This is a genomic window from Streptomyces sp. NPDC001393 (genome assembly GCF_053597455.1).
On sequence record NZ_JBSFIH010000011.1, the window covers coordinates 1 to 113128 of the forward strand.

At 71.8% G+C, this 113128-nt stretch carries 96 protein-coding genes and 7 pseudogenes; 45 read left to right on the forward strand and 58 right to left on the reverse strand.

Annotated features, from left to right (window positions below; translation table 11 throughout):
- Positions 1-229 precede the first annotated feature (229 nt).
- Positions 230-301, forward strand: a pseudogene (locus tag ACWC2T_RS14845) (TetR/AcrR family transcriptional regulator); the annotation flags it as partial.
- Between the two features lie 96 nt (positions 302-397).
- On the forward strand, positions 398-586 hold the full coding sequence (locus ACWC2T_RS14850; protein WP_450670762.1) for a hypothetical protein: 189 nt from the start codon (positions 398-400) through the stop codon (positions 584-586).
- A gap of 6 nt (positions 587-592) precedes the next feature.
- Here the strand turns inward: ACWC2T_RS14850 and ACWC2T_RS14855 are convergent, their stop codons facing one another.
- From ACWC2T_RS14855 to ACWC2T_RS14885, 7 genes are all read right to left on the reverse strand, one after another.
- Positions 593-2146, reverse strand: coding sequence for a N,N-dimethylformamidase beta subunit family domain-containing protein (locus ACWC2T_RS14855; RefSeq protein WP_450670763.1), 1554 nt, complete (start codon positions 2144-2146; stop codon positions 593-595).
- A 155-nt stretch (positions 2147-2301) separates the two neighbouring features.
- Positions 2302-3327 carry a hypothetical protein gene (locus ACWC2T_RS14860; protein ID WP_450670764.1) on the reverse strand — a complete coding sequence of 342 codons (1026 nt, stop codon included), beginning with the start codon at positions 3325-3327 and terminating at the stop codon, positions 2302-2304.
- A gap of 251 nt (positions 3328-3578) precedes the next feature.
- The gene (locus tag ACWC2T_RS14865; RefSeq protein ID WP_450670765.1) at positions 3579-4589 is read right to left on the reverse strand and encodes a phosphotransferase; all 1011 of its coding nucleotides are present in this window, start codon (positions 4587-4589) and stop codon (positions 3579-3581) included.
- 126 nt (positions 4590-4715) lie between these two features.
- Positions 4716-6545, reverse strand: coding sequence for a phospholipase C (locus ACWC2T_RS14870; RefSeq protein WP_450670766.1), 1830 nt, complete (start codon positions 6543-6545; stop codon positions 4716-4718).
- A gap of 176 nt (positions 6546-6721) precedes the next feature.
- The gene (gene efeB, locus ACWC2T_RS14875; RefSeq protein ID WP_450670767.1) at positions 6722-7960 is read right to left on the reverse strand and encodes an iron uptake transporter deferrochelatase/peroxidase subunit; all 1239 of its coding nucleotides are present in this window, start codon (positions 7958-7960) and stop codon (positions 6722-6724) included.
- Positions 7957-9165 carry an EfeM/EfeO family lipoprotein gene (locus ACWC2T_RS14880; protein ID WP_450670768.1) on the reverse strand — a complete coding sequence of 403 codons (1209 nt, stop codon included), beginning with the start codon at positions 9163-9165 and terminating at the stop codon, positions 7957-7959. The genes efeB and ACWC2T_RS14880 overlap by 4 nt, the downstream gene beginning before the upstream one ends.
- A gap of 157 nt (positions 9166-9322) precedes the next feature.
- The gene (locus tag ACWC2T_RS14885) at positions 9323-10099 is read right to left on the reverse strand and encodes a polysaccharide deacetylase family protein (protein WP_450670769.1); all 777 of its coding nucleotides are present in this window, start codon (positions 10097-10099) and stop codon (positions 9323-9325) included.
- A gap of 270 nt (positions 10100-10369) precedes the next feature.
- On the opposite strand from ACWC2T_RS14885, the gene pip reads away from it, so the two are divergent.
- Entirely contained in the window at positions 10370-11395 is a 1026-nt protein-coding gene (gene pip / locus ACWC2T_RS14890) for a prolyl aminopeptidase (protein ID WP_450670770.1), read from the forward strand.
- On the forward strand, positions 11392-12027 hold the full coding sequence (locus ACWC2T_RS14895; RefSeq protein ID WP_450670771.1) for a DinB family protein: 636 nt from the start codon (positions 11392-11394) through the stop codon (positions 12025-12027). Before pip ends, ACWC2T_RS14895 begins: the two co-directional genes overlap by 4 nt.
- Before the next feature lie 13 nt (positions 12028-12040).
- Here the strand turns inward: ACWC2T_RS14895 and ACWC2T_RS14900 are convergent, their stop codons facing one another.
- Positions 12041-12640, reverse strand: coding sequence for a TetR/AcrR family transcriptional regulator (locus ACWC2T_RS14900; RefSeq protein WP_450670772.1), 600 nt, complete (start codon positions 12638-12640; stop codon positions 12041-12043).
- Positions 12641-12797: 157 nt separating this feature from the next.
- On the opposite strand from ACWC2T_RS14900, the gene ACWC2T_RS14905 reads away from it, so the two are divergent.
- Positions 12798-13646, forward strand: coding sequence for an alpha/beta fold hydrolase (locus tag ACWC2T_RS14905; protein WP_450670773.1), 849 nt, complete (start codon positions 12798-12800; stop codon positions 13644-13646).
- Positions 13647-13764: 118 nt separating this feature from the next.
- Here the strand turns inward: ACWC2T_RS14905 and ACWC2T_RS14910 are convergent, their stop codons facing one another.
- Both ACWC2T_RS14910 and ACWC2T_RS14915 read right to left on the reverse strand, forming a co-directional pair.
- Positions 13765-13899, reverse strand: a complete 135-nt coding sequence (locus ACWC2T_RS14910; protein WP_450670774.1) for a hypothetical protein — start codon at positions 13897-13899, stop codon at positions 13765-13767.
- 87 nt (positions 13900-13986) lie between these two features.
- Complete coding sequence (locus tag ACWC2T_RS14915) at positions 13987-14778, reverse strand: SDR family NAD(P)-dependent oxidoreductase (RefSeq protein WP_450670775.1); 792 nt, start codon at positions 14776-14778, stop codon at positions 13987-13989.
- Between the two features lie 100 nt (positions 14779-14878).
- Here ACWC2T_RS14915 and ACWC2T_RS14920 point away from each other — a divergent pair, with 100 nt between their 5' ends.
- A complete protein-coding gene (locus tag ACWC2T_RS14920; RefSeq protein ID WP_450670776.1) occupies positions 14879-15490 on the forward strand; it encodes a TetR/AcrR family transcriptional regulator in 612 nt (203 codons plus the stop codon).
- A gap of 39 nt (positions 15491-15529) precedes the next feature.
- Here the strand turns inward: ACWC2T_RS14920 and ACWC2T_RS14925 are convergent, their stop codons facing one another.
- Positions 15530-17596, reverse strand: coding sequence for a SpoIIE family protein phosphatase (locus ACWC2T_RS14925; RefSeq protein WP_450670777.1), 2067 nt, complete (start codon positions 17594-17596; stop codon positions 15530-15532).
- A gap of 196 nt (positions 17597-17792) precedes the next feature.
- Between ACWC2T_RS14925 and ACWC2T_RS14930 the strand changes: the two genes are divergently transcribed.
- Both ACWC2T_RS14930 and ACWC2T_RS14935 read left to right on the forward strand, forming a co-directional pair.
- On the forward strand, positions 17793-20291 hold the full coding sequence (locus ACWC2T_RS14930) for a SpoIIE family protein phosphatase (RefSeq protein WP_450670778.1): 2499 nt from the start codon (positions 17793-17795) through the stop codon (positions 20289-20291).
- Between the two features lie 44 nt (positions 20292-20335).
- Positions 20336-21142 (forward strand): maleylpyruvate isomerase family mycothiol-dependent enzyme, encoded by an 807-nt coding sequence (locus tag ACWC2T_RS14935; protein ID WP_450670779.1) that lies wholly within the window; start codon positions 20336-20338, stop codon positions 21140-21142.
- A 13-nt stretch (positions 21143-21155) separates the two neighbouring features.
- Here ACWC2T_RS14935 and ACWC2T_RS14940 read toward each other — a convergent pair whose 3' ends face one another.
- The gene (locus tag ACWC2T_RS14940) at positions 21156-22271 is read right to left on the reverse strand and encodes a PP2C family protein-serine/threonine phosphatase (RefSeq protein ID WP_450670780.1); all 1116 of its coding nucleotides are present in this window, start codon (positions 22269-22271) and stop codon (positions 21156-21158) included.
- 125 nt (positions 22272-22396) lie between these two features.
- Positions 22397-25309, reverse strand: a complete 2913-nt coding sequence (locus ACWC2T_RS14945; RefSeq protein ID WP_450670781.1) for a lectin — start codon at positions 25307-25309, stop codon at positions 22397-22399.
- 260 nt (positions 25310-25569) lie between these two features.
- On the opposite strand from ACWC2T_RS14945, the gene ACWC2T_RS14950 reads away from it, so the two are divergent.
- Positions 25570-27405, forward strand: coding sequence for an arabinofuranosidase catalytic domain-containing protein (locus ACWC2T_RS14950; RefSeq protein ID WP_450670782.1), 1836 nt, complete (start codon positions 25570-25572; stop codon positions 27403-27405).
- 5 nt (positions 27406-27410) lie between these two features.
- On the opposite strand, the gene ACWC2T_RS14955 is transcribed toward ACWC2T_RS14950, so the two are convergent.
- Positions 27411-29057, reverse strand: a complete 1647-nt coding sequence (locus tag ACWC2T_RS14955; RefSeq protein WP_450670783.1) for an APC family permease — start codon at positions 29055-29057, stop codon at positions 27411-27413.
- Positions 29058-29183: 126 nt separating this feature from the next.
- Entirely contained in the window at positions 29184-30119 is a 936-nt protein-coding gene (locus tag ACWC2T_RS14960; protein WP_450670784.1) for a trypsin-like serine peptidase, read from the reverse strand.
- Between the two features lie 394 nt (positions 30120-30513).
- Here ACWC2T_RS14960 and ACWC2T_RS14965 point away from each other — a divergent pair, with 394 nt between their 5' ends.
- Complete coding sequence (locus ACWC2T_RS14965) at positions 30514-30819, forward strand: hypothetical protein (RefSeq protein ID WP_450670785.1); 306 nt, start codon at positions 30514-30516, stop codon at positions 30817-30819.
- Between the two features lie 28 nt (positions 30820-30847).
- Here ACWC2T_RS14965 and ACWC2T_RS14970 read toward each other — a convergent pair whose 3' ends face one another.
- Entirely contained in the window at positions 30848-31078 is a 231-nt protein-coding gene (locus ACWC2T_RS14970) for a hypothetical protein (RefSeq protein ID WP_450670786.1), read from the reverse strand.
- Positions 31079-31199: 121 nt separating this feature from the next.
- Positions 31200-33173, reverse strand: a complete 1974-nt coding sequence (locus ACWC2T_RS14975) for a GTP-binding protein (protein WP_450670787.1) — start codon at positions 33171-33173, stop codon at positions 31200-31202.
- Between the two features lie 326 nt (positions 33174-33499).
- On the opposite strand from ACWC2T_RS14975, the gene ACWC2T_RS14980 reads away from it, so the two are divergent.
- Positions 33500-33889 carry a RidA family protein gene (locus tag ACWC2T_RS14980; protein ID WP_450670788.1) on the forward strand — a complete coding sequence of 130 codons (390 nt, stop codon included), beginning with the start codon at positions 33500-33502 and terminating at the stop codon, positions 33887-33889.
- Between the two features lie 512 nt (positions 33890-34401).
- Here ACWC2T_RS14980 and ACWC2T_RS14985 read toward each other — a convergent pair.
- The 9 genes from ACWC2T_RS14985 to ACWC2T_RS15025 all read right to left on the reverse strand — a co-directional run bounded on the left by ACWC2T_RS14985 (position 34402) and on the right by ACWC2T_RS15025 (position 44333).
- Complete coding sequence (locus ACWC2T_RS14985) at positions 34402-35670, reverse strand: hypothetical protein (RefSeq protein WP_450670789.1); 1269 nt, start codon at positions 35668-35670, stop codon at positions 34402-34404.
- A gap of 562 nt (positions 35671-36232) precedes the next feature.
- The gene (locus ACWC2T_RS14990) at positions 36233-37114 is read right to left on the reverse strand and encodes a DMT family transporter (RefSeq protein WP_450670790.1); all 882 of its coding nucleotides are present in this window, start codon (positions 37112-37114) and stop codon (positions 36233-36235) included.
- A 184-nt stretch (positions 37115-37298) separates the two neighbouring features.
- Entirely contained in the window at positions 37299-39047 is a 1749-nt protein-coding gene (locus ACWC2T_RS14995) for a carbohydrate binding domain-containing protein (protein WP_450670791.1), read from the reverse strand.
- A 224-nt stretch (positions 39048-39271) separates the two neighbouring features.
- On the reverse strand, positions 39272-39553 hold the full coding sequence (locus ACWC2T_RS15000; RefSeq protein ID WP_450670792.1) for a hypothetical protein: 282 nt from the start codon (positions 39551-39553) through the stop codon (positions 39272-39274).
- 78 nt (positions 39554-39631) lie between these two features.
- The gene (locus ACWC2T_RS15005; RefSeq protein WP_450670793.1) at positions 39632-40312 is read right to left on the reverse strand and encodes a maleylpyruvate isomerase N-terminal domain-containing protein; all 681 of its coding nucleotides are present in this window, start codon (positions 40310-40312) and stop codon (positions 39632-39634) included.
- A gap of 31 nt (positions 40313-40343) precedes the next feature.
- Positions 40344-41159, reverse strand: a complete 816-nt coding sequence (locus ACWC2T_RS15010) for an ABC transporter permease (protein WP_450670794.1) — start codon at positions 41157-41159, stop codon at positions 40344-40346.
- A gap of 12 nt (positions 41160-41171) precedes the next feature.
- Positions 41172-42065, reverse strand: coding sequence for an ABC transporter permease (locus ACWC2T_RS15015; RefSeq protein WP_450670795.1), 894 nt, complete (start codon positions 42063-42065; stop codon positions 41172-41174).
- A gap of 3 nt (positions 42066-42068) precedes the next feature.
- The gene (locus ACWC2T_RS15020) at positions 42069-43265 is read right to left on the reverse strand and encodes an ABC transporter substrate-binding protein (protein ID WP_450670796.1); all 1197 of its coding nucleotides are present in this window, start codon (positions 43263-43265) and stop codon (positions 42069-42071) included.
- A 36-nt stretch (positions 43266-43301) separates the two neighbouring features.
- Positions 43302-44333, reverse strand: coding sequence for an ABC transporter ATP-binding protein (locus ACWC2T_RS15025; RefSeq protein ID WP_450670797.1), 1032 nt, complete (start codon positions 44331-44333; stop codon positions 43302-43304).
- A gap of 141 nt (positions 44334-44474) precedes the next feature.
- Here ACWC2T_RS15025 and ACWC2T_RS15030 point away from each other — a divergent pair, with 141 nt between their 5' ends.
- From ACWC2T_RS15030 to ACWC2T_RS15040, 3 genes are all read left to right on the forward strand, one after another.
- A complete protein-coding gene (locus tag ACWC2T_RS15030) occupies positions 44475-45200 on the forward strand; it encodes a FadR/GntR family transcriptional regulator (RefSeq protein ID WP_450670918.1) in 726 nt (241 codons plus the stop codon).
- Between the two features lie 37 nt (positions 45201-45237).
- Positions 45238-45999, forward strand: a complete 762-nt coding sequence (locus ACWC2T_RS15035) for a PDC sensor domain-containing protein (RefSeq protein WP_450670798.1) — start codon at positions 45238-45240, stop codon at positions 45997-45999.
- A gap of 272 nt (positions 46000-46271) precedes the next feature.
- Positions 46272-47006 carry an EamA family transporter gene (locus tag ACWC2T_RS15040; protein WP_450670799.1) on the forward strand — a complete coding sequence of 245 codons (735 nt, stop codon included), beginning with the start codon at positions 46272-46274 and terminating at the stop codon, positions 47004-47006.
- A 149-nt stretch (positions 47007-47155) separates the two neighbouring features.
- Here ACWC2T_RS15040 and ACWC2T_RS15045 read toward each other — a convergent pair whose 3' ends face one another.
- Together ACWC2T_RS15045 and ACWC2T_RS15050 are read right to left on the reverse strand one after the other, a co-directional pair.
- Positions 47156-48007, reverse strand: a complete 852-nt coding sequence (locus tag ACWC2T_RS15045; protein ID WP_450670800.1) for a thioesterase family protein — start codon at positions 48005-48007, stop codon at positions 47156-47158.
- 122 nt (positions 48008-48129) lie between these two features.
- Positions 48130-49608, reverse strand: a complete 1479-nt coding sequence (locus tag ACWC2T_RS15050) for a glutamate-cysteine ligase family protein (protein ID WP_450670801.1) — start codon at positions 49606-49608, stop codon at positions 48130-48132.
- A 192-nt stretch (positions 49609-49800) separates the two neighbouring features.
- On the opposite strand from ACWC2T_RS15050, the gene ACWC2T_RS15055 reads away from it, so the two are divergent.
- Complete coding sequence (locus ACWC2T_RS15055) at positions 49801-50979, forward strand: substrate-binding domain-containing protein (protein ID WP_450670802.1); 1179 nt, start codon at positions 49801-49803, stop codon at positions 50977-50979.
- A gap of 96 nt (positions 50980-51075) precedes the next feature.
- Here ACWC2T_RS15055 and ACWC2T_RS15060 read toward each other — a convergent pair whose 3' ends face one another.
- From ACWC2T_RS15060 to ACWC2T_RS15080, 5 genes and pseudogenes are all read right to left on the reverse strand, one after another.
- Positions 51076-51786, reverse strand: a complete 711-nt coding sequence (locus tag ACWC2T_RS15060; RefSeq protein ID WP_450670803.1) for a sulfite exporter TauE/SafE family protein — start codon at positions 51784-51786, stop codon at positions 51076-51078.
- Positions 51783-53231: an amidohydrolase family protein gene (locus ACWC2T_RS15065; protein ID WP_450670804.1), complete on the reverse strand. Its 1449-nt coding sequence runs from the start codon at positions 53229-53231 to the stop codon at positions 51783-51785. The genes ACWC2T_RS15060 and ACWC2T_RS15065 overlap by 4 nt, the downstream gene beginning before the upstream one ends.
- Positions 53232-53267: 36 nt before the next feature.
- Complete coding sequence (locus tag ACWC2T_RS15070; RefSeq protein WP_450670805.1) at positions 53268-54647, reverse strand: uracil-xanthine permease family protein; 1380 nt, start codon at positions 54645-54647, stop codon at positions 53268-53270.
- Positions 54648-54796: 149 nt separating this feature from the next.
- Positions 54797-55597, reverse strand: coding sequence for an SAM-dependent methyltransferase (locus ACWC2T_RS15075; protein ID WP_450670806.1), 801 nt, complete (start codon positions 55595-55597; stop codon positions 54797-54799).
- 100 nt (positions 55598-55697) lie between these two features.
- Positions 55698-55996: pseudogene (locus ACWC2T_RS15080) on the reverse strand (fumarylacetoacetate hydrolase family protein); the annotation flags it as partial.
- A 464-nt stretch (positions 55997-56460) separates the two neighbouring features.
- Here ACWC2T_RS15080 and ACWC2T_RS15085 point away from each other — a divergent pair.
- Both ACWC2T_RS15085 and ACWC2T_RS15090 read left to right on the forward strand, forming a co-directional pair.
- Entirely contained in the window at positions 56461-57429 is a 969-nt protein-coding gene (locus ACWC2T_RS15085; protein ID WP_450670807.1) for a threo-3-hydroxy-L-aspartate ammonia-lyase, read from the forward strand.
- 147 nt (positions 57430-57576) lie between these two features.
- Positions 57577-59181 carry an ABC-F family ATP-binding cassette domain-containing protein gene (locus tag ACWC2T_RS15090; RefSeq protein WP_450670808.1) on the forward strand — a complete coding sequence of 535 codons (1605 nt, stop codon included), beginning with the start codon at positions 57577-57579 and terminating at the stop codon, positions 59179-59181.
- A 321-nt stretch (positions 59182-59502) separates the two neighbouring features.
- Here ACWC2T_RS15090 and ACWC2T_RS15095 read toward each other — a convergent pair.
- Positions 59503-60289, reverse strand: a pseudogene (locus ACWC2T_RS15095) (SDR family NAD(P)-dependent oxidoreductase).
- A gap of 162 nt (positions 60290-60451) precedes the next feature.
- On the opposite strand from ACWC2T_RS15095, the gene ACWC2T_RS15100 reads away from it, so the two are divergent.
- Positions 60452-61102 carry a TetR family transcriptional regulator gene (locus ACWC2T_RS15100; RefSeq protein WP_450670809.1) on the forward strand — a complete coding sequence of 217 codons (651 nt, stop codon included), beginning with the start codon at positions 60452-60454 and terminating at the stop codon, positions 61100-61102.
- A gap of 119 nt (positions 61103-61221) precedes the next feature.
- Positions 61222-62673, forward strand: coding sequence for a WGR domain-containing protein (locus ACWC2T_RS15105; protein WP_450670810.1), 1452 nt, complete (start codon positions 61222-61224; stop codon positions 62671-62673).
- Between the two features lie 106 nt (positions 62674-62779).
- On the opposite strand, the gene ACWC2T_RS15110 is transcribed toward ACWC2T_RS15105, so the two are convergent.
- Both ACWC2T_RS15110 and ACWC2T_RS15115 read right to left on the reverse strand, forming a co-directional pair.
- Positions 62780-64363, reverse strand: a complete 1584-nt coding sequence (locus tag ACWC2T_RS15110; protein WP_450670811.1) for a glycerol-3-phosphate dehydrogenase/oxidase — start codon at positions 64361-64363, stop codon at positions 62780-62782.
- The gene (locus tag ACWC2T_RS15115; RefSeq protein ID WP_450670812.1) at positions 64360-64959 is read right to left on the reverse strand and encodes a TetR/AcrR family transcriptional regulator; all 600 of its coding nucleotides are present in this window, start codon (positions 64957-64959) and stop codon (positions 64360-64362) included. Before ACWC2T_RS15115 ends, ACWC2T_RS15110 begins: the two co-directional genes overlap by 4 nt.
- Positions 64960-65079: 120 nt before the next feature.
- On the opposite strand from ACWC2T_RS15115, the gene ACWC2T_RS15120 reads away from it, so the two are divergent.
- From ACWC2T_RS15120 to ACWC2T_RS15130, 3 genes are all read left to right on the forward strand, one after another.
- Positions 65080-66672, forward strand: coding sequence for an FAD-binding oxidoreductase (locus ACWC2T_RS15120; RefSeq protein WP_450670813.1), 1593 nt, complete (start codon positions 65080-65082; stop codon positions 66670-66672).
- A 52-nt stretch (positions 66673-66724) separates the two neighbouring features.
- Positions 66725-67606: a diacylglycerol kinase family protein gene (locus ACWC2T_RS15125; protein ID WP_450670814.1), complete on the forward strand. Its 882-nt coding sequence runs from the start codon at positions 66725-66727 to the stop codon at positions 67604-67606.
- Positions 67607-67673: 67 nt separating this feature from the next.
- Positions 67674-68051, forward strand: a complete 378-nt coding sequence (locus tag ACWC2T_RS15130) for an NUDIX domain-containing protein (RefSeq protein ID WP_450670815.1) — start codon at positions 67674-67676, stop codon at positions 68049-68051.
- Between the two features lie 63 nt (positions 68052-68114).
- On the opposite strand, the gene ACWC2T_RS15135 is transcribed toward ACWC2T_RS15130, so the two are convergent.
- Both ACWC2T_RS15135 and ACWC2T_RS15140 read right to left on the reverse strand, forming a co-directional pair.
- On the reverse strand, positions 68115-69260 hold the full coding sequence (locus ACWC2T_RS15135) for an RNA polymerase sigma factor (protein ID WP_450670816.1): 1146 nt from the start codon (positions 69258-69260) through the stop codon (positions 68115-68117).
- Positions 69260-69673, reverse strand: a complete 414-nt coding sequence (locus tag ACWC2T_RS15140; RefSeq protein ID WP_450670817.1) for a YciI family protein — start codon at positions 69671-69673, stop codon at positions 69260-69262. The genes ACWC2T_RS15135 and ACWC2T_RS15140 overlap by 1 nt, the downstream gene beginning before the upstream one ends.
- Before the next feature lie 216 nt (positions 69674-69889).
- On the opposite strand from ACWC2T_RS15140, the gene ACWC2T_RS15145 reads away from it, so the two are divergent.
- Together ACWC2T_RS15145 and fdhD are read left to right on the forward strand one after the other, a co-directional pair.
- Positions 69890-72193, forward strand: coding sequence for an FdhF/YdeP family oxidoreductase (locus ACWC2T_RS15145; RefSeq protein ID WP_450670818.1), 2304 nt, complete (start codon positions 69890-69892; stop codon positions 72191-72193).
- Complete coding sequence (gene fdhD / locus ACWC2T_RS15150) at positions 72181-73017, forward strand: formate dehydrogenase accessory sulfurtransferase FdhD (protein ID WP_450670819.1); 837 nt, start codon at positions 72181-72183, stop codon at positions 73015-73017. Before ACWC2T_RS15145 ends, fdhD begins: the two co-directional genes overlap by 13 nt.
- A gap of 79 nt (positions 73018-73096) precedes the next feature.
- On the opposite strand, the gene ACWC2T_RS15155 is transcribed toward fdhD, so the two are convergent.
- Entirely contained in the window at positions 73097-74023 is a 927-nt protein-coding gene (locus ACWC2T_RS15155; RefSeq protein ID WP_450670820.1) for a LysR family transcriptional regulator, read from the reverse strand.
- A 178-nt stretch (positions 74024-74201) separates the two neighbouring features.
- On the opposite strand from ACWC2T_RS15155, the gene ACWC2T_RS15160 reads away from it, so the two are divergent.
- Positions 74202-76685, forward strand: coding sequence for an ATP-dependent Clp protease ATP-binding subunit (locus ACWC2T_RS15160; protein ID WP_450670821.1), 2484 nt, complete (start codon positions 74202-74204; stop codon positions 76683-76685).
- Positions 76686-76696: 11 nt separating this feature from the next.
- Here the strand turns inward: ACWC2T_RS15160 and ACWC2T_RS15165 are convergent, their stop codons facing one another.
- The 4 genes from ACWC2T_RS15165 to ACWC2T_RS15180 all read right to left on the reverse strand — a co-directional run bounded on the left by ACWC2T_RS15165 (position 76697) and on the right by ACWC2T_RS15180 (position 80171).
- Positions 76697-77173 (reverse strand): GreA/GreB family elongation factor, encoded by a 477-nt coding sequence (locus ACWC2T_RS15165; RefSeq protein WP_450670822.1) that lies wholly within the window; start codon positions 77171-77173, stop codon positions 76697-76699.
- 728 nt (positions 77174-77901) lie between these two features.
- Positions 77902-78507, reverse strand: a complete 606-nt coding sequence (locus ACWC2T_RS15170; RefSeq protein ID WP_450670823.1) for a YdeI/OmpD-associated family protein — start codon at positions 78505-78507, stop codon at positions 77902-77904.
- A 238-nt stretch (positions 78508-78745) separates the two neighbouring features.
- The gene (locus tag ACWC2T_RS15175; protein WP_450670824.1) at positions 78746-79495 is read right to left on the reverse strand and encodes an SDR family oxidoreductase; all 750 of its coding nucleotides are present in this window, start codon (positions 79493-79495) and stop codon (positions 78746-78748) included.
- A gap of 79 nt (positions 79496-79574) precedes the next feature.
- Entirely contained in the window at positions 79575-80171 is a 597-nt protein-coding gene (locus ACWC2T_RS15180) for a CGNR zinc finger domain-containing protein (RefSeq protein WP_450670825.1), read from the reverse strand.
- Between the two features lie 38 nt (positions 80172-80209).
- Between ACWC2T_RS15180 and ACWC2T_RS15185 the strand changes: the two genes are divergently transcribed.
- Complete coding sequence (locus tag ACWC2T_RS15185) at positions 80210-81412, forward strand: MFS transporter (protein ID WP_450670826.1); 1203 nt, start codon at positions 80210-80212, stop codon at positions 81410-81412.
- Here ACWC2T_RS15185 and ACWC2T_RS15190 read toward each other — a convergent pair whose 3' ends face one another.
- Positions 81413-81979 carry a GNAT family N-acetyltransferase gene (locus ACWC2T_RS15190; RefSeq protein ID WP_450670827.1) on the reverse strand — a complete coding sequence of 189 codons (567 nt, stop codon included), beginning with the start codon at positions 81977-81979 and terminating at the stop codon, positions 81413-81415.
- A 102-nt stretch (positions 81980-82081) separates the two neighbouring features.
- Here ACWC2T_RS15190 and ACWC2T_RS15195 point away from each other — a divergent pair, with 102 nt between their 5' ends.
- Positions 82082-83038: a hypothetical protein gene (locus ACWC2T_RS15195; protein ID WP_450670828.1), complete on the forward strand. Its 957-nt coding sequence runs from the start codon at positions 82082-82084 to the stop codon at positions 83036-83038.
- A gap of 138 nt (positions 83039-83176) precedes the next feature.
- Here the strand turns inward: ACWC2T_RS15195 and ACWC2T_RS15200 are convergent, their stop codons facing one another.
- Positions 83177-83884, reverse strand: a complete 708-nt coding sequence (locus ACWC2T_RS15200) for a BlaI/MecI/CopY family transcriptional regulator (RefSeq protein ID WP_450670829.1) — start codon at positions 83882-83884, stop codon at positions 83177-83179.
- Positions 83885-84133: 249 nt separating this feature from the next.
- Between ACWC2T_RS15200 and ACWC2T_RS15205 the strand changes: the two genes are divergently transcribed.
- Positions 84134-84991, forward strand: a complete 858-nt coding sequence (locus ACWC2T_RS15205; RefSeq protein WP_450670830.1) for an alpha/beta fold hydrolase — start codon at positions 84134-84136, stop codon at positions 84989-84991.
- 67 nt (positions 84992-85058) lie between these two features.
- Positions 85059-85346 (forward strand): annotated as a pseudogene (locus ACWC2T_RS15210) (GNAT family N-acetyltransferase); the annotation flags it as partial.
- Positions 85347-85441: 95 nt separating this feature from the next.
- Here the strand turns inward: ACWC2T_RS15210 and ACWC2T_RS15215 are convergent.
- From ACWC2T_RS15215 to ACWC2T_RS15235, 5 genes are all read right to left on the reverse strand, one after another.
- Positions 85442-86404, reverse strand: coding sequence for a MerR family transcriptional regulator (locus ACWC2T_RS15215; RefSeq protein WP_450670831.1), 963 nt, complete (start codon positions 86402-86404; stop codon positions 85442-85444).
- A gap of 47 nt (positions 86405-86451) precedes the next feature.
- Positions 86452-87243: a hypothetical protein gene (locus tag ACWC2T_RS15220; protein ID WP_450670832.1), complete on the reverse strand. Its 792-nt coding sequence runs from the start codon at positions 87241-87243 to the stop codon at positions 86452-86454.
- Positions 87244-87477: 234 nt separating this feature from the next.
- A complete protein-coding gene (locus tag ACWC2T_RS15225) occupies positions 87478-87876 on the reverse strand; it encodes an ACT domain-containing protein (protein WP_450670833.1) in 399 nt (132 codons plus the stop codon).
- A 53-nt stretch (positions 87877-87929) separates the two neighbouring features.
- Positions 87930-88148, reverse strand: a complete 219-nt coding sequence (locus ACWC2T_RS15230; protein WP_450670834.1) for a hypothetical protein — start codon at positions 88146-88148, stop codon at positions 87930-87932.
- Between the two features lie 236 nt (positions 88149-88384).
- Positions 88385-89314, reverse strand: a complete 930-nt coding sequence (locus ACWC2T_RS15235) for an SDR family oxidoreductase (protein ID WP_450670919.1) — start codon at positions 89312-89314, stop codon at positions 88385-88387.
- Between the two features lie 83 nt (positions 89315-89397).
- On the opposite strand from ACWC2T_RS15235, the gene ACWC2T_RS15240 reads away from it, so the two are divergent.
- On the forward strand, positions 89398-89964 hold the full coding sequence (locus tag ACWC2T_RS15240; RefSeq protein ID WP_450670835.1) for a TetR/AcrR family transcriptional regulator: 567 nt from the start codon (positions 89398-89400) through the stop codon (positions 89962-89964).
- A 396-nt stretch (positions 89965-90360) separates the two neighbouring features.
- Entirely contained in the window at positions 90361-92019 is a 1659-nt protein-coding gene (locus ACWC2T_RS15245) for a penicillin-binding transpeptidase domain-containing protein (RefSeq protein WP_450670836.1), read from the forward strand.
- Between the two features lie 232 nt (positions 92020-92251).
- Here the strand turns inward: ACWC2T_RS15245 and ACWC2T_RS15250 are convergent.
- A pseudogene (locus tag ACWC2T_RS15250) lies at positions 92252-92437 on the reverse strand (methyltransferase); the annotation flags it as partial.
- 14 nt (positions 92438-92451) lie between these two features.
- Between ACWC2T_RS15250 and ACWC2T_RS15255 the strand changes: the two are divergent.
- Positions 92452-92611 (forward strand): annotated as a pseudogene (locus ACWC2T_RS15255) (winged helix-turn-helix transcriptional regulator); the annotation flags it as partial.
- A gap of 29 nt (positions 92612-92640) precedes the next feature.
- On the opposite strand, the gene ACWC2T_RS15260 reads toward ACWC2T_RS15255, so the two are convergent.
- Positions 92641-93450 carry a DUF427 domain-containing protein gene (locus tag ACWC2T_RS15260; protein WP_450670837.1) on the reverse strand — a complete coding sequence of 270 codons (810 nt, stop codon included), beginning with the start codon at positions 93448-93450 and terminating at the stop codon, positions 92641-92643.
- A gap of 351 nt (positions 93451-93801) precedes the next feature.
- On the opposite strand from ACWC2T_RS15260, the gene argG reads away from it, so the two are divergent.
- The 4 genes from argG to ACWC2T_RS15280 all read left to right on the forward strand — a co-directional run bounded on the left by argG (position 93802) and on the right by ACWC2T_RS15280 (position 98658).
- Positions 93802-95250, forward strand: coding sequence for an argininosuccinate synthase (gene argG, locus ACWC2T_RS15265; protein WP_450670838.1), 1449 nt, complete (start codon positions 93802-93804; stop codon positions 95248-95250).
- A 131-nt stretch (positions 95251-95381) separates the two neighbouring features.
- Positions 95382-96338 carry a GlxA family transcriptional regulator gene (locus ACWC2T_RS15270; RefSeq protein ID WP_450670839.1) on the forward strand — a complete coding sequence of 319 codons (957 nt, stop codon included), beginning with the start codon at positions 95382-95384 and terminating at the stop codon, positions 96336-96338.
- Between the two features lie 115 nt (positions 96339-96453).
- Entirely contained in the window at positions 96454-97467 is a 1014-nt protein-coding gene (gene gap / locus ACWC2T_RS15275; RefSeq protein ID WP_450670840.1) for a type I glyceraldehyde-3-phosphate dehydrogenase, read from the forward strand.
- Between the two features lie 114 nt (positions 97468-97581).
- Positions 97582-98658 (forward strand): fatty acid desaturase family protein, encoded by a 1077-nt coding sequence (locus ACWC2T_RS15280; RefSeq protein ID WP_450670841.1) that lies wholly within the window; start codon positions 97582-97584, stop codon positions 98656-98658.
- Between the two features lie 30 nt (positions 98659-98688).
- Here ACWC2T_RS15280 and ACWC2T_RS15285 read toward each other — a convergent pair.
- From ACWC2T_RS15285 to ACWC2T_RS15295, 3 genes and pseudogenes are all read right to left on the reverse strand, one after another.
- Positions 98689-99226, reverse strand: a pseudogene (locus ACWC2T_RS15285) (TSUP family transporter); the annotation flags it as partial.
- A 542-nt stretch (positions 99227-99768) separates the two neighbouring features.
- Positions 99769-100824, reverse strand: a complete 1056-nt coding sequence (locus tag ACWC2T_RS15290) for a maleylacetate reductase (protein ID WP_450670842.1) — start codon at positions 100822-100824, stop codon at positions 99769-99771.
- A 20-nt stretch (positions 100825-100844) separates the two neighbouring features.
- Entirely contained in the window at positions 100845-101768 is a 924-nt protein-coding gene (locus ACWC2T_RS15295; protein ID WP_450670843.1) for a dioxygenase family protein, read from the reverse strand.
- A 481-nt stretch (positions 101769-102249) separates the two neighbouring features.
- Here ACWC2T_RS15295 and ACWC2T_RS15300 point away from each other — a divergent pair, with 481 nt between their 5' ends.
- From ACWC2T_RS15300 to ACWC2T_RS15315, 4 genes are all read left to right on the forward strand, one after another.
- Entirely contained in the window at positions 102250-103146 is an 897-nt protein-coding gene (locus tag ACWC2T_RS15300; RefSeq protein ID WP_450670844.1) for a polysaccharide deacetylase family protein, read from the forward strand.
- A gap of 196 nt (positions 103147-103342) precedes the next feature.
- Positions 103343-104794 carry a purine-cytosine permease family protein gene (locus ACWC2T_RS15305; protein ID WP_450670845.1) on the forward strand — a complete coding sequence of 484 codons (1452 nt, stop codon included), beginning with the start codon at positions 103343-103345 and terminating at the stop codon, positions 104792-104794.
- 101 nt (positions 104795-104895) lie between these two features.
- Positions 104896-105060 (forward strand): hypothetical protein, encoded by a 165-nt coding sequence (locus ACWC2T_RS15310; RefSeq protein WP_450670846.1) that lies wholly within the window; start codon positions 104896-104898, stop codon positions 105058-105060.
- Between the two features lie 145 nt (positions 105061-105205).
- Positions 105206-105943, forward strand: a complete 738-nt coding sequence (locus ACWC2T_RS15315) for a hypothetical protein (RefSeq protein ID WP_450670847.1) — start codon at positions 105206-105208, stop codon at positions 105941-105943.
- 116 nt (positions 105944-106059) lie between these two features.
- Here ACWC2T_RS15315 and ACWC2T_RS15320 read toward each other — a convergent pair whose 3' ends face one another.
- A complete protein-coding gene (locus ACWC2T_RS15320) occupies positions 106060-106365 on the reverse strand; it encodes a hypothetical protein (protein WP_450670920.1) in 306 nt (101 codons plus the stop codon).
- A gap of 261 nt (positions 106366-106626) precedes the next feature.
- Between ACWC2T_RS15320 and ACWC2T_RS15325 the strand changes: the two genes are divergently transcribed.
- Positions 106627-107286, forward strand: coding sequence for a HEAT repeat domain-containing protein (locus ACWC2T_RS15325; RefSeq protein ID WP_450670848.1), 660 nt, complete (start codon positions 106627-106629; stop codon positions 107284-107286).
- Positions 107287-107394: 108 nt separating this feature from the next.
- Here ACWC2T_RS15325 and ACWC2T_RS15330 read toward each other — a convergent pair whose 3' ends face one another.
- Together ACWC2T_RS15330 and ACWC2T_RS15335 are read right to left on the reverse strand one after the other, a co-directional pair.
- Entirely contained in the window at positions 107395-107589 is a 195-nt protein-coding gene (locus tag ACWC2T_RS15330; protein WP_450670849.1) for a hypothetical protein, read from the reverse strand.
- Positions 107590-107626: 37 nt separating this feature from the next.
- A complete protein-coding gene (locus ACWC2T_RS15335) occupies positions 107627-108244 on the reverse strand; it encodes a TOPRIM nucleotidyl transferase/hydrolase domain-containing protein (protein ID WP_450670850.1) in 618 nt (205 codons plus the stop codon).
- Positions 108245-108552: 308 nt separating this feature from the next.
- Here ACWC2T_RS15335 and ACWC2T_RS15340 point away from each other — a divergent pair, with 308 nt between their 5' ends.
- From ACWC2T_RS15340 to ACWC2T_RS15355, 4 genes are all read left to right on the forward strand, one after another.
- Positions 108553-109128: an SDR family oxidoreductase gene (locus ACWC2T_RS15340; RefSeq protein WP_450670851.1), complete on the forward strand. Its 576-nt coding sequence runs from the start codon at positions 108553-108555 to the stop codon at positions 109126-109128.
- A 47-nt stretch (positions 109129-109175) separates the two neighbouring features.
- A complete protein-coding gene (locus tag ACWC2T_RS15345; protein WP_450670852.1) occupies positions 109176-109388 on the forward strand; it encodes a hypothetical protein in 213 nt (70 codons plus the stop codon).
- Positions 109389-109505: 117 nt separating this feature from the next.
- The gene (gene htpG, locus ACWC2T_RS15350) at positions 109506-111401 is read left to right on the forward strand and encodes a molecular chaperone HtpG (protein ID WP_450670853.1); all 1896 of its coding nucleotides are present in this window, start codon (positions 109506-109508) and stop codon (positions 111399-111401) included.
- A 197-nt stretch (positions 111402-111598) separates the two neighbouring features.
- Positions 111599-112813 carry a beta-ketoacyl-[acyl-carrier-protein] synthase family protein gene (locus tag ACWC2T_RS15355; RefSeq protein ID WP_450670854.1) on the forward strand — a complete coding sequence of 405 codons (1215 nt, stop codon included), beginning with the start codon at positions 111599-111601 and terminating at the stop codon, positions 112811-112813.
- Positions 112814-113128 lie beyond the last annotated feature (315 nt).

Here is a 113128-nt window from a genome sequence, read left to right on the forward strand (position 1 = left end):
TCCAACCGGTCCCGCATCAGCATCGCCGGCGCCCCCTTCGGACACGCCGCCCACGCTGTCAGCACCGTCCGCGCCGGAATCCGCTGATAACTCCTTGGCCGCAACGACATCCCCGGGCCCCTCCCCGAGACACCACCCCGCCTCACCTCAGCGAACCGCAGAACAGACGCCGCGTCAGCACCCCTCACAAGATCGCCAACAGAGTCACGGCTTTGGTTTTACCACCGCGCTGCAGCTGATCGACGAGACCGGTGACTTCAGCGTCCCGCAGATCGCCCGGCGGCTGGGCGTGCAGACGGGTTTCCCAGTACCGCCAGTAACATGATCACCTTGGTTCCGGGTTACCAGTCAGTCAACTTGGCGCGGTTCAGAACGCGCCCTGCCCGGAGATGCCGAGATGTCCGAGTCCTCTCTGAACGACGCGTTGGAAAACGCGCGCCTCACCTATGAGCAGCACGTGCGGAACTGCCGTCAGTGCCATGCCGACGGCGCGGCCTGTGCCGTCGCCAAGCATCTCCTGCGGATCTACAACAACGCACGCAGGGACTTTCTGCGGTCGGGCGGACGGCACACCGCGACGGACTGACCGACGTCAGGCCCCGTACACCGAGCGGACGTTGGCGCGCGGCGGCGGGGCGTGCCGGGTCGCGGGGCCCTTCGCGAAGGTGCGCAGGAGGTTCTCCGTGGTCCGGGTGACGAACGCACGGGTACGGGCGTCCATGCCGTGGTCCCGCCCGAGCATGCCCGTCCCGGCCACCAGGCCCTCCACCCAGCGCATGGTGCCGGTCGCGAACACGCCGGCGCCGCTGGAAGCCGTGTAGTACGCCGAGTCGCTGTGGCTGGCTCGTCCCTCACAGACCAGCGGCGAGTGCGCGATGATCTCCAGCGGGCCGGGGGTGGGGGCGCCGGGGGTGATCCGGTCGTACTCCACGCCGACGAGATGGGCGAAGGCGTCGCCGGAGCGTGCGCCGGTGCCCTCGTACAGCCAGTGGTCGGCGGCCCGGACCAGGTAGGGAGCGTCGACCGGATAGCCCTCGTAGAGAACGCCGGTCAGGGAGGACTCGGGGTCCGGGGCGGGCGGGAGACGGTAGTCGGTGGTGACCAGGGCCGGGTGCGAGCCGTAGCAGGGGTCGGCGCGGTAGGCGGTCTTGTAGCAGACCACCGTACGGTCGTCCGCGGCTTCCCCGGCTTCCAGCCGTATGCGGCGGAAGCAGGTGTTCGCGCCGAGGAAGGCGATGTTCGTACCGGCGTCCCGGGCCGCGGTCACATGGGCCCGCTGCTCCGGCGTCCAGTACTCGTCGTGCCCCAGGCAGACGACGGCGTGCGCGCCGCGCAGCACCGCGGGGTCGCGGTGCACGTCCACGCCGGTGGTGTAGGCGAGCGGTATGCCGAGGCGCTCGGCCAGCACCACCAGCGCCCACTCGTACACCTGGAACTTCTCGGCGCCTTCCCCGTCGTAGGGGCGGTCGAAGCTCACCGCGAGCGAGCGGGTGGCGTACGCCCCGGACACGCCGTTGTAGAGGCTGCTGCCGCCCCAGCGGTTGTACGCCTGCCAGGTGGCCGGGGCGTGCAGCAGGACCGTACGGCCCGTGCCGTCGGTGGAGCGGACGATCAGCGGGACGTACCGCTGGTGGCCGGTGTCCGCCTCGAGCCGCAACAGGTAGGCGCCCTCCGGCCAGCCCGAGGTGTCCACCGGCAGCGTCACCGGCCAGTCGGCGCGCACCGTGCGGGTGGCGGGCAGCGTGCGCGGCGCCGGCTGGGCGCGGCCGGGTATGCGACCGGACGCCCATATCCGGCGGGCCTGCTTGCCGCCGTACCACCCGACCCGGAACGCGGACACCCGGAACGCGGCGGCTGTGGTCGACACATGCAGCCCGAACTGCTCGCCCGGGGTCACGCTCACCCGGTCCGGGTAGCCGGCCACCGCGTCCGGCGGGCCGGTGGAGGCCAGACGCCAGTCGGCGGTGCCCGGGGCGTCCCGTTCGGCCTCGGGCCGCAACCGCCCGTCGGGGGCCGGGGCGGAGTGCGGATGCGGCGGTGCCGCCGTACAGGCGGCGGCCGTGCCGAGGCCCAGACCTGCGGACAGGGTGAGGAAACGCCGGCGGCCGAGGCCGTCCGACGATGTGGTGTCGTGCCCTGGAGCCACTGCGCCTCCCGGATGCGTGTTCGCTCCAGCGTCCCGACGCCCGCGCGGCCGGCGCAACCCGCAGCGGCGGCGGAACACCGGTCGGCAGGCCGCGCGAGCACGCCCGGCCGGGCCGCCTGCGGTTCGGCCGAACGGGTGACATCTGTGGGGTGCGGTCAGGTGCGGAAACCGATATGCACGTGATCGTGATGGGTGGCGTCGCTGAAGAACTGACCGGCACTGCCGCCTGCCAGCAGCACGGGACCGCCCACGTTGTAGGACCCGGCCGCTGCCGCGTCCCGCATGAACCGCTCGATCAGACCGCGCGAGGTCGCCGGATCGACGACCGCGTGGCCGTCGATCCGCCACACGTCGAAGGCCCGGCCCCGCGGGTGGTCGCTGGGCCGGCTGGTGCCGAACACGTCCAGTGGATGCCCGGAGCGGACGACGCTCACCTCCAGCCGGTACGTCCGTGCCAGCGCGAGCATCGCCTGCGCCACACTGGTGTGCACCCGGCCACTGCGCAGATCCGCCACAGCGGCGGGCGGCAGCACGATGCGGTCGTCCGACAGGACGCTGCGGACGTCCGGCGCCAAGGAGCGGGCGGCCGGCCCGGGGTGGGCCGGGTGCAGGGCATCGACCGTCCAGCCGGAAGCCGACCGGGACAGGCGCACGTCGACCGTCGTCCCGCCGGCGCTCACCGTGCCGGCGCGCCGGGTCCACTGCCGGCACACCACCAGCACGCTGGCCGACCGGGACAGGATCCCACCGTACTGCGCGTCCACGACCTGCAGCGCCGCCTGGTCGGCCGTCGGCAGCAGCGGACCGGCCTGCCCGACGAGGGCCGTCGGCAGCCCGAGCGCCGCGACCCTCGCCCGTGCCGCCGCCGTGCCGCCCTGCCCCGCGGCCCAGGCGCCTATCGCCTCCACCAGCCGCACGGCGCGCAGCTTCGCGGCCGGCTGGACCTCGGCGGACGTGGGCCGCCAAGGGGTGGTGCGCGGCAGCGCGGCAGTGGGCGACGGCGACCTGGTGCCGGCTGTGGGCTCCTGCGACGGGCGCGGGGTCGTGGCCGTACGGGACGGGTGCGCGCCCGGGGCCGTACGGCCGGAACAGCTCGACGCGCCGAGCGAGGCACCGGCGAGGGCTGCCAGCACGGCACGGCGGCCGGGCGGGGGAGCGGCGGGCGGCGGAGTGCGGATCATACGGCCCAGTGTCCGCCGTACGACACGGGCTCGGCCAGGACGAGCGGGCACAGGCGCCGAGCGGGAGGGGCGCTCGACGAGCGGACGACGGGCCGGCGCACCGACATCCACCCGGCGCGCCCACCACCGGTCGGCGCACCCTCAACCGGTGGGCGCACCCTCAACCGGTGGGCGTACCCACAACCGGCCGGCGGCGGTGACCGCGGCACGCGCCCTGCCGCTCCGCCCCTGCGCCGCTTCGGGGCCCGCGATCAACATGCCTGGAACGGCGGGTCGTCGAAGATCGCCGGCAGGGTCTCGGAGCTCTGCTCGGCGCCCGGGACGGTGCCCGAGGGGCCGGGAAACGTGCGGCCCCAGGACGCGGCGCGGCCCAGGACGCTCAGCCGCCAGGCCAGGTGTGCGGCGCGGCGCAGCTCCGCGGGCGCGCGGCCGGTTCCCGTCCAGGGCTCCAGGTAGGCGTCGAGCAGCCGGGTCAGGACCTGCGGCCCGTACCGTGCGCGAACCTTCTCGGCGGGGACGCGCAGGCTGCAGAACGGGTGCGAAACGACTGCGTCGCCCCAGTCGAAGAAGGTGAACCGGCCCGGTGCCGGACGGAACAGCTGGCCGTCGTGCAGGTCCGCGTGGTCGAGGGTGTCCTCGACGCCGAGTGAGGCGAGCTCGGCGCACCAGTCCGTGAGCCGGGGCCGCAGCCGCTCCAGCCGCTCGCGTGCCTCCGGGCGCAGGGCGGTGCTCCTCGTGAGCAGCTCGTCGAACGCCTCGGGCAGGTCGGCGGTCCGGGTGGCGGGCACCCCGAGCCGCTCGATCTCGCGCGCGTGCGCGGTGAGGGCCCGCTGCAGGCTCGCGTACTGGCGCAGCAGTTCCTCCCAGGTCCGCGGCTCGACCGCCTCCCGGGCGAGCACATCGCGGAACAGCTCTCCTCCGTCGGGCAGCAGGACCCATGCGCGCTCGGCGTCGACGGCCAGCGGCCGCAGGACGTGCTCCGGCACCCAGCGGGCCAGCGCGGCGGTCAGCGGCCCCTCGAAGGCGCTGGCCGGCGGATTCGCCTTGAACCAGACGGCGTCCTGTCCCTCGACGGGCACGCGCACCAGTACCGACCACGGCCGCAGCCGCACCCTCAGCTCACCGCTCCGCCGCAGTCCGTGGGAGTCGAGCTGCTCCGCCACCCAGTCGAGGGCCGAGGCCCGCCACGACTCCTGCTCCCACGGGGTCGGCGCGTACTGGTGGTTGCTCCGGTCCACGACGATCGAGAACTCACGTTGCACCGCGCCATTTCAGCATCTCGGCCGACGGTCCGGCCACGCGTTTCGCCGGCGGTTCTCCGTCGGGGCCGGGGGAATGCGAACGCGCCCCCGGTCACCGACCGGGGGCGCGTGTGCCGGACTGCGGGATCAGGCCCGCTGCTTGCGGCGCAGCGTCAGGTACGTGCCGGTCGCACCCGCGGCCAGCAGGGCGCCCGCCCCGAGGCCGACCGGGAGCGTCGGGAAGCCGGAGGCGTCCGTCGTGGCGGCCGTGTTCTGCATCGCCGGGCCCGGGGTGATGCTGGTGGACACCGGGGCGACGTGCCGGATCGGGCCGACGTGCTTGACCGAGCCGTCGGAGTTCAGCAGCACCTGCCTGTTGTTCGGGCGCCGGAAGTCGAACATGCCCGCGAGGGAGCCGGCCGTGGCGTCGAAGGAGTGGTCGCCGATGCGGCCGGTGCACCAGTTGTCCTCGATGAACCGGGTGATGGACGCCTGGTCGGTCAGAGTGTGGTCGACCTTGTTGACCTTGCTGTACGGCGAGACGACGAGCAGCGGCTGGCGGGTGCCGGGGCCGCAGCGGTCGGCGTAACCGCCGGACGCCTTCGGGCCGTTCTGGCAGGCCGGGCTGTCGGTGGCCTTGCCGTTGGAGCCGAGCGAGGTGTCCGTCGAGCCGTTCCTCGGGGCGACGTAGGCGTGGTCGTACCAGCCGTCGGAGTCGTCGTAGGCGACCACGATCGCGGTGGACTTCCACTGCGGCGAGCTCTGGATCGCGTTGATCTCGTCGACCAGGAAGTGCTGCTCGTCGACCGGGTCGGAGTAGCCGGCGTGGCCGTCCTGGTACTCACCGGCCTTGAGGAAGCTGACCGCCGGCAGCTTGCCCGCCTTGAGCGCGGCGGAGAAGTCGGTCAGGTCGTAGTTGTGGTTGGCCCGACCGTTGTGGCCGATCTCCGAGACGCTCTTCGGCGCCAGGTGGTGCTGGTTCGCCGTCGACTTGTAGTAGGAGAACGGGTTGTGGTGCGGGCTGTAGTCCGCCACGGCGGCGCCGCCCAGGTTGGTGTGCGTGGTGTCGCACTTGGCGTACGAGCCGGACGTGCCGTTCCACGCGGTCGACGGACGGAAGCCGCCCTGGAACCAGCCCCAGGTCACCTTCTTGGCGTTGAGCAGGTCACCGATGTTCCTGCCCTGCATCGAGGCCAGCGCGTTGCTGCTGGTGTGGTCCTTGCCGGAGCAGTCGTCGTAGGCCGGGTCGGGGTCGTTGATGACCGTGCCCACGCCCTTGGCGTCCGGGGACTTGACCGCGTAGGCGTCCGGCGTCGAGGTCTGCTTGGGGTTCTCGGTGCCGGTCGACGGGTCCATGGAGATCACGCCGTGCGTGTTCCCGGAGATCAGGTTCAGCGCGCCGGGCGTCGAGGGACCGTAGTTCGAGCTGAACGAGCGGTCACTCAGGGAGTAGTGCTGGGCGTAGTTCCACAGCGCGGTGACCGTGTTGCCGTCGTAGTAGTCCATGACCAGGCCGGGCTCGCCGAACAGGCCGCCGCTGCACTTGTCGACCTCGGTGTTCTGCACGAACTGGTCGGCCTTGCCGCCGTTGGAGGCGTACTGCTCCGGCCCGTAGGAATGGTTCTGGTCGCAGGTCATCGCCTGGGACGGGGACAGCCGCTTCGGCGCGTACTGGTTCGGGTTGTTCTTCAGCAGCCCGGCGTGCGCGAGGGTGTCGATGTCCTTCGGGGTGTTCTTCGACGCGGTGAACTTCGTGCCGTCGGTGTTGGCGGCCTTCGGGTACGTGGCGAAGTAGTGGTCGAAGGAGATGTTCTCGTCGAAGAGCACGACGACGTGCTTGATCGGCGTGGTCGTCGAGGCCTGGCCCGCGGACACGGCCGCCCAGCCGGGCGCGTTGCTGCCGAGCGCCGTCAGCGCGGCGGCCCCCGCGAGCGCGCCGAGAGTCCGCAGCGCGGCTCGTCTTCCTCTGCTGGCCATGGTGGTCTACCCCTCCGGACTGAACGTCTGTGCGTCGTACGAGCACGCATGCTGCGCCTGTTGCCGGACGCGTCGGCGGAGCCATGATGGCCTGCGGGTGAACACCGAGTCAGGGATGCTGGGGCAAAACTTGACGGTGTGTTGACCCGGTCGGCCGCCGAGTTGTCCGGACAGGTTCAGCCGAACAGGGCGCGACCGTACCAGTCCGAGTCGTCCCGTACGCCGGGCAGCGCGAAGAAGTAGCCACCGCCGAACGGGCTGATGTAGTCCGTCAGCGGCTCACCCGCCAGGCGGTGCTGCACCGTCTCGAACTGCCGCTTCAGGTCCTGCTGGTAGCAGGTGAACAGCAGGCCCATGTCCAGGTTGCCGTTGGCGTCCATGCCCCGGTCGTAGTTGTACGCGCGGCGCAGCAGACGCTGGCCGGCGGTGGCCGGGGTGCGAGGGTTGGCGAGCCGTATGTGCGCGTCCAGCGGGATGACGTCACCCTTGGGATCGTCGGCGTACTTCGGCGTGTCGTGCTCGTGGTCGCCGTCCAGCGGCGCGCCCGAGGAGCGGGCACGGCCGAACATCCGCTCCTGCTCGCCGAGCGAGACCCGGTCCCAGAACTCCACCAGCATCCGGATCAGCCGTACGACCTGGTAGCTGCCGCCGACCGCCCAGTCCGGCTCGCCCATGCCCCGGCCCACCCACACCAGGCGGTCCATCTCGCGGGCGCTGGTGGCGTCCGGGTTCGCGGTGCCGTCCTTGAACCCCATCAGGTTGCGCGGGGTGCCGGAGGGCCGGGGCGGGCTGGAGAAGCCGTCGAGGCGCCAGCGGACCTGGGCGGCCCCCCGGGTGTGCCGGGCGATGTCGCGCAGCGCGTGCAGGGCGGTGTCGGGTTCGTCGGCGTGCAGTTGGAGGCTGAGATCGCCGTGGCACCAGTCGGCCCGGAGGTCGTCGTCGGGGAAGGCGGGCATCGCGGTCAGCCGCCGGGGCCTGAGCGCGGCCAGCCCGAACCGGTCGTCGAAGAGTGAGGCGCCGACGCCGACCGTCACGGCGAGCTGACCGGCGGGCAGTTGGTCGCCGAGGACGCCCGAGTCGGCGGGCGGGCCGGTGATGCCCACCGGGGACGGCGTACCGCCCGAGGTCAGGAAGCGGGCCCGGTCGGTGAGCGCACGCAGCAGGTCGGTGAGCTCGGCGCGGCTCCCGGCGGTCACGTCGAGGGAGGCGAACACGCAGGTGCGGCGGGGGGCCGTGATGGCCGAGGCCTGATGGAGGCCGTGGAAGGGGGCGAGAGACGCCGCGGTGGCTGCCGGTGTCCGCGCGGGGGAGGCGGCGCCGGTGGCGAGGCCGGCCCCCGTCAGGGCGGCGCCGCGCAGGAAGCCGCGCCGGCCCAGGCCGTCAGGTCCTTCGGCGGTGACGGCACGCTCGCTCACACGGTCCTCCGGGGGTCGCACAGGGTGGCCACCGACGCCAGGCGCTCGACCAGGTCACCGAGCACCGCGTTCACGTCCTCCCGCTGGGCGCGGGTGAGACGGTCCAGCGCGGTCCAGGAACCGCCCCGGTGGAACCCGTCCAGGGTGTGCCCGGCGCGGTCCAACTCCCTTAGAAGTTCGGGGAGTCCGGCGTACCGGGTCGCCAGCAGGGGCCTGAGCCGGGACAGCACCTCGCGGGTGCCGTCGAGATTGGCGCGGGCGGTGGCGAGGTTGCTGCCGCTGCCGTAGTCGGTGCGGCCGGTCAGCTCGAACTGCACGGTGTTCTCCAGGATCTCGTGCGTGCGCAGGCCCAGCTGAGCGGGGTCCATACGGGTCTGCGACCAGGTGTCCCGCAGCCCGGTCACCGCCTTCAGCAGCGCCGCCGCCGGGGCGCGCAGCCCGGCGGCCGACTCGCCGTGCCACAGCCCGTACTCGACGCGGTGGAACCCGGCGAAGTCCTTGTCGTGCACCCCGCCGGGCAGTCCGGCGTCGGTGCCGTTGATCGCCGTGTCCGCGTCCCCGAAGGCGTCGTACGCCGCGCCCAGCCGCTCGTACTCCAGATGCGCGGGCAGCCAGGCCGTCCGCGCCCCCACGAGGTCGCCCCCGTCGATCGCGTCCCTGAGCCGCGTCGTCAGCCGGACGACCTCGTCCAGTCCGCCGCCGACCCACTTCTGGTAGGCGAGGGCGGGCGGGATGAGGTCGTGCTCCGAGACCGGGGCGGCGCCCGGGCCGGGCTGTCCGCCGGTGATGTGCACGGTGGGGCCGGTGACGGCGTCGGCGTCGTCGGGCACGCACTTGAAGGCGTACGCCCCCCTGCCCAGCCGGACCGTCAACTGCCGTGTCGTTCCGGGCCCGATGCCCTCCACCTCGCCGTACACCACCTGGCTGCCCGGGTCCTCGAGGTAGACCTCGGCGGCGCCGTCGGAGGAGTTGTGCAGGTCGAAGGTCCGCACCCCGGGCTCGGGCCGGGTCCAGCCGCGGCCGCAGCGGCTCTCCGACACATCGATGACGACGTGCGCCGAGGGGGCGCCGGCGGTCCGGCCGTGGCGCGGGCCGCCGAGCGAACAGGCCAGCAGTGTGCCCGCGAGGGCCGCGGCGAGGGCGACGAACACGGCGGGCGCCGTCCGGAGACGAGCGGACCGCGTGCCGAGGCGAGGCAACGGCATGGCGAGCCTTTCCGGGACGACGTAGTACGCAGCGGCCTCATGGTAGGCACCACTGCGGATGCGGACCGTCGTCCCGGGACTTCGATGGCCAAGATTTCCCCCGGGGTTCACCAGGGATTGGCCGAAAGCTGCCGTTGGCCACCGGGGGCAGGTTCGTTCAGCGCACCGGGAAACCGAAGGAGTAGCCCTGCTGCTTCAGCCACGGCAGCAGGGTGCGCAGCGCCGCCACCGTCTGCGAGCGGTCGCCGCCCGCGTCGTGGAAGAGGATCGTCGGCCCGTTGGTCAGCTCCCGCTGGACCGTGGCGACGATGGTGCCCGTGCCGGGCCGCTCGAAGTCCTTGGAGTCCACGTTCCAGCCGAGCGGACGCATCCCGTTCGAGGCCGCCAGGTGCCGGCTGTAGGGGGTGAAGGCGCCGCCCGGAGCCCGGTAGTACATCGGCTGCACCCCGCCCGACGCCTGGGTGATCTGCCGCCTGGCCTCCAGGACCTCGTGCGACTGGTAGGCCTCGGACTTCTTGTCCATCGTGGTGTCGTGCGACACCGTGTGGTCGCACAGCCGGTGCCCGGCCGCCACCACCTGCCGGACCAGCTCCGGGTGCGCCTCGGCCTGCGGGCCGATCATGCAGAACGTCGCCTTTACGCCGTTCTCGCGCAGCACTTGGAGCACCTGCGGGGTCCAGACGGGGTCCGGCCCGTCGTCGATGGTGATGTTGACCGCGTGCTCCCCCCCGTCCGAGGCGTGGGCGATGTCGGCGGACACGGTCACCGTCTTCGGCGCGGCGTGCCGGGCCGGGGCACCCGCCCCGGCCGAACCGCCGCCGCCCGACTGGCCGGCCTGCGCGGTCCACACCGATGTGGCGGCCGCCACCGCGGTGACCCCGACCGCCGCCGCGACCATCCGGCCGTACCAACCCCGCCCACCGTGCCGCGCCATACCCCGCCCCGTTCCGTGCGTGTCCCTGTGCTCTTGTGCATCCGCGTTCCGTGCACCTGTCAGGACGGCCCGGGTTGATCGCGGGATCCGGCTGTTACCGATCACGGACAATTCCGGGGCGCTTTCGCGACAGAGCACTACCGTGGACAACGGCTCCGGACGGGCGAAGGACACCGCGGAGCGATGCACAACTGCAGTGGGCGCCCCTGGAGTAGAGCCGACCGGTCCTCGGCCACCGACTGGACCGGTCGGAGGCGCTACGGTGCCCGGATGGACCTCTATCCGGAGATCGAACCGTACGCATACGGCATGCTCGACGTGGGCGACGGCAACCACGTCTACTGGGAGACCTGCGGCAACCCCGACGGCAAGCCGGCCGTCGTCCTGCACGGCGGGCCGGGATCCGGGTGCACCCCCTATGCCCGGCGCCTGTTCGATCCGGCCGCCTACCGGATCGTCCTGCTCGACCAGCGCGGCAGCGGCAGGTCCACACCGCACGCCAGCCGCCACGACACCGACATGAGCGTCAACACCACGGCCCATCTCATGGCCGACCTGGAGCTGCTGCGCCGGCACCTGGGCATCGAACGATGGCTGGTGTGGGGCGTGTCCTGGGGGTCGGTGCTCGCCCTGCGTTATGCGCAGACCCACCCGGACGTGGTCTCCGAGCTGGTGCTCACCGGCGTCGCCACCGGGTCGAACGCCGAGGTCGAGTTGCTGACCCGCGGCCTCGGCCGGATCTTCCCGGACGCCTTCGCCGAGTTCCGGTCCCAGGTACCGGCCGACGAGCGGGACGGCAACCTCGCCGCCGCCTACAACCGGCTGCTCGCATCACCCGACCCCGCGGTGCGCGAACGGGCCGCCCGGGCCTGGACCGACTGGGAGACCGCCACCATCCCCGCGCCGCCGCGCTCCGTCGCCCGCTACGAGGACCCCGTCTTCCGCATGGGCTTCGCCCGCACCGTCACGCACTACTGGGGCAACGACCACTTCCTCGGCGAGGGCAACGACGAAGGCGTGGTCCTGCGCGACGCCCACCTGCTCAAGGGCGTCCCCGGCACCCTCGTCCAGGGCAGCCTCGACTTCGGCAACCTCCTCGGCATCGTCTGGCGACTCCAACGAGCCTGGCCCGACAGCGAGTTGGTGATCGTCGACGACACCGGTCACACTACCGGGACACCCGGTATGGGGCAGGCACTGGTCGCGGCGACAGACCGGTACGCGTCCCGCGACCGGCGTGGCGCCCGCAGGCCGGCACAGCAGGGGCCGGTCCGTCCACCCAGGAGTGTCCGATGACGACCACACCGCCCCGACTCGCCCCGCTGCTCGACCAGTTCGACTTCGCGTGCGGGCGGCTGCTGCGCCGCCTGGCCGGGCCCGTCATGGACAGCGGCGACGGCGGGGAGACCCGGGTCGACCCCATGACCGACGACGAGTACTTCTGGGAACCGGTGCCCGGCTGCTGGACGGTCAGGCGGCGCGCCGACGGGCCGGGGCCCCGGGCGGCCTTCCTGGATGGCGGCGGCCCGTGGGGCCGGGACGCAGCGCCGTACCCGCACCCCTGGCCACCGCCCGTCACGACGCTCGCGTGGCGGCTGAGCCACCTCACCGAGATGCTGTCCCTGCGCGCCGACCACACCGCCGGCAGCCGCTCCGCTACCCGGGAGAACCACCCGGTCAGCGGGGATGCCGCCGACGCCGTCGCGGCCTTCGAGAGCGGCGTCGCCGCCTGGCGGCAGGCGCTGCTGAGCGCCGACGACGCGGCGCTGGACACGGTCGGGCACTGCGCGTATCCGTACGGCAGCGACCCGGAGGAGCCCTTCCTGGACATCGTGTGGTGGGTCAACCAGGAAGTGCTGCACCACGGAGCCGAGATCGCCCTGCTCCGCGACCTCTACCGGGCGAGCGGGCGGAGCCGGCAGACCTGACGGCCGCGCCGACTCAACTCCCAGCCAGTGCCGCTCGTACGATCGCCGCGGCCGCAGCGCCCGCGGCCCGTACCGGTTCCGTGCTGCGCGCGGCCCGGCCCAGCATGAAGGCGCCCTCCAGCAGGGCGATGACCGAGCTCGCCGTCTCCCGGGCGGCGGGCCCGGGGATGCCTCCCTGGGCGTAGTAGGCGGCGAGGTGGTCGATCCAGCTGTCGAAGACCTCCGAAGTGGCCCGCCGCAGCGTGTCGTTGGTGCTCGCGACCTCCATCGCCACCGTCGCGATGGGACAGGGGTCGGCGAAGTCCAGTTCGGCCAGGGTGCCGGCCGCGGCGGCGAAGGCGTCCGCGGTGGCCGCCACCCGGTCCTCGTACGGTTGCATGAGCGTGGTGATGAGCCCCAGATAGACCGCCCCCGAGGTGCGGATCACCTCCTCGCCCAGCTGGGCCTTGCCGCCGGGGAAGAAGTGGTAGATCGAGCCGAAGGGCGCCTCGGCGGCCTCGGCGATCTGTTTCATGCCCGTGCCGGTGTACCCCGAGCGCCGGAACAGCTCGGTTCCCGCGTGCAGGATCCGCTGCCGGGTCTCGTGGGTGCTGATGGCCTTGCCGTCGCTCACGGGGCACCTCCGGGGAGCCGCTGTTGCCCAAGGGTGGTGGGGGTCTATTCTGTCATTAGAACGATCTATCAAGACCATCTGTCAAGAACGATCTGTCGAGAGACAGAGAAGAGTCAGAGAGTCAGTCGAAGCGGCCGACCGGGGCGGAGGCACGGGCATGGCGGAGATCGAGCTGAGCGCGGGAACCATCGACTACCAGGACACCGGAGGTGACGGCCCCACCGTCGTCCTCGCCCATGGCCTCGGCTTCGACGACTCGGTCTGGGCCGACGTCGTCTCCGCCCTGCGCCCCGACTTCCGCGTCGTGGTCCCCGTGCTGCCCCTCGGCAGCCACCGGCATCCCATGCGGCCGGACGCGGACCTCTCCGCGCACGGCATCGCCCGCCTGCTGGCCGAGTTCATGGACCGCCTGGACCTGCGGGACGTCACCCTCGTCCAGAACGACACCGGTACGGCCCAACTCCTCGTCGGTGTACGGGACGAACGCATCGCCCGGCTCGTCCTGACCTCGTGCGAGGCCCTGGACAACTACCCGCCCGGCGTCCAGGGCCGCATCCTGCACGCGGCCTGCAGGATCCCCGGTGGCGTCTTCCTCCTCCTGCAGTCCTTCCGCTTCCCCTTCCTCGCCCGCATGCAGACCTCGCTCGGCGGAATGGCGAAGACGCGGCTCCCGAAGGAACTCGTCGCGCGCTGGTACGGCCCATTGCTGACAAACCGTCATATCCGCCGTGACTTCGCCAAGTTCCTCCGTACGACCCGGAAGGACTGCTATCTGGCAGCGTCTCGGAACCTCCCGGGGTTCACCCGCCCGGCGCTGGTCGCCTGGGGTGCAGAGGACCGCATGATGCCGCCCGCGACGGGCCGCCGCCTGGCCGAACTGCTGCCGGCCGCGCGCTATGTGGAGATCCCAGACGCCCGCACCCTGGTCCAGCTGGACAACCCGGCGGCGCTCACGGAGGAGATCCGCCGATTCGTCAAGGACAACCCTCTGCCCGGAGAAGGCTGACGCCGGACGACGGAGAGGGCACGGGCCCGTCGGCCCGGGAGGTCACGCGTCCAGTGAGACGTACAGTCGCGTGCCGCCGGGCCGGAAGCCGACCCTCTCGTGCACACGGCGGGAGCCCTCAGAGCGCGCCGTCGGCGCAGCCTCCGCCGGGAGCCCGGACGAACCAGACGGCTCCGCCGCCCTCGACACCGCGCTGTCCGAAGGGGGTGGTGTAGCAGACGTACGGGCTGGTGGCCGAGGGGTCGAACCCCACGACGAAGCCGCCGGCTTCACGCGCTGTTGGGCGGCGGCTCAGTACCTGCGGCGCCCGCACAGGAGACGGACCCCGGAATGGGGCACCTCAGCGGCTCGAGCGCTGCGCTGCCACGATCGCTTTTATCGTCGGCTCCGCCCCGGCCAACCGCTGCACCCGCTCCGCGAACCCCGGGAACTGCGAGGCGACCTTGGTCAGGAAGCGCAGCTCGGGCGGCGCCACGTTGACCTCGGCGAGATCGCGTTCGATCGCCCGCGTCACGCCCCTGCAGACCTGTGCGGGCGAGACGGTGCGGACCCTGCCGGGCGTCGCCGAGCCCGTCTTCGCGAACATGCCCAGGTCGCGTACGAAACCCGGCTGGACGATCGACACGCCGACGCCCGTGCCGTGCAGGTCCTGGCGGAAGGCCAGTGAGAAGCCGCGCAGCCCGAACTTCGTCGCGGTGTACAGGGACGACGACTTGGTGGCGGCCATGCCGGACAGCGACCCGACGAAGCAGATGTGACCGCGCCCGGCGGCGACCATGCCCGGAGCGAGCAGCCGGGCGAGCATCGCCGGGGCCCGCAGGTTCACGGCCAGGGCGCGGTCGATCTGCTCCGGCGTGTAGTCGAGCACGTCGCCGCTGGAGGGCAGCGCCGCGTTGGCCAGCAGGATGTCCGTGCCGGCGGCCTCCTCGGCCAGCCGCCGCACATCGTCGGGGTCGGCCAGATCGGCGGCGACGATGCGGGCGTCGTAGCGTTCGGCGAGTGGTTCGAGTGCCTCGACCCGGCGGCCGGTGAGCACCAGACGGGCGCCGCGGGCGGCCAGTTCGGCGGCGAGCGCGCCGCCGATGCCGCCGGTGACCCCGGTGAGCAGAACGGTTGACCCGGCAATGTGCACGACGACCACCCTCCAGTTCCTGTTCGTTCGAACGAACAATAGGGAGATCGGGCGGCCCTGTCCACAGGCGAGGCACCCCGGTGATGGAAGAATGCACGCCATGCCTGATGCCGCCACTTCCGCCCCGATGCGCCAGCGCATCATCACCGCTGTCCTGCAGATCATCGGCGAGGACGGAGTCGCGGCGGTCACCAACCGGCGGATCGCCAAGGAAGCGGGCGTGTCCCTCGGTTCGGTGACCTACCACTTCGAGACCCAGCACGAGCTGCTGCGGGAGAGCCTGCTGCACTTCGTGCGCCAGGAGGCCCGGCACTTCACCGAACTGGCGGACCAGTGCCAGACGGAGGGCCTGGACGTCGAGGACGCGGCGTCGCTCGCCGGCCAGGTGGCCTGCGGCTCGGCGCTGGACAGCGCCCATCTGGCGCCCTTCGAGCTGTACCTGCAAGCCGGACGCGACGAGCGCCTGCGCGAGGCGGCCGCCGAGGCCTTCCGGGCCTACGACCTGCTCGCCGCCCGCATCCTCACCGCGCTGGGCGTCCCGGACGCCGAACGCCTGGCCGCCACGACGGTCGCCCTGGTCATGGGCCTGCAACTGCGGCGTCTGGCCACGGGCAGCCCCGCGGACGACCTGGTCGACGCCCTCCTGCTGCTCGTGCGCGGGTCCGCCGACCCGTCACCCACGGCCGCTCCGCAGGAGCCGACGGCACAGTAGGGCGTCGGGCGCCCCGAGCGCCACGCCGTACGGGGTCGACTACAGCGCCCGGGCGATGAGCAGGGCCACGTCGTCGTGGTCGTCGGGATGGCGCAGGCCGTACAGCAACACGTCGCAAGTCTCCTCCAGTGGCCGGCGCGGCTCGTCCAGGAGGTCCAGCAGGGCGTTCAGCCGGTCGTCGATGGCGTGCTGACGGGTCTCCACCAGGCCGTCGGTGTAGAGGACCAGCACATCACCGGGGCGCAGGGCGACCGCCGTGGACTCGAACCGGACGCCGCCGACGCCGAGCGGTGCCGCCGTCGGCAGCTCCAGGAGCCTCGGCGGGTCGCCGGGCCGCGCGAGCGCGGGCGGCATGTGTCCCGCGTTGGCGACGCTGCACAGCCCGGTACCGGGGTCGTACACCGCGTACAGGCAGGTGACGATGTAGTGCTCCAGATCGCAGGTGATCTTGTCCAGGTGCTGGAGCACCGCGCCGGGGTCGAGGTCGAGGTCGGCATAGGCGCAGGTGGCGGTGCGCAGTCGGCCCATGGTGGCGGCCGCGTCGATGCCGTTGCCCATGACGTCCCCGACCACCAGGGCGGTCTTCTCGCCGGTCAGCGGGATGACGTCGTACCAGTCGCCGCCGACCTCGCTGGTGGCCAGCGCGGGCTGGTAGCGGGAGGCGAGTTCCAGCCCCGAGTGGTGCGCCGCGTGCTCGGGCAGCAGACTGCGCTGCAGGGTGAGCGCGGTGTTGCGGACGCTCTGGAACCAGCGGGCGTTGTCGATGGCCACCGCGGCCCGGCCGGCGAGTTCGGTGGCCAGGACGACGTCGTCCTCGTCGAACGGCGCCGGATTGCGGGTCCGCTTGAGATCGAGGGCCCCTAGCACCTCACCGTGGGCGATCAGTGGCACGGCCAGATACGAGTGGACGCCGGCCTGGGCGAGCAGGGCGCCGGCCGCGGCGTCCCGGGCGATGCGCGGCAGATCCTGCGGTCCGACATGCCGTACCAGGACCGGCCGTCCGGTGTGGACGCACAGGGTGACCAGGCGGTCGCCCTCGTAGGAGGCGATGTCACCGGGCGCGTCGGCGGCGCGCAGAGCGACCGTGGGGTGCGCCGCCTTGAGGGCGAGGGCGCGGAAGATTTCCGGGCCGTTGTCCGGTCTGCGCATACGACGGCAGGACAGGGCGGAGTCGAGGACGTCCACGGCGACCACGTCGGCGAGCGCGGGCGCCGCGATCTCCGCCAGTTCATGGGCGGTCTGTTCCACATCCAGCGCGGTGCCGACCCGCGCGGAGGCGTCCGCGATGAGCGCCAGGCGCCGCCGCGCCCGGTCGGCCTCGGCGGCCGCGCGGTGCCGCTCGGTGACGTCGACGACCGACACGGCCGCGCCCAGCACCCGCCCGCCGGGATCCTCCAGCCGGTAGAAGGACAGCGACCAGGCGTGCTCGTGCCCGGGATCGGCCGGCGGCCGGCCGACGTGGTACTGGTCCAGCAGGGGAGTACCGGTGGTGAGCACCTGACGCAGGGCGGACTCGACGGTGTCGACGTCCGGGAAGGGCAGGGTCTCCCTCAGGCTGCGGCCGATGTGGTCCTCGGCGCGCGTGCCGTCGATCCGCTCCAGCGCCGGGTTGACCAGGAGGTACCGCAGTTCGGGGTCCAGGAGGGCCAGGCCGATGGGGGACTGGTTGATCAGCCGCTCGCACAGGGCCAGGTCGGTTTCGACGCGCTGGAGGAGGGTGTGGTCGGCGGCGATGCCCAGGGCGTAGACGTCCCCGAGGTCGTCCAGCAGCCGCATGGTGCGGAACTCGGTCAGCCGGCTGCTGCCGTCCTTGTGCCGGACCGGGAACGCGCCCGCCCAGCCCCGGCCGGTCTCCAGCACCTCGGTGAACAGACTCACCACGGCCTGCAGATGTTCCGGGTGCACGAGCAGGCGTGCCGCGGAAGTGCCGAGGGCCTCCTGCGAGGAGTAGCCGAAGAGCTCCTCGGCCTGCGGGGTCCAGAAGACGATACGGCCGCGGGTGTCCAGCGCCACCGCGGCCACACTCAGCACGTCCAGCAGCCCGGTCGGCCGGGGCGGCTCGTCGCCGTGTTCCTCGTGGCCGGTTTCGTAGGAGTCCACTGCCATGCCGGGTTCACCTCCACCGGCCGGGCGGGCCCGCACAGGCGCCGACGGCCGGTGCTTCCACAGTCCGTTGCCTCGATGGTCCCTCCGGCCCCGGCCCCGCCCAACCGCACGGCGCCGCGTCGGGCGGATCCGCACCTCCCGCTGTATCCATGCGCATCAAGGGACAAACGCTCATAGTGGTGTATGGGTGGAACTGATGGAATCTGCGCCAGAGGGCTTCGCCGCAGCCACGCCGCGGGGACCGGGTGATCTCTTCGACGCCTCCACCGACGCGGCTGCGGTCATATCGGCACACGGCGTCGTCGTCGGCTGGACCCGCAGCGCCGAAGCATTCCTCGGGCACGCGGCGCGGGACGTCGTGGGCACCTCCGCCGCGCGCCTGCTCGCCATGCCCGAGGACCCCGTACGGCTCGCCGGTGTCGTGGAGCGGTGCCGCGCCGGAAACGGCTGGAGCGGGCAGATCGCCGTACGGCACGGCGACGGCCGCAGCCTCGGCATCCAGCTGCGCGTCTCGGCCTCGTTCCGCATCGACGACACCGAGTGCTTCCTGGTGTCGGCCCGGGCGGAGCGGCAGCGGTGGACCATGGGCCAGTCGGTCCTGGACGGCTTCCTGACCCGGTCACCGGTCGGCATGGCCGTCATGGACACCGAGCTGCGCTGCGTCTGGCTGAACGACACCCTGGAACGGTTCGGCGGGGTCCCCCGGGACGAGCGGCTGGGACGGCGGCTGAGCGAAACGCTGCCCGGCGTGCAGGCGGAGGACCTGGAGGGCTTGATGCGCAAAGTGCTCGCCACGGGCCTGCCGGTGACCGACTACGAGTACACGGGCTGGAGCTGGGCCGACCCGCACCGCCGGCACGCCTACTCGACCTCCTTCTTCCCCCTGGTCGACGCCGACGACGCCATCACCGGCGTCTGCTACATGGTCCAGGACGTCACCGAGCGGTGGCACGCCCGGCAACTCCTGGCCCTGGTCAACGAAGCCGGCACCAGCATCGGCACCACCCTCGATGTGACGCGGACCGCCCAGGAACTCGCCGACTTCGCCGTCCCCCGCTTCGCCGACTTCGTCATCGTCGACCTGCTGGAACCCGTCCTCAGCACCGAGGGCCACGGGGCGTGGCTGACCGACGCCGGCCCCGCGCCCGCCGGGGCCGTGATGCGCCGGGCGGCGCAGCGCTCGGTGCGCGAGGGCACTCCCGAGGCCGTCGTCGGGATCGGCGACCGGGTCGACTTCCTTCCGCCGCCCCACGACGCGCACCTGCTCCTCGACGGCGAGCCCCTGCTCATCCCGGTGCTCGACCCCTCCGACGAGCTCTGGGTCGCCCGGGACCCGGAGCGGACGGAACGCATCCGCGAGTACGGGATGCACTCGCTCATCGCCGTGCCGATGCGGGCGCGGAACACCGCCCTCGGCCTGGCCACGTTCACCCGCTCGCTCAACCCCGTCTCCTTCGGGTCCGACGACGTCCTGCTGGCCCAGGAACTGGTCGCACGCGCGGCGTTGTGTGTCGACAACGCCCGCCGCTACACCCGCGAGCACGCGGCGGCGGTCACCCTGCAGCGCAGCCTGCTGCCACCCGCCCTGACCGGCGGCACCGCGCTGGAGGTGGCCTCCTCCTATCTGCCGGCGGATCCCTCCGGCGGCGTCGGCGGCGACTGGTTCGACGTGATCCCGCTGTCCGGCGCACGGGTGGGCCTCGTCATCGGCGATGTGGTGGGCCACGGCACCACCGCGGCGGCGAGCATGGGCCGGCTGCGCACTGCGGTGCAGACCCTCGCCGCCATGGAGATGCCGCCCGACGAACTGCTCGCCCACCTCGACGACCTCGTGTTCCGGCTGAGCGACGAGGAGGCGGTGGCCGGTACGGCCGCCCGCAGCACCTTCACCGGCGCGACCTGCCTGTACGCCGTCTACGACCCGGTGAGCAAGCGGTGTGCCATGGCCCGGGCCGGTCACCCGCCCCCCGTCGTCGTGGCGCCCGACGGACACGCCTACTTCCCGGAGATCCCCGCCGGGCCCCCGCTCGGGCTGGGCGGCATGGCCTTCGAGGCCACCGAGATCGAACTGGCCGAGGACAGCCTCTTCGGCCTCTACACCAACGGTCTCATCGAGGGCTGCGACCACGACGTGGAGCGGGGCATGTCCCGGCTCGGGGAGATCCTCGCCCACCCCGGCGACGTCCTGGACACGCTGTGCACGTCCGTCGTACGGCAGCTCGTCCCCGAGCCCCAGCCCGACGACATCGCCCTGCTCCTGGCCCGCACCCATACCCTGGGCGCCGACCAGGTCGCCTCCTGGGACGTACCCCACGATCCTGCCGCCGTCGCCACCCTCCGCGCCCTCGCCACCCGCCAGGTCGAGGACTGGGGCCTCGGAGAACTCGCCATGACGACCGAACTCGTCGTGAGCGAACTCGTCACCAACGCCATCCGCTACGCCGCGCCGCCCATCCGGCTGCGGCTCCTCCGCGACGCCCGCCTCACCTGCGAGGTCCACGACGCCAGCAGCACGGCCCCACGGCTCAGACATGCCCGGAGCATGGACGAGGGCGGCCGCGGGCTCTTCCTGGTGGCCCAGCTCGTCCAGCGCTGGGGCGCCCGCTACACCGGCGAAGGGAAGATCATCTGGGCCGATCAGGAGATCCCCCCGAACCCGGATTTGCCTTCGAGCGCACTCCAGCAGCCAGACTGACCGGGACGGAGATCCGTGCCGAGGACAGAACAGGACGGCAGCAGATGACAGCGACACACCGGGCGGGGCATCCACTGCCGTACGACACCTACCGCGAGGCCGTCGCCCGCGAGACCCGGCGCTTCGCCGAGGTGGTCGAGGCCGCCGACCCGGCGACCCCCGTGCCCTCGTGCCCCGACTGGACCCTGACCGACCTCACCCAGCACGTGGGAGCGCTGCAGCGCTGGTTCTGCACCCTGCTGACCCGGCTGGTGCAGGAACCTCCGCGCAGCCGCGACGTCGAGCTGGGGCTGCCGGAGAACGCGCGGGACTTTCCCGGCTGGGTGGCGGCGGGGGTGCCCGCCGTGGCGGCCGTCCTGCGGGACACGGATCCCGAGGCACCGATGTGGGTGTGGGGCGAGGACCGGCACGCCCGCTTCTGGGCCCGCCGGATGCTCTTCGAGACGCTGGTGCACCGGGTCGACGCGGAGCGTGCCGTCGGCCTGACCTCCGACATCGACCCCGTGCTCGCGGCGGACGGCGTGGACGAGTTCCTCGTCAACCTGCCCTACGCGGGACTCTTCGCCCCCGGTGTGACCAAGCTGCGCGGTGACGGCGAGATCCTCGCGTTCCGGAGCACGGGCGTCGACGGCGGCCCCGGCGAGGAGTGGCGGATGCGGCTGGACCCGGACGGCTTCCGCCCGGTGGGCCGTGAGGGCGAGGAGTCCGCGCCGGTCACGGCTCAGGTGCGGGGGCAGGCGGCGGACCTGCTGCTCCTCCTCTACGGGCGGCGGTCGTACCAGGACTCCGCCTTCGAGGTCTCCGGACAGGCCGCGGTCCTCGACAACTGGTTCGCCCACACCGCCTTCTGACGGGGAGCCGCGCTCACCCGGCCGACGGCTCCGCCGACGGGTCCACGGGCAACAGACACACCGCGAGCGCCGCGGTGTCGTCCTGAAGACCCTTGTGGCTGTAGGCCAGCAGGTCGTCGTGGAGCCGCGCGAGCAGCTCCTTCGGCGGGAGGGGACCCCAGGCGCGGAGGCGGTCGAGGAGCGGGTAGAAGGCGCCGGTCGCGTCCCGCGTCTCCGTGACGCCGTCCGTGTACAGCAACAGCTGGTCGCCGGGCCGGAACGGATAGGTGTCGAGGTGATACGGGTCCTCGACCAGCATGCCGAGGTTCAGGGGCGGCGCCGGCCGCCCGCTGTCCAGTTCGCGCACCTCGCCGGCCCGCAGCCAGACGGGCGGCGGATGACCGCAGTTGACGATGCGGACGACGTGCGCGTCGGCGGGGACCTCGGCGAAGACCGCGGTGACGAACCGTTCGCTCGTCTCGGTCCCGCCGAGCTGCGTCGCCCGGCGGCTCATGCTCGTGTCCACCCGGCCGGCCAGCGCGAGCAGATCGGGTTCGTCGTACGCCACCTCACGGAACGCCCCGAGCATGGCAGCCGCGGTCTCGACCGCCACCAGTCCCTTGCCGCGGACGTCACCGATGAGCAGACGGACCCCGAACCGGGTGGGGACCGCCTCGTAGAGGTCGCCGCCGATGCGTGCCTCCGCGGCCGCGGAGAGATACAGGCTCTGCAGGCGGAGGTCGCCGATCCGGTGCGGTACGGGGCGCAGCAGGACGCGCTGCGCGGTCTCGGCCACGAACCGCACGTCGGCGAGCGTGCGTTCACGCCGGATCCGGTGGGCGGCCAGGATCGCGCCGAGAGCGCCCACGAGGGCCGTACAGATGTAGGACGCGACATAGTGACGGTCCCACAGATAGCCCGCGGACCGGCCCGCGCAGCAGGGCGTACCGGCCAGCACCGCTTCGAGGCCGACGGCGAACACCGTGGCGGCCCCGACGGCCACCGGCCCGTACGCGAAGGCGGCCAGTACCGGCACCGCGATCAGCGCGAAGCTCACCGGCCAGTCCACGGGCGTGAGCGGCTCCAGCAGCAGTACGGCCGCGACGTACATCACCGGCAGCCAGCGCAGCCACGCCGGAGGCGCCGGCACCCGCGTTCCCGTGGCTGCAGGCGCCCCCGGTTCATGGCCGCTGCGTCCGTGCTTCACCCGTCCAGCCTGGTGTGCCGCGCCCCCGTACCCCCGTGATTGCTCCACTCAACGGCATGTTCCGGCGGTCATTTCCGGCCCGGTCCGGGCGATCCCCCGCCGAAGCCGATCGCGAAGACGTGCAGCCCCCCGGCGGCGACGTCGGACGGCAGGCGCACGCTGCTGACCGTCTTGCCCGGACTCAGGGCCACCGGCGTCGTGGCGAACACATACGTCTGCGTGCTGTCGGACGCGGTACCGGCATGGTTGCGGTAGGGCAGGGTCAGCGCCACGGTGTTGTCGGGGAGGGGTGCGGCGGCGCCCGCGCTCAGCGTCCAGTCGGAGAGGCCGAGGGCGACCGACTGCGTGGTGCCGTCGGTGTAGGTGACGGTCGCGGTGCCGGACACCGGGCCGTTGTTGGCGGACCCCAGGAAGGAGATGCTCCCGGAGCCGGACGTCCGCACCGTCTGCCCGTTCGCCTCGTAGTTGTCCGCGGCGCCGGCCGCCACATCGGGCCAGGTGAACCGGATCCCGTTGACGGTGAGCTGCGCGCCGGGGGTCACTCCCGCGCCGGCCAGGGCGTGCGCCGAGTAGCTGTAGCCCGCGCCGTCGAAGTTGGCCGAGGCCGCGGCGGTGTCGCCGGACGTCCCGACGTCGGTGTAGCCCGGCGCGCCCGGGTAGGAGGGCGGGGCGGCGGAGGCGTCCGATGCCCAGGACGTGTTGGGCGAGGTGCCGAGCACGTAGGTGAGGGTGCCGCCGCCGGTGAGGGCGCCGGCGGGTGCGTGGGCCGCGTTCCATGCCGACCCGTTCCAGGTGGCGGACTGGACGTACGGAGCGTCGTCCGCGGCACCCGTGCCGTTGATCGTGAGGATGTGGCCGGACGGCAGGGTGATCACCGCCTGAGCGAAGAGCGGGCTGCCCAGCGCCAGATCGGCGGTGCCGGGCGTCTCGGGGTACATGCCGAGGGCGGACCACACGTACCACGAGCTCATCTCACCCAGGTCGTCGTTGCCCGCCAGCCCGGACGGGCCGGCGGTCCAGATCTGGTCCTGGACCTGCCGGACGACCTGCTGCGTCCGATACGGGCGGCCGACGTAATCGTACTCCCAGGGGATGTTGAGGCTGGGCTCGTTGCCCAGGTCGGTGTACCCGCCGGCACCGGTCAGCGAGGACAGGTCCGTGTCCAGGTACTTGGCCATGGCCGCGTCACCACCCATGGCGGTCGCCAGCCCGTGCACGTTGAACGGCACCATCGGCGTGTACTGCCAGGAGTCGCCCTCGACGAAGTTCTTCCCCGAAGTCGGCGAGAATCCGGCCGTCCAGGTGCCCGAGGCGTCGCGCGGCCGGATGAAACCGCTGCCGAAGTCGAACAGGTTCTGCCAGTCCTGCGCCCGGTCCGCGAACCGGCGCTGGTCCGCGGTCTGTCCGAGGGCACCGGCGAGCGCCGAGACGGCGAAGTCGGCCGAGTCGTACTCGAGCGTGGTGGAGGCGGCGCCGTAGAAGTTGCAGCAGCCGTACTTGCCGTTGCTGGGCAGCCGGCCCAGCTGCTCCAGATAGGCGAGCCCCGGCCGGTTGTCGCCCGGGGCGGTGGCCTCCGAGATCATGCCCTTGAGCGCGGACGCGGTGTCGAAGTTCCTGGCCCCGAAGGCGTAGTAGTCGGCGATGATCTCGTCCGCCGGATCGCCGACCATGACATAGGTCTCCCCGTTGTTCTCCGACCACTTGGGGAACAGGCCGGTCTGGCGGTAGTCGTCGACCATCGACTGGGCGGTGTCGGCGGCGGTCTGCGGCGCGATCAGGGCCTCGAGCTGAGCCTGGGAGCGGTAGACGTCCCAGCCCGAGTAGTTGGCGTAGGCGGCGCCGTGGCCCTTGTCGACGGTGTGGATCTTGCCGTCGAAGCCGGGATAGCGGCGGTTGGTGTCACTGATCACGTTCGGATGCAGCAGCGCGTGATAGAGCGCGGTGTAGAAGACGGTCTGCCGGTCGGGCGTCCCGCCGGCGATCCGCACCCGGCCGAGGAGGGACTTCCAGGCGTCGTGCGCCGCGGTGCGCACCTTGTCCAGGTTCCAACCGCCGTTCTCCGCCTGACGGTTGCCCACGGCACCGGCGGCCGACACATAGGAGATGCCGACCTTGGCCTGAACGGCCCGGTGGGTGGTGGTGTCGAACGTGACGTAACCGTCGGAGCCACTGGCCCGGGGAGCGGAGGTGCGGGGCGTACGGGGCAGGGTGCCGTGCAGCGTGGGCTTGTTCGGTGCCTCGGGGGCGCTGGGGGAGGCGCTGCTCCTGGGCGTGGTGGGCGTGGCGGCGGCCAGGGCGGTGCCGCTGTGGCGGAACGGCTGGTCGAAAACCATGTCGTAGTAGACGGTGTAGGAGTTGCCCTCGCCGCAGAAGTTGCCGCTGGTGACCTTGCCTCTGACCTCTCTGTCGTTCACCACGTCGAACTCGGCCGCGCTGTCGCCGTTCTCGCTGCCTGTCAGCTTGAAGACGAGGTTCGCCTGTCTGGTGGACGGGAAGGTGAAACGGGCCATGCCACTGCGGGTGGTGGCGGTCAGTTCCGTCTTGACGCCGTTGTACAGCGACACCGTGTAGGCACCGGGGGTCGCGGACTCGTTGGCGTGCGAGAAGCTCTCCGTGGCGTGGGTGTCGACCGCGCCGACGGTCGGCAGCACCGGGATGTCGCCGGCGGCCCGGCAGCCCGGGCCCGCGATGTGGGTGAGGCCGAACCCGGTGATGGCCGAGTCCGCGTACTCGTAGCCGCCGCCGTCCGGCCGGTGCGGGCTGGTGTCGGGGCTCCACTGGACCATCCCGAACGGGGTGTCGGCGCCCGGGAAGTCGTCGGCGGCGTGCGAGGTCCCGATGAACGGATTCACGACAGAGGCCGGATCGGTGACCGGCGCGAGGGAGACGGGATCGGCGTGGGCGGGGGCGGAGACGGCACCCAGGACCAGGGCGCCAGTGGCCAGCACGGACAGAAGGCGGAACGGCACCATCGTGACCATGTCCCTTCGACAACGATGTCCCGAAGGTTGCCCCTTCAGCCCCTGCTGTCAAGGACGCGCGGTGCAGAACCAGCCGTTCGCCTGACAGAACGTCACATTTGCTGGACAATCGCCGAGTTGGCTCAAGTCCAAAACTTTTCATAAGGCCAAAGCCACAAATCTTGACGGCAACCACCATGGTGCGTACGTTCCGCAACTGCCGCTCCGGCGCTCGACCCCGACTGCTCCCAGCCCCCGATCACCCCCATCGAGGAGCCAGCATGCGCGGAAGCCCCAGATCACTCGTGTCGCTCCTGGCCGTCATCGGCCTCGCCCTGGGCGCGTTGCTCGGCATGCCCGGACCGTCACAGGCCGCGGGTTCGCTGCCCTGTGACCTCTACGGCGCCGCCGGAAGCCCCTGCGTCGCCGCGCACAGCACGGTGCGCGCGCTCTTCTCCTCCTACGACGGCCCGCTGTACCGGGTCACCCGCGCCTCCGACGGGGCCGGCGCCGACATCGGGCCGCTGTCCCCGGGCGGTTATGCCGACGCGGCGCAGCAGGACAGGTTCTGCGCGGACACCACATGCGCCATCACGAAGATCTACGACCAGACCTCCCGGCACAACGACCTCACCCCGGGCCCGGCGGGTACCTCCGGCATGGGCGCGGACCGGGGAGCGGACGCGTCCGAGATCGCCGTCACCGCCGGCGGACACAAGGTGTACGGCGTGTGGATCTCACCGGGAGTCGGTTACCGGTCCACGGGTGCCGCCTCCGGTGTCGCCGTGAACGGACAAGCGGAGGGCGCCTACATGGTGGCCAGCGGCACCCACGTGGGCTCCGCCTGCTGCTTCGACTACGGCAACGCCGAGAGCACACCGGCCGACACCGGCAACGGCCACATGGACGCGGTCAGCCTCGCGACCACCTGCTACTTCGCTCCGTGCACCGGCTCCGGGCCCTGGGTCGAGGCCGACCTGGAGAACGGCATGTTCCAGGGCGACAACGGCTCCAACACCGCCAACCGGGGCAACGGCAGCACCTTCGTCACCGCCGTGCTGAAGAACGACGGGCAGACGCGGTACGCGCTCAAGGGCGGCGACGCACAGTCGGGAGCGCTCACGACGTGGTGGGACGGCGCGCTGCCGACCCGCGGCGGCTACCGGCCCATGCACCAGGAGGGCGGCATCATCCTCGGCACCGGCGGTGACAACAGCAACTGGAACATGGGCACGTTCTTCGAGGGCGTGATGGTCTCCGGCTACCCGACCGACGCCGCCGAGAACGCCGTCCAGGCGAACATCGTCTCAGTCGGCTACTCCGGTGAGACGAACGTCCCGGGCGGCCCCCAGGGCACCATCACCGGCCCCGGCGGCAAGTGCGTCGACGTGGCCGCCGACGACACCGGCACCGACGGCGCGGCCGTGCAGCTGTGGGACTGCCAGTCCTACGCGGAGGACCAGCACTGGACGCACTACGCCGACGGAAGCCTGCGCACGCTGGGCCGGTGTCTGGACATCGACGGCAACGGGACGGCGGCTGGTACGAAGGTGGAGTTGTGGGACTGCAATGGTGTGGGTGGGCAGAAGTGGGTGCAGCAGGGTGATGGTTCGTTGCTGAATCCTCAGTCGGGGCGGTGTCTTGACTCTCCCAGTGGTGCGACGGGCAATGGCACGCGGTTGCAGATCTGGGACTGCAACGGCTCGGCGGCCCAGAAGTTCTCGGTCGACGGGGGTGCCCCGGTCGCGGGACCGGGCGGCAAGTGCGTCGACGTGGCGGCCGACGACACCGGCACCGACGGGGCCGCCGTACAACTGTGGGACTGCCAGTCCTGGGCGGTCGACCAGCACTGGTACCACCGCAGCGACGGCTCCCTCGGCACGCTGGGCCGGTGTCTGGACATCGACGGCAACGGGACGGCGGCTGGTACGAAGGTGGAGTTGTGGGACTGCAATGGTGTGGGTGGGCAGAAGTGGGTGCAGCAGGGTGATGGTTCGTTGCTGAATCCTCAGTCGGGGCGGTGTCTTGACTCTCCCAGTGGTGCGACGGGCAATGGCACGCGGTTGCAGATCTGGGACTGCAACGGCTCGGCGGCCCAGAAGTTCCGGCTGGGCTGACGGAGTCAGAGGATGTCCTCCTCCTCCGGCACGACCACCTGGTCGATCAGCCGCTGGATCTGCTCGCTGGGCAGGGCGACCGCCATGGCCCAGTAGTAGACGACGAGGCTGAACGCGGCCGTGACGCCGATGTCCCACCACAGCGGGAACCAGGGGTGCTTCAGCGGCCCGAAGTCGCTGAGGTAGACGATGAGCCCCATGCCCACCAGGTAGACCGGCAGCCACTGCGCGGCGCGCAGGTCCAGCTGGGGGGTGATGGGGTTCATCTTGAACACCCGGTTCGCGATCAGGATGACGTAGCCGATCAGGATGGCGACGCCGAGCTTCCAGTCGGTGGTCCAACCCGACCACAGGATCAGCAGGTTGGCGACGACGAAGGCGAGCGGCGACAGCACGCCGCCGACGGGCAGCCGGTAGGGACGGTGGGCCTCGGGCAGCCGGTTGCGGAACACCCCGAAGGAGAGCGGCGCACCGGCGTACATCAGCACGCTGGCGCTGGTGATCAGGCCGACCAGGGAACGCCAGCTGGGGAAGGGCAGGAAGCAGATGCAGCCGACCACGAAGGCGGTGATCAGCCCGACCCAGGGAACGCCGCGCCGGTTGGTGTTCTCGAAGGCGGAGGGCACGTAACCGTTACGGCTGAGGCCGTACGACACCCGGGAGGAGCCGGTGATGTAGATCAGTCCGGTACCGGCGGGGGAGATCACGGCGTCGAGATAGAGGACCGTCGCCAGCCAGCCCAGGCTGATGAGCGTGGCGACCTGCGCGAACGGCCCGCTCAGTGCGGTGAACGCGGAGTTGGCCCAGTGGCTGCCGATCTGCGAGGCGGGCAGCGCGGCGAGGAAGGTGACCTGCAGCAGGATGTAGATCAGGATGCCGATGACGATCGACCCGATCACCGCCCGCGGGATGTCCCGCTTGGGGTTGGCACTCTCGCCGGCGAGCTGGTCGGCCTGCTCGAAGCCCAGCAGCGCGAAGATGATGCCGCTGGTGGAGACGGCGGACAGGATGCCCTTGGCCCCGTACGGATTGAAACCGTCCGCCGCAGTGAAGTTGGCGGTGTGGAACTGGGCGACGGCGAACACGAAGATCGTCAGCAGGGGGATGCCGACCTTCCACCAGGTCGCGGCGCTGTTGGTCCGGGCCAGGAGCCGGATGCTGAGGAAGTTGATGGCGGTGATGACGGCCATCAGCCCGATCGCGACGGCGATGCCGGGCGCGGTCAGGACGTGCTCGCCGCCCTTGACCTTCTCCCAGCCGCTCGCCCAGGAGTAGTGCTGGCCGTAGGTGATCATCGCCAGCACCTCGATGGGCGCCACGGTGGCTGCCTGCAGCCAGGAGAACCAGCCGAACGACGCGCCGGCGGCGCCGCCGAAGGCGTAGTGCGGGAAGCGCGCGGTGCCGCCCGAGACCGGGTACATGCCGCCGAGCTCCGCGTGCACCAGCGCCAGGATCAGGATCGCAACACCGCCGATGGCCCAGGAGATGATCGCCGCGGGCCCGGCGGCGGCCAGGGCACCCTGCGCGCCGAACAGCCACCCGGATCCGATGATCGAGCCCTCCGAGGCCCAGATGAGTCCGACAAAACCGATCTCACGCCGAAGCCCCGGTTTGCGGGTCTTCGGGCCAGGTGTTGCCTCTGACACGGCCATGGGCCACCCCCTCGATAGGGTGATATGCATCACTATCGTGCCACGCTGACGCGGTCATGGCGCTCGGCGTGCACGCACAGGTTTCTGACGCGGTTGTGCCTGCCGACGAGCGCCCGCAATCGTCGGTCAACCGGAGACCAGGTGAGGTCCGGCCGGTGGCGCGCCGGTGGCCGCCGCGCGGTAGAGGGCCCGGGTGTCGGTGCCGAAGTAGGCGCTGTAGGAGATCTGCGGTGTGTTGCCGCCGGTGTGGTAGCCGCCGATCACCCCGACGACGGCCCATCCACCGGGCCAGGGCACGAGCATGGGGCCACCGCTGGTCCCGCCCACGAAGGCGTCGCAGGCGATGCGCGGGAAGGTGCCCGGGTCGGCCGGGTCGTCGCTGTCCCACCGGGTGGTCCAGCTCCAGCACTCCAGGGGCTTCTCCGCCCCCGCCGGATAGCCGATCATCCGTACCGGGGCGTGGTAGTAGCCGGTCCCGGTGAGCAGCCACACTCCACCGACGGCGTCCTCCAGGAGCGTCCCGTCCTGGTTGGGCTCGGTGACCGCGAAGGCGAAGTCGTAGCCGGCGCCCGCGTGTTCACCGAGGTCGTAGTACTGCTGCGGGACGTAGACGCCGTCGGTCCGCACGGGGAAGACGCCGAACGGCTTGAGCCCGTCGTGGTACTGCGGGACGAAGGCCAGGTGCCGCTTGGGTGAGGTGCCCGCATAGCCCTTCAGACAGTGGCCGGCGCTCAGGACGAGGTCATGGCCGGGGCTGCGCACGACGGAGCCGCTGCATGTGCGGCCGGTACCGGTGGCGTCCGTCCAGAAGAAGGTGCCGGCCTCGGGGATGCCGTCGAAGCTCCTGCTGGGCGGGATGTACTCGCCCGGCCGGGGCCCGTCCACGGCAGGGGACGCACCGGTCGCCGCCGTACCGGCGGCCTTGAGGGCGTCGACGGGCAGCGCGGCGTCCATACGGGCCGGCGTCCAGTACCTGTCGAGCTGATCGGCGACCGGGTTCGGGTCGGCCTTGGCCGTGTCGGCCGATGCCGGCGTGGTGTCGGCGGCCGCCGTGACCGTCACGGCGGATGCCGTGGTGGTGAGGCCGGTACAGAGCAGTAGGGCTGCCGCACAGACGGCTGCGTATCGCGCGATCCTGGTCCCGGGCACCATGAATTCCCCTCAGAACGGACGCAACTGACGGCCCACCATAAGCCGACGGCCGCGGGCGGCACAGTGTCCGCGGCCGTATCGGGCGCACCGGAGGCAGACGAATCCAGCCGGCACGTGCAGGCGTGACGCCGGTCGGCTCGCCGAGCGCGGCGGGGGTACGGTCGACTTCGCGTTGCCGTTCGCGAGGCCGGCCGCGGTCTCCCGGAGGCTCTCGGGGCGGTCCTGGAATGAGGCGCGAGCTGCGGGGTACACGCTCGTACCCGGAAACGGACGAGGTCATCGGCCCGACCGGAAGGAGGAGGCCATGAGGAAGCTGATGCTGATGAGGAACGCGGGCGCGGCCGGTGCCGCCACCGCGATGGCCGCGGGCGCGCTCCTCGCCGGTGGCAGTCCCGCGGCGGCCGCTCCCGGGGCTCCCGGACAGACGGCCGTCGGCGCCACTGTGCTGCCCACCGGGCATGGCGGGCACCGCCACCGCAGTCTGCAGTGCATCGACCCGTGGGTCGCCGGCCAGCTGGCGGTGTTCCACCCCGCCGCCCGGCACCGCCTGGCGGTGTTCGACCCTTGGATCAAGGACCAGCTGGCGCGCTACACCTCTGCCTCCTGCTAGCCCCACTGCCTTTCCGGCGGCGCAGCGGTCACTTCTCGAACGCCATGTCCGGGTACTTCGGAGACGGTCCCTCCAGCTGTTCGCCGTGGGCGGCGAGAGCCTCGGCATGTCCGCCCTGGGCGCGCATCGCGCTCGCGGCGACGCTCAGGGCCAGCGGTGCGTAGGAATGGAGACGCAGCACGGACCGGGCCCCGGCCACGGCGCGTGTCTCGGCCCTCACCCGCCGGGCCGCTGGTCGCTGCCGTATGATCACCGGCAAGGCGGGATCGTAGCACAGAGGTAGTGCGCCGCGACATCATCTCGGAGGACGTCGGTTCGAATCCGACCGCCCCGCCCCTCCCAGCACCGGCCTTGGTCACCCTGCGGCCGACCCCTGCGACTCACACCCTCCGGTGCGCGTGCAGCAGGTATTCCTCGCGGTGCAGCGGGTTGTGATCGGTGCGCTCGCGGCTTCGCGGAGCCGTGGCCGGGCGGTGGTGGTCGAAGGCCGTCTCCAGGACGCCCTCGCCGCCGGTGAGTTCGGGCAGCTCGGCTTCCAGACCGTGCACCTCGTCCGCGGGGATATGGCCCTCGACGACGTACGCCTCCCCGAGCGCCGTCGGCGGGTCCGTGAGGGCGCGGCGGCGGGCCAGGGCCGGTGACACGGCCGCGTAGGCGTCCTGCGGGAACTCCAGGCGGAAGCGGTGCATCGGCTCGTGCACGACTGTCCCGGCCCGGCGCAGCGCGGTCATCAGGACCAGCGGGGTCAGGCCGCGGAACTCGCCGGCCGTGCTGCGGATGCTGCAGAAGCCCGAGTGGGTCATCGTCACCACGCAGTCGGGTACCTGCCAGCCGTACAGACCCTGCCGCAGCGTGGCGTGGACCGTCTCCTCGACGGCGCGCATGTAGCCCAGCGGGAGCGAGCCGAGTTCGACTTCCCGGCGGAAGACGACGCCGCCGCCGGCCGGGCCCGGCTCCACCCGCAGCCCCACGGTGGCCAGGAACGGGTTCCCGTCGTGGTCGAGGATCTCGTACGCGGTGCCGGTCCCGGTGACGCGCTCCACGCAGATCGGGGTGGTCTCCCGGAACGTGACCGCGAGCCCGTACTCCTCGGCCAGCGTGGTGGCGAGGACCTCCTTCTGCACCTCGCCGTACAGGGAGACGGACAGCTCCCGCCCCTCCGGATCCTGGCGCAGCCCGATCAGCGGGTCCTGCTCGGCGAGTTGGGTCAGAGCCAGGTGCAGGGCGCCCTTGTCGGCCGGGTCGGCGGGCACCACGACCGTCTCCAGCGAAGGCGGCGCGAAGACCTGTTGGTACGGGCGGTCGTCCGGCTCCCGGCCGATCACGTCCCCGATCCGGACGTCGGCGAGACCCCGCAGCAGGGCGATCCGACCGGCTCCTACCGACACCCGGCGCTCCACCGTGCCCCGGTCGAAGACGGCCAGGTCCGTGACCTTGCCCTCGCGCCCCGCGACCGGGACGCGCTCGCGGACCCTGAGTTCTCCGGAGAACAGCCGGGCGTACGCGACCTTCTCGCCACTGCCGCCGCGCTCCACCTTGAACACCCGTCCCGACAGCGGCCCTTCGCCATCACCGCACCCGGCGGGCAGGAATTCCCGTACGCCCTCGATGAGTTCGGCGATGCCGGTACCGGTGATCGCCGAGCCGACGTAGACGGGATGGATCTGCCCGCGGCGCGTCTGTGCGGCGAGCGCGGCACGCAGCCGCTCGTACGTGACGGAGCGCGCGTCGGTGACGTACGCGCCGAGCAGGGTGTCGTCGTGGTGGGTGAGCGCGTCCAGGAGACTCCGTGTGAAGGTGGTGTCCTGCGGAGCGAAGGCCTCGGCCCGTGCCTCGGCTGTGCCGAGGCCGGCGACGATCCGCCCCATGGGGATCACGGGCACGTCGAGCCTGCGCTCGATCTCGCGCAGCACGCGTCCGTCGTCGGCGCCGCGCCGGTCGGCCTTGTTGATGAACAGCAGGGTGGGGATGCCCAGCCGTTTCAGTGTCCGCATCAGCAGGCGGGTCTGCGGCTGTACGCCCTCCACGGCGGACACGACGAGCACCGCGCCGTCCAGTACGCCGAGGACGCGTTCGACCTCGGCGATGAAATCCGGATGTCCCGGGGTGTCGACCAGGTTCACGGAGACGGCCGAACCGCCGTCGCCGAGGAGGAAGTTGGCGACCGCCGTCTTGATGGTGATGCCACGGCGGCGTTCCAGCTCCAGGCTGTCGGTGCGAGTGCTGCCCGCGTCGACGCTGCCGATCTCGTCGATGACCCCGGCCGCGTACAGCAGCCGCTCGGTCAGGCTTGTCTTACCGGCGTCGACGTGCGCCAGGATCCCCAGGTTCAGCGTGCGAGACGTAGTACGCACAGAGTGTCATGTCCTTCGGATTGATGGTCATTCCTTTCGCGTGGGACATGAACAGTCGGCGCATCGGTCGGCTCCTTGGTCACAGAGGGCTGCTGCGGCAAGCCTGGCACACCGGACATCGCCCGGCGAGGCAATTTCGGCGCGGGGGTGATCGTGCTGTGCGTCGCGCGGAAGTCCCGGCGTACCGCATCCCACCAGTGGTGGTTGTCGGCCTGCGTGCGCATGTCGGGTGGTGGGAGCTACGGACCGTTCATGTCCCCGGAGACATCAGCCCGTCCAGAAAGCCGCATTGGACGTATCGACGCTGGTCACTTAACGTTCCGCGCATGACGGAGCGACGTGCGATCCTCAGCGGGTCGACCTTCGAGGAGCAGATCGGTTACGCCCGTGCCGTGGTCGACGGTGACTGGGTGCATGTGTCCGGGACCACCGGGTTCGACTACACCACCATGACGATCTCGGACGACGTCGTGGAGCAGGCCGAGCAGTGTCTGCGCAACATCGAGGCCGCGCTCACCGAGGCGAAGTGCACCTTCGCCGACGTGGTGCGGGTGCGCTATCTGCTGCCGGACCGCACGGACTTCGAGCCCTGCTGGCCGGTGCTGCGCCGCTGCTTCGGCGCCGTCCGCCCGGCCGCCACCATGATGGAGTGCGGCCTCGCCGATCCGCGCGTGAAGATCGAGATCGAGGTGGACGCCCGCCTGCGCGCCGCTTGATCCAGGCCGCGTCATGGCAGGGGCCCGCGGTCCACGAATCCCGCCCGGGCTCACGACGCCAGGCTCCCCGGCTCACGACACCAGGCCGCCCCTGCTCACGAGGTCAAGCCTGCCCCAGGCTCAGGACACCAGGCCCGTCGCCCGCCCCGCCGTTCCCCTTGCTCGCCGCGTCGCAGGATCCGCGCTCATGGGACAGGAGCCAGGGCCGGGGCCCCTGACGACCCGCCGTACGATCCGCAGGTCGGCCGGGGCCCGCCCGCCGCCAGTTCGAAGGCCCGGGCCATCCGCTGCCCTGCCTCCTCGGCCCACAGCCGGGCCCATGAGGGCTCGGGTCGGCCCCGGTGGACGGCGTCGCCCTCCGGCGGCTCCCCGGCCCGCACGGCCACCAGCGCGCGGCCGGTTCTGCGGACGTCCAGGATGCCGCGGCGCAACGCGGCCAGCCCGGCGAGCGAGTCGCCGGCGGAGAGTGGCCTGATCGGGCGGTGGCGGATCGGTGCGCAGGGGAGGCCGGTTCAGCCCTCCTCATCCCGCTGCCCGGTGGCGTCCGCCCGGCTCCCTGCTCGCTGCGCGGGGCGGAGGAACTCCGTCCACCCGCCCTCCGGCTTCTCGCCGACCTCGAGACTGCGCAACTTCGCGAGAATCTCGGGGTCCTGGGCGTCGAGCCAGTCGACGAACTGCCGGAAGGAGACGAGACGCACGTCTTCCCGGCCGGCGATCTGCCTGAGCGCCTCCTCGGCCGCATCCATGTAGATGCCGCCGTTCCACTGCTCGAAGTGGCTGCCGATGAACAGCGGCGCCCGGTTGGTCTCGTACGCCCGCTGGAATCCGGCCAGGTACGACTGCGTCGCCTGGGCGCGCCAGTAGGGGTAGTTGTAGGAAGGTGCCCGCGTCGAGGTCTTGGACTGGTTCGCCAGCATGTTGTAGTCCATGGACAGCACCTCGAAGGTGTGCCCGGGAAAGGGAATGCTCTGCAGCGGCAGGTCCCAGAGGCCGCCCCGTTTCCTCGGCCAGCGTTGCAGCCCGCCCGGTGAGGAGGCGTCGTAGCGCCAGCCGAGTTCCCGGGCCACCGGCAGCAGGTTCTCCTGCCCGAGCAGACACGGGGTGCGGCCGCCCACGAGTTCCTTGTCGTAGTCGAAGGGGAGCGACGGTTCGTCGTGCCAACCGGTGTGCGTGCGCCACGACTTGACGAAGGACCTCGCCTGCTCGATTTCCGAGGCCCAGTGTGCGGGCGTCCAGTTGGCCACCGATCCGGGGCCGGCGCAGAAGTGCCCGTTGAAGTGCGTGCCGATCTCATGGCCGTCCAGCCAGGCCTGACGGACGTATTTCAGCGTCTCCTTCAGGTGTGCGTCGGTGAGGTAGCCGATGTCCGAGGCCCCGACCGGGTTGTTCGGCGGGTCGTAGAGCCGCTTCCTGTCCTCCGGCAGGAGGTAGAGGCCGGACAGGAAGAAAGTCATGTGCGCGCCGTGGGTGCGGGCGAGCTCCAGGAAGCGCGGGAACAGGCCGGTGCCGAGCTCGCCCGCGCCGTCCCAGGAGAACACCACGAACTGCGGCGGGGTCTGACCCGGTTCGAGGGCCGCGGGCGGCGCCGGCTGGTGCGGCTGGCGTCCGGTGTACGACGTCGAGCCGTCCCCGATCGGCCGGTACGTTCCCTGTTCGTCCGGGCTCCCCGGGGAGCCGTTGGATCCGTCCCGGTCACCGAACGAGGCGAAGGACGCGGCGGCCACACCGATGCCGGCGCCGAGACCGAGGCGTGCCACGCTCCGGCGGCTGATTCCACTCATGGCCACCATCCCAACCCGCGCCCTGCCGCGGTGCGTTGTGCGCACCCTCGGCCGAAACTCCCGTCATCTCGGACGACGATAAGGGAAATAAGCATACAAACTGGTTATTCGGGTGCGGTGTGGCGTGCAAAGGGGCCGCCCAGCACGGCTCGCATCACCCGTCCGGCTCCATGGCGCCCACGTCGGGTCAGCGGAACGCGGCCACGTTTGCGGGCTACCCAGGCGGAGAAGGGGGAGGCGGGGCGGCCGAGCAGGCGCGCCACATCCGTGCCGGCGGCCTGTCGTCCGGAACGACGAAGGGCAGCGCCACACCGGCGAAGGGTGCTGCCGCGATGCAGTGCCGGCGCACCGGCTCGGCCCACCCCAGCGCGTTCGACGCCAGCCCCGCCCGAGCGCAGCACGGTGAACGGCAGCCCCGACTCGACCCCGGCCTGATGGCCGCCCAGGGCGAACGCCTGCAGGCGCGGATCGACGGGATCGCGCAGGGGCAGGGAAGCGCAGGGGCCGATCCCGGGCGGGAAACAGGGGAGCGTCCGTGTGCGTCCTCGTGCGCCGATCCTGGTCAGGTCGCCAGGTCCCGTTCCTCCACCGCCACCGGCACCACCGTGATGTGCTGGACGGCCCGGCTGAGCACCAGCACACCCCCGATGATCAGCAGGGCGCCCGCCGCCTCCGGGAGCAGCAACCAGCCCATGCGGATCCGCTCCCCGAACAGGGTCATGCCGAGCGTCAGGCTCACCACCGCGTCTCCGATGGTCAGCGCCGGCTGCGCCGCGGCCAGGGGACCGGCCTGGAGCGCGTTCTCCAGCAGGATCACGGCTGCGATGCCGGCGAGCGCGAAGCCGTACGTCTGCCAGGACCGCAGGAATGCCGCGAATCCGTGGTCCGCGAAGGTCCCGCTGGCCGACTTCAGCAGTGCGGCGGTCAGCGCGTTGCCCGTGGCGGAGGCGGCGGCCAGCAACGCGGCGCGCCGGGCCGGCGAGCGGTCCCCGCCGGCGAGCAGAACCGCCGCGGCCATCCCGCCCAGGCACAGGCACAGCGCCGGGATCCAGCGGATGAGCGGCGCGTGGTCGACGGCGCCGTGCGGGGCGGCGGCGACCAGGAGCGCGGCGAGGCCCGTGACACAGGCGCCGACGCCCCACCAGCCCGAGCGGGGCAGTCGCCGGTGCATCAGCGGGGCGGCGACCAGCAGCGCGAACGGGAGCTCCAGGATGAAGAGCGGCTGGACCAGGGCGAGCGGGCCGTTGACCAGCGCGAGGCTCTGGAACAGCGCGGCGCAGACCACCCCGCACATGCCGATCATCCACAAGGGCCTGCGCACCAGCTCCGCGAGCAGCCGCAGCCCCCCGCGGCTGCTCGCCGACGCGGCCTTGCGCTGGAAAGCGGTGCCCACGGCGTTGCTCGCCGCCCCCGCGACGGCGAACGCCGCGGCCAGTCCGATCACGACCGTCTCCTGCCTGCGGGAGGCCTCCCGGAGGAGCTTCGGTCTCTTCAGCCTACGGAAGGCGGCGTCCGGACGCCGGGCGACGACCCCCGCTGCCGACCGGTGGATCGCATGGACCGGCCCCGCCCGGCTGATCGCCGAGCGGGGCCGGTCGCAAAGGTGGATCAGCGTGGATCAGCGTGGATCAGCTCAGGGTGAGGTCGTCGGCGTAGACCGCGCCCTGGCCGTACCAGCCGTGGACGTACACCGTAACCGTGCCCGAGGCGCCGGTCGTGAACGGAACCGTGAGCTTCGACCACGACGAGGACGAGGCCCAGGTGCTGGCCGTCGCGCCGCCGCTGACGCCGAGATAGGCGTACGGGCCCTGCACCCAGCCGCTCAGCTTGTAGGACGTGTTGGGCTTGAGGGTGAGCGTCTGTGCGCACTGGCCGGTCTGCGAGGCGGACGGCACGGTCTTCAGCGCGTGGGAGCCGCCGTGCACGGGCGAGGAGACCACCGTGGCACCGGTGTCGCAGGTCCACGGCGCGAGCGAGCCCGTCTCGAAGTCGCCGTCGGCCAGAACGGCGGTGCCGCCGGACCCCTTCACCGCCAGGGTGAACGTGGAGCTGTGCCGGGTCGGGCCCGCCGTGCCGGTGACGGTCAGGGGGTAGGAGCCGGGTGCCGTGCCGGCGGCGGTCTTCACGGTGAGCGTGGACGTGCCGCCCGCGGTGACCGAGGACGGGCTGAGGGAGGCGGTCACTCCGCTGGGCGCGCCGCTCACCGCCAGGTCTACCGCCCGTGCGCTACCCGAGGTCACCGAGGTCTTCACCGTCGCGGTCGCGGTCGCGCCGGGGTCGACCGAGGCGGTGGCGGGGGAGAGGGAGACCGAGAAGTCGTCGGTCGGCGGGGTCGTCGTACCACCGGTGAAGGGCGCGAAGGTGTGGGTGAAGTACCAGGTGTCCTGGGCGATCCCCGAGCAGGTGTCCGAGGCGCTGCCGCCGGGGCAGCCGCCGTTGTCGCGCTGGAGGGCCCAGAAGGACAGGGTGTTGATGCCCTTCGCCACCGCCCAGTCGTACACCGTGGGGGCGTCGGCGGTGGTGAAGGTCTCCGCCGGGCCGTAGTCGTCCACGCCGGGCATCTCGGTGACGCCGACCGTGTTCCACAGCTGACTGTCCGACAGGTTAGGGTAGAGAGCGGCCAGTTGGTCGTGCAATCCGCTCGCGGCCGTCTCGGTGTCGGTGGCCATGTGGTGGGTGGCGCCGTCGTAGTAGTCGAACGTCATGATGTTGACGACGTCGATCCTGGCGCCCGCGCTCTTGGCACTGCGCAGCACGGCGAGGCCGCTGTCGGCGAGGCCGGTCGTCGTGGTCGGCAGGGTGTAGGAGAACTGCACCGAGCGGCCGTTCGCGGCGGCCCAGTCCTGGACCTTCTTGATGGCCTGGTTGCGGCGGTCGATGCCGGCGGTGTTCGTGAGGGAGTTGTCCTCGACGTCCATGTCGAGCCGGGAGACGTCGTAGGTGGTGATGATCTTCTCGTAGGCGGCGGCGATGGAATCCACGTTCGTGCAGCTGTCGGCGATCTCGGTGCCGCCGTTGTCCGCCGCGTAGCCGCCGAGGGACGGGATCACGTCGCCGCCGCGCGAGCGGATGGTGCTGAAGTCGGCGCCGAAGACGGAGGAGTCCACGGGCGTGCCGGTGCCGCCGTTCCAGTACGGGGTGCAGGAGCCCTTCTTGTCGGTCTGCAGGAAGGCCATGGTCAGGTACTTGGCGCCGGAGGCCTGGGACAGCGCGGCGGGGCTGTCGCCGTTGTAGGCCTCGAAGTAGGGCGCGAACACGTGCGGGGGCAGCGGGGTCGCCGCGTGTGCGGTGCCCCCTGCCCCGAGGGCGAGCCCCGCGGAGGCGGCCAGGGTGGCCAGGCCCGCGAGCAGGGCGCGTACGGGTCTCGGACGTGTCATCGGGTACTCCCGGTTGGCGAACGACGCGGTGCGCCCCGGCCGGGGCTATTGGTCTAGGCCATGATTGGTCTGGACCATGCATCGGTCAAGGTGCGGGAGTCGCCTTTTTGCACGCTCATGAGGGAGTCAAACCGCTTGATGGCGACGGGAGTTGAGGTGTCACCGGGGGCCGCCCGACTTCGGCCCGGCCGCCTCCCGGCCCGTTCTGCCCTCCGTGTGGCCGCTCAGGTGGCGCGGGTGCCGCCTCCCCGGCGGATGCGGCCCAGCAGATCCCGGTGATAGGCGGCGAGTTGCCCGGCGGGCACGGGTGCGGGGCTGCCGGCGAGGGTGTACCAGGTGTCGCTGCCGGAATGCTGGATGGCGACGCGCACGCTGTAACCGTCGGACAGCAGGATGGTGGCCACGGTCAGGTCGCCGGTGATGACGCCGACCTCGTCGGTCATCGCTCCGCCGGGGCCCGCGGTGACCCGGTCGACGTAACTGTTGATGCTCGGTGGGGTGTGCATGGGGCGCAGGCTTCCATCAACCCGGCCTGCGCGCCCCGCACCGCGCAGGTGTCGCCCGCGCGTGTCCCCGTGTTGGCCTCAGCCGAAGAGCGGAAAACGCTTCGCCGCCGCGCCCAGCGCGGTGCGCTCGGCCTCGGTGAGCGGTGCCCGGCCGGTTCCCACGCGCGCGTAGTGCTCGTCGCTCCACTGAGCAGGCGCCGGCCGGCCGAGCAGACCGTCCAGCGTGGCGCGCACCGCGGCCAGCCCCTCGGGCGCCGGACCCGGCGCGTTCGGGAGCCGGACGGTCATGTCCAGGTGGTGGACGGTGGCCTCCACGGCGAGGGTGGTGAGCAGGTCCCGGGCCGTCAGCACGTGCCCCTGGGTGACGACGGCACCGGCGGGGTCGGCGGTCCCGGCGGCGTGCGCGGCCGCGGCCAGCGTCTCCAGGTACAGGCCCTGGAGCTGACCCCAGTCGAGGAACATGCTCGCGCTCACCCGCACCCAGCGCCGTCCGTTCGCCGCGCCCACGGTGTCCGGCCGCCAGTCCTGCCAGTACGTCACCGCGTCCCGGTCCACCGGCTCCCGCGCCGGCGTGTGCAGGGCCACGAGAGCGCGCTGGGCGTCGCTCAGACAGTGGAAGACGAGGTCGCGGACCGCCCAGCCGGTGCAGCCGGTCGGCAGCCACGACTCCTCGTCATCCAGGCCCGCGACCACCGCCGAGGCCGCCTCGTACGCCGCGCGCACCGCCCGCGCCGGGTCGACGCCGTTCCCCGTACTCATACATCCCCCTGTCCATCCGCCGTACAGACTCTCACACCCGGCTCGACGTCGCCGTGTCCGCGGACAGCCGCTGGGCGACGTAGATCGGGATCACCGACAGCAGCACGAGTACCGCGGCCACGACGTTCACCACCGGTGCCTGTTGCGGCCGGGTCATGTTGTCGAAGATCCAGATCGGCAGGGTCTCGATCCCGGGCCCCGCGGTGAACGTGGTGACCACGATCTCGTCGAAGGACAGCGCGAAGGCGAGCAGACCGCCGGCCAGCAGCGCGGAACGGACCAGCGGGAAGGTGACGTCCGCGAAGGCGCGGAAGGTGGTCGCGCCGAGATCCATGGCGGCTTCCTCGTACGAGGCGGCCGTACGGCGCAACCGGGCCACCACGTTGTTGAAGACGATCACGATGCAGAACGTGGCATGGCCGACGATCACCGTGAACAGCCCGAGCCCCACGCCGAGCGGCTCCAGCACCGTCCCGAAGGCCGAGTTGAGGGCGATGCCGGTGACGATGCCGGGCAGCGCGATCGGCAGGACGACGATGAACGACACCGTGTCCCGGCCGAAGAAGCGGTGCCGCGCCACGGCGAACGCGATGAGCGTGCCGAGGACCAGCGCGATCGCGGTCGCGCCCAGCCCCGCCTTCACCGAGACCCACAACGCCTGCCGGGCACCGGAGTTGTGCCCGGCCACCGCCCACCAGTGCCAGGTCAGTCCGGGCGGCGGCCAGCTCGCGCTGCGGTCGGGGTTGAGCGAGTTGACGAGGACGAGCAGCAGCGGGACGTAGATCACCGCGAAACCGAGCCCGGCGCCGGTGCGCAGGACGATGCGCGCGGTGCGGCTGAGATGCATGGCGCTCTTCTCCTACAGGCTGTTGAGTGCACCGGTGCGGCGGATCGCCAGCAGATACAGGACGATCACGACGACGGGGACGGTGCCGAGCGCGGCGGCCATCGGCAGGTTGAGCTCGATGTTGGAGTACACGAGGTTGCCGATCAGCTGGGTCTTGCCGCCGACGATCTGCACGGTGATGTAGTCGCCGAGGCTGAGCGAGAAGGTGAACACCGAACCGGCCGCGACGGAGGGCAGCACCATGGGCAGGACCACCGAGCGGAAGGTCCGCCCGGCCCGCGCCCCGAGATCGGCCGAGGCGTCGAGCAGGCCTGCCGGGAGCTGTTCGAGGGCCGTGTGGATCGGCAGGATCATGTACGGCAGCCACAGGTAGGTCAGGGTGAGGACCGTGGCCGGCAGGCCGAAGCCGGGGCCGCTCAGCCCGAACGGCGCGAGCATCCAGTCGGCGAGGCCGCCCTCCGACAGGATGAGGCGCCAGGCGTACACCTTGACCAGGTAGCTCGCCCACAGCGGGGTGAGGATGGCGACCACGAGCAGCGGACGCCACTTCGGCCTGGCCACGCGCGCGGTGTAGAAGGCGACCGGGAAGGCGATGAGCGCGCACAGCACGGTCACCGCGAGCGCCACGCCCACGCTGCGCAGGATCACCTGACGGAAGACGGGCGTGGTGAACAGCTCGTGGAAGTTGTCCGTCGACCAGACCTTCACCACCTGCGAGGTGAAGGAGTTCGTGGTCCAGAACGCGGAGACGAACAGGACCGCGAGCGAGCCGAGGTAGAGGACGGCCAGCCACAGCAGCGGGGCGGTGAGCAGCAGGGTCAGCCGCAGCCTGGGTCTGCGGTGCAGGCTTCCGGCGAGCCGCCGGACGGTTCCCCGGCCGGCGGCGGTGGTCACGTCGGTCGTCACGGCTCAGCCCTTGATCTCGGTCCAGGCCTGTACCCACTTGGCGTACGGCACGCAACGGACCTCCTTGCGGCCGTCGAGGCACTGCTCGATGGGCGTGTTCCAGAAGGCGATCCTCTTCCAGTAGCTCTCGTCGGCCGCGTGGTAGACCGTGCAGAAGTTCTTGTCACTGGTCTCGGCGCACGCCCTGGAGTTGGCCGGCGCCTCGCCGAAGTACTCGGCGACCTGGGCGTTGACCTTGGGCGAGACGATCCAGTTCAGCCACTTGTAGGCGCAGTTGGGGTGCTTGGCCTTGCTGTACACCATCCAGGTGTCGGACCAGCCGGTCGAACCCTCCTTCGGCACCAGCGCCTTGACCTTGGCGCCCTCGGAGGCGGCGAGGTTGGCGATGACCTGCCAGGTGGTGCCGACCACCGAGTCACCGCTCTTGAAGGCGGAGACCTCCTTGAGGTAGTCGCTCCAGTACTCTCCGACGTTGTGGTTCTGCTGCCTGAGCAGGGCCACGGCCGCGTCGAACTGCTTCTGGTCGAGCGCGTACGGGTCCTTGATCTTCAACTCGGGCTTGGTGGCCTTGAGATAGAGGGCCGCGTCGGCGATGTAGATCGGCGAGTCGTACGCGGTGACGTGCCCCTTGTACCGGGAGGCGTCGTCGAAGACGGCGGACCAGGAGGTGGGTGCCGGCTTGACCTTCTGTGTGTTGTACATCAGCAGGTTGGCGCCCCGGCCGTGCGGGATGCCGTACATCTGCCCCTTGACCGAGTTCCAGGCGCCGTTCTTCAACCCGGCGAAGACGTCCTTGTAGTTGGGGACCAGGGCGGTGTTGACGGGAGCGGCGTCGCCGGAGGCGATCAGGCGCAGGGAGGCGTCGCCGGAGGCGGAGACGGCGTCGTACTCGCCGGTCTTCATCAGCTTGACCATCTCGTCCGAGCTGGCGGCGACCTTGGAGTGGACCTGGCAGCCCGTCTGCTTCTCGAAGTCGCCGACCCAGTTCACCTTCGGGTCGTTGGAGCCGTCCTCGACATAGCCGGCCCAGGCGACCAGATTGACCTGGCCCTCCGTCCTGCCGAGTTTCGTCGGGGCCTTGAGATCGGGCGGGTTGAGCCCGGTGGCGGACGAGCCGCCCGAGCCGGAGGAGTCACAGGCGGCGGCGAGCAGCAGGGCGGCGGCGCAGGCCGCGGTGCGCAGGGTACGGGTGAGGCGCACGGCGTTCTCCATGGGGACGTAGAGGCGGGGGAGAGGTCAGGACGGCAGCCGGACGGCGTGCCGGCGGTGCCAGGTCAGGCGGACCCGGGTGCCGCGGTAGGCGGCGACGTCCTCGGAAGAGGTCTCCAGGTTCTGCTGGAGCGCGGTGAGCCGGCCGCCGCCGTCGAGGTCGACCAGGAAGCGGGTGGCGTCGCCGAGATAGACGGCCTCGGCGACGGTTCCGGTCGCGGTGGCGTGCTCGGGCTCGTCCGCCTCGGCGGACTCCTTCAGGACGCGGATCTTCTCCGGCCGGATGTTGTACGTGCCGGGGGCGCCGATGATCCGGTGGGCCGTCTCTCCGTCGAGCAGGTTCGAGGTGCCGACGAAGGAGGCGACGAAGGGGGTCGCCGGGCGCTCGTAGATCTCGGCGGGTGTGCCGACCTGGGCGATGCGGCCCTGGTCGAAGACGGCGATGCGGTCGCTCATCGTCAGGGCCTCCTCCTGGTCGTGGGTGACGAACACGAAGGTGATGCCGACCTCCCGCTGGAGCGCCTTCAGCTCGACCTGCATCTGCTCGCGCAGCTTCAGGTCGAGGGCGCCGAGCGGCTCGTCCAGCAGCAGCACCCGGGGCCGGCCGACGAGGGCGCGGGCGAGGGCGACGCGCTGGCGCTGCCCGCCGGAGAGCTGGGCGGGACGCCGCTGGCCGTAGCCCTCCAGGCGGACCTCGGCGAGCGCCTTGCGGGCGCGGACGAGCCGTTCGGCCTTCGGCACCCTGCGCACCTTCAGGCCGTAGGCGACGTTCTGTTCGACCGTCATGTGCGGGAAGAGGGCGTAGTCCTGGAACACCGTGTGCACGTCCCGCTCGAACGGGGCGAGGCCGGTGACCTCCTGTCCGGCGAGTTCGATCCGGCCCTGGTCCGGTGTCTCGAACCCGGCGACCAGCCGGAGGACGGTCGTCTTGCCGGATCCGGAAGGGCCGAGCATCGAGAAGAACTCCCCGTCCCGGATTTCCAGATCGACCCCGGCCACGGCGGTCGTCTCGCCGAACGACTTCCGCAGGTCCTGCAGCCGGATCGCAATTCCCTGCATAGGGGAACCTTTCTGGCGCGCTGTACGTTGAAACCGGTTGACCGCAAACATATGAAGTCATAGTTCAATGCCAATGCTCAAGGTCCCCTTAGGGCAAAGCTTGAGTCAACGCATGAGGTGGTGACCGTGAGGCAGTACGAGATGGAGGGCGGCGCCCGCGGGGCCGTCTTCAGCCCGGTGGACAACCGGGCCCGCGTGGACGCGGTCGTCCGCCGCATCGGCGACGCCATCGAGCTGGGTCTCCTCGCCGATGGCGAGCAACTGCCCGGCGAGACCGAGCTGGCCGGCCGGCTCGGCGTCTCCACGGTCACCCTGCGCGAGGCGCTCATGGCCCTGCGGCAACAGGGCCTGGTCACCACACGCCGGGGACGCGGCGGCGGCAGCTTCGTCTCCCTGCCCGAAGTCCCGGCCGAAGACCGGCTCAAGGCCCGGCTGCGCGGCTGGAGCACCGAGGAACTGCGCGACCTGGGCGACCACTGGGCCGCCCTGTCCGGCGCCGCCGCCCGGCTCGCCGCCCAGCGCACCGAACCCCAGGACCTCCATCAACTCCGCCGTACCGTCGAGGAGTTGCCCCAGGCTGAGGACGCGGCGGCACGCAGCCGGCTGTACGGCCGCTTCCATGTGGAGCTCGCGGCGGCCGCCCAGTCCGCCCGGCTCACCCGCGAACAGGTCGGCCTGCAGAGCGAGATCGGTGCCCTGCTGTGTCTGGTCCTGGCCGACGACGCGTTTCGTGAAGAAGTTGCGGACCGTCACCGCGCCGTGATCTCCGCCGTGCAGGATGGGGCCCACGAAACGGCCGGCACGCTGGCCGAGCGGTGCGTCAGGCAGTCGACGGCGCGGCTCGTCGCCGTACGCCTGACCCTCTGACCGCGCCGCGTCAGGTTCCCGTCCGCTGGAGGACACCATGGGCCGGAGCCCCGCGCTCACCACCCTCGACACGGAAGCCGGGACGTGGGTGGCCGCACAGATCGGCGGTGCGCTGGAGGCCGTCTTCGAGACGGTGGCCGCGACCCGCGCCGACACCGAAGCCCTGCTCGGCAAAGTGGTCGCGGAGGGCCGCCGGCCCGCCAGCGCCGACCTCGCCGCCCTACGGCCCGGCCTGCACGTCCACCTGACCCGTGAGGAACTCGTCTCCGGCGTCGGCTTCGTCGCGGCGCCCGGCCTGCTGACGGACGTGCCCGCCTGGCTGGAGTGGTGGCAGTCCGGCGCCGACGGCGAGGTACGCCCGCTCCTGCTGGACCTCGATCCCGGCCAGTCGGCGTACTCCGACTACACGCACTGGGACTGGTTCGCGCTGCCCCGCGACACCGGGCGCCGGGCGGTGGCCGGACCGTACGTCGACTACCTCTGTTCCGACGAGTACAGCCTGACCCTCTCCGAACCCGTCCGGCTCCAGGGCCGGTTCGCCGGAGTGGCCGCCGCCGACGTCTATCTGCGGCACTTCGAGGCGGCCGTCCTCCCCCTCCTGCGCCGTCTGTCCCGCCCTGCCCACCTGGTGAACGCCCGGGGCCGGGTCGCCGCCTCCGCCGACCCCGCCCACCTGGCCGGCTCCCTCACCAAGGGCCCGGACTTCGGCGAACTGCTCAGCGCGGCGCGGCCGGGCGCGTACGACGGCATGCGCCTGGTGCCGTGCCGGGGCGTGCCCCTCGTGCTGGTACTTGCCTGAGCCCGAGGAGACGGGCCGAGCGCGCCCCGCTCGTCACCGTCCCCACCCATTGATCCACAACGGTTCGTCCTCCTAGGCTGTGAGGGCCGCCGCACCCCCGGAGTCCGATAACCATCACCCAGTACCTCACGCCCCGCGCCCGCGCCGCCCTCGTCGTCGGCCGGGGACTCGGCACCGCACCGGCCCCGGGGCTCGTCCTCGGCGGGATCCTCGGCCTGCAGGGCGGGGCCGCGCTGACGACCCGTCTCTACCCGGCCGTGGGACCGGCCGGCGTGGTGACCCTGCGGCTGGTCATCGCCGCAGTCGCCCTCACCGCGCTGTGGCGGCCCCGGATCCGCGGCGACCGGGCCGGGCTCGGCATCGCGGCCGGCGCCGGAACCCTGCTCGCCGTGCACCACCTCGCCTACTACGAGGCGGTCGCCCGGCTGCCCCTGGGCGCCGCCACCACCCTGGAGTTCCTCGGCCCCTTCGCCATCGCCCTGTGCGGTTCGCGCCGCGCCCCCGACCTGCTGTGGGCAGGCCTCGCCGCCACCGGCGTCCTGCTGCTCAGCGGCACGGGCACGGCCCTGGACGCGACCGGCATCGCCTGCGCCACCGTGGCCGGATGCTGCTGGGCCGGATACATCCTGCTCGGCAAGCGGCTGGCCGGACACGCCCCGGACGACCGCGGCCTCGCGCTGGCCGTGGCCTGGGGAGCCCTGATCAGCCTTCCGTACGGCATCACACAGGCGGGCACCCGCCTCCTGGACCCGGGCACCCTTGCCGTGGCCGCGGCGGTCGCCGTGCTCTCCAGCGTCGTGCCCTACACGTTCCAGCTGGAGGCCCTGCGCCGCCTGACTCCGCGCGTCTTCGGAGTCCTGACCAGCCTGGAACCGGCGATCGGCGCGCTGATCGGGCTGCTGTTTCTCGGTCAGCACCTTGCGGTGGCCCAGTGGGCGGGGGTCGCGGCGGTGGGGCTGGCTTCGGTGGGGGCGACGCGTACGGAGGGGTCTGCGGGCGGGACTTGAGCCTTCGATGGTCTCGGGTGCGGGTGCGGGTGCGGGTGCGGGTGCGGGTGGGTGGTGCGGGCGCGTGCACGGCCTCCGCCTTGCCCAGGCCAGGTCGTCTGTTCGACAGGAGGGAAGAGCCATGCCGGGCCCGGCGGCCAGCGGACTGTTCAGGTGCCCGGAAGCGGCCGTACCGTGAGTGTCTGCTGGGCCTGGCCGACCGGGCCGTGGATGTCGTGGAGGACACTGCTGGTGAGGCCCTGGCCGGTGGGGCCGAAGGTGACCGTGGTGTCCAGGCCGACCCAGCGGCCCGCCGGTTGCCGGTGCAGGTGGATCGTCAGGTCGACGTTGGGGAACATCCACTCGGTGGGCGGCCGGCGTACGGCGATGCCGTTGGCCGTGTCGACGAGGGCGACGTAGGCGGCGAGCGGGCTGCTCGGCTCGCCGGCCACGAGGTCGAGGTCCGTGGAGATCCAGACCGTTCCTCGGCCAGGCTCCGCGCGAGTGACCGGACGGATGTCGACGGACGCGCAGTGGCCGCCGGGCCAGACCTCGGCCAGGGAGTGACCGGCGAGCCCGTCCGGCGGGGTGAGGCGCGCCTCGGCACCGCCGGCCACGGCGCCGGTGTCCACCTCGGTCAGCAGCCAGGCGCGGGCCCGTACCACCGGCCGGTCCGCGATGCGTACGACCGCTTCGAGCAGTTCGATGGTCCGGCCGGGCCGGATCGACTCCACCTGGATCTCGCACTCGTCCAGGGGGAGGCGCCCCAGGATGTCGAAGCTGATCCTGGACAGGAGCAGTCCGCTCGGCGGGCGCTCGGCGCGGTACCGGTCGATCGCGTGGACGACGAGTCCGGCCAGCGGGCTGAAGTGCTGCTCGTCGGGATCCCACGCGCCGCCGGCATGCGGGGTGGGCTTGTAGCGATGGTGGTCAATGCGCTCGAAGTAGCTGGCGGCCAACGGGTGCCTCTCCTCCGGATGTTCGTGCACGCAAGGTGTTGGGCGGGTCGTTGCACAGTACATCCGTGGCCGTGACCGGTTCAGGGGGAATGGTCCGGACCGAGGGCGTCGCCGAGGACGGCCCCGAGGTGGTTCTGCACGTACTCGTAGGTGAACCTGTTGAGCGGGCGCGGCTGAGCCTGCTTTCAGTCCACCGGCCAGGTGTGGACGGGCGCGTTGAGGTGCATGTAGTCGATGTACAGCTGGGTCATCTGCCGCAGGGCCTCGTGGCGGCCGGCGCGCGTGGTCGCGTCGAGGTGGTGGAACATCTCCTTCTGCCACACGGCGCCGTTGCGTGCCACCACACAGCGCTGCTCGATGATGCCGAGCAGCGGCTCCCGCCATGCGTCGTCCATGCCCGAGTGCTCGAGTCCCCGGTGGGCGAGGGGCAGCAGCCGGCGCAGCACCAGTTCCGGCACCGGCACCTCGCCCATGCCGGGCCAGTACAGCGGGGCGTCGATGCCCTGCCGGGCGGCGGTGTGCAGATTGTCCTCGGCGGCCGCGAACGACATCCGCGACCACACCGGCCGGTCCTCCTCCACCAGGGCCCGGGTGAGGCCGTAGTAGAAGGCGCCGTTGGCGAGGGTGTCGGCGACGGTCGGTCCGGCGGGCAGCACCCTGTTCTCCACGCGGATGTGCGGGACGTCGTGGGAGACGGCGTACACCGGGCGGTTCCAGCGGTAGATCGTGCCGTTGTGCAGGGTCAGCTCGCCGAGTTCGGGTATGTCGCCCCGGTCCAGCGTCTCCGCCGGGTCCTGTTCGTCGCACAGCGGGAGGAGGGCGGGGAAGTAGCGCAGGTTCTCCTCGAACAGGTCGAAGACGCTGTTGATCCACCGCTCCCCGAACCACACCCGGGGCCGGACGCCCTGCACCTTGATCTCCTCCGGGCGGGTGTCCGTGGCCTGCTCGAACAGCGGGATGCGGGTCTCGTGCCACAGCTCCTTGCCGAACAGGAACGGCGAGTTGGCCGCCAGCGCCACCTGGACCCCGGCGATGGCCTGCGCCGCGTTCCAGTAGGAGGCGAACTCCTCGGGAGAGACCTGGAGATGGAACTGCGTGCTCGTGCACGCCGCCTCCGGGGTGATGGTGTCCGCGTAGGTGCGCAGCCGGTCCACGCCGTCCACCTCGATGCGCAGGTCCTCGCCGCGGGCCGCGAAGATCTGGTCGTTGAGCAGTTGGTAGCGCGGGTTCTCCGACAGGGTCTCCTCGCCGATGTCCGCCTGCCGCAGGGTGGGCAGGATCCCGATCATGATCAGCCGCGTGCCGATCGACCTGGCCCGCTCGTCCGCGTGGTTCAGCGCGGCGCGGATCTCCGACTCCCACGCGTCGGGGCCGCCCGCCGTCAGCCGCCGGGGCGGCACGTTGATCTCCAGGTTGAAGCGGCCCAGCTCGGTGGACCAGGCGGGGTCGGAGATCGCCTTCAGCGCATCGGTGTTGCGCATCGCCGGCTCAGCGTCGTCGCCGACCAGGTTCAGTTCGATCTCCAGACCGACCTGCGGCCGCTCGGACTCGAAGCGTGCCTCGCGCAGCATCTGCGCCAGCGTGTCCAGGCACGCGTGCATCTTGATCCGGTACCGGCGGCGGTCCTCGCGGGTGAAGACGAGCGCCGGGACGTCGCGTCCCATCGGCCCTCCAGGATGCCCCTCGTCGCAGCCCTCACCACCCAGCGTCGCACCAACCCGCGAGCCCCACCAGACGCGGCCGGTACCTGCCCGGCCCGGTACGGCGCGTGGTCATGCAGTCGCTCTTGCCGAGGCCGCTGCCGCAGGGGCAAGGGGCGGTGGCCCCGGGGCGGTGGAGGTTGCGAAGATGGGCCCATGACCACTTCGCACGGCGCTCGCCGGCCCACGATCGCCGACGTCGCCGCGGCGGCGTCGGTGTCGCGGACCACGGTGTCCCACGCCCTCAACGGCATCGGCAAGGTCGACCCGCGGACCCGGGAACGCATCAAGAAGATCGCCGCCGAGCTGGGGTACCGGCCCAACCTGCGCGCCCAGCGGCTGCGCCGGGGCCAGGCCAAGGCCATCGCGCTGGCCTCCTCGATGCCGTTCGCGGTGGCCGGCGGCCCCTCGCGCCTCGGCTTCTACATGGAGGTGGCCGCCGCCGCGGCCGAGCGGGCCCTCGTCCACGGCTACGCCCTGGTGCTGATCCCGCCTGTGCAGTCCGGATCCGCGCTCTACTCCGTCGACATCGACGGCGCGATCGTGGTCGAACCCGAGGCGGACGACGCGGCCGTGGCCCAACTACGCGAGCGCGGGCTGCCGTACGTCGCGCTGGGCCGGCCCACCGCACCCGATGACGACGCTCCCTACGTGGACCTGCACGGCGGAAGGGTGGTCGAACTGCTCCTGGACCACCTGCGCGACCAGGGCGCCCGCAGCCCGGCGCTCGTCGTCGGCGCGGGCACCCGGCACTCCGCGATCGACGCCCGCGCCGCTTACGAACGGATCGCCGCCGCGTACGGCTGGGCACCGATCGTCGCGACCGCGCCGGAGGACGGCGGCGAGCAGGCGGGGTACGACCGGTGTGCCGACCTGCTCGCGGAACACCCCGGCGTCGACGCGCTGTGTGTGCTCGTCGACGCCTTCGCGGTCGGCGCCGTACGAGCCCTGCGGGACGCCGGCCGCCGCGTCCCGGACGACGTCATGGTCGTCACCCGGTACGACGGGTTGCGCGCCCGCACCTGCGAACCCCCGCTCACGGCGGTCGACTTGGGCCTGGACCGGGCCGCCGCGGACGCGGTGGAACTGCTGCTCGCCCGGCTGGGCGCACGACAGGCCACGGGCGCGACAGCAAGGCTGACGGATGCCGGACCGGCGGAGACCGGATCGGCTGAAACCGAGCCGACGGAGACCGGGCCAGCGGAGACCGGATCGGCCGAAACCAGGCCGGCGGAGACCGGGGGTGAGGCGCCGTCCGCCGCGCCCCGGCTCGTCCTGCGCGCCTCGTCCCTGCGGCGGCCGCCGGGCCCGGGCGACGGGACCCCGGGCACCTAGGCCCTGTCGTCTAACTCCCTCCCCCAGCCTTCTCTTGATCAACTACCGACGCGAGTCACCAACCTCTTGGCCAAGTACACCTAGCGGCCGGCCAGATCACGTCCCGGCCATCAGCACCACCCCCGACACCAGGGCGAAGACATGGACGAAGGCCCGCATCTTCCCCGCGTCGAGGCGCCGGTGCGCGAGGCGGCTGAGCCAGGCACCCGCCGCGAGCGCGGGCAGCAGCAGGAGCGCCCAGCCCATGTCCGCCGGACGGCCGCGCCCGGTGCCGAACAGCAGGGCCAGGGAGGCGACTTCGCCCACCAGGAAGCAGGCGGCGACCGTGGCCCGCAGCTCGCCGGGCGGCCGGTGCTGGTAGACGAGCGCGAGGGGCGGGCCGCCCACGCCGGTCGCGGTCTCGGTGAGACCGGTGACGACACCGGCGCCCAGGTAGGCGCCGCGCCCGGGCACGAACGACGGCACGACGAGGCTCACCACCGCCGCCAGTACCGTCGCCGCGCCGACGACGGCTCCGAGAGCGCCCGCCGGGATCGCCCACAGCAGCGCCAGCCCCGCCGGAGTCGCCGTCAGCCGCGCCGCCGTGATCCACCCGGCGCCACGCAGATCGAGACTGTGCCGTTCACGCCAGGCGACGTACAGGTTCAGCGGGATCATCGAGGTCAGCACGAACACGGGCAGCAGCCCCGGATCGAGCAGCCCCGCGACGGGCGCCACGATCAGCGCGAACCCCAGGCCGCTGGCCCCCTGCACGAACGCGGCCGCCGCGACGGTCAGCGCCAGCACCGCCAGCGTGCCGCCGCTCATCGCCGGGCACCGGGACAGGGCAGGTTCCCGGCCGCCGGCCCGGGGTGCGCCGCCGTCCGCTGCCGTGCCGCCACCGACGTCGGATGGGCCCGCGTGACCCCGGCGCGCCGTACCACGCGGGGGGCCAGCTCGGCGGCCCGGCGGACCAGTGCCGGTCCGTCCCAGTCCGGTGGCCAGCCGTGCCACAGGCGCAGGCGGCCGGCGACGAACACGGCGGTGAGCTGGTCCCGGTTGCCGCGCCGCACCAGCTCCCACGGCAGGTCCCAGGACGGCCGCATCTCCGGCCGGTCGAGGTCGACCAGGAGGAAGTCCGCGGCGGCACCGGGCACGACCCGTCCCGTGTGCCGGCCGAGTCCGACCGCGTCCGCGCCGCCCGCGGTGGCCCGCTCCCACCACGTCCACCCGGCGCCGCAGGAGGAGTCGCCGCTGGCCAGGCCGTAGGTGAGCCGCTGAGCGAACTCCGCCGCGTCCGTGAGCCGGAAGCCGTCCCCGCGGGTCCCGTCGGTGCCGAGCCCGAACCGGACGCCGCGCTCGGCGAAGGCGGTCGCCGGGGCGACGGCGTTGCCCTTCCACGCGCTGGCCACCGGGTTGTAGCTGACCGCGGCACCGCTGTCGGCGAGCAGCGTGACCTCGCGAGGAGTGAGCAACGTCGCGTGCGCGGCCAGCAACTGCGGGCCAAGGGCGCCCACATGGTGCAGATACTCCAGGGGCCGCAGCCCGTGCCGGACCAGGGAGTGCTCGACGGCGACGAGGTGCTCGTTCACATGGATCTGCACGACCGTGCCCGCGTCGGCGGCGAGCCGTGCCGTCGCGGCCAGCGTGTGCGCCGTCGCGGCCTCCGGCACGGACACGGCGATCGCGGGACGGACCAGGTCGTCGCCGCCGTAGCGCGCCAGGTGCTTCTCGGCGGCGGCGAGCACGGCCTGCGGGTCCGCGTCCGCTCCGGTGCCGTCCGGGACGTCGTTGCAGACGAGCCCCAGCACACAGCGGATCCCCGCGTCACGGGCGGCCGAGGCTACCACGTCCACGTCCACCGGGGCGCGGGTCCCCGACTCGGCGACCGTCGTGAAACCGCCCCGCAGGGACTCCAGCGCGGCCAGTTTCGCGGCGACGTAGGCCGACTCCTCGTCCAGGGCGCGCTCCAGCGGCACCCACACCCGGCGGAAGATCTCCGACGGCTCCCCGAAGGCGAGGGCGCCGCCGAAGCTCTGCGTCAGATGGTGGTGGGCGTCGACGAAGCCCGGCATCAGCGCGTGCCCGGGCAGCCGGAGAGGGGTCAGCGACGGGTGGGTGCGGACGATTCGTTCGACGGGGCCGACGTCGCGGAACACGCCGTCCTGTACCACCACCGCGTGCAGCTCCAGCGGGCCGTCGGGGGTCAGCGTCACGTCGGGGACCAGCAGCAGCGCGTCGTGGCGCAGCCGGTCGGGGGTCAGGTCGGTCATGCTTCTCCGTTGTTCGGCAGACGGTTGTGCGGGGCTTCAGGCACGGGCGGCCGGGCTCGGCGCCTCGGCCGGCACGGCGGCACCGGTGTCCGCCGCGTGCCGCCCCAGGTGGTGGAAGACGACATTGAGGACGGCGGCGACGAGTGCGCCCACGGCCACCCCGCTCTCCAGCAGGATCCGCACGTCGGACGGGAACCCGGCGTAGACGCCGGGGACCAGGATCGGCAGCAGCCCCAGCGCGAGCGCGACCGCGCAGGTCATCGTGGCCGTGTGGTCCTCCAGCCGGGCGCGGCCGAGCATCTGCACACCGAGAACCGTGATCACCGCGAAGACGACCATCGCGGCGCCGCCGACCACGGCCGAGGGCATCACGCTGATCGCGCGCGCGACGGGGGTGAAGAAGCCGAGGACGACAAGGACCACGCCCGCGGCGGCCGTGACATACCGGCTGCGCACGCCGGTCACCCGGACGATGCCGATGTTCTCGCCGCTGGTCACCATCAGCGGCAGCCCGAAGCAGCCGCCGAGCAGCGAGGTCAGCGCGTCCCCGCGCACCGTGCGCGGCACGTCGGTGCGGACGTCGATGTCCTTGCCGACCGCCTCGGCGTTGATGACGGTCTGCCCGGTCGCCTCCGCCATGGACGCGAGGCTGTACAGCATCAGCGGCAGCGCGGCGAGCAGGTCGAAGACGGGTGTGCCGAACGGCAACGGCCTGGGAACACCGATCAGTTGGCCGGAGAGGGCGGAGCCCGGGTGGACCTGGCCGACGGCGAAGGCCAGGGCGGTGCCGGCCGCCAGGCCCAGCAGTACGGCGAGTTGCCGCAGGACCCCGCGCAGCAGCCGGGTGAAGACGACGATCAGGCCGATGGTCGCGAAGGCGAGCCCGAGCCGTGCCGGATCCGCGAAGCCGGGCGTGCCGGGCTGCCCGGTGACCAGCAGCGCGCCGACCTTCACCAGATTGACCCCGACGATCACGATCATCGTGCCGATGACCAGCGGCGGGAAGAACCGCAGCAGCCGCGCGAACAGCGGCAGCACCAGGAGGGTGAAGGCCGCGGTGAGGAGCACCGCGCCGGTCGCCGTGCGCAGCCCGTGCGCCTGCGCGATCGACAGGAACAGGATCAGTGGCGCTCCGCCCGGCAGCATCACGAACGGCAGCCGTGGCCCGAACGTCCAGGGACCGAGGGACTGCACGAGCGAGCCGATCCCGGACAGCAGCAGGGCCGCCGAGAGCAGGTCGACGGTGATACCCGGGCCGAGCCGGAGGGTGGCGCTCATCAGGAAGATCGCGGAGATCGGCGTCGCCGCCATGACGAGGACGTGCTGGACGCCGAAGAGCAGGATCCGCCCGAGAGGGCGGGACTCGTCGACGGGATGGACGGGACGGGAGTCAACGGGATGTACGGGACTGGACACGTGCGGGCTCCGTTCGGCTCGCTCGGCTCAGGCCTCGACGATCCGGCCGTGGACGGCGGCCAAAGCGCGGTGGCCAAATCGATTTGGCCGCCAGTATGGGGGCGCCGACCGGGGGTCGGTCAAGGGGTGGACCCCCGGAGCTCCCGGATTCAGGCGTTCTTGCGGGCCACGCCTCCGTAGAAGCCGATCGCTTCGGAGCCCGGCGGCGGGGTGGAGTCCGGGCGCCAGAACGGAACCTGGGTCAGGCCCGGCTCGACCAGGTCGAACCCGCCGAAGAACCGCTCGATGCGGTCGCGGGACCGCAGGTTCATGGACGCGGTCGCGCCGTTGTAGACGGCCTCGGCCTCGCTGCGGTCGTCGGCGAAGTCGCCCGTCGCGTGCGAGAGCACCAGGAAACTGCCGGCCGGGAGCGCGTCACGCAGGGTCGCCACGATCCGCTCGGGCTCGTCCGCGTCGCGGATGAAGTGGAGGATGGCGACGAGGAACAGGGCGACCGGCCGGCCGTAGTCGATGATCCGGCGGACCTCGGGATGATCGATGACGGACTGCGGATCGCGCAGGTCGGCGAGCACGATGCTGGTCGTGCCGGCCCGGCTGAGCAGCGCGTCGCCGTGCGCCTTCACGATCGGATCGTTGTCGACATAGGCGACGCGCGCGTCCGGCGCCAGTTCCTGGGCGATCTCGTGCACGTTCGGCGAGGTGGGCAGCCCGGTGCCGATGTCGAGGATCTGGCGGACACCGCTGCCGATGACGTACCGGACCGCACGCTGCAGAAAGGCGCGGTTGGCCCGCACCGAGACCCACACCTCGGGCGCCGCCGCGGCCAGTTGGTCGCCTGCCCGTTGGTCCACCTCGTAGTTGTCCTTGCCGCCCAGGAGGTAGTCGTAGATCCGTGCGGGATGCGGCTTGCTGGTGTCGATGTGCACGGCCTGGCCGCCCTCCTGCGTCACTCTGTACTCCCCTCCTCGACCGTCACGGCCTTCGTCCCACAAACGGTTGGCCAAAGCTTGCCACATCAACTACCGGCTGCGCGCCGGGAGTTCCCGAAGCTCAGGACGGGGTGGTGCGGCGCCTGGCCGGCGCCACCGGCACCGGATCGGACCCCGCCACCACGGGGCCGGAGCGGCGGCGGATCCTGCCGCCCGCGCACGCCCCACAGCCCGGCCAGGCAACCGCGGTTGCCACAGGTCGAAGGTCCGGCTCATGTGGGACAGCAGCGCAGAAAGCCGTCCCGGTCGCGGTACGGCTGAGGACTGTGTAGCCGACGATGTGCTCGCGGGCCTGCTCGGGGTGAGGTCCCGGCCCGCCCGCCCGATCACGGCGGCGACCTCCAGCTCGAAGTCCAGCACCCCTTCCTCACGGGCCGGGACCTCGGACGCCAGGCCTGCCCCCTGTCAACTGGGGCGCTCGTCACCCGGGCGGCTCGTTTCCACTGGCCTGTGCGTCGGTGGTGTCGGATGGTCGGAACAAGATCGGTGAGTCGAAGCTTCGTCCGACCGGTCGCGGGTCGTCCCTCCGTGTCCGTGACGAGGCGGGCCGACGCGCCGGGGGCGGGGAACGGTTAATCCATGCGCTCGGGTCGTTCCCCGCCCTTCCCGTTCCCCCCTCTTGTGCGCCCAGCCGGTGAACCCGCTCATGAACTCCCGGTAGTCGACACCGACATGGCCTCGAACGTCGAGGCACCCAAGTCAGACCTGGCGGCGCTGTATCGGCAACTGACCGAGTAGTCCTGGACAGGCGGGCGTCCGCGTTCGTAGAGTTCTTGTCCAAGAATGGAAATTCGGTCCAAGTGGGAAGGGGAGGGGAGACCACCATGGCCGCCGCTTCGTCCGTAACGTTCGATGACGTCCGTGCGGCCGCCGCACGCCTCGAAGGCGTCGCCCACCGCACCCCCGTCATCACCTCGCGCACCCTGAACGCCCTCGTCGGCGCCGAGGTGTTCATCAAGTGCGAGAACTTCCAGCGCGCCGGCGCCTTCAAGTTCCGCGGCGCCTACAACGCGGCCGCCCAGCTTCCCGCGGACCGGCTCGCCAAGGGCATCGCCGCCTACTCCTCCGGCAACCACGCCCAGGCCACCGCCCTGGCCGCCCGCGAACTCGGCACCAGCGCCGTCATCCTGATGCCCGAGGACGCCCCGCGCCTCAAGCGGGAGGCGACGGCCGGATACGGTGCCGAGATCGTCACCTACGACCGCTACACCGAGGACCGCACCGCGCTCGGTACGGCACTGGCGGCGGACCGCGGCCTGGCGCTCATCCCGCCCTATGACCACCCCCATGTCATCGCCGGACAGGGCACCGCGACCCTCGAACTCCTCGAGGAGACCGGCCCGCTCGGTGCCCTGCTCGTACCTGTCGGCGGCGGTGGCCTGATCGCCGGCAGCGCCACCGCCGCCAAGGCCCTGCACCCCCGCATCCGGGTCGTGGGCGTGGAGCCGGAGGCGGGGGACGACACCAAGCGGTCCCTGGAGAGCGGTGCCCGTGTCACCCTGCCCGTGCCCCGGACCATCGCCGACGGGCAGGCGCTGGACACGCCCGGCGAGCTCACCTTCGAGATCAACCGGCGCCTGGTCGACGCCATCGCCCTCGTCAGCGACGCGGAGATCGTCGCCGCCATGCGCTTCGCCTTCGAACGCCTGAAGATCGTGCTCGAACCCAGCGGTGCCACCGGCCTGGCCGCACTCCTGGCCCGCCGCGTCGACGACCTCCCGCCCCGCATCGGAATCATCGCCTCCGGCGGCAACATCGACACCGGCAGGTTCGCTGAACTCCTCGGCGGATGAGGGGAGTTGCGGCGCCGAGCGAAAAAGCACAGGCGCCGCTCGCAATCCGTCGGTTACCGTGACCGCATGTCAACGCCCCGAATCTCCTAGCCGAGGACCCGCTTCCACGCCAGAAGTGTGTCCTCTCGCTGTTTCGGAGCGTTACCAATGATCACCGCTCGTGATGTCGAGCTGCGCGCCGGTGCGCGCCTGCTGCTGTCCCGCACCTCCTTCACCGTCTCCCCCGGGGACCGGATCGGCCTCGTCGGCCGCAACGGCGCGGGCAAGACCACCCTGCTGAGCGCGCTCGCCGGACAATCCCGGCCCGCCGCCGGCACGATCACCCACACCGGACCGGTCGGCTACCTGGCTCAGGACTCCCGCGCCACCGACCCCGCCACGACGGTCACCGAACGGCTCCTGTCCGCCCGTGGCCTCGACACCGCCCTGCGCGACCTGCGCAGGGCCGAGGCGGCGATGACCGACGCCACCCACCCGGCGGCGCTGGAGCGGGCCATGAACGCCTACGCCCGCGCCGACGCCGCCTTCCAGGCCGGTGGCGGCTACGCGGCCGAGGCCGAGGCCGCCCGGACGGCAGCCGGACTCGGCCTCGCCGAACGGGTCATGGGCGAGCCCGTCGGCACCCTGTCCGGCGGGCAGAAGCGCCGCGTGGAACTCGCCCGCATCCTGTTCGCCGGAACCGGCGGCGTCCTGCTCCTGGACGAGCCCACCAACCACCTCGACGCCGACTCGCTGACCTGGCTGCGCGGCTTCCTCCAGGGCCACCAGGGCGGACTGGTGCTCGTCAGCCACGACACGGCACTGCTCGCCGAGGTCGTCAACCGCGTCTTCCACCTGGACGGCTGCCGAGCCACGATCGACGTGCACAACACCGGCTGGCACCCGTACACGACGCGTCGCGAGGCCGAGGAGCGGCGCCGCGCCCGGGAGCGGGCCGGCACCGAACGCAAGGCCGCGGCCCTGCACGCACAGGCGGACCGGATGAAGGCTCGCTCCGCCACCGCCACCATGGCCCGCAGCATGGCCCGCCGTGCCGACCGCATGCTGGCCGCGCTGGAACCCGCCCGGCGCGCCGAGAAGACCGCGCGAATCCGGCTGCCCGAGCCCGCCCCGTGCGGACGGACACCTCTCGGCGCGATCAGCCTGGCCAAGTCCTACGGTGACCACCGGGTCCTGGACGGAGTGGACCGGGCGGTGGACCGCGGCAGCCGCATGGTCGTCCTCGGGCTCAACGGCGCGGGGAAGACCACCCTGCTGCGGATCCTCGCCGGCGCCGAACGGCCGGACACGGGACGGGTGGTGCACGGACACGGGCTGCGCCTCGGCTACTTCGCCCAGGAGCACGACACGCTCGACACCGGCCGCACGGTCCTGGACAACCTGAAGGCAGCGGCACCGCACCTGGACATTGGTGAGGCCCGGCGGGTACTGGGCGCGTTCCTGTTCGGCGGGGACGACGCCGACAAGCCCGCAGGCGTCCTGTCGGGTGGCGAGCGGACCCGGCTGGCGCTGGCCGGCCTGGTCCACTCCGGGGCGAACGTCCTGCTGCTGGACGAGCCGACCAACAACCTCGACCCGCTCTCCCGCGACGAGGTCCTGGCCGCGGTCGGCTCGTATCCCGGCGCGATCGTCATGGTCACCCACGACGAGGGAGCCCTCGACGCTCTCCGCCCGGACCGTGTCCTGCTGCTGCCGGACGCGGACGACGACCTGTGGAGCGAGGACTACCGCGACCTGGTGGCTCTCGCCTGAGCGACCTGACGGGGACCGCCTCGACGACGGCCTCGCCCGTGCTGCCCACGGGCGGGGCCCGCATGGACGAGACCCCGGCGGGCCGGCTGCCCGGGCCGGCATCCCCGCAGGGCCCGGGTGCTCGGCGCCGGTGATCTGAACGGCGACGGGCACGACGACGTGCCGGCCCCGACGGCTCCGGCCCGGACCAACGGCAGCTGGGCCCGCGTCGGCTCGGGCCGGTCCGGCCGCGCACTTTCCTGACCGGCGGCCCACGCCGAAGGGCACGCGCTCCGCAGACGCGCAGATCTCGGCGCCGTTCCCGCGGTGCCCCGACCACCGTCAGAAGTGGGTGCCCCCGTCGATGCGGATCTCCGTGCCGGTGAGGAACCTGCCGTCCTCCGAGGCGAGCATGGCGACGACCGACGCCACCGTCTCTGGGCCGGCGAAGCCCTGTCCGAGCGCGGGGGAGAGCTTGGCGAACAGGCTCATGTCCGCGTCCTCGGGCAGCCCCGGTCCCTTGCTCTGCCCGCTGGCGCCGCTGCCGTCGGTCATCCCCGAGGAGATGGAGCCGGGCTGGACGGCGGTGAAGCGGATGCCCTGCCGGGCGTACTCGGCGGCGAGAGCATGCGTCATCGACTGGATGCCGCCCTTGCTCGCCGCGTACGCCGCCATGTAGGGGTGCGCGAACTGGGCCGAAGTGGAGCTGAAGTTGACGACCGCCGCGGCACGGCCTGCCAGTAGCGCAGGTATGGACTCGCGGATGACGAGGAAGGTTCCGACGAGGTTGACCTGCAGGATGCGGGTGAAGTCCTGAAGGCTCGTCTCGTGGGTGTGCGCGGAGCGCAGGATCCCGGCCGCGTTGACCAGCACGTCCAGGCCGCCCAGCGCTGCGGTCGCGGCTGCCACCCCGTCCCTGACCGAGGCCTCGTCGGCGACGTCGACGACCAGCGTGGTCAGGCGGTCCGCATGCGCCCCGGCCCGCTCCACGGTGTCCCGCAGACCGTGCTCGCTGACGTCCGCCGCGTCGACGGTGCCGCCCTCGGCGAGGAGGCGCAGCACGGTGGCCTGGCCGATGCCCGAGCCGCCCCCCGGTGATCAGGGCGCGCCGGCCTTCGTAACGGTTCATGTCTCCTCCTCCTGCCCGCCCTGTCGGCGTGTGGCGGGGCCTTCGCGACGCCGGATGTCCTGCGGGCCGGCGTCTCAGGCTCTTCACGTTACGCCCAGGTGGCATGCTTTGCCATTTCGTCATGGCGTGCCATACCAGGGTGCCGGGCCGTACCCTTCTGGAGTGAGCACCAAGCCGCCGTCTTCTTTGACCGAGCGCCGCAAGGCCGCGACCCAGCTCGAGATCGCGCACGCGGCGGCCGAGCTGTTCGCCACGCAGGGGCCGCACGCGACCACGGCCGAGGAGATCGCCCGGCACGCCGGCGTCGCGCTGCGCACCTTCTACCGCTACTTCCGCTCCAAGCAGGACGCGGTGAGCCCGCTGCTCGCCACCGGAGCCGACCGATGGCGGGCCCTGCTGGAGGCGGCGGAACCGGGCACCGACCTGTCCCGGGCGCTGGAGACAGCGGTGGAGCGGTCCCTGTCGGTGCCGGACGAGGCGGCCGCCACAGCGCTGCTGCGCACCCGCGGGCTGCTGCGGGCCGCGGCCGACGACCCCACGCTCCGCGCGGTCTGGTACCGCGTCAACCAGGAGTCCGAGGAACGGCTCGCCCCGGTCGTCGCCCGCCTCGCGGACGGGCGGCTCGGAGCGGTCCAGGTGCGACTCGTCGCGGCGGCGGCCACGGACGCGATCCGGATCGCGCTGGAGACCTGGGCGGACACGGAAGCGGGAGTGGCCGGCGAGGACTCACCGGCCGCCCTGGCGATCCACTGCCTTCGCCAACTGCTCGGCGGAATGAGCGTGTTGGCGCCGGACGGTGACGGCGAGGGTTAACCGGCCGGTGCCTGCCCCACCCGGGTGTGGCAGCCCGATTGTCAGTGGTCGCCCTTACGGTTCGATCAGTGAGGACCTGCGGGAAAGGCCGCGGGTCCGTCCTGGGGAGGGGGCTTGCCATGACCACGGCGTCGGCGGTGTCGAGGACCTATCTGGAGCTGTCGCAGGAGGGCGGCGGCGCCCACAAGTTCTATGAAGTGACCGTCGACGGCTCCGTGGTGACGGTGCGGTACGGCAGGATCGGCGCCGCCGGGCAGGTGCAGACGACGACCTTCCCGACCGCGGAGAAGGCCAGGGCGGCCGCCGCGAAGAAGGTGGGGGAGAAGGTCCGCAAGGGATATGCCCCCGCGGTCCAGGGGCAGCGCGCCCCACGCCCGGTGACCCGGCGTCAGGTCAGCTCGGCTCCCTCCACCGCACGGGCCGTGGCTCCCGTGCTGTGGCGGTTCCGGACCGGCTCGGCCGCCTTCGGCATTCATGTCGACGACGAACACTGCTGGGTCGGCAATCAGGCGGGTGACGTCTACACCCTCGGCCACGACGGCGCCGTGCTCGCCCGGTTCAGCCTGCCCGACGGGGTGAAGTGCCTGGTCGCCGACGACTTCTGGATCTACGCGGGCTGCGACGACGGCAAGGTCTACGACCTCTCCTCCAAGCTGCCGTTCGCCGCATACGACATCGCCGCCGACGTCGACATCTTCTGGCTGGACATCCACGAGGGCATCCTGAACGTGTCGGACCGCGACGGACGCCTCACCGTCATCGACCATGAGGACGAACACCAGTGGGCCCGCCGCAGCCAGGGCGAACACGCCTGGATGGTGCGCGCCGACGACCGCGCCGTCTACCACGGCCACCAACGGGGCGTCACCGCCTACGCACCCGACGGCAGCGGCGAGTTGTGGCACACGGCCACCAGCGGCAGCGTGCTGTTCGGCTGGCAGGTGGACGAGGCCGTCTACGCGGGCACCGGTCACCGCGTGGTCCAGCGGCTGTCCAAGGCGACCGGCGCCATCGAGGCGACGTACGCATGCGACAGCGCGGTCTACTCGTGCGCCACGTCCCCGGGCGGGCGGTTCGTCTTCGCCGGGGACGCCGCGTCCTCCGTCTACTGCTTCGACCAGGACGGCGCGCGCCTGTGGAAGCTCGGCACGGGCGGCGGCTCGGCGCTGTCGATGCAGTACCACGACGAGCGTCTGTACCTGGTGACCACCGACGGCTCGCTGGTGTGCGTCGACGCCGGCGAGACGGCCGTCGCCGCGGCCCAGCAGGGCACGGTCCCGGTGGCCCGGGACGTCAAGCTCGCCGCGGCGCTGCCGGCCTACCAGCCTGCCACCGCCGTGGCCGCGGTGGCCACCGTCGCGCAGGCTCCCGCCGGAGCCGTCGTGGTCGAGTGCGTACAGGAGGGCGGCCGGCTCCGGGTGCATGTGGTGTCCGAGGGCTACGACACCTCCTGGAACGTCCAGTTCCCGCGGGTCATACGCGAGCCGGGCGCCCGCTATGTCGTGGACGCCCTGCACCCGGCGGCCGGCGGCTTCTACCGCGTCCGCGGCGACATCCGCCGCCTCCTCTGATGCTCCGCCCGTGCGACCGTACGTTCGTCGCCTCCATCGCCGACTTCCGCTCCCCGCTGGGCCGTTGAGGGCGTACTCACGCCCTCCGGCACGGCCGGGTGTGACCTCAGGGCCGTACGCTCGCGGCCTCCGCCAGCACCTCACGGGCCACCGACAGGACCTCGGCGCGGTCCTCCGGCACCAGTCCGATGCGGGTACGGCGGTCCAGGAGATCCGACTCGTCCAGCGCACCCTCGTGCCGGACCGCCCACAGCAGTTCCGCGCGGGTGACCGGGTGGCCGGGCAGGACCGGCGCGGCCAGGGCGGGGTCCGTGGCCGCGAGGGCGTGGACGGCCTCGGCCTCGGTGCCGTAGCGGCGGACCAGGCGCTGCGGTGCGGACAGCGCGCGCAGGCGGGCGGGCGCGGCGGCGCCGACCAGGGGGAGCGCGGCGGTGGGGGAGGGCGCGGCCGGAAGTCCCCGGGCGGCGGTCGCGGCGTCCACGGCGTCCTGTGCCATGCGCCGGTAGGTGGTGAGCTTGCCGCCGACGATCGTCGTGACACCGTCGGGGGACGTCAGCACCGCGTGCCGGCGGGAGATGTCGGAGGTGCGGGCGGGCGAGTCGGAGCGGCCGTCGTGCCCGGAGGTGTCGAGCAGCGGGCGCAGCCCGGCGAAGGCGCCGACGACCTCCTCCCGGGCCACCGGCGTCTCCAGGACCGAGCCGAGCACGTCCAGCAGGAAGCCGATGTCGGTCTCGGGCACGTCCGGGACGTCCGGGATTCCGCCCTCGACCGGCTCGTCGGTGAGACCGACGTACACCCGGCCGTCGCCCTGGGGCAGGACCAGGACGAAGCGGTTGGTCTCGCCGGGGATGGGGATGTGCAGGCCGGCCGGCAGGGTGCCGAGCCGCTCCGAGCGCAGGACCAGATGGGTGCCGCGGGAGGGCCGGATCCGGATGCCCTCCACGAGGCCGCCCGCCCACACCCCGGCCGCGTTGATGACCGCGCGGGCCCTGATCTCGCCCTCCTCGCCGCTGAGTTCGTCGCGGATCCGGGCGCCCGTACCGGTCAGCTCCAGCACCCGGACGCGGGTCAGCACCCGTGCCCCCTGCGCGGTGGCCGTCCTGGCCAGGGCGGTCACCAGCCGGGCGTCGTCGGTCACCTTGCCGTCCCAGGACAGCAGTCCGCCGCGCAGCCCCGCCGAGCGCACCGACGGCGCCAGGTGCCGAGCCTCCGTCGCTGTCAGCCGGCGCGGGGCGGGCAGTACCTGGCGTGGGGTCCGTGCGGCCAGCCGCAGCATGTCCCCGGCTCGGAACCCGGCCCAGGCCAGCGAGGCCTGGGCCCGGGACACCAGCGGGGTCAGCGGCAGCACGAACGGCTGGGCGGCGACCAGGTGCGGGGCGGTCCTGGTCATCAGCACACCGCGTTCGACCGCGCTCTCGTGCGCGACGTCGAACTGCGCGGAGGCCAGGTAGCGCAGTCCGCCGTGGATGAGCTTGGAGCTCCAGCGGGAGGTGCCGAAGGCGAGGTCGTGGGCGTCCACCGCGACGACGTCGAGGCCGCGGGCCGCCGCGTCCAGCGCGGCTCCGGCCCCGGTCGCGCCGAGCCCGACGACCAGGACGTCGGCGACCCTGCCGTCGGTGGCTTCGGCCAGTTCGCGCGTGCGGCGGTGTGCGCTGAGGGACGAGCCGGCGTCGGCCCCGGTGTTGCTCATGGCGTGAGGGTCCTCTCCAGGAGGGTGCGCAACTCGCCGAGGAAGGCCGCGGAGTCGAGCTCCGGATCGTCCTCGTCGGTCATCGTGCGCAGGGACAGGGTGAAGGACTGCACGGTCAACAGCAGGGCACGGGCCTGCCGTTCGACGTGCCCGGCGCGCACCGAGCCGTCCGCGTGGCCCTCGCGCAGCGCGTCGGCCAGCAGTGCCAGCAGCGCCTCCTGGCTCGCTCCACGGCGGTCGAGCACATAGGGGAGCAGCAGTTCCGGATCGACGTCGACGATCTTGCGGAAGAGCGGGTGCGCCCGGAAGGCCTCGACGCCCGCCACCAGTCCGTTCACGATCCGGGTGCGGGTGTCCGTGCCGGAGGAGGGCTCGGGGATCGCCCGGGTGGCCACGTCGATCCACTCCCGGGTCATCAGATCCCCGACCAGGGTCCGCAGATCCGGCCAGCGCCGGTACAGCGTCATCCGCGAGACACCGGCGCGGCGGGCCACGTCGGCGAGGGTGGTGCGGCGCACCCCGACGGCCAGCACACAGTCGCGCACCGCGTCGAGCACCTGATCATTGTCCGAGCCGTTGTGACGAATAGGCGTCATGTGTCACAGTGTAACGCCCCGGGGGTCGGGCACAGCAGACACCGTCGCCCCGGGCACGGCCCGCCGGCCGTCGCGCGAACCGAGCACACCGAGCACACGACCTGTGAGGACGACCGTTCAATGGACATGCTGTGGAACGGCTGGGGCGACCCGGCCAAGGCGGCACCGCTGCCCGACTCGGTGACCGGGCTGCTGCGCGACCTGCTCGGCGTCAGGCCCCGCACCACCCCCGCCCTCTCCCTCGAGGACACCGACCTCCCCGCCACCACAGCCGCCCCGGCCGCGCTCAAGGCGCTTGCCGAGGCCGTCGGCGGCGAGGACCACGTCCGCACCGACAGCGAGAGCCGCATCCGGCACACCCGCGGCAAGTCCACCCCCGACCTGCTGCGCATCCGCGCCGGGGACTTCGCGGACGTCCCGCAGGCCGTGGTCCTGCCCGGCTCCCACGAGGAGGTCCTCGCCGTGCTGCGCGCCTGCGCCGCACACGGCCTCGCCGTCGTCCCCTTCGGCGGCGGCACCTCCGTCGTCGGCGGACTCGCCCCCCAGCGCACCGCGTTCCTCGCCCTGGACCTGCGCCGCATGAACGGCCTGCTCGACCTGGACCCCGTCTCGCGCACGGCAGTCCTGCAGCCCGGCCTGCGCGCCCCCGAGGCCGAGGCCCTGCTCGCCGAACAGGGCTTCACCCTCGGCCACTTCCCGCAGTCCTTCGAGTGGGCCACCATCGGCGGCTTCGCCGCCGCCCGCTCCAGCGGCCAGGCGTCCGCCGGATACGGCCGCTTCGACGAGATGGTCCTCGGCCTGACCCTCGCCACCCCCGAGGGCACCATCGAGACCGGCCGCGCCCCGCGCTCCGCCGCCGGACCCGATCTGCGCCAGCTCGTCCTCGGCTCGGAGGGCGCCTTCGGCGTCATCACCTCCGTCACCGTACGGATCCGCCCGCTGCCGCAGGTGCGCGTCTACGAGGGCTGGCGGTTCGCCTCCTTCGAAGAGGGCGCCGCCGCGCTGCGCAGGCTCGCGCAGGACGGACCCCGGCCCACCGTGCTGCGCCTGTCCGACGAGACCGAGACCCTCATCGGCCTGGCCCAGCCCGACGCCATCGGCGGCGACCTGGCGCAGAGCGCGGCCGGCTGCCAGGTCATCACCGGCTACGAGGGCACGGCCGAGGACACGGCACAGCGGCGGGAGCAGGCGGCGGCCGTCCTCACCGCGTGCGGCGGCACCCTCCTCGGTGCGGAACCGGGCGAACGCTGGGCCCACGGCCGTTTCTCGGCGCCGTACCTGCGCGACGCCCTGCTCGACGTCGGCGCCTTCGCCGAAACCCTGGAGACCGCCGCCTTCTGGTCCCGCATCCCCGACCTCTACACGGCCGTGCGCACCGCGCTCACCGACACCCTCACCGAAGCCGGCACCCCACCCCTGGTCATGTGCCACATCTCCCACGTCTACGAAAACGGCGCCTCGCTGTACTTCACGGTCGTCAGCGCCCAGGGCGAGGACCCGGTGGCCCACTGGACGCCCGCCAAGCACGCGGCCAACGAGGCCGTACTGGCGGCCGGCGGCACCATCTCCCACCACCACGGAGTCGGCACCGACCACCGCGACTGGTACGTCCGCGAGGTGGGACCGCTCGGCATCTCGGCCCTGCGCGCCGTCAAGCGCGGCCTGGACCCCGAAGGCCTGCTCAACCCCGGCGTCCTGCTCCCCACCGACTGACACCGTCCTGTACGACCGACCCACCCGATCCGCCTGCTTCGGAGGCACACCGATGCGACAGTTCACCGCCGTCGTCAACCCCACCGCGGGCGGCTCCACCGGGGCGGCGACACTGCTGCACCTGGCCCGGCTGCTGCGCGAGGCCGGAGCCGAGCTGGAGACGGAGTACAGCCACAGCCTCGCCCACGCCCAGGACATCGCCCGCCGCGCCGGTGAGCGCGGCCGGATCGTCCTGGCCGTCGGCGGCGACGGCATCGCCGGCGGCATCGGCGGCGCACTCAGCGGCACCGGATGCGTCCTCGGCCTGGTGCCCGCAGGACGCGGCAACGACTTCGCCCGCGCCCTGAACCTGCCCGCCGACCCCGCCGCACTCGCCGACATCCTGCTGCACGCCGAGCCACGGCCGGTCGACACCATCGAGGTGGAGTCGGCCGTCCACCCGCGCACGGTCGTCCTGGGCAGCGTCTACGCCGGCGTGGACGCGGTGGCCAATCGGCACGCCAACCACGCCCGGCTGCTGCGCGGCTCCGCCTCCTACTACGCGGGCGGCCTGCGCGCCGTCACCACCTGGCGCGCGGCCGACTACCGCGTCACCGTCGACGGCGAGGAACACACCCACCGCGGCTACACCGTCGTGGCCGCCAACTCCCCCTACTACGGCTCCGGCCGGCTCATCGCCCCCGACGCGCGCGTCGACGACGGCCTGCTGGACGTGGTGATGATCCGCGAGGCACCGCGCCGGCTGTTCTTCGCCCTCATGAACGAGCTGAAGACAGGCGGTCATGTGCACCGCCCGGAAGTACGCGTGCTGCGCGGCAGGGAACTGCGCATCGAGGCGAACCGGCCCGTCCCCTACGGCGCGGACGGCGAGGTCGACGCCACGCTGCCGGTCACGGTGCGGGTACGCCCCGGGGACCTGCCCATGCTGTACTGACCACGCGCCCGCATGGGTAGGGGGAGGGCAACCCGGCCGAGCGCGCCGGGGGAGGGGTTGGTCGGTCATGACGCTGGAGCCCGCCGAGGGCGTGGTGCAGGCGGTCGTCCTGTACGACGGACGACTGCTGCTCGTGGCCAACGGCCACGGCTGGGCACTGCCGTCCGGCACCCCCGAACCGGCCGAACCGGCCGAGGCCACCGCGGCCCGCATCGTCTACGAACTCACCGGTTATCTCGTGGACGGCACGGAGTCCCTGGCCCCACCCGACGGTCCCCCGGCGGACGGCACGTCGGCGGTGGTGTGCCAGCTGCTGAGCGAGTCCCCGTCGGACGGGGCCGCTCTGGCGCCGCAGCAGGTGCGCTGGGCGTCGATCCCCGAGACCGCCGACGTCGTACTCCCCGAAGCCGTACGCGAGTACCTTCGGGGACACACGCCCGTGTGACACGCCTGCCGGTCAGCGGTCCGCCGAGCCCAGCGCGCGAGCCAGAGAGCCGGGCGTGATCCGTCAGCGACCCCGGCGGGCGTTGAGCCGGGCGGCCTGGCGCATGAGGTGCCGGCGCTCGGCGAGGCTGGGTGCCGTGTGGGCCGCCTCGGCGTACAGCCGTGCCGCCGTCGCCAGATCGCCGTCGCGCTCGTGGAGGTGCGCCGCCACTGCGGCGTGGCGGGGCAGTGAGTCGCTCAGCGCCGCGAGCGCCGCCAGCCCGGCGCGCGGTCCGTCGGCCTCGCCGACGGCCACCGCGCGGTTGAGCCGGACGACCGGGCTGTCGGTCAGACGCACGAGCTCGTCGTACCACTCGACGATCTGCACCCAGTCGGTCTCCTCGGCGGTGCGCGCGTCCGCGTGGAGTGCCGCGATGGCGGCCTGGGCCTGGAACTCGCCCAGCCGGTCGCGGGCGAGGGCCGCCTGCAGGATCCCGACGCCCTCGGCGATCAGGCGCGTGTCCCACAGGCTGCGGTCCTGCTCCGCGAGCGGGACCAGGCTGCCGTCGGGCGCGGTCCGGGCGGCGCGCCGGGCGTGGTGGAGCAGCATGAGGGCGAGCAGCCCCGCCACCTCGGGGTGGTCGATGGCGGCCGCGAGCTGCCTGGTGAGCCGAACGGCCTCCGCGGCGAGGTCGACATCGCCGGAGTAGCCCTCGTTGAAGACCAGGTAGAGGACGCGTAGCACGGTGGCGACGTCGCCGGGCTGGTCGAACCGCACGCCGGAGACCGTGCGCTTGGCCCGGCTGATGCGCTGCGCCATGGTCGCCTCGGGCACCAGGTAGGCCTGGGCGATCTGGCGGGTGGTGAGCCCGCCGACGGCGCGCAGCGTGAGCGCGGCCGCGGACGACGGCGTCAGCGACGGGTGGGCGCACAGGAAGTAGAGCTGGAGCGTGTCGTCCACTGCGGGCGCGGGCCCGGGCGCCGGCTCCTGGTCGACGAGGTCCTCACGTCGACGGCGGGCGGCGTCCGCCCGGGCCCGGTCGAGGAACTTGCGCCAGGCCACGGTGACCAGCCAGCCCTTCGCATCCCGCGGCGGGTCGGCGGGCCAGGCGCGGACCGCCTCGACCAGCGCGTCCTGCACGGCGTCCTCGGCCGCCGCGAAGTCGGCTCCGCGGCGGACGAGGACGGCGAGCACGCTCGGCGTGAGGCTCCTCAGCAGCGCCTCGTTCATCAATGGCACTCGGTGATGTCGGGCGTCGCGGTCAGGAACGGGCGCACCTCCAGCCACTCATGGATCGGCTTCCCGCCCGCCCCGGGGGCGGCCGACAGCTCCCCGGCCAGCTCGACGGCACGCTCCTGGCTGTCGACGTCGATCACCATCCAGCCGGCGATGAGGTCCTTGGTCTCGGCGAACGGGCCGTCGGTGACCGGCGGGCGTCCCTCACCGTCGTACCGGACCCACATCCCCTCCGGGGCCAGCGCCTGACCGTCGACGAACTCGCCGGTCTTCTCCAGCCGGGCCGCGAAGTCGTTCATGTACTGCACGTGCGCCGAGATCTCCTGTGGCGTCCACTGGTCCATGGGCACGTCGTTGACCGCTGCCGGAGCGCCGCGGTAGTGCTTGAGCAGCAGGTACTTGGCCATCGTGTCTCTCCTCGGTGCTGGTGCGACCCATTGTGGCCGCCTTCACCCCTGGGACGGAGCCGGTCAGGCGTTCTCGACATCGCCGTCCGAGATTTTTTCGCCGCCCACCTGATAACCCGCGCTTATCACGCCATCGAAAACACCTCTTTGACGTGACTCGGTAAAGCGGCGGATGCTGCCCCGCAGTGCCCATCGGAGAAAGAGGCGGACCGGAAGATGAGCGGTATCGAGGACCCCGGCGACGATCTGTCGGTCACCCCGCCCAAGCGCTGGGCGACCGGTGTCCCGGCGGTGACGCACGCACTGGAGTACTCGCTGGGGCAGACGACCGTACGGCGCACTGCGCTGACCCTGTTGAACATCAACCAGGTCAAGGGGTTCGACTGCCCGGGATGCGCCTGGCCCGAGCCCGCACCGGGCAAGCGGCACCGCAACGAATACTGCGAGAACGGCGCCAAGCACATCAGCGACGAAGCCACCTCGCGACGGGTCACCGCCGAGTTCTTCCGCCGGCACTCGGTCGCCGAACTGGACTCCAGGTCGGACTACTGGCTCAACCAGCAGGGCCGGCTGACCGAGCCCATGATCAAGCGGCCGGGTGCGGAGCACTACGAACCCATCGGCTGGGACGAGGCGCTAGACGTGCTGGCCGGAGAGCTCCGCCGGCTGGACTCACCGGACGAGGCCCTCTTCTACACCTCCGGCCGGCTGAACAACGAGGCCGCCTTCCTGCTCCAGCTCTTCGCCCGCGCCTACGGCACCAACAACCTCCCCGACTGCTCCAACATGTGCCACGAGTCCAGCGGTTCCGCACTGATGGAGACCTTGGGCATCGGTAAGGGCAGCGTCTCCCTGGACGACATCCACACCGCGGACCTCGTCTTCGTCGTCGGACAGAACCCGGGCACCAACCATCCGCGGATGCTGACCGCACTGGAGGAGACCAAGCGCAACGGCGGCAAGGTCATCGCGGTCAACCCGCTGCCGGAGGCCGGACTCATCCGCTTCAAGCACCCGCAGAAGGCACGCGGAGTGATCGGCCGGGGCACCGCGATCGCCGACCAGTTCCTGCAGATCCGCCCCGGCGGCGACCTCGCCCTGTTCCAGGCACTGGGCCGGCTGCTGCTGGAGGCCGAGGACGAGCGCCCCGGCACCGTGCTCGACCACGCCTTCATCAGCGCCCACACCACCGGCTTCGCCGACTTCGCCGACCACGTCCGGAAGATCGCCTGGGAGGACATCCTCGCCGCGACCGGGCTGCGCCGCGAGGAGATCGAGGCCGTCCACGACCAGGTCCTGCGCAGCGGAAAGGTCATCGTCTGCTGGGCCATGGGCCTCACCCAGCACAAGCACGGCGTCCCCACCATCCGCGAAGTCGTCAACTTCCTGCTGCTGCGCGGCAACATCGGCCGGCCGGGTGCCGGTGTGTGCCCGGTGCGCGGGCACAGCAACGTCCAGGGCGACCGCACGATGGGCATCTGGGAACGCATGCCCCAGACGTTCCTCGACGCCCTGGGCCGCGAGTTCGGCTTCACCCCGCCGGCGAAGCACGGACTGGACTCGGTCGACGGCATCCGGGCCATGCGCGACGGCACGGCGAAGGTGTTCCTCGGGGTGGCCGGCAACTTCGTGCGGGCCACCCCCGACAGCCATGTCACCGAGGAGGCGATGCGGCGGTGCCGGCTCACCGCGCACATCTCCACCAAGCTCAACCGCTCCCACACGGTCTGCGGGGACACCGCCCTCATCCTGCCCACCCTCGGCCGCAGCGACCGCGACATCCAGGCCTCCGGCGAGCAGTTCATCACCGTCGAGGACTCCATGAGCGAGGTGCACGCCTCCCGCGGTCGCCTCGAGCCGGCCTCCCCGCACCTGCTCAGCGAGGTCGCGATCATCAGCCGGCTGGCCCGCCGGACCCTCGGTGACACCCTCGACATCCCCTGGGAGGAGTTCGAGGCGGACTACGACACCGTCCGCGACCGCATCTCCCGTGTCGTACCGGGCTTCGACGACTTCAACGCCCGGGTGGCCAGGCCCGGTGGCTTCCGGCTGCCCAACCCGGTCAACCAGCGCGTCTTCCGCACCCCGAGCGGCAGGGCGGTCTTCACCGTCAACGCGTTCACGATGCCGCACATCCCCGAGGGCCATCTGCTGCTGCAGACACTGCGCTCGCACGACCAGTGGAACACCGTGCCGTACGCGATGGACGACCGCTACCGCGGCATCCACAACGCCCGCCGGGTGGTGCTGGTCAACCCCGCCGACCTGGCCGACCTCGGACTCGCCGACCGCGACCGGGTGGATCTGGTCGCCGTCTGGCACGACGGGCTGGAGCGCCGGGCGGAGGACTTCCGCGTCGTCGCCTACCCCACCAGCCGCGGCTCCGCCGCCTCCTACTACCCCGAGACCAACGTCCTGGTACCGCTGGACAGCGTCGCCGACATCAGCAACACCCCCACCTCCAAAGGGGTGTTGATCCGACTGGAGCCCACGCGCGGAGCAGGTCCATGGGTCGGGTGACGGTACGCCGGCGGGTGCTGCGCATCCGCGACGGAGCGAGCACCGCACGGCCGGACACCCTGGCCGCCGAGGAGCCGATGGAGATACGGGTCGGCGGGCGCCCCCTCACCGTGACCATGCGCACCCCGGGCGACGACTTCGACCTCGCGGCCGGCTTCCTCGCCGGCGAGGGCGTCGTCCACGGCGCCGGCGACGTGACGGGCATCCGCTACTGCGCCGGCGCCACGGCGGACGGCGGCAACACCTACAACGTGGTGGACGTCGGCCTGGCCCCGGGCGTGGCCCTGCCGGATGCGTCGCTGGAGCGGAACTTCTACACCACCTCCTCGTGCGGCCTGTGCGGCAAGGCCAGTCTGGACGCGGTGCGCATGGCCAGGAGGTGGTCCGTGGCCGAGGACCCGCTGCGGGTGGGCCCGGAACTCCTGGCCCGCCTGCCCGGAAAACTCCGCGCGGCCCAGAAGGTGTTCGACAGCACCGGGGGCCTGCACGCGGCCGGACTGTTCACGGCCGACGGCGAGCTGCTGTGCCTGCGCGAGGACGTGGGCCGGCACAACGCCGTGGACAAGGTCGTCGGGCACGCCCTCCGCTCGGGCCTGCTGCCGTTGCGCGGCACCGTGCTGATGGTCAGCGGCCGCGCCTCCTTCGAGCTGGTGCAGAAGGCCGTGCTCGCCGGGATCCCCCTGCTGGCCGCCGTCTCGGCCCCGTCCTCGCTGGCCGTGGACCTGGCGGCCGAGAGCGGGCTGACCCTGGTCGGCTTTCTGCGCGGCACGTCGATGAACGTGTACGCCGGTGCGCAGCGGCTCCAGCCGCAGCCGGTGGGGTGACGTGCGCTGAGGTGGACCGGCGTGGGGCTCTAGGTGCCCCGCACATCGGTCGGCCCTCTCCGGGCCCCGGCGCCGTCGGCTACCGCCCCGGATCCCCCGGTACGCGCTCCAGGGCCGAGGCCACGTCGGTGGTGCGGGCGATGTCCGTCAGCGCCCTCGCCATCACCGACCCCGGCTCCCGGGCGGCGATCACCAGTCCCACCGGCACCGCCGCGGCGGGTTCGACCAGCGGCACCGCCCGCATCCCGTGCGGGACACCGAACACATGGAGCCAGGCGTGCGGCACGACGGCCGCCCACTGCCCCGTGCGCACATGGGCGAACAGCGCCGCCACGGAGTCGGTCTCCAGCCGGGGCGAGGGCTGTGTCCCCGCCCGGGCGAACAGCTCGTCCAGCACCCGGCGGCCCTGCATCGCCGGGGTCAGCATGCACAGCGGCAGCCGTGCCGCCTCCGCCCAGGTGGCCGACGCACGCCGGGCCAGGCCGTCGGCGGCCGTGAGCAGCAGGACATACCGCTCCCGGTACAGCGGAACCGTGTGGAAGCCGTCGGCCACGTCCTCGCGCAGATAGGTGACTCCGGCGTCGAGCTCGAAGTTCTGCAGCTGCCGCAGGATGTCCACCGACTGCATGTCCGCCGTGACCTCGACCGTGACCAGCGGGTGCGCCGCGCAGAACGGGCCGGTCAGCAGGGCGACGGCACCGGAGGCGGTGGGCACCGTACCGATCCGCATCCTGCCGCTCAGCCCGGTGCGCAGGACGTCGACCTCGTCCTTGAGGGCGTCACGGTCGGCGAGGATCCGCTGCGCCCATACGACGATGCGCTCTCCCTCCGGGGTGAGGCCCTCGTACTTGCGGCCGCGCCGCACCAGTGGCACGTCGAGTTCCTCCTCCAGCTTGCGCAGCGCCTCCGACAGGGCGGGCTGGGAGACGTAGCAGGCCTGGGCGGCACGGGCGAAATGCCGCTCCCGGGAGAGGGCGACGAGGTATTCCAGCTGACGAAAGAGCACGGCACGGGTGTACCCGACCGCACCCCGCAAAGCCAATCCCGGCCCGTCCCCCGAAACGGAGCGACCGGCATGTCGTGTCCTCCGTTTGCGGCGCCGGGCCCAGCGGGGTTCAGTGATTACGGACCTCGGATCAACGACCCCCGCGGATTGCCGGCCTCCCGCACGCCCAGGAGCAGTCATGTCGATGTCGTTCGGTGCACCGTTCGGTTCGTCGGATCCCTTCAGCGAGTTGTTCAACCGGTTCTTCGGGATGTCGCCGGGGTCCTCGCCCCCCGCGGTGCAGCGGGTGCCCATCGGCCGGCTGCTGACGGAGTCGTCGCAGGAGCTGCTCAACCTGGCCGCGCAGCGGGCGGTCGACGACGGTGTGTCCGACCTGGACACCGAACATCTGCTGTGGGCCGCCACCCAGGTCGAACCGTCCCGGAGACTGCTCTCCCAGCTGGACGTCGACCCCGGCACACTGGCGGCCGAGATCGCCAGGATCCTGCCCCGGGAGTCCGGCGAGCCGTCCTCGCGACCGGGCCTCACCCCCGCGGCCAAGCGCACGCTCGGGGCCGCCTACGCCCGGTCACAGGCGGCCGGTGTGTCGTACATCGGTCCGGAACACATCCTCAGTGCCCTGCTGGGCGACAGCGACACGGGCGCTGCAGAGCTGCTGAGCGCCGAGGGCGTGGACACGCGGAAACTGGCCGCTCTGACCGAGCAGGCCGCCGGGAACGACGGAGGCCCGGCCGAGCGGAAGAAGACACCGGCGACGACACTGGACGAGTTCGGCCGCGATCTGACGGAGGCGGCGAAGGCGGGAAAGCTGGACCCGGTGGTGGGCCGGGCGGAGGAGATCGAGCAGACCGTCGAGATCCTCTCACGGCGGTCGAAGAACAATCCGGTGCTGATCGGCGAACCGGGTGTGGGCAAGACGGCGATCGTGGAAGGGCTGGCGCAGCGGATCGTGGCCGGTGAGGTGCCCGACACCCTCAAGGACAAGAGGGTCGTGGCCCTCGACCTGTCAGGGATGGTCGCGGGGGCGCAGTACCGGGGCCAGTTCGAGGAGCGGCTGAAGAAGGTCATCGAGGACGTCCAGGCCGCGAAGGGCCGGATCATCCTGTTCATCGACGAACTCCACACCGTCGTGGGCGCGGGCGCGACGGGGGAGGGGTCGATGGACGCGGGCAACATGCTCAAGCCCGCCCTCGCGCGCGGTGAACTCCACGTCGTGGGCGCCACGACGATCGACGAGTACCGCAAGTACGTGGAGAAGGACGCGGCCTTGGAGCGGCGGTTCCAGCCGGTGATGGTGCCCGAGCCCACGGTGGAGGAGACGGTGCAGATCCTGGAGGGCCTGCGGGACGCCTACGAGGCCCACCACCAGGTCCGGTTCGACGATGGCGCGTTGGCGGCCGCGGCGGAACTCTCCGACCGCTACGTCACCGACCGTTTCCTGCCCGACAAGGCGATCGATGTGATGGACCAGGCCGGGGCGCGGGTGCGGTTGCGCAGCGTGGGCCGGTCCACGGAGGTGATCAGCCGCGAGGACCGCATCGCCCAGCTCCGCCGTGAACTCGACCAGGCCGTCTCCGTGGAGGACTTTGAGAAGGCGTCGGAGCTGAAGCGGCAGATCTCCGAGGTGGAGGGCGAACTCGCCGGCATCGAAGAACGCCGCGGGGGTGTGGTGTCGGTGACGGCCGCCGACATCGCCGACGTCGTCTCCCGCCGTACGGGGATCCCGGTGTCGCAGCTGACGGCGAGTGAGAAGGAGAAGCTGCTCAGGCTCGAGGAGGAGATGCACGCCCGGATCGTCGGCCAGGACGAGGCCGTCACCGCCGTCTCCCAGGCGGTACGGCGCAACCGGGCGGGGATGGGGGATCCGGACCGGCCGGTGGGATCCTTCCTCTTCCTCGGCCCCACGGGTGTCGGCAAGACCGAACTCGCCAAGACACTCGCGGCGTTGCTGTTCGGGGACGAGGACCGCATGATCCGGTTCGACATGAGCGAGTTCCAGGAGAAGCACACCGTGGCCCGGCTCGTGGGTGCCCCTCCCGGATACGTGGGGTACGAGGAAGCGGGCCAGCTGACCGAGAAGGTGCGCCGCCGACCGTACAGCGTGGTGCTGTTCGACGAGGTGGAGAAGGCGCACCCGGACGTCTTCAACACCCTGCTGCAGATCCTGGACGACGGCCGGCTCACCGACGCCCAGGGCCGGACCGTCGACTTCCGGCACTGCGTGGTCATCATGACGTCCAACATCGGCGCGCACCTGATCCTGGACCACAAGGGTGATGTGTCGGAGCTGAAGGACGAGCTGATGGAGGACCTGCGGACCAGGTTCCTGCCGGAGTTCCTCAACCGGATCGACGACATCATCATCTTCCACGGGCTGACCGAGGACGATCTCGGGAAGATCGTGGACCATCTGCTGGACCGGAGCAGACACCGCGTCCACGCCCAGGGGATGGCTCTGGAGGTGAGCGACGCGGCGAAGAGACTTCTCATCGCACACGGACACCAGCCGGAGTTCGGTGCCCGGCCGCTGCGCCGCACGATCCAGGCGGAACTCGACAACCGCATCGCCACCCTCCTGCTCGGCGGCGAGGCCGAGCCCGGCGACACCATCGTCGCCGATGTCCAGCACGACTCCCTGCACTGCGCGGTCCGGAAGAACTGACCCCGCGCCGCTCATCCGTGCTCGTTCTGCTCCCCGATCGACTCGACGACCGCACTCGACGGGCCGTCCGGCGTGTGGAAGTGGACCGTGTCTCCGGGGCGGTGGCCGAGCAGGGCGCGGCCGAGCGGGCTGGCGGAGGTGACCAGGTTCTGGTCGAGCGCCTCGGCGACCTCGCCGATCTGGAGCGTCTCCACCGAGCCGTCCGGGAAGCGGACGGTGACCGTGCTGCCCACGCCGACCACGTCCGTGGGGGCGGGCCCGGCCACGTCCGCCTGTCGCAGCCGCTCGGTGATGGTCTCGATACGACGGTCCAGCCGGCCGAGCTGACTGGCGCGCTGCAACTGCTCGGCCTGGTCCGCCTGGTCGCCCACGTCCGTGCGGTCCCGCAGGATTCCGGCGACGATGCGGCGCTCGTCGCGCAGGTCGGCCAGCTCCTGCTCCAGCGCGCGGCGGGCAGTGGCGCTGATCGGCTCCGGGCCACCGGTCATGTCCGGCTCCTCTGGTCGAGGGAAAAATATTGGCGAATCGGGCATTTTTCGCATCGTATCAACGAGAGTCCGAGACCGTGTCGCTCCGAGCTCGCGGCCAGGGCGGTGGCTGCGGTGGAGGCTCCCCGTGTCCCGATATACGGTGTTTACGGTGTTCTCTGCATCGTTTTCCCGCTCCCTCAAGGAGGATTCCATGTCCTCGAAGCGACGCCGGAAGAAGAAGTCGCGGCGCAACCACGCCGCCAACCACGGCAAACGCCCCCAGTCCTGAAGGCCCGGGCGAGACCACGCACGGACGCCGGCACACCCCGGACCGGCGCCCCTGTCGCTGAAACAAGGCCCAGCGCTGCCTGAAGCGGCATGCTGTTTCGCGGGGCTCCGGCCCTGCGGACGTTCCCGGCTTCGCGGCCTTCCGCTCCGCCGTTCACATGGACAACAGTGCCGGAAGGGGATCGCGGTACGGCCTGCTTGATGTAGCCCGGATCGCTGCGGATGGCCCGGTAACCCCATGGCACCGAAGCCCTGGACGCCGACGAGCGAGGGTGTCGTGCAACTCCGCGATCCGCACGAGGACTTCGCGGCGGGTCCGCCCCAGCATCCGCTGCCGTTCCCCGTGCCTGTCCGCTCCCCGGCGGACCAGCTCGGCGTGGCGCGCCATCTCTGCGACCGGCCACGGCAGAAGGTTCAAGTGTGCTTGAAGCAAGTGCACTCGGTCCCGCGGCCCCGGATCAGGGATACAGCTTCTGCCGCGCCGCGAGCAGGGCGACGAACTTCTCGATCCGTGCCGCCCGGGTCTGCGGCCTCTTGGCGTCCTGGATCCGGTAGAGAATGGCATACCGGTTACGGCTGTCCAGGGTGGCGAAGAAGTCCCGTGCCCGCGGAGCAGCCTCCAGGGCCGCCTGCAGGTCCTCGGGCACCGTGGCCGTCCTCTGACCGGCGTAGGCCGCCTCCCAGCGGCCGTCCGCCTTGGCCTGCTGCACCTCCCGCAGGCCGGCCGGCCGCATCCGGCCCTGCTCCGTGAGTTCGACGGCCTTCTCCCGGTTCAGCCTCGACCACTTGCCGCCCGGCCGACGCGGGGTGAAGCGCTGCAGCCAGTGCCGCTCGTCCAGCTTCTTCTTCTGCCCGTCGATCCAGCCGAAGCACAGCGCCGACTCCAGCGCTCCGGCGTAGTCGACGCCCTCGAGTCCTGAGTCCTTCTTCGGGATCATCAGCCAGACGCCCCGTGCGTCGGCGTGATGCTCCTCCAGCCACCGCTCCCACGCCTCCTGCGTGGCGAAGGCCAGGACCGGATCGGCTCCGTTGCGTGCTCCACCCGACTGCGCTGCTCCCGGCATGCGCCCCATGAAAACCCACCCCCGACGGCACGGTCAATCAGGGGGCGGGGCACGCCCGACACCGACGCAGGATGTGCTCTCAACACCCGGCCCACCATGGCCGGCGGAGCCGAACCCTACACCCAGCCGCGCGACACCAGGAAGTGGGACGAGGACGACGTACGCCGCCTGAACGAGCCGTGACCTGGGCCGGGGCGCACCGTGCTCCTCGGGACCGGGCACGGTGCGCCGCCCTCGCTCAGGCGGCGTACCCGCCGTCCACGGAGAGCTCGGCTCCGGTCACGTACACCGCCTCCGGCCCCGCCAGATAGGCCACCGCGGACGCCACCTCCGCGGCCGTGCCGAAGCGGCCGAGGGCGGTCATCGCGGCCTGGCCGGACGCGAAGGGGCCGTCCGAGGGGTTCATGTCGGTGTCGGTCGGGCCCGGATGAACGACGTTCGCCGTGATCCCACGCCCGCCCAGCTCGCGCGCCAGCGCCTTCGTCAGCCCGACGACCGCCGACTTGCTCATCGCGTACAGGGTGGCGCCGGGGCCCGGGGTGTGGTGGGTGATGCAGCTGCCGACGGTGATGATCCGGCCGCCGGGCACCATGAGTGCGGCAGCGGCCTGGGCGGCCAGGAACATCCCGCGGATGTTCACGGCGATCAGGCGGTCCACATCGGCGAGCGACAGACTCTCCAGCGGCTGCATCAGCCCGAGGGCCGCGTTGTTCACGAGGACGTCCAGACCCCCGAGCGCCTCGGCCGCGCGTCCCACCGAACCCGCCGCCTCCTCCGCGTCCGCGGCGTCGGCGCGCAGGGCCACCGCCCGCCGCCCCAGGGCCTCGACGGCCCGCACCACGTCCTCCGCCGCCTCCTTGCCATGCACATAGGTCACGGCCACATCCGCACCCTGCTGTGCCAGGCGCAGGGCCGACGCCGCACCGATGCCCCGGCTGCCGCCGGTGACCAGGGCCTTCCTACCGTCAAGAGTTGCCTGTGAAGTCATGCCCCCATCCCACCGGCGAGACCTGCGGAAGGCTGGCGGCGAACGGACCTCGACCTGTCGGGCAAGAGAACGCGTGCGGTCAGGCGGGTGATTCCGGGGAGCGGGCGCGCCGGTGGGTCGCGACCCGTTCGCGGGTTGCGCAGCGGCGGGAGCAGTAGCGGCGTTCGGGGCCGGGGCCCTGGACGATGAAGACGTTCCGGCACGCGGGCGACGCACAGATCCTGCCGGGCGGGAGCTGGCGGTCCCAGACGAGAACGGCCAGGGCCAGGCAGGACGAGGCGAGGAGCCACTCACCCCAGGGGGCGTCGTCGTCGCGGTCGAGGTGGGGATGCCAGGGCGTGCCGCCACCGTGCGAAGTGAGGCGGAGCGGCCCGGTGTGCTCGCCGAGCAGACGGTTGAGGACGGCGGCGGCCTCGTCGACGTGCTCGGCGGCGAAGACCTCCCGCAGCCGGGCCGCGGCCTCGCGCATCTGTGTGACATCCCGTGGGGTGAGGACCACGGGGTCCTTCTCGCCGTGCGCGAGAAGCACCTCCGCCACATGGCCCGGGTCGGGGCGGTCCTCGGTGAGGGCGTTCACGAGTGCGGCGGTGCGGCGGGCCATGCTCAGGACGGAGTGCCGGGTGGACCAGTCGCCGTCGGCGTCGTTGCTGGGGGACACCAGCGCACTGTAACGCATATTGCAGAGTTTTGAGTTACGTGCGTAACGTCTCTGAGGTGACAAGGCGTTACGCGATGGCCGGCTATTTCGCGGGAGCGGTGGTCGCCCGGGTCGGGGACGAGATGTCGGGACCGGCGCTGCTGCTGACCGGATACGCGGTCGCAGGCTCGGTCTCCGAAGCATCCGCGCTGCTCGCAGGCATCACGGTCGCGGCGGCGGCAGGCGGCCCCGTGCTCGGCGCGGTGCTCGACCGGCAGCGGCGGCCAGGACGGCTGCTGGCCGCGGCGCTCGTCCTGTACGCGACCGGCCTCGCGGTGATCCTCCTGGGCCTCGGAAGGCTTCCGTTCACCGTGACCGTGCTGATCGCCGTCCTGACCGGGCTGCCGGCGCCCGCGCTGTCGGGCGGCTGGACGGGTCAGCTGCCGAGGGTGGCGGCGGGGGACCGGCTGCCACGGGCCAACGCACTCGATGCCATGACCTTCGGCATGGCGAGCCTGTCCGGTCCGGTCCTCGCCGGCGGCCTGGCCGAGGTGTCCGGGGCGTCGACGGCCGTCGTGGCGTCGGCGGCGCTCATCGGCTCCGCGGCGCCGGCGGCGTGGGCCCTGCCGGCGCGTTCCGCGCGGGTGCGGAACGGGCAACCCGGTTCGCTGATCGGTGACCTCGCCGTCGGCGCGCGGGTCATCGTGCGCAACCCCCGGCTGGCCCGGGCCACCCTTGCCTCGGTCGTCTGCTGCGCCGCACAGGGCATGCTGACGGCGTGCGTCCCGCTGCTGGGGGAACGTGTCCTCGGCGATGCGGGGCGCGGCGCGCTGCTGCTGTCCTGTACGGCCGTCACGGCGCTCGCAGCCAACGCCGTACTGGCACGGTTCCCGCAGCGCGTCGCCCCCGACTCGATCATCTGGGCCGGCGCCCTGATCCAGGCCGGCGCGTTCGCCCTGGCGGCGACCGGCCGGCCGGCCGTGCTCGTGCCGGCCCTGCTGCTGGCCGGGGCCGGTGAAGGACCCCAGCTCACCGCGCTTTTCGCGGTACGCCACCGGGAGGCGCCCGACCGTCTGCGCGGCCAGATCTTCACCACCGGCGCCAGCCTGAAGATCACCGCCTTCGCGGCGGGTGCGGCGATCGGCGGCCCGCTGGCGACCTGGTCCCTTCCCGGCACCCTGGCAGCGGCAGCGTGCGTGGCGGCCTGCGCGGCGCCGGCCTTCTTCGCCGTACCACTGCGCGTCGGCAAAGCGGCCGAGGAGTCCTCGCAGGGGGCTTGATCACGTACCCGCTTGATACCCTCCCCGCGTGGTCCGGTTCCCGCTCGGCGGCCGGGCAGTCGTCGGGGCCGGCGGAGCGATGAGAGCCGCAAGGCAGCGGAGATACGACAGCCTGGGGCGACCGGAGAGCCGGGTCTCGCCGACGACGGCGAACCCCGAGCGGTCCAGTACGGCCCGCGACGCCGCGTTGTCGAGTGTGGTCCTGGCGCGGAGCGCCGTCAGCCCGTAGCGGTTGGCGGCCAGATCGCAGATCTCCCGCACGCCCCAGGTGGCGAGCCCCCGGCCCGCGGCACGCTCGGCGATGCGATATCCGAGCTCGGCGCCGCCGTCCGCGACATCCACGAGATTCATCCGGCCCAACACCTCGCCTCCGGCGCCCACCAGCAGGTGGAAGTAGCAGTGACCGGCCTCCTGCTCGGCGAGCAGGGCACGGTGGCGCTCGTCGAACCGGGCGAAGTAGTCGTTACCCCGGTCAGGGATCGACGCCGCGAAGTAGGCCCGGTTCTCCTGCTCGAAGGCGAACAGCGCGGGACCATGAGCCGGACGGAGCAGCTGTATCTCGGGCATGGACGGCAATATAGGCAACTTGTATGAGCAAGTTGTACGTGTAAACCATAACGATCTCGGCCCAGCCCTTGCGCGCCCACCGCTACGCCCTAGCCTCCGGACATGGCATTTCTCTCCAGTCGCCGCAGAAGGGCCCGTCTTGCTCCGGAACTCGATGACCAGGACCTGGGCAAGCTGCTGAAGTCGCTCGCGGCGACCACCAGGACCGGCACCATCGCGACCAGTGAGCTGTGTGTGGCGCAGATGTCCCGCCTCCTGGAGCAGGACCCCGGTGACTGGGACCGCCGTACGCATCGTATGGAGGTCCTGGCGGGATTCCTCGTCGGATCGCACCTGTCACGGTCCTGGGTCACGCGCGAGCCCCGCAGCGTGGACGCACTCGTCCTGCACGCCTGGACCCAGGTCGCGCAGGCCCGCGCACAGGGGCACCTGGAAGACCCCGCAGGCACCGTCGAGGTCTGTTTGCGCGCCGCCCAACTCGCCCCCGAGGACCCGACGCCCTGGGTGGCCCTCCTCGCCGTGGCCCGCCTGGAACGCCGCGAGCAGTCGCAGGTCTTCGGGCTGTGGAACGAGGTGCTCGCACGCGATCGCTGGAACCGCGAGGCCTATCTGAACATGCTGGCCTACCTCAGCCCGGACGAGGCGGGCTCGCGCATCCAGGTCCTGGAGTTCGTGGACACCCTGCGCGCCCGCATGCCCGCGAACGCGCCGTGCGTGGCGACCGAACTCACCGCTCAGGTCCACCAGTACCACGCCATCCTCCGCCGCGGCGGGCTCGAGGCGCTGGTCGCGCGGAACCACTGGTCCCACGACATGGCCCTGCAGGCCCTGGACCGCGCGGCGCACACATGGATCCAGCCGGGGTTCCTCCGCCACGCCAAGGCGCTGGCCGACCTCAACCTCCTCGCCTATGCGCTGGTCGCCGCGGACCGGCGCGCCGACGCGCGTGCCGTCTTCGAGCAGATCGGTGGTGTCGTCACCGCGTGGCCCTGGCGGGCCGGCGGCGACCCGGTGAGCGAGTTCGACCAGACGCGACAGAAGGCCACGGCCGGTGCATGAGCCGCGGAACCGGCATGTGATCCATCGTCGTTCAGTGCGTGTCCAGATGGTGACCGCAGGGAGGTCGGCCGTGCCGGCTCGCCCCGTCCGGTACTCGTCGACCGTGGTCGGTGCGGGACGGGGCGATGTGGCCACGGCTCATTCGGCAGCGTCGGCCGGGGACTCCTCCGCGTTCGCCGCCGCCGACTCGGGCGCGGTGGCGAGGGTGTAGAAGACGGACGAGCCCTGCTTGGAGCGCTGGACGGTGTTGCGGGCCACGAGGTTCTCCAGAGTGGTGCGGATGACCTTGGTCTGGATCTCCCGGTCGGCATGGGCCTTGCCGAGCGCCTCGGCGACCTCCGCCGCGGAACGGGGCTCCTGCTGTTCGGCGAGATGGCGGCGGACCAGCTCGATGAGAGTGGGCTGAGCGGACTGGCCGGTCGCCTTCGCCGCCGAGGACTTCGTCGTCGAGGACTTCGTCGCCGCGGGCTTGGCCGCCGGGGGCTTGGTCGAGGGCTTGGTCGCCGCGGGCTTCCTGGCGGCCTGCTTCCTGCGCCCGGACTGCTCCGGGACCGCCTTCTTCGGCGCCCGGTGCGCCCCGGACGCGGTGGCGGTCTTCTTGCGCGGGGCCGGCACCACGGCGCCCTCGGCCGGTGCGGGTGTGCCCACCGAGGAGGCGACACCGAGCGCCTGCCGCATGTTCACCAGGATCGTCTGGTCGTGCTGCAGGGCCGCCAACTGCTCCTGAAGCGCCGCGATTTCGGCGGTGATGCGCTCCTGTTCCTTGACGTTGTGCTCGAGGTCGTTGGTCACCTGGCTGACGTACTGCGAGGTCAACTCGGTGACGGGGGCGGTGGGCTCAGGCATCTGTGGCTCCTATCGTGACTCTGGTGCGCTCCGCCGCCTGCGCTTGCGGCAGACGGGGAACGGGAGTTGTCCTGCGGGTCCCCCGACACATGGATGATACGGATGGACCGGCGGGTTTCCACCGAGTGAACCCTGTGCATTGCCCGCAGGTGTGCCGTTCTCCCCCGTGTCATCCCTCCGTGTCATCTCTCCGATGTGACCTGCGGATCCGGGATGCGGGAAGAGCCATGGCCCCGGCAGAATGCCACGATGGAATCTTTCGTGTCGTACGACGGCGCCGAACTCGCCTACCGTGTCTCCGGGGACGGCATACCCGTGGTGTGCCTGCCCGGTGGACCGCAGCAGTCGACGTACCTGGGCGACCTGGGCGGACTGTCCGCGCACCGGAAGCTGATCAGGCTGGACCTGCGGGGCACCGGGCGCTCGGCTGTGCCCGAAGACCTCGCCACCTGCCGCTGCGACCGGCTCGTCGGCGACGTGGAAGCCCTGCGCCGGCACCTGGGTCTGGAGCGGACGGACCTCCTCGCACACAGTGCCGGAGCCAATCTGGCCGTGCAGTACCTGAGTCGGCACCCCGACCGCATCGGCCGGCTCGTGCTCATCACCCCGAGCGTGCGGGCCGTCGGCCTGACCATCACTGATCGGCTCCGGCGGGAGACCGTACGGCCGCGCCGGGGCGAGCCGTGGTTCCCGGAGGCGTTCGCGGCCCTGGAGGCGATCGGGGCGGGCGCGGCCACGGCGGAGAACTTCCGGGCCATCGCGCCGTTCTCCTACGGCCGTTGGGACGAGGTGGCCCGGGCCCACAAGGCAGCCGAGGACGAACAGCTGAACCGGGACGTCGTGGCCGCCTTCGGCGCCGAGGGCGCCTTCGACCCCGGAGCCACCCGCGCCGCGCTCGCCCGCTTCGAGAAACCGGTGCTGCTGCTCGCGGGTGAGGTCGACCCGGGCGCACCGCCGCCCGCGATGGCCGAGTTCGCGGCCCTCTTCCCGAAAGCCGAACTCGTCGTACAGCCCGGGGCGGGGCACTTCCCATGGCTGGACGACGCCGACCGGTTCGTGACAACGATCGCAGACTTCCTGCGAGAAGCGACCCCTCACGGCCCGTGACGCCGTCGGTCCGGCAGCCGGGGGAATCCCACACGGCTAGCATCACGATCATGGCGGACTGGGAGATGGCGCCCTGGCCGGATTCGTGGCGCTGCGGCCGGCGAACGACGCCCACTGGCTGGAGCACTTCCACCTGGACTCGAGCCTGCAGGGCAGGGGCATCGGGTCGGTCGTGCTGCGGCTGCTGCTGGAGCGGTGCGACCGCGACGGCATCCGGGTCCGGCTGAACGCGCTCCGGGGGAGCCGGGCCCAACGGCTCTACGAACGTCACGGCTTCGCCGTCGAGACCGAGGAACCGGTCGATGTGTTCATGGTCCGCGAGCCCGCGCCGGCCCAGGTGTCCGCACGCCGGTAGCCGCCGCAGGCGAAGGACATGTCATCCGGCGCTCAGGCGCCCACCGGTGCCAGCCGGAAGGGCTCGGCCCCCGCGCTCGGCCGGGTCCTGCGGTCCTATGCCTGGAGAGGGTTCTCGCGCAGCCAGGTCAGTACCTGCTGGGCGTGCTCGTTCGGCGGGAAGACCGGGTAGAAGACATGCTCGATCACACCGGCGCGGAGGACGAGTGTCAGGCGCCTGAACAGCCGCATCCCCTCGACCTCGAACGTGGGCAGACCAAGCGTGTCGGCCAGGTCGAGGGCGGGGTCGGAGAGCATGTCGAAGGGCAGTCCCAGACGCTCCACGACCTCGCGTTGGTAGTCGGTGTCCTGGCTGGACAGCCCGTAGACGCGGCCGGCGCCGGCTTCGAGCAGGTCCTGGAAGTGGTCGCGGAAGCCGCACGACTCAGGTGTGCAGCCACGCGCCCCGGGAATCGAGTTCCAGCCCTCCGGCAGGTCGGTGCCGGGCCGACCGGTGAGGGGATAGACGTAGACGACCGTGCGCCGGGATCCGAGCTCGTCCAGGCGGATCGTTCGGCCGGCCGTGTCGAGCAGCGCGAGGCTCGGCACCTTCATGCCGGGGAGGTGGTCCGCGGCGCCGTCGTCCTCGGGGACGGGCAGATCCGCGGGCAGCGTCAGATAGTCCATGTGTCCGGAGCCTCTCTCCTCGGGTGGTACGACGCCGCTGCCGCGGTGGGCGGCGGCGTTCAGGTTGGCGATCAGCGTCGCGCGGCGGGCGGTCAGGGACTCGATGCGCTCGGTGAGCTCGTCGATGGCCTCGCGGTAGCTCGCGAGGGAGGCGGGACAGTCGTCCGCGTGCGCGCGTCCGGCCGCCAGGCACTCGAGGAACGGCCGGGTGCGCTCGACCGGGATACCGAGCCGGTGAAGTGTCCTGATCTCCCGCACGAGGCGTACGTCGTCCTCGCCGTAGTCCCGGTAGCCATTGGGCAGGCGCTCGGCTGTGATCAGCCCCAGCGACTCGTAGTACCGCACCGCTTTCGGCGTGACATCCGCCCGACGCGCCAGCTCACTGATCCTCATTGCCGTTCACCTCGCACACACGCTAAACCCTGCCCTCGGTGGCAAGGTCAAGGCGTTCCGGGCGGTGCGGCGGCTGAGTCCAGGATGCGTTCGCGCAGCTGGCTCCTGTCCCGGGACACGGTTTCCGGGACGGTCGCGTTCCACACCTGGGCCATCCTGTCCACCGTGTCGGCGAAAGCCTCGCGCAGCCGGCGTCGGAACAGCAGGAGACCGACCGCGGCGACGGGGCGGAGCAGCGAGCGGCCATGAGGTGACAGGACGAGCCGTACCTCCCAGCGGCCGTCGCCGTGCGGCCGGGGCAGCGCCCACAGTGTGGCTTCGGCAAGTCGGTGACCCAGATGCGCCTCGAACGGCGTGCCGCAGAAGCGCCGTCCCTCGGCCGCGTCCCACCATGCCCGCAGATCGACACGGGCATCACCCTGCGCTCGCCGCAGGGACGCCCAGCGGCGGCCAAGGGACCTTACCGACCCGTGCAGTTCGGCGGCGACAGGGCGCGCGACGCCGTGGAGCGCGCCTTCCACGACCGCGACCGTACCGTCGTCTCCGGGGGCGTACTCCAGTCGCACCGCCGGGTCGCTTCCGGCCCGCCGATCGACGATGCGCAGCCGCTCCGGCTCCGGGCGCGGTCCGTCGTCGGCCTCGACCTCGTACACCGCGCCCGCTGCCAGGTGTTCGCCCTCCACCAGCCGCACACCGGGCACCGCCCGCCCGTCGGGAAGCAGCACCCGTCCCTCCTCGGCACGGGTCCCCCGCACCATGTCGAAGAGCACGCCGACCGCCTCCTCGAACCAGGGACGGGGCACGCACGCGACGATCACCGAATGGCTGATGCGGCTCATCGGTACACGATGGCGTCGTAAGTCGGCGACGGGTAGGGGTGCGACGCGGCTGTGGTGGGGGCCGACCACCTGTCGGCCGGGGGCCTGCGGATGGGTGCTGCGGATGGGTGCCGAGGCATCCGTGTCCGGGCACCGCCCACCAGGTCACGAGCCGGCACGCCCTTCACCACGCCGGCCGCACACCACGACGAGGGCTTCCCCCCTTCGGCGGCCGCCCGGCCAGAGCCCGCGCGGTCAGGAGGAGCCGTGGGCCAGCCGCCGCAGGATGTCCACGGCCTCCTCGGCGCGGTCGTAGGGAACGAAGAGGTGGTCGTGGTGGAAGCCGGCGACGACGTTGCAGCTCAGCTCCGCGTCGGCGAGGGCGCGGGAGACAGCGGCGGTCAGCCCCACCGCGGCCAGCGCGGAGTGCACCCGCAGGGTGATCCAGCCGGCCACGTAGTCGTACGCCATCGCTGCCGAGTCCGCCTCCGCCTGAGGCACGACAAGGGTCAGGCCCTCCTGTTCGGCCACCGTCACCACGGGGGTGACACCGGACGGCACGCCGCCCTCCGCCATGGTGAAGACATACCGGCCCGGATTCAGTTCCGGACGCATGCCGCTGAGCAGTGTCTGCAGATCAGTCTCGCCGGTCACAGCTCCACCCTACGGGCCGACCGGCCGCTCGCCACGGAGGCAGGCGGTGCCGGTCACGGCGTCGCCACCGTCTGCCGGCCGCGGCGGGATGGTGCCGGTGCGCCCACGGTCATGCCGTCGCTGATGTGCGGGACCGCGTAGACGGCGCCGTGCGTCACCCGGCCGAGCCGGAAGCAGCCCCGCTCGGGGGGTGTCCGTTCGGGTGCGGCGGGACGAGGGAGCGTCGGCCGCGCCCGGACCCGCAGTTGTTGCTCAGTGAGGTCCTGGACCACGAGCGCATCCCGGACGGCGAGCAGGCCGACGCGTCCCTGACCGCTACACGTGCAGGGACACCTCACCCAGCTCGGCGACGAACGACACTCAGGCGCGACACCGGGCCGGCCGGGCTACTGCCCCGGGACTGCTGACTCCGCCCGCCTTCGGCCGGGGCACCGGGCCCGGCGACGGGCCGGCCGCACTCTCCCGCCACAGGGCACCCGGCGCCCCGCCCCCGGTCGGCCCGGGGCCGTCAGGCGCCGGTGGCCGGGGCGTGGAAGTAGTGCCCCTTGTCGAGGTCTTCGAGGAGACCTGGGTGGGCCGGCTCCCAGTCCAGGAGCTCGCGGGTCAGCGCGCTCGACGCCGAGATGTCGAGGCCGAGGAAGCCGGCCAGCCAGCCGAAGTGCCCGGCCGCTTCCTCGGGTGCCACGGAGACCACCGGCACATCGAGGTGCCGGCCGATCACCTCGGCGACGTCACGGATCGCGACGCCCTCCTCCGCGACCCCGTGCAGCACCGATCCGGCCGGGGCCCGCTCGACCGCCAGCCGGAACAGATGCGCGGCGTCGAGGCGGTGGACGGCCGACCAGCGGTTGGTGCCGTCGCCGATGTGGCCGGAGAGGCCCTTCTCGCGGGCCACGGCGACCAGTGTCGCCATGAACCCGTTGTCTCCCTCGCCGTGACAGGTCGGCGAGAGCCGCACCACGGAGGAACGGATGCCGCGTGAGGCGAAGGCGAGCACTTCCTGCGCGGTGGCGGCGCGGATCGTGAGCGGCGAGCCGTCGAGCACGGGCATGTCCTGCTCGGTCGCCACCCGCCCGGGCGTGAAGCCGGCCAGGCCGGAGGCGAGGACGAAGGGCCGGTCGCTGCCCGCGAGCGCCTCACCGAAGACGTCGACCGCGCGGCGGTCGGCCTCGGCGGCGCCCTTGAAATCGAAGTCGCCGCCGAAGGCGATGTCGTGCTTGAAGGCGAGGTGGATCACCCCGTCCGACGCGGCGGCCGCGTCCCGGAGCAGGTCCAGGTCGTCGAGTGTGCCGCGGACGACCTCCGCTCCGGCCGCGGTGAGCGCGGCGGCGGAGGCGTCGGAACGGGCGAGCCCGACGACCTGGTGACCCGCCTCGATGAGCTCGGGTACGACGGCGGATCCGATCCAGCCGGAGGCGCCGGTGACGAAGATGCGCATGGGAGACCCCAGACAGTCGATGTCAGTGACTGTCATAGACGCTACACCTGATGTCAGTCTCTGTCATCACGTAGGATCTCGTCATGGGTAGATGGGAGCCGGACGCGCGCGGACGCCTGGCGAAAGCCGCACTGGAGCTCTATGCCGAACGCGGGTACGAGCAGACCACCGTGGCGGAGATCGCCAAGCGGGCCGGGCTCACGGAGCGGACCTTCTTCCGGCACTACGCCGACAAGCGCGAGGTGCTCTTCTCGGGCGCGGGGGAGTTGGAGGAGCTGATCGTGCGGGCGGTCGCCGATGCCCCGGAGGCCGCGGTGCCGCTCGATGCGCTGTCCGCCGGGCTGGACGCGGCCGCAGAGGCGTTCACCGACCGGCGTGAGCACGCGCGCCGTCGCCATGCCGTGATCACCGCGAACGCCGAACTCCAGGAGCGCGAGCTGATCAAACTCGCCTCGATGGCCTCCGCGCTCGCCGGCGCGCTGCGCGGCCGCGGCGTCCCGGAGCCGACCGCGAGCCTGGCCGCCGAGGCGGGGGTCGCCGTCTTCAAGGTCGCCTTCGAACGCTGGATCGCACCGGGCGAGGAACGCCCCATGCAGCAGCTGATCCGGGAGTCACTGACCGAACTCAAGGCCGTGACCTCGGGCGCCTAGGCGCCGCACCGCAGCCGGTGGTGCCCGTTTCTGGTCGTGAGCACGGCCGAACTACCCAGGGAAGCAGGGAAGTTCGGCCGCTTGGGTGGGAGGGCCCCGGCAGCGGCGGGTGTCGGAGATTCCGGGTCGCTGCTCAACACGTCCGATGTATGGGGACGTTGCGGACAGGTGTGCGGGCCAGGCCGCCCGCTCGGGCAGCGGTCCGGGTTCCATGGCGGCCGTGCGGCGGCACGGGCGGACGACCGCGTGCCGGTGGTGGATCCGCCCGTCGGGGGCTTGTGGTCAGGGACGGCCCTGCACCGGACTTGGCGTTCCGATAACGATCTACCGACGATCCGCACACACTTTCGTGGAACTCGGCACACGCTTTCATGGAACATACATACGATCCTGCTCATGAACAGAGCTGTGAAGATCGGCCTCGCCGGTACCTGCACCGCGCTGCTCGCCCTGGGGGGAATCGGTACCTACAACATCCTGCACAGCCTGGCCTCGGGCTCGTCAGGTGACGCAGACTCCCGGGACGCGCGCGCGTTCGACCCGTCGGCGCTGTCCAGCACGCCTCCGTCGGACGCCGAGGCGGTGAAGCGGGCCCGCTCCTTCCTGGACAGCTGGTCCCAGCAGCGCCTGGACGGCGCGGCAGGCCACACCGACGTACCGGGTACGGCCGCGCGGGCGCTGCGGGACTACGCCGACGGCCTGCACCTGAAGAAGCTGTCGTTCGGTCACATCGTGTCGGTGGGGCCCTCGCCGGTGACGTCGGGGGCCACCAAGGTCACCTTCGACGTGACCGCTCAGGTCGCGGGCGGCACCTGGAGCTACCCGAGCGCGGTGGCCGTACTGAAGAGCACGAACGGTCACTCGGCGGTCCACTGGAACAACTCGGTGCTCTATCCGGGCCTGGGTGACGGCCAGTCGCTGACCGCGGGCGAGCTGCCGGCCGGCGCGGGGGGCACGAAGGTCGTGGCGAGCGACGGCAGGACCGACCTGTCCGGCTTCGCCTCGCTGCGGGACATCGCGGCCACGATCGGCAAGAACGCGAAGCCCACGGGCGGTACCCCCGGAACGGGCGTGGCCGTCGTCGACGCCGGCGGCGCGGGCGTGAAGACGTTGAAGGTCTTCGCCAAGGGCCGCCCGGCGGTCGTCAGAACGACCATCGACGCCGGCCTCCAGGCGGTGGCCGAGCGCGCCGTCCAGGATGCTCACCTCCAGCAGAAGCCCGCCGGCACCGTGGCGCTGGACTGGCACAACGGTCACATCCTGGCGATCGCGCACTCGGGCGACGACGGCGACATCGCCATCAACGGCATCAAGTCCCCCGGCTCCACGATGAAGATCATCACCTCGGCGGCCCTCTTCGACAAGGCCGGCCTGACGCCGAGCAGCCCGGCGCCGTGCCAGGACTCGTTGATGGCCAACAGCCAGTTGTTCCACAACGACTCCGGAGTGCGGCCCAACCCGGGCTCCTCCCTCGCCCAGGCGTTCACGGTGTCCTGCAACACCTCCTTCATCAAGGACGGTTTCCACTACCTGGTGCAGGGCGGAGACGCCTCCGCCCTGCACGACGAGGCCGTGAACGCCTTCGGCATGGGCAGCTGGTCCATCGGCGGGGGAGTCGCCACCACCGACGCGAGCGTTCCGCCGGACGTCCAGGGCGGCGATCAGGCGGCCCAGTTCATCGGCCAGGGCAAGGTCACCGCCACGCCTCTGTTCATGGCGTCCGTGGCGGCCACCGTCCGGGGCGCCGGCTTCGAGCAGCCGGTCATCCTGCCGGGACAGCACCAGCAGACGGCGGCCCGGCCCATTTCCGCCCGCACGGCCGGCTATCTGCAGTCGATGATGCGCAACGTGGCCACCAGCGGTACGGCGGCACCGCGACTCGGCGGGCTGGTGGGTGTCGGCGCCAAGACCGGCACCGCGGAGGAAGGCGACCACACCAACGGCTGGCTGACCGCCTACAACTCCCGCATCTCGGTCGCGGCGCTCGTCGAGGGCGGCAGCTCGGGCGTGGACTCCGCCGGGTATGTCGTACGACGGCTGCTGACCGGCAGCTGAACCACCACACCCTCGGCAGGGTGGAGAACCGTCCTGCCGGGGGCGGCGCCGTCGGCGGCGGCCGCCGTCCTTCCCCGGCCGGCGGGCGGTCCCGTCCCGCCCTTTGCTCACCGCACGCCCTGGACGTGCGAGTCGCTGTCGGCCGCGTCGGTGACGGCGCCCTCGCGGACCACGTTTGCAGGGCGTCCTGGGCCCTGCCGACGCGGAGGTCGACGATGTGGTCCGGCCTCGCACGGGCGATGTTGGCGGTGGCGACGGCGGCGTAGTGCGGGTCGCTCTCCAGGGTGACCAGGCGGCCGTCGTCCGGCAGGGCCCGGGCGAGTAGGTGCAGCAGCTTTCCTTGATTGGGGGCCACCTGTATCGCCGGGAGCCCATCGGCATCGCTGTCCCCCGCGGCCGAGAGCAGGGCGTCGTCCATGCTGGGACAGTCACCAACTCGCCGGCGAACTGGGCGTCTCCCGCAAGATCCTCACCGAGCGCCTGCGCACCCCTGACCGAGCACCACGTGCTGGAGCGACGCCCCTACCAGGACCGGCCGCCCCGCTACGAGTACGTGCTGACCGAACAGGGGCGCGGCCTGGTTCCGGTGCTACATGAGTGGTGCACGGCCGAGCCCCGTGCCTAGGGCAGCGTCCTGGTGAACGGCGTGACCGGGCGTTCGAGGCGCTCTCCGTCCACGGTGATGTCGACGACTTCGTTGTAGAAGGCGAGCAGCCCCTTGATCGCGCCCACCGCGGGCAGCGGCTCGGGGTAACTCCACACGACGTCGGGCGGAACGTCCGGCTCGTCGTGCTCCCCGTCCCAGGACCAGTACTCGGCGGTGCCCTTGTAGGGGCAGCCGGTGTGGTGGTCGGTGGGGCGGAACAGGTCGAGGCGGACGTCCTCGCGGGGGAGGTAGTAGCGGGTGGGCAGGCCTGTCTCGAACAGGAGCACCGGGCGGCGGGTGTCGGCGACGACCCGGCCGCCGATCTCGACGACGACGTGCCGGCTGCTGGGCAGGGCATCCACCCGTTTGTACGGGTCACGGGGGTGGACGAAGATCTCCTCTTCCTCCTCGTACCAGTGGTCCAGGCCCCGGCCGGTGCGCTGGAACCACTCGAAGGCGATGTGTCCGGCCAGATCGCCGGAGGGAAAGGCCCACGCCGCGTTCTCCAGCAGCTCGCCGTCCACTTCGAGGTCGTAGAAGACCGTCGACCCGGCATGAGCGCCGACCGGCGGCTTCTTCGCCGGCCGCAGCAGGTCCTCGCGGACCTCCGCGCGTGGGAAGGCGTACAGCGGCACGGGGACGCCGGGCTCCCACACGAGGACGGGGTGGCGGCTGTCGACCACGATGACATCGCCCTTCCGGCCGCGCACCCAGCGCTCACTGGGCTCCCAGAGAAGGCCTTCCGGCGTGGTGCGCAACGACGGGGCGGTGCTGGGCGTGGGCATGACCGGATCTCCTTCTCCCTCGGCCGGCCGGAGGCGGTGCGCGGGTGATGAGTGGCGGCTCCATGCTCGCGCGGGCCGCGGGCGCTCGCCAAGCCGCGGCGGGGAGGCTCATGACTGCCGACGCAGGCGGGCGCGCAGGGCGACGGCGCCGGTGCCGGCGAGCCGGTCCGCAGGGGCGCGCAGCCGGGGGTGGCGATCGGAGGGCTCGACGGCGGCGTGCCGCCGGCCCTCGGTGATGCCCGGGGCTCCAGCTGCCGCGGCCGGCCGGGGTGAGACGACGGAAGGGGCCGGTCGGGGGTGATTGTGAGAATGGGCTATGCATGGGCATGCGTAATGATGCATACTCTTCCTATGTCCAAGGTCCTCACTTCCCTTCCGGTCGGCGAGCGCGTCGGTATCGCCTTCTCCGGCGGCCTCGACACCTCGGTCGCCGTCGCGTGGATGCGCGCCAAGGGTGCCGTCCCGTGCACCTACACCGCCGACATCGGCCAGTACGACGAGCCCGACATCGCCTCGGTTCCCGGCCGTGCGACGACCTACGGCGCCGAGATCGCGCGCCTGGTCGACTGCCGTGCGGCGCTGGTCGAGGAGGGGCTGGCCGCGCTCGCCTGCGGCGCGTTCCACATCCGCTCGGGCGGGCGGGCGTACTTCAACACCACGCCCCTCGGCCGCGCCGTCACCGGCACCCTCCTGGTGCGGGCGATGCTCGAGGACGACGTACAGATCTGGGGCGACGGCTCCACCTTCAAGGGCAACGACATCGAGCGGTTCTACCGCTACGGCCTGCTCGCCAACCCTCACCTGCGGATCTACAAGCCCTGGCTGGACTCCGACTTCGTGACCGAGCTGGGCGGCCGCAAGGAGATGTCCGAGTGGCTGCTCGCGCACGGGCTGCCCTACCGCGACAGTACGGAGAAGGCGTACTCGACCGACGCCAACATCTGGGGCGCCACCCACGAGGCCAAGACCCTGGAACACCTGGACACCGGCCTTGAGACGGTCGAGCCGATCATGGGCGTGCGGTTCTGGGACCCCGCCGTCGAGATCCCCGCCGAGGACGTGACGATCGGCTTCGACCAGGGCCGCCCGGTGACGATCAACGGCAAGGAGTTCGCCTCGCCGGTCGAGCTGGTCATGGAGGCCAACGCCATCGGCGGCCGGCACGGGCTCGGCATGTCGGACCAGATCGAGAACCGGATCATCGAGGCCAAGAGCCGCGGCATCTACGAGGCCCCCGGCATGGCCCTGCTGCACGCGGCGTACGAGCGGCTGGTCAACGCGATCCACAACGAGGACACCCTCGCCCAGTACCACAACGAGGGCCGCAAGCTCGGCCGCCTCATGTACGAGGGCCGCTGGCTGGACCCGCAGGCGCTGATGATCCGCGAGTCGCTGCAGCGCTGGGTCGGCGCCGCGGTCACCGGCGAGGTGACGCTGCGGCTGCGGCGCGGTGAGGACTACTCGATCCTCGACACCACGGGCCCGGCGTTCAGCTACCACCCCGACAAGCTGTCCATGGAGCGCACCGAGGACTCCGCGTTCGGCCCGTCGGACCGGATCGGCCAGCTCACCATGCGCAACCTCGACATCGCCGACTCCCGTGCGCGCCTGGAGCAGTACGCCGGACTGGGCATGGTGGGCACCGAGCACCCGGCCCTGATCGGTGCGGCCCAGGCCGCCTCCACCGGCCTGATCGGCGCCATGCCCTCCGGCGGCGCCGAGGCGATCGCCTCCCGCGGCGAGGTTTCGGAGGAGGACGAGGCGCTGGACCGCGCCGCGATGGAGTCCGGCACGGACTGACCCCGTTCACCGGCCGCAGCACCCTTGGACAGCGGGCCCCGTCGGTTCACCCCCTACGGGGCCCGCCGTCGTACGTCATGCGTCGCCGTACACCGGGACGCCGTCGCCTGAGCCTCTCGTACCCTGTGTCCGTGCCGTCCTCCCGTCTGCGACGCGTCGCCGTCCTGGTGCTCGAAGGCGCCAAACCGCTCGATGTCGGGATCCCCGCGCAGGTGTTCACGACACGGGCGAGCATGCCGTACGAGGTGCGGGTGTGCGGGGCGCAGCCCGGGCTCGTGGCGGGCGGTGACGGGCTGTCGTACCACGTCGCCCATGGGCTCGACGCGCTCGCGTGGGCGGACCTCGTCTTCATCCCGGGATACCGGTTTCCCGACCGCGAGGATCCGCCGCGGCCCGTGGTCGACGCGCTGCTCGCCGCCCACGCCCGGGGCGCGCGGCTGGCCGCCATCTCGACAGGGGCCTTCGCGCTCGCGGCCACGGGACTGCTCGACGGCAAGCGGGCGACGACGCACTGGCACTACGCGCGGGCCCTCGCCGCCAAGCACCCGCTGATCCAGGTCGACGAGAACGTGCTCTTCGTCGACGAGGGCAGCGTGCTGACCTCGGCCGGCGCCGCCTCCGGCATCGATCTGTGCCTGCACATCCTGCGCAAGGACCTCGGGGTCGCCGTGTCCAACCACGCGGCGCGGCGCCTGGTCGCCGCCCCCTACCGCAGCGGCGGCCAGGCCCAGTACGTGCCGCGCAGCGTGCCCGAGCCGCTCGGCGAACGATTCGCCGCGACCCGCGAGTGGGCGCTGCACCGCCTCGGCGAGCCCCTCACCCTCACGGCGCTCGCCCGGCACGCCGCGGTCTCGCCCCGCACGCTCTCCCGGCGCTTCGTCGAGGACACCGGATACACGCCCATGCAGTGGGTGATGCGCGCCCGCATCGACCTGGCCCGGGAACTGCTCGAACGCTCCGGGCGCAGCATCGAGCAGATCGCCGCCGACGTCGGCCTCGGCACCGGCACGAATCTGCGGACCCACTTCCAGCGGATCCTCGGCACCACCCCGAGCGAATACCGGCGCACCTTCACGCAGGGCGAATAGCCGCCGGGCACCCCTGGCGCGATCCTTGCGAACGATGGCGCTCTCGACACGGTCATGCCCGGATGCGGCACGCGACGCTGGTGGGGAACCGAGGGAAGCCGAAGGGACACCACTCATGACTCGCATTGCCATCAACGGATTTGGCCGCATCGGACGCAACGTGCTGCGCGCCCTGCTCGAACGCGGCAGCGCCCTCGAAGTCGTCGCCGTGAACGACCTGACGGAGCCCGCCACCCTCGCACGGCTGCTCGCCTACGACACCACGGCCGGCCGGCTCGGCCGTCCCGTGACCGTGGACGGGAACGCCCTCGTCGTCGACGGCCGCCGGATCACCGTCCTCGCCGAACGCGAGCCGTCCCAACTGCCGTGGGCCGACCTCGGCGTGGACATCGTCCTGGAGGCGACCGGCCGCTTCACCGCGGCGAAGGCCGCCCGGGCACATCTCGACGCCGGTGCGAAGAACGTGCTCGTGAGCGCGCCGTCCGACGGAGCCGACGTCACGCTCGCATACGGGGTCAACACCGACGCCTACGACCCGGACCTGCACACGATCGTCTCCAACGCCTCCTGCACCACCAACGCGCTCGCGCCGCTGGCCGCCGTGCTGGACGAACTCGCCGGGATCGAGCACGGCTTCATGACCACCGTGCACGCCTACACGCAGGAGCAGAACCTGCAGGACGGTCCGCACCGCGACGCCCGCCGTGCCCGCGCCGCCGCCGTCAACATCGTGCCGACCACGACGGGCGCGGCCAAGGCGATCGGCCTCGTGCTGCCGAACCTCGACGGCAAGCTGTCCGGCGACTCGATCCGCGTGCCCGTTCCGGTGGGCTCGATCGTCGAACTCAACACGACCGTCGCGCGCGACGTCACCCGCGACGACGTCCTGGCCGCATACCGCGCCGCGGCCGAGGGCCCGCTCGCGGGCATCCTCGAGTACTCGGACGACCCGCTCGTGTCCTCCGACATCACCGGCAACCCGGCCTCCTCCATCTTCGACTCGGCCCTGACCCGCGTCGACGGCCGGCACATCAAGGTGGTCGCCTGGTACGACAACGAGTGGGGCTTCTCCCACCGCGTGGTCGACACGCTCGAACTCCTCGCCGGCGGGCCTTCCCGGGAAGGCTGAGGTCAGCGGCTCGGCAGGGGGGCTGCACCCTGCGGCGGCCTAGGGAAAGCCCCCCATCCGGTCGGGGGTCTGACCGGCTGTTACGGCCGAACGGGCGCGCCGAGACTCGACGGCATGACGATTCCCACGCATGCCTCGGTCGCCGCCGGGGCGCCGGCCGCCCCTTCCCGTACGGTCGGCTCCGAATCCGGCAGTGACTTCGCGCGGCTGTCCCGGCGTATCACCGAGGCCGGCCTGATGAAGCGGCGCCCCGGATACTACACGGCGCGGCTCACCCTGGTGACCGTGCTGGTGGCGGCGGGCTGGGGCACCTTCCTCGTGCTCGGTGACACCTGGTGGCAGCTGGCGGTGGCGGCCTTCCTCGCCTTCATGTTCGGCCAAGTCGCCCTGGTCGCCCACGACTTGGCGCACCGCCAGGTCTTCCGGCGCGGGCGGCCGAGCGAGACATGGGGTCGGCTCTTCGGTAACCTCGGCATCGGCATGAGCTACGGCTGGTGGATGAACAAGCACACCCGCCACCACGCCAACCCCAACCACGAGGAACTCGACCCGGATGTCGCCCCGGACATCCTGGTGTGGTCCACCGCCCAGGCCCGCGACAGCCGTGGCCTCGCCCGTCTCATCGGGGGACACCAGGCGTGGCTGTTCTTCCCCCTGCTGACGTTGGAGGGCTTCAACCTGCACGTCGCCGGCGTGCGGGCACTGCGCGCGCCGGCCATGAAGCACCGGGTCCTGGAAGCGGGCCTGCTCCTCCTCCACCTCGCGGCCTATGTGTCCGCACTGTTCCTGGTGCTCCCGCCCGGCAAGGCGGTCGCGTTCCTCTTCGTGCACCAGTGCCTCTTCGGTGTCTACCTCGGCTGCACCTTCGCACCGAACCACAAGGGCATGCCCACGTTCAGCGGCGACGAGCGGCCCGACTTCCTGCGCCGCCAGGTCCTCACCTCCCGCAACGTCCGCGGCGGCCGGCTCACCGATGTGCTGCTCGGCGGGCTCAACTACCAGATCGAGCACCACCTGTTCCCGAGCATGCCCACACCCCATCTGCGCCGTGCCCAGGTCGTCGTCCGCGCGTACTGCGCGGAGATCGGCGTGCCGTACCACGAGACCGGCCTGATCCGGTCCTACCGCGAGGCCCTCACCCACATGCACCGGCTGGGAGAACCGATCAGGCGGCGGGGCAGGGCATCCTGACGACAGCAGCCCGGGGGCTCTTCGCCCGCCTCAGCCCGCGAGCAGCATCGCGGCCTCCACGACGCCGAGCAGCGCCAGGTAGGTCCAGGCGAAGGCGCGGTCCGGGATCCGGGGCGGGCGTCGCCGGAGCACCGCGATGACGGGCGGGGCGCCGACCAGCAGCGCCCGGCGGCGCGGAGGTCGACGAGGCCGACCTGGTGCAGGTGTGGGTCCGCGGCGAGAACGCCCGTGTCGCCGCCCAGGGAGAGCGCGGTGGCGGGGAGGGCGATGGCGAGGTGAGGGGATGGGCCAGTGCGGTCGCCACCCGCATCGGATGTCCGGCGCGGTGCAGCGCCGGGACGGTCAGGACGCTGCCGCCCACGCCGAGGAAGGCCGCCACCGCGCCGATCGGAACGCCGAGCGCGGCGGGCAGGGGATGGGCCACCTCGCGGGTCTCTCCGGCAGCCCCGCCTCCGCACTGTCCGCGCGGGCGCAGGAAGCCGGGGCGCAGGAGCAGATCGACGACGGTGAGGGCGACGTACCCGACGAAGCCCCAGTGGGCCTGACCGGGCGGACCGGGCCGTCCTGCTCATCGGCACCGACTACGCGCCCGGCCATGTCCTCGGCTGGCACGAGCACCGGCGCGCGCAGTTCCTCTACGGCGCCACCGGCGTCATGGTCGTCGACACCCCGGAGGGCACGTGGACCGTCCGCCGGAGCGGGCCGTGCTGATCCCGCCCACCACCCGGCACCGGGTCCGCATGCTCCTGACGAGAGGGCTGTGTCGTGGCGCTCCTCCTGCAGGAGATCGCCGCGCTCACCCCGCTCCCGTTCCAGGTGGCGATTCCGGCCGCCCCGACCTCGCGGCGATCTGCCGCGCGTACCTGGCCGCCCCGAGGTCTCCGGCCGCCTCGGCCATGCCTCACCCGCCGCGTTGACGGCCGCCTTCACCCGCGCGTTCGGCATCCGCTTCACGACGAGCCACGCGGGCGGCCGCACCGGCGGCAGCGGTCGGCCCTGACGAGCCGTCGGCGGCAGGAGCAGCTACCCCGGGCCGGACGCGGGCGCCCTCTCGATCTGCCCGCCCCTCACCCCGTACGGCCACCCGCCGCCCCCGGTGACCCGCGCCGGTCACCACGCCGCCTCCAGCAGCCGCGTCACCGACTCCGCGTCCGGTGTACGAGGGTTGGGGTAGGGCTGGGTCGCGACCCGCTCGGCGACGGTCCGCAGCCCCTCCTTCGGCACCCCGAGGGCGCACAGCGTGGTCGGCCCGGTGTGGCTGCGGGCCAGGCCGCCGACGACCCCCACCGGGTCACCGCCGGTGATCCGCTCCAGCCGGGCGGCGGCCCTCGGCGCGGCGGGCAGGTTGAAGGCCAGGACGTGCGGGAGCAGCAGGGCGTGCAGTTCGGCGTGCGGCAGATCGAAGGTGCCGCCGAGGGCGTGCGCGAGCTGGTGGTGCAGGCCCATGCGGGTCTGGGCCAGGCAGAGGCCGGCCAGCCAGGCTGACTGCTGGAGACGCGCGCGGCCCGGCAGGCCCGCGGGGTCGGCGAGCACCTCGGGGAGCACGCCGAGGATGCCGTCGGCGGCCTCGGTCGCCAGGGCGTCGCTCGCGGCCGTCGCGTTCGGAGCCCACAGGGCCTCCACCGCGTGGGCCAGGGCGTTCAGGGCACTGGTCAGAGTCAGCCCCGGCGGCATGCCGAGGGTGAGCTCCGGGTCGTAGACGACCGTGCCGGGTGCGATGGCCGGGTCGCGCCGGGTCGTCTTCACACCGTCCTTCGTCTCGCCCAGGACGGGGGTCACCTCCGAACCGGCGTAGGTGGTGGGGACGACCACCTGTGCCAGCCCGGTGCGCACCGACAGCGCCTTGCCGAGGCCGACGGCGGAGCCGCCGCCGATCGCCACCAGGCTGTCGGCGTCGGCCTGCCGCAGCAGGTTCAGCGCCTCCTCGGTGACGGCGACCGGGGTGTGGACGACGGGTCCGTCGAACCGTGCCGCCAGGCGGGAGCCGAGAGCCCGGGCCAACTCGTCGGCGGCCGCCCGGGCCGATCCCGTGGCGAGGAGCAGCACCCGGCCGGAGCCGAGCCGCCCGGTCTCCTCGGGGACGGCACGGCGTGCCCCGGCGCCGACGAGGACCCGGCAGGGCAGCGTCTCGTGGACGGTGACGTCCCCGAGGACGTGCTCGGACATGGTCGTACCTCCAAGGAGTGTCACTCCGCGCCCGACTGGACCTCGCGCTGGACGGTGATGGGGAAGTCCACGTGACGGAAGGGGTTGGGCAGTTCGTGCTCGACTGCCCGGACGGGGTCGTCGACCTGCGCGAAGGTGCGGATCAGGCTCTCCTTGACGCCGAAGACGGCGTCGGAGTCCAGGTACGGGGAACCGGCCACGAAGAGGTGCGTGGTCAGGGTGCGGACGCCGGGCGCGGACACCTCGAGGTGAATGTGTGCGGCCCGGTTGGGATGGCGTCCGGTGGCCTTCAGCAGGCCGCCGACCGGGCCGTCGGTGGGGATGGGGTAGTAGCGCGGCACGATGGTGCGGAACCAGAACCTGCCGTCCTCGCCGGCGGTGAACAGGCCGCGCAGATTGCGGTCCGGGACCTCGCCGGGCCGCTGCACGTCGTAGAAGCCGTCCGCGTCGGCCTGCCACACGTCGACGCTCGCGCCCGCCACGGGCCGGCCGTCGGCGTCGGTGACCCGGCCGGTGACCAGGCAGGGCTCGCCGCCCTGCCCGGCCTCGTCGATGGTGTCGCCGAGGGCACGCCGCGGCGAGTCGACCAGGTGGAAGGGGCCTTCGACGGTCGACTCGGTGAACTGCCCGTCGGCCGGGTTGTTCAGCGTCTCCACCAGCATCGACACACCCAGCACATCGGACAGCAGGATGAACTCCTGCCGGGTGTCGTCGCACTTCTGCCCGGTCCGGGTCAGGAAGCGGATGCCCGCCGCCCACTCCTCGCCGGTGAGTCCGACGTCCTTGACGAAGGCGTGGGTGTGCCGCACCAGGGAGGTGAGGATCTCCCTCAGCCGTTCGTCGCTCGTGTCGGCGAAACTCGCGGCGACGATTTCCGCGGAGCGCTCCGCCTCGAACAGCCCCGACAGCGGGGCCGTACCGGGATCCTCGGGGTGTTCGGTCATCTCTCCTGCTCCCTGCCCTCGGCGGCCGGGATCAGTATGAACGCATCACCGGTCGACCGAAGCAGAACCCGGATGGGGGGCAGCCCCCGGCCCCGCGAGCTGAACGCGGTCCCGGGCACCGAGCTTGGCAAGGCCGGGAGACATGTGACTTGGTGGTGGCCACCGTGATGAAGAGGTCCTGCTCCGGAGGGGCCTTCCGGCGTGTGACGAAGTCCGCGATCAGACGGTGTGTCACATTCAGCGCCGCTCCCGGGGACACCGCGCCCCTTCGGCCGGCAGGGGCCGCCGCTCCCCGCGTTGCCCTGCACGAGGTGGTCGTATAGCGCCTGCACGCTGACACCGGGGCCGCCCATCCTCATCGCGCCCGATTCTCGGTGATCTCTTACCGGTGTCTTCACGGTGACGGACGGTCCGCTGCATACCGTTGCCGTTATAAGTGGCTGTCGATGGTGACGGCCCTCGATCAGGTGTGGGAGAACGGATGACGGCTGGTCGCCGTGCGGTGCTCGCCGCCATGGCGGGGGGACTGCTCGCCGGGTGCGCGGGCGCGAAGAATGGCGGCGACGCCGCCTCCTCTACCGGTCCGGCGGGGGCAGGCGCGGACTCGGCGATCCCACCCACCCCCGGTGCCGTACCTTCGGCCACGGCCTCCGCGGCGCGGCCTCCCGTCACCCGCGCGGCGATCGTGGCCCGCTACGGGCGCAGCGTGCCGCATACCTGGGGCTTCGACGCCCCGGGCGTGGTGCACTCCCTGCCGCACACGACCCGCGCCATCGCGCTGACCTTCGACGCATGCGGCGGCCCTGGCGGCAGCGGTTATGACCAGGCGCTCGTAGATTTCCTCCGCGCGCGGCGGATTCCGGCGACGTTGTTCATCAACTCCCGCTGGATCGACGCCAATCCGGCGGAGTTCCACCGCTTGGCCACCGATCCGCTGTTCGAGATCGCCAACCATGGCACCCGGCACCGCCCGCTGTCCGTCACCGGTCGCTCCGCGTACGGCATCCCCGGTACCCGTGGCGCCGGTGAGGTGTACGACGAGATCGCCGGCAACCAGGCCAAGCTGAGCCGGCTGCTGGGCGCCCCGCCGCGCTTCTTCCGGTCGGGCACCGCGTACTGCGACGACGTCGCGGCCCGCATCGTCACCGACCTCGGGGAGCGCTTCGTCAGCTTCTCCGTCAACGGTGACGGCGGCGCCACCTTCACCGCCGAGCAGGTGCACACCACCGTTGCCTCTTCGCAGGCCGGTTCCATCGTCCTGTGCCACATGAACCACCCCGAGGGCGGCACCGCACGGGGCATCGCGAGCGCCGTCCCCCACCTGCTGGCCAGGGGCCACCACTTCGTCCGCCTGTCGGACGCCCTGTACCACAGCTGAGCAAGGTGGGTGAGGCGCACCGAACGTGACCGGTCGTCGCGCACTGTGACCGCGAACGACGGCAGCGCGCCGAACCGGTGGGCTGACCTCGCCTCACCACCGCTCATGGCCGTTCGCTGCCTGTGTCATACCACTCGTCACAGGGCCCACGCCGGATCACAATGTGTCCCACAGCAGACGGCCACCGGGAGGCGTCATGAGCACATCAGCTGAGCCGAGGGTGTCCGGCCTTGAGGTCCGGTCGATCGACTACGTCCCCCTGGACGAGCGGCACGGCAAGCTCTGGCACCTGGGCCCGCTGTGGTTCATGTCCAACGCCCAGATCGCGACCCTGGCCGTGGGACTCATCAGCATCACCGAGGGCGGCAACCTGATCTGGTCCCTGCTGGCCATCGTCGCCGGCACCGTCATCGGCACCTTCTTCATGGCTTTCCACTCGGCACAGGGACCCCAGCTGGGCCTGCCGCAGATGATCCAGTCGCGCCCCCAGTTCGGTTACGTCGGCGCCCTCCTGGTCTGGCTCTTCGCCTATGTGCAGTACGCGGGCTTCAACATCTTCAACAGCATCCTGGCCGCCGACTCCCTGCACACCACCCTGCACGGCAGCGTCAAGCTGTGGGTGGTCGTGGTCACCGTGGTAGCGCTCATGGTCGCGCTGGTGGGCTACGACATCATCCACAAGGCCGAGCGGGTGCTGACGTACACCTTCCTCGTCGTCTTCGGGATCTTCACCGTCGGTGTCCTCGTCACCCTGCACTACCCGGCGGGCTCCTTCGACCTAGGAGCCTTCAAGTGGACCCCGTTCCTCGCCCAGTTCGGCGTGGTGGCCGGCTACCAGATCAGCTGGGCCATCTACGTCTCCGACTACTCGCGCTACCTCCCGCCGGACGTGACCGTCCGCAAGACCTTCTACTGGACGTACTTCGGCTCCGCGCTCGGCGGCATCTGGCTGATGGTGCTCGGCACGCTGCTCGCCGCCTGGGCCGGCAAGGACTTCGACACGATCCGGTCGATCAACGCGGCCGGTGACAAGGTCTTCGACGGCTTCGGCGCGATCGTGCTGCTCTTCGCCGCTCTGGGGTTGGTGTCCGTCACCGCGCTGAACATGTACGGCGGTTCGCTGACCCTCATCAGCGGCATCGACTCGTTCAAGCGGGTGCGTCCGACACTGGGCGTGCGCCTGCTGACCATCGGTGTGACCGCGGCCCTCTCCCTGGTCGGTGCACTGGCCGCGACCTCCAACTTCCTTGCGAACTTCAACAACTTCCTGCTGCTGGTGCTCTACCTGTTCATCCCGTGGACCGCGGTGAACCTGATGGACTACTACGTCGTACGCCGCGGGCACTACGCGATCGCCGAGATCTTCAACCCGCGCGGCATCTACGGCCGTTGGGGCTGGCACGGCATCATCTCCTACCTGATCGGCTTCGCCGCCATGATCCCGTTCTTCTCCGTCGGCACCCTGTACGTGGGTCCCGCCGCCAAGGCGCTGGACGGAGCCGACATCTCGTTCTTCATCGGTCTTCCGATCGCCGCGCTGCTGTACTGGTGGCTGACCCGCTCGATCGACGTGGCTGCCGAGACGCGTATCGCCCAGGCCGAGGCGGAGGCGCTGGAACAGGCGGCCCACGAGCACCGCGAGCCCTGACCGGGGCGGTGAATGGGACAAATGGGCTCCGTTCGTAAGGGTAAAAGCAGACAGCGCACGTCGGCTGCTCGTCCTCCGCCCTGGTCGAAGGCATGCCGGTCATGAACGAGGACACTCGGAGCCTCCACCCGGACCAGCCACCCGAGGCGAACCCGCGGCCGTCGGCGCCATCGTGCCGGTGGATCGCGCCGCGCCTGGTGCTCGCCGGTGACACGCACAACGCGCTCGGTCTGTTCCTGCTCGGCGCCTTCCAGACCGGCGCGTAGCGGCGGCGACCGTCATCAACGACACGCACGGCCGCACCCTGTGTCCCGTGGGCCCGCGCCGGCCCGGCGGGGCCCGACCCGCAGGGGACGCTCAACGGGCCCCGGCTGTCCCCTCTACGCCCACCCGACCGGGACAATCCTCGTCATGAACGACGACATGGCTGACGCCCGGAGCCGACTGGCCAGGATCGAGCAGCTGCTGGAGAGTGGCGAACGCGAACTGGTCCCCGCCTGGCGCCGGGCGACCCGCGGTGAGCCGCGCTGGACGGTGACGGCGGTGATCCTGGCGGCCGTCGCCCTGCAGCTGATCCTGCCGCACCGCCTCATCCTCCTCCGCACGGTCTGGGCCCTGCCCGCGTTGGAGTTGGTGCTGCTGGCCGGACTGATCGCGGCCAATCCCCGGCGTGTGGAGCCCGGTACCCGCCTGCTGCGGTACCTGGGCCTGGCCCTGACCGGCGTCATCAGCCTGGCCAACGGCTGGTCGGCGGTCCGGCTCGTGGCGGACCTGGTGAGCGGCAAAGGAGGCGCCGGCGCGGTCCCGCTCCTGCTGACCGGTGGTGTCATCTGGGTGACGAACGTCATCGTGTTCGCCCTGTGGTACTGGGAGTGGGACCGGGGCGGCCCCATGGCCCGGGTCAGGGGACAGCACCAGTTCCCCGACTTCCTCTTCGTGCAGATGCAGAGCCCGGAGCTGGCCCCGCCGGACTGGGAACCGGCGTTCCTGGACTACCTCTACCTCTCCTTCACCAACGCCACCGCCTTCAGTCCGACCGACGTCATGCCACTGTCCCGCTGGGCCAAGATGCTGATGATGCTGCAGTCCTCCGTGTCCCTGGTGACCGTGGTCCTCGTGGTCGCCCGGGCGGTCAACATCCTGAAGTGATCAGGCGCCGTCCGGCCTCCGATACCAGCAAGACGACGGAAGACGACCGTGGACGCCGAAGTTCCCACGACCTTCCTGAATCTGCGCATGACGGCGAGGCGCCCGACGATGCCGGATCAGTTCAGGAACCGGACCAGAACGGCGGCCTCCGCGCGGAGCTGCGATGCCCGGTCGGCCTGTGCGGGGGCCGTGAACTGCGCTGCGAGCGCGAGCCGTTCGTCGACTTCGGCCCGCACGATGTCGGTGATGTGCTGTTCGCTCAGCTCACGCCGGGCAGCCTCCGTGGCACCGACACCGACCGGCACCTGCTCGATGGCCGAGCCGCGCAGTTCGGCCGGGCCCACCGGGACGGCCTCGGCGTTGTCCACGGCGGCAAGCGTGGCCCGCAGGGCGCTCACCGCGACCTTGTCCCGGGAACGCATCGCTTCTCGCAGGGCTTGACGCATGTGAAGGCGCAGAGACATGCCGGTGACCCTATGGTCCGTCCCCGGGATCCTCAACGGAATATCAGCAAGGAGGCTTCCGCCAAGTGTCACATCCTGGCGCGCCGGTTCGTCGGATGTGAAGGGGGCGTTGTCGGTGCGGATGCCTTCGATCAGGCGAGCATGGTGATGCGCACGGCCGTCCCCACGGCAGCGGAAATCTCTTTGCCCGGATTCGCCGCGCACACCCACACTGGGACCATGCTGGGATTCGTCAGGACCGACAGCGAAGCCCTCGTCTCGTGCCTGGGCGACCCCCAACGCACCGCCGTGGCATACCGCGAGCTGCTGCGACGCGGGGAGCACGCGGTGAGTGCCATCCGGGCCGGCCTCCACGACGGGAACCCTGCCGTCCGGGAGGGCTGCTGCCGGCTTCTCGACCACCTGGTCGACACCGACTCGATGGGCGAACTCGTCGCCATGGCCGACGATCCCGACGCCCGCGTCAGGATCGCCGCGTTCCATGCCCTGGCCTGTGACCGGTGCAAGGGCGACACCTGTGCGCCAGGCCCGGACCGGGTGCTCGAACCCGCCCTGCAGCACCTGGCCGCGGACCCCGACCCGCACGTCCGGGCCATGGCTGCCGAGCTCGTCGGCAAGTTCGCCCGCTTAGACGCCCGGGCCGCGGCTGCCCTGAAGGACTCCCATTCCCACGACCCGAGTCCTGCAGTGCGGAAGAAGGCGGGCTGGTACACACCCGGAGGGCCCATCTACGAACGGACTCCATCGCCGAGGTCGCCGAGGACGGACTCCTGGAACGGCTCCGCGCACCCCTCCAGGAGGGCGGCGAAGGCCGCGTCGACGCAGTCAGCAGGGAACCGCCGGGATACGGCAGCCCCGTCCGGTGACGGAATCATGTAGTGGTGCGCCGGGTAAGAGAGTTCTCCCCAGCTTTCCCGGACATGAACACGCATCAGGGTCTGGCCGCACCTCGTGCAGGCGATCCACGGCACGGAGACGAGGCCGGCCTCATCCGGGCCGGCCCCGTTCGCACTTCCCTCGCCGCTGTCGGCAGATCGGCACTCCACGGGCGAGCAACCCGGACACGAGCAGGCAGAGCTCCGCCTCCTGCTCCCCGATGTCCCAGCAGTCCCTGATCTCCTGGGCCTCGGCGACCGGTAGCAGGGCGGCGAGCCGGTTCCAGATCACGACGTCTTCGATCACCCGGCAGACGCTACCGGCCGTATCCACGACGCCGGGGTCAGAGGCTGGTCAGCAGGCCGTCGAGTGGAGCGGGTACCCGGTCGGGGGCAAGAGCCTCGACGAGGACGCGGCCGTGGTGGATCTTGCGCCCCTTCTTCGTGCCGAAGAAGCGCCGCAACTGCTGGTGCGAGGTACGGCCCCGCTGCGCGGGCTGGCGCAGGAAGGTCTGCAGGGAGCGGAGATCGCCCTCCGCCCGGACCAGCTCCTGAACCCGTGTCACGCCCAGTGCGCGGATGAGCTCGTCCTCCAGATCCGCCGCACAGACGAAGAACCCCTGCCGTGCCGAGCCGGCCCGATCCAGGGCGCGGGCGTAGTAGCCGCTTTCCGCCTCGTCGCACAGCCCCGTGAGGCGCAGGCCCAGGCCGGCAGGCCCGAGGAGGCGGGCGAAGCGCCCGACGCTCATCGCACCGCCGATCGGCAGGACGCAGACGCCTTCCGCCGCCAGGTTCCGCGCGCGGCGCACGGCCAGCGCCTCGACCGCTGCGACGTCACTCGGCCCTTCGAGCAGGACGGCCGCCCGGACGGGCAGCAGCGCGGCCAGCTCGCGCGCGGGGTCGCCGGGGCCGCCGGCCGCCCACGCGGTGACCGCCTCCCGGAACGACCCCATGTCAGCCATGAGATGAGTCTGCGCCCTTCCCGGCCACCGCGGCAGGGAATTTCGCCGCCCCTTGATCCTCCGGGTGCGAAACTGTCCTGTGAGACCGCCACGAACCAACTCGGGGAGGATGCATGGCAGTCACCCACTGCGGCGGTTGTGTACTGTGGACGACCGCGTCGAAGCCCACCTCGTGAGCTTTCCCGGCGACCAGGACTTCGCCGCGTACCGGGCGGACCCCGGCGCTCCTCGGCCGCGCCACTGCTGGAATCGCCCGGAGCGGCGATCGAACTCCTCGCCGAGCGGGAAGTGGAGTGACCATGATTCTGGTGACCGGCGCGAGCGGGAACGTCGGCAGCGCTCTGCTCGCTCGCCTTGCCGCCGACGGCGTGCCCGCGCGGGCGGCCTACCGAGATCCGCGGAGGACGGCCCAGGTGATTGAGTCGGGCGGTCACGCGGTCACGCTTGATCTGGCGGTCCCGGAATCGCTCCCGCCAGCACTCGACGGCATCGACACCGTGTTCCTCGTCGGCGCCACGAGCCCCGCCCAGACGACGCACGAACTCAACATGGTGGAGGCCGCCCGTGCCGTGGGTGCCCGAGTGGTCAAGCTGTCGGTCTGGCGGGCCGACGAGGGACTGTCGCCGATCGCCCGGCTGCATCGGCCTGTTGAGCGGGCACTGGTCACGTCGGGGCTGCCCTGGACGATCCTGCGCCCCAACTTCTACCTGCAGAACTTTCTGCGTCAGCCGTCGATCCGCGCGGCCGGTGAGTTCAGCCTGCCCCTGATCAACGCACCCATCAGTTTCGTCGACGTCGGCGACATCGCCGCGTCGCTGCCCGGGTCCTCACCACCGAGGGTCACGACGGCCGCGTCCATGACCTCACCGGGCCCGAGGCACTGACCTACGCCGACGTCGCGGAGGAGTTCTCCCGCATCCTCGGAAGGCCGGTGCGTTACGTGGGCCTGCCCGACGACGAGGCGCGCGCGGCGACGCTGCGTCGCGGGATGCCGGAGTTCCACGTCGATGCCCTGATAGGGGTTGCCCGCGCCTACCGCGACGGCGGCGCCGGCACCGTCACTTCGGCCGTCCCCGACCTCACCGGCCGTGCCGCACTGGGGTTCGCCGCATTCGTGCGCCGGAACCGCGATGTCTTCGGCTGACGAGGTCGGGGGACTGGATCAGGCCACGGCTGTCCGTATCCGGCCATCGCCCTGACATGGTGTTTTACAGTGGGTGGCATCAGTTCCGGCGATAACACCTGTGAGGAATTCGCGAACATGCCGACTGAAACGCTCGAGTTTCAGGTGGAGGCCCGTCAGCTGCTGCAGCTGATGATCCACTCGGTCTACTCCAACAAGGACGTCTTCCTGCGCGAGCTCGTCTCCAACGCCTCCGACGCGCTGGACAAGCTCCGTCTGGAGAAGCTGCGGGACGACTCGCTGGACGCCGACGTGTCCGATCTGCACATCGAGATCGACATCGACAAGGACGCCCGCACCCTCACCGTGCGCGACAACGGCATCGGGATGTCGTACGACGAGGTCGGGCAGCTCATCGGCACCATCGCCAACTCCGGCACCGCACAGTTCCTCCAGGAGTTGCGGGAGGCCAAGGACGCGGCCGGGGCGGAGGGACTCATCGGCCAGTTCGGCGTCGGGTTCTACTCCGGCTTCATGGTGGCGGACGAGGTCACCCTGGTCACCCGCCGCGCCGGCGAGAGCCAGGGCACCCGCTGGACCTCGCGCGGCGAGGACACCTACACGCTGGAGCCGGTCGGCGACGCGCCGCAGGGCACCTCGGTCACCCTCCACCTCAAGCCCGCCGACCCGGAGAACCAGCTCCACGACTACACCTCCCCGTGGAAGATCAGGGAGATCATCAAGCGGTACTCGGACTTCATCACCTGGCCCATCCGGATGGTCCCGGAGCGGGGCGAGGGCGACGAGGCGCCCGAACCCGAAACGCTCAACTCCATGAAGGCGCTGTGGGCGCGGTCGCGTGACGAGGTGTCCGACGACGAGTACCACGAGCTGTACAAGCACATCGGGCACGACTGGCGCGACCCGCTGGAGACGATCCGGCTGCAGGCGGAGGGCACCTTCGAGTTCCAGGCCCTGCTGTTCCTCCCCGCACACGCGCCCCACGACCTCTTCACCCGGGACTTCCGGCGCGGCGTGCAGCTGTACGTCAGGCGCGTGTTCATCATGGACGACTGCGAGGCGCTGCTGCCGCCGTACCTCCGCTTCGTCAAGGGCGTCGTCGACGCGGCCGACCTCTCGCTCAACGTGTCCCGCGAGATCCTCCAGCAGGACCGCCACATCGAGATGATGCGGCGCCGGCTGACGAAGAAGGTCCTGTCCACGGTCAAGGACATGATGGCCAAGGACCGGGACCGGTACGCCACGTTCTGGCGGGAGTTCGGCACCGTCCTGAAGGAGGGACTGGTCACCGACCCGGAGAACCGCGACGCCATCCTCGCCCTCGCGTCGTTCGCGACCACGCACGACGACACCGAGCCGACCACGCTCAAGAGTTACGTGGAGCGGATGAAGGACGGCCAGGACGACATCTACTACCTCACCGGCGAGTCCCGGGGAAGCATCGAGAACTCCCCGCACATGGAGGCCTTCCGGGACCGGGGTATCGAGGTGCTGCTGCTCACCGATCCCGTCGACGAGGTGTGGGCCGACGCCGTCGGCGAGTACGAGGGCAAGAAGCTGCGGTCCATCGCCAAGGGGCAGATCGACCTCGGCGCCGAGGACGCCGCCGCCGAGGGCGAGCGGGAGAAGCAGACCGAGGACTACGCCGGACTGCTCGGCTGGATGAAGGAGCAACTGGACGAGGACATCAAGGAGGTGCGCCTGTCCTCCCGTCTCACCGTCTCCCCGGCCTGTGTCGTCTCCGACGCGGGCGACCTGACCCCGGCGCTGGAGAACATGTACCGCGCGATGGGCCAGGAGGTGCCCCGCGCCAAGCGGATCCTGGAGCTCAACCCGGGCCACCCGCTGGTCAAGGGTCTCAATGAGGCGTACAAGGAGCGCGAGGACCGCACGGGGCTCACCGAGACCACGGAACTCCTGCACGGTCTGGCGGTACTCGCCGAGGGGGGCCAGCCCAAGGACCCCGCCCGCTTCGTCAAGCTGATGGCCGAGCGCCTGGAGCGCGCGCTGTAACCCGGCACCGCCACACGCCGGCGGCCTGCCCCGGGGAGCGGGGCAGGCCGCCGACTGCTTGTGGACATACGACAAGCCGTGGTCGGGAATTTGTGGACTGTCCGTCCTGACTGCCTCTCAACTCGCTGAAATGATCGAGGCGGATACGAGAAGGATCTTGTGGAGATCCCATAAGGTCTCAGTCCTGGGAGGTACGGATGACGGACAGCGGCGAAGTGCTGGTGACGGGTGTCGGTGCGATGACCCCGTTGGGAGGCGACGCGCCCTCGACCTGGGCAGGACTGCTGTCCGGGGTGTCGGGCGTCTCCCTTCTCGACGAGGACTGGGCCGCCGGCCTGCCGGTTCACGTCGCGGCCGGCCTCTCGGTCGACCCCGCCGCGATGCTCCCCAGGGTCGAGGCGAGGAAGCTGGACCGGGGTGAGCAACTCGCCGTGCTCAGCGCACGCGAGGCATGGCAGGACGCCGGCGCCCCTCAGGTGGAGCCGGAGCGGTTCGCCGTCGTCGTCGGCACCGGCACCGGCGGTGTCCTCACCACGCTGGGCCAGGACGACGTCTTCGAGCAGAGCGGCGTACGCCGGTTGTCGCCGTTCGCCGTCCCGATGCTCATGCCCAACGGGCCGGCGGCCCATGTGAGCATGGACCTCGGTGCGAAGGGCGGCGCCCGGACGCCGGTGAGCGCGTGCGCCTCGGGCGCGGAGGCACTCGCCCTCGGCCAGGACCTGATCCGCAGCGGCCGGGTGGACGTCGTCGTCGCCGGCGGCGTGGAAGCCTGTCTGCATCCCTTCACGATCGCCGCCTTCGCCCAGATGAAGGCGCTGTCGACGAGGTCCGGGGACCCGGCGTCCGTCTCCCGGCCCTTCGACTGCGAACGCTCCGGATTCGTGATGGGTGAGGGCGCGGGGATGATGGTCCTGGAACGTCCCGCGTTCGCCCGGTCCCGTGGCGCACGGGTGTACGGAGGCCTCGCGGGCAGCGCCGTCACCTCCAGTGCACACCACATCACCGCCTCCGACGCGGACGGCCAGGTCTTCGCCATCGAACAGGCGCTGCGCGATGCCGGGCTGAGCCGCGAGGACATCGGCGTCGTCCACGCCCACGCCACCTCCACCGAGTCCGGTGACGTGGCGGAGGCGGAGGCCGTTCGCCGGGCCGTCGGCACGCACGCCGTGGTGACGGCGACGAAGTCCATGACCGGCCATATGCTCGGTGCCTCCGGAGCCGTGGGGGCCATGGCCGCTGTCATGGCGCTCAAGGAGGGCATCGTGCCGGCCACCCTCAACCTCGAGAAGATCGACCCGCAGGTCGAGATCGACGTCGTACAGGGCGCCAACCGTACGGGGAGGTGGACGGCGGCACTGGCCAACTCCTTCGGCTTCGGCGGCCACAACGTGAGCCTGGTCTTCACGAGGTGATCACGCCTGGCCCGGGATCCGTACCAGCCCGTCATGACGAGGAGGGCCGCGACCGCGACGAGTGCGAGAAGCGCGCAGCGGTGCGGCAGCCCGCCTCGGGGCAGGAGCCGTAGAGCTGCGGCCGTGCCCGGTGTTTACACGGTCAGGAAGGACCCGGTGGTGAGCAGTACGAGCGGCTGTGGGTCCACGCCGGTGACCGCGGCGGCGGCGACGGCGAGGTACGGACCAGACCCCGCACCTGACCGCCGTCACCGACGCGGTGTGGCGTGTCCTGGCGCAACTGCCCGACCTCATGGCACCGGCGGTGGCACGCGC

Excerpts from the sequence above, each read along its gene's own strand:
- ACWC2T_RS14850 (WP_450670762.1), top strand. The coding sequence starts at position 398 with ATGTCCGAGTCCTCTCTGAACGACGCGTTGGAAAACGCGCGCCTCACC.
- ACWC2T_RS14860 (WP_450670764.1), bottom strand. The coding sequence starts at position 3,327 with ATGATCCGCACTCCGCCGCCCGCCGCTCCCCCGCCCGGCCGCCGTGCC.
- ACWC2T_RS14870 (WP_450670766.1), bottom strand. The coding sequence starts at position 6,545 with ATGGCCAGCAGAGGAAGACGAGCCGCGCTGCGGACTCTCGGCGCGCTC.
- ACWC2T_RS14880 (WP_450670768.1), bottom strand. The coding sequence starts at position 9,165 with ATGCCGTTGCCTCGCCTCGGCACGCGGTCCGCTCGTCTCCGGACGGCG.
- ACWC2T_RS14885 (WP_450670769.1), bottom strand. The coding sequence starts at position 10,099 with ATGGCGCGGCACGGTGGGCGGGGTTGGTACGGCCGGATGGTCGCGGCG.
- pip (WP_450670770.1), top strand. The coding sequence starts at position 10,370 with ATGGACCTCTATCCGGAGATCGAACCGTACGCATACGGCATGCTCGAC.
- ACWC2T_RS14895 (WP_450670771.1), top strand. The coding sequence starts at position 11,392 with ATGACGACCACACCGCCCCGACTCGCCCCGCTGCTCGACCAGTTCGAC.
- ACWC2T_RS14905 (WP_450670773.1), top strand. The coding sequence starts at position 12,798 with ATGGCGGAGATCGAGCTGAGCGCGGGAACCATCGACTACCAGGACACC.
- ACWC2T_RS14920 (WP_450670776.1), top strand. The coding sequence starts at position 14,879 with ATGCCTGATGCCGCCACTTCCGCCCCGATGCGCCAGCGCATCATCACC.
- ACWC2T_RS14925 (WP_450670777.1), bottom strand. The coding sequence starts at position 17,596 with ATGGCAGTGGACTCCTACGAAACCGGCCACGAGGAACACGGCGACGAG.
- ACWC2T_RS14930 (WP_450670778.1), top strand. The coding sequence starts at position 17,793 with ATGGAATCTGCGCCAGAGGGCTTCGCCGCAGCCACGCCGCGGGGACCG.
- ACWC2T_RS14935 (WP_450670779.1), top strand. The coding sequence starts at position 20,336 with ATGACAGCGACACACCGGGCGGGGCATCCACTGCCGTACGACACCTAC.
- ACWC2T_RS14945 (WP_450670781.1), bottom strand. The coding sequence starts at position 25,309 with ATGGTCACGATGGTGCCGTTCCGCCTTCTGTCCGTGCTGGCCACTGGC.
- ACWC2T_RS14950 (WP_450670782.1), top strand. The coding sequence starts at position 25,570 with ATGCGCGGAAGCCCCAGATCACTCGTGTCGCTCCTGGCCGTCATCGGC.
- ACWC2T_RS14955 (WP_450670783.1), bottom strand. The coding sequence starts at position 29,057 with ATGGCCGTGTCAGAGGCAACACCTGGCCCGAAGACCCGCAAACCGGGG.
- ACWC2T_RS14965 (WP_450670785.1), top strand. The coding sequence starts at position 30,514 with ATGAGGAAGCTGATGCTGATGAGGAACGCGGGCGCGGCCGGTGCCGCC.
- ACWC2T_RS14980 (WP_450670788.1), top strand. The coding sequence starts at position 33,500 with ATGACGGAGCGACGTGCGATCCTCAGCGGGTCGACCTTCGAGGAGCAG.
- ACWC2T_RS14985 (WP_450670789.1), bottom strand. The coding sequence starts at position 35,670 with ATGAGTGGAATCAGCCGCCGGAGCGTGGCACGCCTCGGTCTCGGCGCC.
- ACWC2T_RS14995 (WP_450670791.1), bottom strand. The coding sequence starts at position 39,047 with ATGACACGTCCGAGACCCGTACGCGCCCTGCTCGCGGGCCTGGCCACC.
- ACWC2T_RS15000 (WP_450670792.1), bottom strand. The coding sequence starts at position 39,553 with ATGCACACCCCACCGAGCATCAACAGTTACGTCGACCGGGTCACCGCG.
- ACWC2T_RS15005 (WP_450670793.1), bottom strand. The coding sequence starts at position 40,312 with ATGAGTACGGGGAACGGCGTCGACCCGGCGCGGGCGGTGCGCGCGGCG.
- ACWC2T_RS15010 (WP_450670794.1), bottom strand. The coding sequence starts at position 41,159 with ATGCATCTCAGCCGCACCGCGCGCATCGTCCTGCGCACCGGCGCCGGG.
- ACWC2T_RS15025 (WP_450670797.1), bottom strand. The coding sequence starts at position 44,333 with ATGCAGGGAATTGCGATCCGGCTGCAGGACCTGCGGAAGTCGTTCGGC.
- ACWC2T_RS15030 (WP_450670918.1), top strand. The coding sequence starts at position 44,475 with ATGGAGGGCGGCGCCCGCGGGGCCGTCTTCAGCCCGGTGGACAACCGG.
- ACWC2T_RS15035 (WP_450670798.1), top strand. The coding sequence starts at position 45,238 with ATGGGCCGGAGCCCCGCGCTCACCACCCTCGACACGGAAGCCGGGACG.
- ACWC2T_RS15045 (WP_450670800.1), bottom strand. The coding sequence starts at position 48,007 with ATGTACTGTGCAACGACCCGCCCAACACCTTGCGTGCACGAACATCCG.
- ACWC2T_RS15050 (WP_450670801.1), bottom strand. The coding sequence starts at position 49,608 with ATGGGACGCGACGTCCCGGCGCTCGTCTTCACCCGCGAGGACCGCCGC.
- ACWC2T_RS15055 (WP_450670802.1), top strand. The coding sequence starts at position 49,801 with ATGACCACTTCGCACGGCGCTCGCCGGCCCACGATCGCCGACGTCGCC.
- ACWC2T_RS15060 (WP_450670803.1), bottom strand. The coding sequence starts at position 51,786 with ATGAGCGGCGGCACGCTGGCGGTGCTGGCGCTGACCGTCGCGGCGGCC.
- ACWC2T_RS15065 (WP_450670804.1), bottom strand. The coding sequence starts at position 53,231 with ATGACCGACCTGACCCCCGACCGGCTGCGCCACGACGCGCTGCTGCTG.
- ACWC2T_RS15085 (WP_450670807.1), top strand. The coding sequence starts at position 56,461 with ATGGCCGCCGCTTCGTCCGTAACGTTCGATGACGTCCGTGCGGCCGCC.
- ACWC2T_RS15090 (WP_450670808.1), top strand. The coding sequence starts at position 57,577 with ATGATCACCGCTCGTGATGTCGAGCTGCGCGCCGGTGCGCGCCTGCTG.
- ACWC2T_RS15105 (WP_450670810.1), top strand. The coding sequence starts at position 61,222 with ATGACCACGGCGTCGGCGGTGTCGAGGACCTATCTGGAGCTGTCGCAG.
- ACWC2T_RS15110 (WP_450670811.1), bottom strand. The coding sequence starts at position 64,363 with ATGAGCAACACCGGGGCCGACGCCGGCTCGTCCCTCAGCGCACACCGC.
- ACWC2T_RS15115 (WP_450670812.1), bottom strand. The coding sequence starts at position 64,959 with ATGACGCCTATTCGTCACAACGGCTCGGACAATGATCAGGTGCTCGAC.
- ACWC2T_RS15120 (WP_450670813.1), top strand. The coding sequence starts at position 65,080 with ATGGACATGCTGTGGAACGGCTGGGGCGACCCGGCCAAGGCGGCACCG.
- ACWC2T_RS15125 (WP_450670814.1), top strand. The coding sequence starts at position 66,725 with ATGCGACAGTTCACCGCCGTCGTCAACCCCACCGCGGGCGGCTCCACC.
- ACWC2T_RS15130 (WP_450670815.1), top strand. The coding sequence starts at position 67,674 with ATGACGCTGGAGCCCGCCGAGGGCGTGGTGCAGGCGGTCGTCCTGTAC.
- ACWC2T_RS15135 (WP_450670816.1), bottom strand. The coding sequence starts at position 69,260 with ATGAACGAGGCGCTGCTGAGGAGCCTCACGCCGAGCGTGCTCGCCGTC.
- ACWC2T_RS15140 (WP_450670817.1), bottom strand. The coding sequence starts at position 69,673 with ATGGCCAAGTACCTGCTGCTCAAGCACTACCGCGGCGCTCCGGCAGCG.
- ACWC2T_RS15145 (WP_450670818.1), top strand. The coding sequence starts at position 69,890 with ATGAGCGGTATCGAGGACCCCGGCGACGATCTGTCGGTCACCCCGCCC.
- fdhD (WP_450670819.1), top strand. The coding sequence starts at position 72,181 with ATGGGTCGGGTGACGGTACGCCGGCGGGTGCTGCGCATCCGCGACGGA.
- ACWC2T_RS15160 (WP_450670821.1), top strand. The coding sequence starts at position 74,202 with ATGTCGATGTCGTTCGGTGCACCGTTCGGTTCGTCGGATCCCTTCAGC.
- ACWC2T_RS15165 (WP_450670822.1), bottom strand. The coding sequence starts at position 77,173 with ATGACCGGTGGCCCGGAGCCGATCAGCGCCACTGCCCGCCGCGCGCTG.
- ACWC2T_RS15170 (WP_450670823.1), bottom strand. The coding sequence starts at position 78,507 with ATGCCGGGAGCAGCGCAGTCGGGTGGAGCACGCAACGGAGCCGATCCG.
- ACWC2T_RS15175 (WP_450670824.1), bottom strand. The coding sequence starts at position 79,495 with ATGACTTCACAGGCAACTCTTGACGGTAGGAAGGCCCTGGTCACCGGC.
- ACWC2T_RS15180 (WP_450670825.1), bottom strand. The coding sequence starts at position 80,171 with ATGCGTTACAGTGCGCTGGTGTCCCCCAGCAACGACGCCGACGGCGAC.
- ACWC2T_RS15190 (WP_450670827.1), bottom strand. The coding sequence starts at position 81,979 with ATGCCCGAGATACAGCTGCTCCGTCCGGCTCATGGTCCCGCGCTGTTC.
- ACWC2T_RS15195 (WP_450670828.1), top strand. The coding sequence starts at position 82,082 with ATGGCATTTCTCTCCAGTCGCCGCAGAAGGGCCCGTCTTGCTCCGGAA.
- ACWC2T_RS15200 (WP_450670829.1), bottom strand. The coding sequence starts at position 83,884 with ATGCCTGAGCCCACCGCCCCCGTCACCGAGTTGACCTCGCAGTACGTC.
- ACWC2T_RS15205 (WP_450670830.1), top strand. The coding sequence starts at position 84,134 with ATGGAATCTTTCGTGTCGTACGACGGCGCCGAACTCGCCTACCGTGTC.
- ACWC2T_RS15215 (WP_450670831.1), bottom strand. The coding sequence starts at position 86,404 with ATGAGGATCAGTGAGCTGGCGCGTCGGGCGGATGTCACGCCGAAAGCG.
- ACWC2T_RS15220 (WP_450670832.1), bottom strand. The coding sequence starts at position 87,243 with ATGAGCCGCATCAGCCATTCGGTGATCGTCGCGTGCGTGCCCCGTCCC.
- ACWC2T_RS15235 (WP_450670919.1), bottom strand. The coding sequence starts at position 89,314 with ATGCGCATCTTCGTCACCGGCGCCTCCGGCTGGATCGGATCCGCCGTC.
- ACWC2T_RS15240 (WP_450670835.1), top strand. The coding sequence starts at position 89,398 with ATGGGTAGATGGGAGCCGGACGCGCGCGGACGCCTGGCGAAAGCCGCA.
- ACWC2T_RS15245 (WP_450670836.1), top strand. The coding sequence starts at position 90,361 with ATGAACAGAGCTGTGAAGATCGGCCTCGCCGGTACCTGCACCGCGCTG.
- ACWC2T_RS15260 (WP_450670837.1), bottom strand. The coding sequence starts at position 93,450 with ATGCCCACGCCCAGCACCGCCCCGTCGTTGCGCACCACGCCGGAAGGC.
- argG (WP_450670838.1), top strand. The coding sequence starts at position 93,802 with ATGTCCAAGGTCCTCACTTCCCTTCCGGTCGGCGAGCGCGTCGGTATC.
- gap (WP_450670840.1), top strand. The coding sequence starts at position 96,454 with ATGACTCGCATTGCCATCAACGGATTTGGCCGCATCGGACGCAACGTG.
- ACWC2T_RS15280 (WP_450670841.1), top strand. The coding sequence starts at position 97,582 with ATGACGATTCCCACGCATGCCTCGGTCGCCGCCGGGGCGCCGGCCGCC.
- ACWC2T_RS15290 (WP_450670842.1), bottom strand. The coding sequence starts at position 100,824 with ATGTCCGAGCACGTCCTCGGGGACGTCACCGTCCACGAGACGCTGCCC.
- ACWC2T_RS15295 (WP_450670843.1), bottom strand. The coding sequence starts at position 101,768 with ATGACCGAACACCCCGAGGATCCCGGTACGGCCCCGCTGTCGGGGCTG.
- ACWC2T_RS15300 (WP_450670844.1), top strand. The coding sequence starts at position 102,250 with ATGACGGCTGGTCGCCGTGCGGTGCTCGCCGCCATGGCGGGGGGACTG.
- ACWC2T_RS15305 (WP_450670845.1), top strand. The coding sequence starts at position 103,343 with ATGAGCACATCAGCTGAGCCGAGGGTGTCCGGCCTTGAGGTCCGGTCG.
- ACWC2T_RS15310 (WP_450670846.1), top strand. The coding sequence starts at position 104,896 with ATGAACGAGGACACTCGGAGCCTCCACCCGGACCAGCCACCCGAGGCG.
- ACWC2T_RS15315 (WP_450670847.1), top strand. The coding sequence starts at position 105,206 with ATGAACGACGACATGGCTGACGCCCGGAGCCGACTGGCCAGGATCGAG.
- ACWC2T_RS15320 (WP_450670920.1), bottom strand. The coding sequence starts at position 106,365 with ATGCGTTCCCGGGACAAGGTCGCGGTGAGCGCCCTGCGGGCCACGCTT.
- ACWC2T_RS15325 (WP_450670848.1), top strand. The coding sequence starts at position 106,627 with ATGCTGGGATTCGTCAGGACCGACAGCGAAGCCCTCGTCTCGTGCCTG.
- ACWC2T_RS15335 (WP_450670850.1), bottom strand. The coding sequence starts at position 108,244 with ATGGCTGACATGGGGTCGTTCCGGGAGGCGGTCACCGCGTGGGCGGCC.
- htpG (WP_450670853.1), top strand. The coding sequence starts at position 109,506 with ATGCCGACTGAAACGCTCGAGTTTCAGGTGGAGGCCCGTCAGCTGCTG.
- ACWC2T_RS15355 (WP_450670854.1), top strand. The coding sequence starts at position 111,599 with ATGACGGACAGCGGCGAAGTGCTGGTGACGGGTGTCGGTGCGATGACC.